Below are 115,343 nucleotides of genomic sequence, written 5' to 3'. Positions count from 1 at the left end.
TCGCGGAGGCGGGGGCGGTTACACAATATTTGTACATTTATTACACACTTTGCTTTAAATCTAGATGAGAATTGTTATAGATTGCGCTCGCGTTCAAAGTGCCATTATTGCTCGTCCGTTGTTGGCAGGGGCGCAGCGGTGATCATGCTCATGGAGAGGTGCCGCCACCCGGCGGGCCAGAGGTGATATTGGAAAACTACTATCGTGAGCTCGTGTCCTTCCTAAACGCCCGGCTGGGTAATCGCCAGGCGGCGGAAGATATCGTCCACGATACCTACCTGCGAGTACTTGAGCGCTCCAGCACCACGCCGATCGAGCAGCCCCGGGCATTTCTGTATCGCACTGCATTGAATCTGGTCATCGATGGTCATCGGCGCAATGTGTTGCGCCAGACCGAGTCGCTGGAGGTCCTCGAGAATGAAGAGTGCTACTTCAGCCCGTCGCCACAGGTGAGTATCGATACCGGTCAGCGGCTGGACATGGTGCAACGCGCGTTGGCCGAGTTGCCTGCGCTCTGTCGCGAGAGCTTTATGCTGCGCAAGCTTGAAGGGCTGTCGCACCCGGAGATAGCCGAGCGGCTGGGTATTTCCCATAGTCTGGTCGAGAAGCACATTGTTAATGCGATGAAGCATTGTCGGGTGCGGATGAAGCAGTGGGAGGGTTTTTAGTTCTTCGTGGATTTTTGTACCTATCCATTGTTGCGGTAACGGCTGATATTGGTTGCGCTTTTACAGCGCGTCACTTTTGAAGCCCAAAAGTAAGCAAAAGGCTCTTGCCCCACCACTCGGCACCTCGCTGTTGCTCGGCATGCCCGTAATCCGACATTGCTGCGTGGGGCCGCCGCCACCGGCCATCCATGGCCTGAGGCGGCTAAACCGGCATCCCTGCCGCCCCTTCATTTAACAAGAGCCCCCACGCAGCAATATCGAATTCCGGCCGGCGTGGTTTAACGGGGCGCCTCAGATCAAAATCAAAAGCGCGGCGGCCTTAGAGCCGACCTGGTTTGTGAACTTACCGATTTTCTGTAGGAGCTGCCGAAGGCTGCGAAGCGGTGTCTCAAACAATGCCTGTGTTGGCTGTGCTGACGCCTCGCGAACAAGTTCGCTCCTACCGGTCCGAGGTGAAACCGCTGCTTTTGATTTTAAGCGCCCCGTTAAACCACGCTGGCCGAACGCAGATTCTGAAGCGTGGGTAAACCGGCAAGGATGCCGGGTTAGCCGCATTGGGCCATGGATGGCCCGTTGCGGCGGCCCACGGTTCAGGATCTGCGTGCGGGTACACCGAGCGCCAGCGAGGTGCCGAGTGGTGGGGCAAGAGCCTTTTGCTTACTTTTGGGCCCAAAAGTGAGGCGCTGTAAAAGCGCAACCAATACCAGCCGTTACCACGAAAACGGATATGTACACGAAATGCACTGGACTAAGATGAGGTACCAGCCAGTCCGATCGCCCCTCAGACCTGAACCCCAACTGAACATCCCACGCTCTTGCCAAGAAAACCTTTGGATACCTGAACTTATCTGCATTTTCTCCCTCTCATGCCGGTAGCCATTGATCGCGGCACCCTGATAAGCTCGCGGCTTTACTCGTTTGCCCTATTGGCGCATGAACAAGGAATCAGAATGAAACAGCATCGGTTGGCAGCGGCGATTGCCCTGGTCGGTCTGGTACTCGCAGGTTGTGATAAGCAAGCCAGCACTGTTGAGCTGAAAACCCCGGCACAAAAAGCGTCCTACGGCATCGGCCTGAACATGGGCAAAAGCCTGGCTCAGGAAGGCATGGACGATCTGGACTCCAAAGCAGTAGCCCTGGGCATCGAAGATGCCGTCGGCAAGAAAGACCAGAAGCTCAAGGACGAAGAATTGGTTGAAGCCTTCGCAGCGCTGCAAAAGCGTGCCGAAGAGCGTATGGCCAAAATGAGCGAAGAGTCGGCAGCTGCCGGCAAGAAATTTCTCGAAGAAAACGGCAAGAAGGCTGGTGTAGTGACTACCGCTTCGGGCCTGCAGTACGAAATCGTCAAGAAAGCCGACGGCCCTCAGCCTAAGCCAACTGATGTAGTGACCGTTCACTACGAAGGCAAGCTGACTGACGGCAAGGTTTTCGACAGCTCTGTTGAGCGTGGCAGCCCGATCGATCTGCCGGTTAGCGGCGTGATCCCGGGTTGGGTTGAAGGTCTGCAACTGATGCACGTTGGCGAGAAGATCAAGCTCTACATCCCGAGCGATCTGGCTTACGGCGCACAGAGCCCTAGCCCGACAATCCCGGCCAACTCGGTTCTGGTATTCGATCTGGAACTGCTGGGCATCAAGGACCCTGCAGCTGCAGGCGCACCTGACGCTGAAGAAGAGCCAGCGGCACCCGCTTCCAAGTAAGCGACGCACTGGCTTGAACAACAACGCCCCGTTTCGACGGGGCGTTGTCGTTTCTGGTCGAACGGATTCGGATGAGCGCAGTCGGAGTAACATAGCCGACAACAGAGCTGAGTACCTTGTCGGACGATCCAACATTTTTGTGACAGTGGCTGTGGGTAACTTCTGAACAGCCTCAAGTCAACGATTTTTATGGCTTTTTTTATGTGACTAAAAAACGCCCGATTTGACTCCGGACCACGTAAAACGCGGGTTACGGGCTGAAAAAAGGGCTCTGTTCACAAGGTTATCCACAAGTTGTGTGGATAACCTTTTTGAGTATCAGGCACCGGCATCTGTAGGCGCGGTGTTTATCGGCACCAAACTTGGCTCAACGGGAGTGGACATGAAAGCACCCTGGAATTTGCTCCGATATTTACCCATGGCGCGGCGGCTGATCGCTGCTGGACGCTTGCCGGGTTTGTTATTCGCGGTGGCGCGCAAAGGTTCGGCTGAAGGTAGCCGTCTGGGCAAAATAAAAGACGACCTGCGCTTGTTGCAGGCGTTATGCCTGGCTTACTGGCGCGGCGAATACCGAGCCATCAGCCCCAAGGCAATTCTGTCTATCGTGGCGGGGCTGATGTACTTCTTGAGCCCGCTCGACGCGGTCCCTGACTGGATTCCCGGCATCGGTATGCTCGACGACATCGCCGTGCTGGCTTGGGTCATGAAAAGTCTGGATGCCGAACTGGAGGCATTCCGTCAGTGGCGCGCGCGTCAATCGCCGGAAAAGTTAATCGTGGTCGAGCGTCTGCCTGCCACCGCCGCATTGCTGGAGCAGGAAAAAGCCAAGTAACGGCGTGATCGGCTGTTTTAGCCGTCCCTGATGCCGGGGAAAAGGATTCAGGATAGGCAAGCAGCACCGGACCGCTGTTAAGATGCCAGCATGGGAATAAACTTACTCGATTTGTGTAGTTTTCCTACATGGGGGTTGTATGGATCTGCAGGTTATTTCTCGGAATGGGGAGCCGGAGTACGCAGTTCTGCCGTGGGCTCAGTATCAGGCTTTGCTGAAGGCGGCCGGTCTTTCCCCTCAGTCAGCGGCTGAACCCGCGCCAGTGTCGACCGCGGCGGTTGCCGATCCTGCTGAATTGCCCGGTCTTGATCAACTCGCCGCGCTACGCGCTGCCAAGGGTCTGGAACTCTCGCAACTGGCGAGAACCGTTGGCATCAGCCCGTCGTATCTGGAAATGATCGAGAGCGGCGAGCGCAAACCGGACGCCGCAATTCTTCGCAGTCTGGCTTGGGAAATGGGTGTGACGGGCTGGCGAGGTGAGGCATGAGTGTGCGCATCAGCCGTCAGCATTGGGACGGGCTGCTGGCAGAACTGGACCAGGCGCGTCGTCAGCGTCACCTGTTGACCTATCGGGCATTGCTGGAACGTCTGCAATTGCCAAGTCCGGCCATGCAGACCCTGACAGCCGCACTGGAACACCTCGCGGCTATGGATGCCAAAGCAGAGCAGCCTTTGCGTAGTTCACTCGTGATCAGCCAGGGTGCCAGCCGTTTACCGCGTACCGGGTTTTTCGAATGTGCTGAGCGTCTAGGGCGATTTTCAGGGCCCTCCGACGGCGTTGCTGCGGCGTCCTGGCATGCGTCGGAAGTGGTTCGGGTGTTTGAGTTCAGTTATCCCGAATAACGTTCAGATCGATGCCCCGGTTTGCAAAAGCTGCCGAAGGCTGCGAATTGCGTATCGCAGGAATAATGATTTCGCAGCCTGCGGCAGCTCCTGCAGAAAATCATGTTTCTGCCAGTTGGTCCTTGATTGCCAACCCCAACTCCCGCGTATCAATCACATGCACACTCGCGCCAATAATGTCTTTGGCATGATGCTTGGCCTCTGACGCCAGTTCGGCCAACTGGCTTGCATCGAGTTCGTTGCAGGATTCGCTGTGCAAGTGGATCACGCCAATGGACAACGACAGCAGGGGGAATTCCTGGCGCTGTCCTTGGCGATTGGAAGCGATGAAGCAGCCTGCTTCCAGATGCTCGGCGCGATAAAAGCGGCGGCACTGATTCTGAAAGTCTTCCAGCAGTAAATTCAAACGCTTCTGCCAGTCTTCGGAGCCGAGCACCATCAGGAAATCGTCGCCACCGATATGGCCGACGAAGTCCTGGCTTGGGTCGATGCGGTCATTCAGGCACTGCGCCAGGCACAGCAAGACTTCGTCGCCCCGGCCATAGCCATAGATATCGTTGAAGGGTTTGAAGCTGTCGATGTCCACGTAGCAGATCATCGACTCGCGCCCTTGTTGCAGCAAACGCGTCAGGCATTGCTGGATCGGAACGTTACCCGGCAGTAGCGTTAGAGGGTTGGCATAGCGGGCCTGCTGGATCTTCAGTTCAGTGATCAGCTTGAGGACATCGATCACCCGTCCAAGCCCCAGATAGCTGCCGTTCAAGGTGATGATGAAGTCTTCTTCGATACGTTGCCGGGCACGGCTGGTCAGCAATCGGCTGACTTTCTGCAGGGACTGGTTTAACTCCACGGCAAGGAAGTCGTCGCTCATCAGGCGGCTGATCGGCTTGCGGGCGAACAGTTCGGTGCCAAAGGGTTTGAGTAGCACTTCAGACAACGAATGCCGATGCACGATGCCGCACGGTCGACCCTGGTCATCCAGTACAGCCATTGAGTTCAGCGCCGCCTGCTTGCGAAAGGCTTCGAGCACTGACGCGGTCGGAGTGCTTTGCTCTACGGCCGGTTGCTCGTTGAGCAAAGCGCTCAGGTCGCTGCCTTCGTCGGTCAGGGATGGCGTCGCCAGAGCGTCCAGTTTTGGCAGCAGCTTGCGGGCGTCGCGGGGCGGTTGTTCCTGCGGGCGGCAAAGCAGATAGCCCTGTACCAGATCTACACCCATTTCGCTGAGTACCGCGAGTTCTTCCGGCAACTCGATACCTTCGGCGATGACTGAGGCTCGTGACGCTTTGGCCATTTGCAGCATCGAACCGACGAACTCACGTTTGACGGCATCCTGATGAATGCCGTCGATGAAGTGTCGGTCGATCTTCACGTATTCGGGCCGTAACTCTGACCATAAGCGCAGGCTGGAGTAACCAGCGCCGAGATCATCCATGGCGATGGAAAAGCCCATGTCACGATAGTGATGCAGCGCGGTATACAGCAGCTGGAAATCTTCCGTCGGGGTTTGCTCGGTCAGCTCGATCACCACCTTGTTAGGCGCGATGCCATAGCGTTGCAGCAGCTCCAGTGTTCTCCCGGGCGGATGCGTGGGCTCCAGCAGGGATTCCGGCGAGATATTGAGAAACAGCATGCCTTCCAGCTGTTGTTCGCTGAATCGGCGACAGGCACTTTCCCGACAGGCCATTTCCAGCTCGCTCAGGCGCCCGGCATGGCGTGCCACGGCGAACAGGTTGATCGGGGAGTGCAGGGTGCTGTTGGAGGGGCCACGCGTCAGCGCTTCATAACCCAGAATCCGCCGCTCGCTCAGTGACACAATCGGCTGGAACAGGCTGTGCAGATCGCTGTGAGCGAGAATCGAGCTCAGTGCGCTCAGCTGTTCTGTCATGGTCATGGCAATCTCGAGGCAAGAAAAAAGGGGCTAAACGCCAGTGCGTTTGAGCCCCTTATTTCACGACAGATTCATGACTGTTTGATGACGTTTGCTATCAAATAGCCAGTCCTCAGGATTCAATCCGAATTTTTGTACCAGGTCGCCCTGTGTCCCTGACACCGCGATGTCGTCCAACAAACATGGGACCTGTAGGAGCTCACGAGCAACGCGAGGCAGCGATTATAATTCGCCTGACACACCGCAATCGCGGGCGCCGTAACCTCCGTGCGCTCCTATAGGGACCTGTTTACTTCTTGGCGACCGAAGCGCTCAGGCCCAGATAGTCGATCAGAATGCGACCGGTCTCGGACAGGTAAGCATCGTCCTCCGGTTTGGCGTTCTCGTCTTCTACCGGCAGGGCATCTTCGTCTTCTTTCTTCAGCTCTTTAAGTGGCTCTTCACCTTTGGCCTTGCGACGGGCGTTTTCCAGCGCCAGTTGCCTGGCTTCGATGGACGCGTGCTCGGCGCGACGGTCCGCTTCGTTGAGGCTGACAGTTTTCTCGTTCATCAATTGCTTGGCCAGGGCCAGGCGATTTTCGATGAACACGAACTCTGCATCCTTCGCCGAACGGCTTTCATGTCGCGACTGAAGCTGGGCCAGGAACGGCTTGAACGGGTCAATGGCCGGTTTGATCGCCGGTTTGATGCTGTCCCATGGCATTGCCTCAGGCAGTGCGCTCTCGCCAATTTCCTTGGTGTCGATGATCGACGGATAGGTGATGTCCGGCACTACACCCTGATGCTGGGTACTCTGTCCGGAAACCCGGTAGAACTTCGCCAGAGTCAGTTTCAGCTCGCCGTGATTAAGCGGCTGAATGGTCTGCACGGTCCCTTTACCGAAGGTCTGGCCGCCGATAATCAGCGCGCGGTGATAGTCCTGCATGGCACCTGCGAAAATCTCCGAGGCCGAGGCAGACAGACGGTTGACCAGCAGCGCCATCGGGCCTTTGTAGAACGCGCCGGTGTCTTCGTCTTCAAGTACATCAACCTTACCGTCGGCATTACGCACCAGAACGGTCGGGCCTTTGTCGATGAACAGGCTGGTCAGTTCGGTCGCTTCCTGCAGCGAGCCGCCACCATTGTTACGCAGATCCAGGACCACACCGTCGACCTTTTCGGCCTGCAGTTCGGTCAGCAGTTTCTTCACGTCACGGGTGGTGCTCTTGTACTGCGGGTCGCCGGCGCGATACGCCTTGAAGTCCAGATAGAAAGCCGGAATGTCGATCACGCCGAGCTTGTAGTCGCGGCCATCCTGTTTCAGATGCAGGATCGATTTCTTCGCAGCCTGTTCTTCCAGCTTCACCGCTTCGCGAGTGATGGCAACGATTTTGCTGGTCTGATCGTTTGGCGCATTGCTGGCCGGAATCACTTCCAGACGCACAACGGAGCCTTTCGGACCGCGAATCAGTTTCACGACCTCATCCAGACGCCAGCCGATCACGTCGACCATCTCCTTGTCGCCCTGGGCGACGGCGACGATCTTGTCGGCCGGTGCGACCTGTTTGGTTTTGGCGGCAGGGCCGGCCGGTACCAGACGCACGATCTTCACGTTGTCGTTATCGCTCTGCAACACGGCGCCAATGCCTTCCAGCGACAGGCTCATGTTGATGTCGAAGTTTTCCGCGCTGTCTGGAGACAGGTAGTTGGTGTGCGGATCGTAAGACATGGCGAAGGTGTTGATGTACGCCTGGAAGATATCTTCAGCACGGGTCTGGCTCAGACGTGCCAACTGGTTCTTGTAGCGCTTGGTCAGCGTCTCCTGAATCTTCGCCGGGTCTTTACCCGCGATCTTCAGGCGCAGGACTTCGTCCTTGACGCGCTTGCGCCACAGGTCATCCAGTTCGGCTTCGTTTTTCGGCCAGGCGGCGTCCTTGCGATCCACCAGCAAGCTTTCCTTGGCGGTGAAATCAAGTTTGTCGACGCCTTTGTTCAACTCAGCCAGAGCGAAATCCAGACGCGACTTGATGCGGTCCAGATAGCGCTTGTAGATGGTGAAGCCAGGATTCAGGTCGCCGCTTTTCAGGAAATCGTCGAACTGGGTACGCCACTTGTCGAATTCGGTGATATCGCTGGCGAGAAAATAGCTGCGCGCCGGGTCCAGAAGCTTGAGGTAGCTTTCATAGATGATCACCGAACGTTTGTCGTCCAGTGGCGGTTTGCTGTAATGATGACGCTTGAGCAGCTCAACTACGTTGAGACTGGCGATCACTTCGTCGCGATCCGGCTGGAGGTTATCCCAGCTATTGGCGGCAAAGGAGCTGGCGGACATCGGCAAAATGCTGAGACCCACAACCAGCGCAAGGGCGGTACTTGGTAAGAAATGCTTCATGCTGATTCGACGCGGGGACAATTGATAACGCATATTAGGCCGTCTTTGGAAGTCGCCGGTTCCGTCGGATCCGGTCGCATAATGCAAGAAAGCCCGTGCTGTTTCAGCTTCGGGCTCAGTCCAGACTCACTATGGAGGCACTGTGAAGGCATTGCAAGGCGTTGAAGGTCGTGTGGAATGGGTCGATGAGCCAAGTCCGGCGCTCGATGTAGGGCAAGTTCGTATAAAAGTTGCCGCTGCGGGTTTGAATCGGGCTGATTTATTACAGCGTGCGGGGCTCTATCCGCCGCCGCCCGGAGCTAGCGAAATCCTCGGGATGGAGTGTTCCGGAGTCATCGCCGAAGTGGGGCCCGGTGCTTCCTGGCAAGTGGGCGACAGAGTCTGCGCGCTGCTGGCTGGCGGGGCGATGGCGGAAGAAGCGGTGGTTGACGGGCGGCATGTCTTGCCGGTCCCTGAGGGCCTGTCACTGGCCGAGGCCGCCGCTATTCCGGAAGTCTATGCCACTGCATGGCTTAACCTGTTTCAGTTGGCGGGTCTCAAGCCCGGCGAGAAAGTGTTGTTGCACGCCGGTGCAAGTGGAGTTGGTTCAGCTGGTATTCAGCTTTGCAAAGCGTTTGGCAATCCGGTCTGGGTCAGTGTGGGTTCGGCAGACCGTCTGGAGTACTGCATCGAATTGGGGGCTCAGGGCGGCGTGGTGCGCAATGAAAGCCTGGACAGCCTCAAGGACTTCGCGCCGTTCAATGTGATCCTTGATCCCGTGGGCGCGAACTATGCCGAGCTGAACGTCAAACTGCTCGGTGTCGATGGTCGCTGGGTGCTGATCGGCTTGATGGGCGGCCGCGAGGCGCAACTGGACATGGCGCAGATACTGGGCAAACGCATTCAGTTGCTGGGTTCGACCCTGCGCAGCCGTGATGACACGTTCAAGGCTGACCTGTTGCATGATCTGGGGCAGCACGTCTGGCCACTGTTCACCGAAGGCCGCCTCAAACCCCAACTGGCCCGCAGCTACTCGATCAAGGATGCAGAAGCGGCCTATGCCGAGCTGGCGACCAACAAGGTCAATGGCAAGCTGGTGCTGGTGATTGATGAAAGCCTGGTTTAAAGCCTGATTCTGGACTCTTGGCTTTATCCCGTCGTGGGAGCGGTGCTTGCCCGCGATAAGGACACCGCGAACCAAAGTGAATCGCGTCCAGCCTTATCGCGGGCAAGCACCGCTCCCACAGGGAATGTAGCCAGGCTCGTTACTTCCAGCTATGCACAGGCCAACCGGCTTTCTGCGCGTGCTCCAGCAACGTCGGGTCCGGGTTGACCACATGCGGATGATCAACCTTGAGCAACAGCGGCAGATCGTTGCGCGAATCAGAGTAGAAGCTCGCACCTTCAAGGTTTTCACCTTCGGCGTCCAGCCATTCCATGAGACGGGTGATCTTGCCTTCGCGGTAGGTCAGGGTGCCCACGGTCTTGCCGTTGTAAACACCGTGAGCGACGTCCAGTTCGATGGCCAGCACTTCATCAATACCAATACGCTCGGCAATCGGTTTGACCAGATGAACACCCGACGCTGAAATCACCAGAATCCGGTCGCCTGCAGCGCGGTGTTCGGCGATGCATTTAGTGGCGTCGCTGAAAATGATCGGCTCGATGTAATCCTCGACCCACGGCCCGACGAGGTGGTCCACTTCTTCCGGGGTACGGCCAAGCATCGGCTCCAGGCTGAAGGCCATGTAGTCTTCCATGGCCAGCTTGCCTTCGCTGTAGGCCTGCATCAGTTCGTGATCGCGTTTGATGAACGACGCTGGATCAACCCAGCCAAGCCTGGCCATCTGCTCACTCCACAGACTGGCGCAGTCGCCGGCGATCAGGGTTTCGTCCAGGTCAAAAATTGCTAAAGCCATTAAAAGCTGTCCTTTGAATTTTGTGCGTTGTACACGTTCCTGTAGGAGCTGCCGCAGGCTGCGAACAATCGCACGCTCAAGGTCGCTCTGAAGATTGTTCGCAGCCTGCGGCAGCTCCTACAGTTGAGCCTCAAGCCACCTCACACAACGCCGAAGCATCAATCCTCAACGTCACCCGCGTCCCGTCAGTCAGCAGATCGTCCGCCGAGCGATTGAGTACGTCCACCACCAGTTCAACGCCGCGAGCCTCGACCCGGTAGCGGATCACGTTGCCCAGCAGGCTGTGGCTGCGGATTTGCCCTTCAAGCTCGCCGGTCAGGCTCAGTTGAATGGCCTCTGGACGAATCGCGATGCGGCTGGTGATCGGCCGTTGCATAAGGCGGCTGGCATCTTCGGCTTCGAGCAGGTTGTAGTTGCCAATGAAGCCTGCGGCGAAAACATCCACCGGCGCAGTGTAAAGGGTTTCAGCATCGCCGCTCTGCACGATACGACCCTGATTCATCAGGAAAATGCGATCTGACATGGTCAGCGCTTCTTCCTGATCGTGGGTCACGAAGATCGTGGTCAGGCCCAGCTCGCGCTGAATCGCGCGGATTTGCTCACGCAGATGTTTGCGAATTCGCGCATCCAGCGCCGACAACGGTTCATCCAGCAGTAACAGACGCGGCCGGGTCACCAGAGAGCGGGCGAGGGCGACGCGCTGGCATTGGCCACCGGACATTTGATGCGGATAGCGGCTGGCGAAATCGGTCAGTTCCACCAGCTTCAACACTTCGGCGACCCGCTTGTGGGTGTCGTCAGCGTTGACCTTTTGCATGCGCAGACCAAATGCGACGTTCTGCTCCACGGTCATGTTGGGGAACAGCGCATAGCTCTGGAACACCATGCCGATGTTGCGCTTTTGCGGGGTGACCGGCACCAGGTCGACACCGTCCAGCATAATGCGGCCGCTGTTGACCGAGGTCAGCCCGGCAATGCAGCGCAGCAGCGTCGACTTGCCACAACCGGACGGGCCGAGCAGGGTGACAAATTCTCCGCGCTCGATGGTGCAGTTGATGTCACTGAAGACTGCCGTGCTGCCGTAGTTTTTTTGCAGATTTTCAACACTGACAAAACTCATATCAGTCTTTGTCCTTATTCAGGCGATTGGCGGCCAGGGTCAGCAGCAACACGAAGAGGAAGTAGGAAATCACCAGCGCACTGTTGAAGTGACCGCTGCTGTTACGCATGTTGTTCAGGTACACCTGCAGGGTTTCATAGCGCGTGCCGACCAGCAGGTTGGCGAACACGAACTCGCCGAACAGGAAGGAGAACGACAGCAGCAGCGCGACCATCAAGCCTTTGCGCAGGTTGGGCAGCACCACCAGGAACGCTGCCTGCCAGGTATTGGCGCCGAGCAATTGGGCGGCGTCCATCAGGTCAGTCAGGTTGATCGCTTGCAGGTTGTTACTGATCGCCCGGTACATGAACGGCAGGGCGACGGTGAAGTAGCAGCCGATCAGAATCCATGGCGTACCGACCATCGCGAACGGTCCGGAACCATACAGCTGCAACAGGCCCACCGACGACGCTACCGGCGGCACCGCGAAGGGCAGCAGGATCAGGATGTTCATCAACGCGTCCAGGCGCGGAAAGTGGTAATGCACCACGAACAGCAGCGGCAGGATCAGCACCACCGACAAAATCAGCGCGCCAACACAAACCAGCAGCGACTGGCCAAATGCAGCGAGGAAGCGCGGATCGCTCCACAGCGCGATGTACCACTTGAAGGTCAGGCCGCTGGGCAGAATGCTTGCCGACCAACTGGTCGCCACTGAGTACAGCAGCGTGCCGAGCAGCGGCAGCAGCAGGATGAAGAACAGCAGATAAACGACCGCTCGGTGATAAAACCGGGCCGGGCCTCTTTCAACGCGAGACATGGTAGCTCCTCTTCAGCAACCACTGATGGACGACTGTGACCAGCGTCATCAGGCCGACCAGAATCATCGCCAGCGCGCTGGCCATGTTCGGATCAAGGCTGATATCGCCTGCAACCATGGCCGCAATACGGATCGGCAGCACGTTGAAGTTGCCGGTGGTCAGGGCGTAGACCGTGGCGTAAGCGCCCAGGGCATTGGCCAGCAGAATGACAAAAGTGCCGAGCAGGGCAGGAGTCAGCACCGGCAAGCCGATGTGACGCCAGAACTGAAAGCTGCTGGCGCCAAGCAACGATGCCGAATCACGCCAGTCCTGACGCAGGGCATCGAAGGCCGGATAAAGCAGCAATACGCCAAGGGGAATCTGGAAATAGGTATAGAGGATGATCAGCCCGGTTTTCGAATACAGGTTGAAATCTTCGATGATTCCCGCCTGCTTGAGCATCAAGGTCACGGCGCCGTTGAAGCCCAGCAGAATGATGAACGCAAAGGCCAACGGCACGCCTGAGAAGTTGCTGGTCATGTTGGCGAACGAATTGACGAAGTCCCGCAGGCGCGAATCCACGTTGCGCAGCGAATAACTGCCCAGCACCGCAATGATGATGCCGAACAGGCTGGACCAGAAACTGATCTCCAGGCTGAACTGCATGGCCTGTCGATAGAACCGCGAGTCGAAGGCCTTGATGAAGTTTTCAATGCCCCAGCCGGCGTCGGAATGCAGGCTGTTGATCGCTACCCAGCCCAGCGGCGCGATCTGAAACACGAAGAAGAACAGTGCAAACGGAAGCAGGCAGAGAAGCCCGAGCCATTTGCCGCGGTTATTGGTGCTCACTTGAGAATCTCCCGGCAGACCGGTTTGTCGTGGGGCACGCCGAGCAGTTCGCAGACAATGCCGCACAGCTCGGTTTGCCTGGGTGCCGCCGCAGTATTCAGGCTGAACGCATCGCCCAGCACGAACAGCGGGACTTCGCGCTCTTCGGGCAGCAGGCCATTGTGGGAGCGGTCGTTGTTCATGCCGTGATCGGCAGTGATCAAGACCTGATAGCCCGCGTCGAGCCAGCCTTGCAGGTAATCCGCGATGATGATGTCAACGCTGCGCGCGCTGTTGCGGTATTGCGCGCTGTCGAGGCCGTGCTTGTGCCCGGCGTCGTCGATATTCATGGGGTGGATCAATAGCAGATTCGGCGCGTGCCTGACCCGCAGACTTTCTGCGTCGGCGAACAGGTGCGAGTCTGGGTAGTGATCGGCGTAGTAGAAGTGGCCGTGCTGAATCGGTAATTCGATGTCATCCGTATGGCGATCACGGGCGGCATCAAACGGCGTGCGGTTATACAGTTCGCTGACCCAGTGATAGGCCGCCGCCGCGGTACTGAGTCCGGCGTCGGTGGCGTAGTGGAACATGCTGCGTTGGTTGGAAAGGCGTGACACCTGATTGTGGACGATGCCGCTTTCAATCGGCGGTACGCCGGTCAGGATGCATTCGTACAGCGGGCGCGAGAGTGCCGGCAGTTCGCATTCCAGCTTGTAGAGCGTGGCGCGGCCTGCGTTGGCGTAAGCCTGAAGATGGCCCATCGCATGTCGGGCCACTTCGTAGTTGAGGCCGTCGAGCACGATGAGGATGACATTGTGGTTCATGAGCCAATCGCTCCGGCAGGCACAGGCTTTTTGGGGAATGACGGGGAAAACGGGCCTCATCCTTGAGGCCCGTAGCGCATCAGTTCATTTCAACGATGACTTGCTCGTTCCACATCTGTGGCAGTGCCTTGGAGGTTTTCTCCCATGCAGCTGCGTTTTTGATCGGGGTCACGCCTTTGTACTGCTCGTTTGGCAGCAGCTTGGCCTGCACTTCAGGTGGCAGGGTGAGGTGCTCGGCACGAATCGGACGTGCGTTGCCCTTGGCCAGGTTGATCTGGCCGGCGTCACTGAAGATGTATTCACGGGCCAGCTTGGCGGCGTTAGGATTTTTCGCGTATTTGTTGATGATGGTGGTGTAGCCGGAAATCACCGAACCGTCGGACGGGATCAGCACCACGTAGTCATCCGGGTTGGTCATCTTGGCCTTGTAGCTCAGGCCGTTGAAGTCCCAGACGATGCCCACTTCAACTTCGCCTTTTTCCATGCTCTGGATGTTCGGGTTATTGAGGGCCAGACGCTTTTGCTTGGCCAGTTCGGTGAACAGTTGCAGGCCGGGCGCGATGTTGCTTTCGTCGCCTTTCATGGCAATCGCGGCGGCCAGAACACCGTTGGCAGCCTGCGCTGCGGTGCTCACGTCACCCACGGTAACCTTGTACTTGCCTTCCTTCAGGTCAGACCACTTGGTGGGTACTTCAGAGCCGTGCAGCAACTTCTTGTTGACCACGAAGGCAATGGTCCCGGTGTAGGCCAGTGCCCAGTGACCGTCTTTATCTTTCGCCCAGTCCGGAACCTGATCCCAAGTGCTTGGCTTGTAGGGTTGGGTCACGCCTTTAGCCGCTGCAATAGGGCCGAAAGCCGCGCCGACGTCGCCGATGTCGGCACTGGCGTTGTCTTTTTCCGCGTCGAACTTGGCGATTTCCTGGGCCGAGCTCATGTCTGTGTCCATGTGCTTGAGGCCGTACTTGGTCAGCAGATCCGCCCAGGTGTCTTTCCAGTTCGCCCAGTCATCCGGCATGCCAACACTGTTGACCGCGCCTTCAACCTTGGCGGCTGCTTCAAGGGTTTTCAGGTCAGCGTCTGCCGCCATGACGGAGGTGCTGAGAGCGATAGCGGAACCGAGGAGTGATGCCAGCAAAAGGTGTTTCATTCGAAGCTCCTTGTGCACTTCTGAAAGATCTTTTTAGAAGTGATCGTTGCGGGTTGGTTGGTCTAGGTCAGCAATACCTGAGCCAAGTTAAGCTTTTTCGATGACATTTTTATGTTGACGCAGCTTGTTACCCGAAGGCTGCACAGCGAGCTGACCGGGTGCGGGGTAAGCGTAGACCATGATCAAAGCCTTGATCTGAAAGGCCTGCGGCGTTTTATTAGAGCGGGGCTGGCATGGTTTGTGATGGACATTGTCATGGAGCAGTCATCTACACTCCGTAGGCTGTTTCTGCGCACCGACGTGTGCAATGAGAATCATCAGTGCGCTGTTTTGGCGCTGGTCTAGTCCAGTAAGGAAGCCTGATGCGCGAAGAAGTGCCCCGTGCGGTCACAACGATTTGTAATGCCCTGCAAGAGCAGATCGAGCATGGTCTGCTCCCGCCTGGCAGCAAGTTGCCCGCCGAACGCAAGCTGAGTGAAGTCTTCGACACTACGCGCATCACCTTGCGAGAGGCCTTGGTGCAGCTCGAAGCGTTGGGGCTTATTTATAGAGAGGAGAGGCGCGGATGGTTTATTTCGCCGCCACGTCTTGCCTACGACTTGATGCGCCGCAGCCACTTCCACGCCATGGTCGAGGCCCAGGGCAGGGTTGCCGATACCCAGGTCATTTCTGCACGCCTGCAACCGGCCTCGGCAAAAATATGCGAAATGCTACAGCTGCCTGCGCTGTCCAGCGTGGTCCAGATCTGCCGCGCCCGCCGCATAGATCAGCGTCTGGTGCTGTATGTGGAGCACTACCTGAACCCCGAATACTTTCCCGGCATCCTTGATAGCGATCTCAATCAGTCGCTGACCGAGTTGTACGCCAGCCGCTATGACCTGCGCTACGGTCAGGTTCGCTTCGAAATGGTGCCCACCGCCCTGCATGCGGAAGCATCGGCAGCGCTCAAAGTTTCACTGGGCAGCCCAGGCTTGCGGATTGCCAGGGTCAACTTCGACCAGAATGGCCGGTTGATCGATTGCGACCTGGAGTACTGGCGGCACGATGCGATTCATGTGAGCGCGGTGGTGCGGGATATTTGAGGGGTTGCCAGGGGGGGGGTATGAAACCAATATATATCTGACTCCACCTGATCTGGAGCTCACCGAGGTTACGACGCCCGCGATGGCGGCTTGTCTGACAGAACGCTATCGCTGCCTCGCGTTGCTCGTGAGCTCCTACAGAGAGGTCTCTACTTCGCGATAACTCGTTGAAACTTGCTCAGGAGGGCCATCTCACGTCAGCTTCTGCAAAATCTTGAACACGACAGTGCCCAGAATCCCGATCATCCCCAACCAGATCATGAACACACCGCTGTTACGCTCCTGATAGTTGTAGCCAACGCATAGCAGTACCATGCCCGCCAGAATCGGTAACAGAATCGAGAAAAAAGCGTCCATTACGTCCCACCTCCAGAGCGCTGATGAGTTCAGTCTAGGCGGGTTTGGACGCTATGGCGTTGATATGAGGCAGGTTTGGGCAAGCAGCGATATCGGGCCTGCTTGCCCACTTGCTTATGGCAACTCATGACTCGCATAAAACGCGGTCAATACTTTCACCAGGTGCGCGAGGTCATGGCTGCCAGCCAGCTCACGTATCGAGTGCATGGCGAACGTCGGCAAGCCGATGTCTACGGTGCGCACGCCCAGATGGCTGGCGGTGATCGGGCCGATGGTTGAACCGCAGGCCATGTCGCTGCGTACCACGAAGCTCTGCACCGGCACTTCTTCAGCCATGCACAGATGGCGGAAGAACCCGGCGGTTTCGCTGTTGGTGGCGTAGCGCTGGTTGCTGTTGACCTTGATCACAGGGCCGGCATTTAGCTTCGGGCCGTGGTTGGCGTCGTGCTTCTCGGCATAGTTAGGGTGAATGCCGTGAGCGTTGTCAGCTGAAACCAGCAATGACTTCTGGATCGTACGCACGTAATCCGCACCGTCCGGCAGCAGGCGCTGAAGGATCTGTTCCAGCATCGGGCCATCGGCGCCACAGGTCGACGACGAGCCTACTTCTTCATGGTCGGTACACACCAACAGGCAGGTTTCGTCAGTGTTGGTGCCCAGCAGCGCTTGCAGACCGGCGTAGCAGGACAGCAGGTTATCCAGACGCGCGCCCGCGATGAAGTCGGCGTTCAACCCAACCACAGCGGCGCTTTGCGTGTCGTAGAAACTCAGCTCGTAGTCGAGGACCACGTCAGCATTCAGGCCGTGCTCGCGAGCCAGTTGATCGGTGAGCAGGGCGCGGAAGTCGGCGCGTTCGTCACCCGCTACCTGGGCCAGGATCGGCGGCAGCTCGGTCTGTGGGTTGATTGCCCAGCCTTCGTTGGCGGTGCGATTGAGGTGGATCGCCAGGTTGGGGATCACGGCAATCGGCAGTTTGAAGTCGATCAGCTGACTTTCCACTTTACCGTCGCGGCGGAAGGTAACACGGCCAGCTAGTGACAGATCACGGTCGAACCATGGCGCGAGCAGCGCACCACCGTAGACTTCGACGCCCAGTTGCCAAAAGCCCTGGCGCTGCAGTTCAGGTTGCGGCTTGACCCGCAGGCAGGGGCTGTCGGTATGGGCGCCGACCATGCGGATACCGCCGGTCAGTGGTGATTGACGGCCCATACGGAACGCCACGATGGACGAATCATTCCGGGTTACGTAATACCGGCCGCCGGTTTCGGTGGCCCAGGTTTCACGTTCGTCCAGACGCTGGAAGCCAGCAGCTTCAAGGTGTTGGACGAGAGTCGCGGTTGCATGGAAAGGGGTAGGAGAGGCCTTGAGGAAATCAATCAGGCCTTTGTTCAGCTCTTCGCGCATAAGTCACTCCAGACAGCAATGGCGGGAGTTTACCGTATTGATGTGGGTCGTGTTGTTGCGGGTGTGCTTTGTGTTGCACTTCACGCTATCTCAGATAAAGCGCAGGACCTGTAGGAGCTCACGAGCAATGCGAGGTAGCGATAGCCGTCTGTCTGACACACCGCCATCGCGGGCCTCGTGACCTCGGTGCGCTCCTACAGGATCGCGGTGTGCCTAAAACGGCGCAGGGCATTCGAACCGTAAACGCTCACCCGTTTGCGGATGGGTAAAGCTCAACATGCTCGCATGCAGGCACAGGCGCGGATACGCGGCCAGTGCTTCCGGATGTGCATAAAGACCATCGCCCAGCAGGGGATGCCCAATCGACAGCATATGAACCCGCAACTGATGCGAGCGCCCGGTAATCGGCGTCAGTTCGACACGGCTGTAATGACCGCAGCGCTCCAGCACTTTCCAGAAGGTCTGGGCATGCTTGCCGAATTCATGATCCACCACATGCCGGGGCTTGGTCGGTGGATCGTAACGCAGGGGCAGGTCGATGCTGCCGCTGTCCAGAGTCGGTTCACCCCAGCACAGCGCGGTGTAGGCTTTTTCAGTTTCCCGGTCATGAAACTGGCGGGACAGTTCGCGATGCGTATCCGCATCGCGGGCCAGCAGGATGATCCCGGAGGTTTCCCAGTCCAGGCGATGGACAATGCGGGCTTCGGGGTAGCCGTTTTCCTGCAGGCGGGTAATCAGGCAATCCTTGTTGTCCTCGGCACGGCCGGGAACGGAAAGCAGCAGGGTTGGCTTATCAATCACCAGAACGGCTGCGTCCTGATAAATGATGCGGATGTTCGACAACGGCATTTAACGGCCTCTAAACGCAACGACGGCATCAGCCCCACTCGTAAGAATGGTGCTGATGCCGCCGCAAGCAACCGCCGGATCTAGCGATCTGGCAGGGTGATGTTGAGTTCCAGAATCGAGCAGCTGCCCTGGTTTTCCAGAGCAACCTGCACATCGTTGGACTCGATGTTGACGTACTTGCGGATCACTTCGACCAGCTCTTTTTGCAGGGCTGGCAAGTAGTCCGGAGTGGTACGTTGGCCGCGTTCATGCGCCACGATGATCTGTAGACGCTCTTTCGCGACCGACGCGGTGCTGACTTTTTTGCTGGCACGAAAGAAGTCGAAAATGTTCATCAGTTACCCCCGAACAGGCGTTCGAAAAATCCTTTCTTCTGAATGTCCAGGAAACGGTGCTCGCGCTCTTTGCCCAACAGACGATCAACCGCATCGCTGTAAGCCTGACCTGCATCGCTCTGATCGTCGAGGATGACCGGTACGCCCTGGTTGGAAGCTTTCAGTACTGCCTGGGACTCCGGGATCACACCCAGCAGAGTCACCGCGAGGATTTCCTTGACGTCTTCGACGCCCAGCATCTCGCCCTTGCTTACACGCTCCGGGTTGTAGCGGGTCAGCAGCAGGTGTTCCTTGATCGGGTCTTCGCCACGCTCGGCACGACGCGATTTGCTGGCCAGCAGGCCCAGCATGCGGTCCGAGTCACGTACCGACGATACTTCCGGGTTGGTCACGACAATGGCTTCATCGGCGAAGTACATCGCCAGGTGAGCACCGGTTTCGATACCGGCAGGGGAGTCGCAGACAATGTACTCAAAGGATTCCTTGAGTTCCATCAAGACTTTTTCCACGCCTTCTTTGGTCAGCGCTTCTTTGTCACGAGTCTGGCTGGCAGCCAGTACGAACAGGCCTTCGATCTTTTTGTCTTTGATCAGCGCCTGTTGCAGGTTGGCCTCGCCGTTTACCACGTTGACGAAGTCATACACCACACGACGCTCGCAGCCCATGATCAGGTCGAGGTTACGCAAGCCGACGTCGAAGTCGACAATGACAGTTTTGTGGCCGCGCAGTGCGAGACCGGTACCGATGGCGGCGCTGGTGGTGGTCTTGCCCACACCACCCTTGCCGGATGTAACCACGAGAATCTTGGCCAAGGTGTATCACCCCTAGAGGAAAAGGACAGTTAGTCCTGAAGAGCGTCCCTTGAAGCGGCGACCGTCGAACAATGATGGAAATTGAAAGCTTCCGGGTGTCCTACCCTGGGAGCAATTTGCCAGGAACGATTAAAGCTCCTGGATTTCCTACAACCTTTGCTACGTTTTCGCGACGAATCAGGGATGCTTTGAAAATGGCGCAGTATCCGTTAAAGCCGGATGATGTTCAACACGTCACCTGACAGGCTGACCTGTACCGACGTACCCCAGAGTGGATCCCTGCGTAAATCTTCGGAAACCTTGTATTGCCCGGCGATGGATATCAGTTCGGCACCCATCTGCTGACAGAAAATTCGCGCTTTGGTGTCGCCTTTTATTCCAGCCAGCGCCCGGCCGCGTAATGGGCCGTAAACATGGATGTTGCCATCGGCCAGAAGTTCCGCACCCGGACTGACCGGGGCAATCACCACCAAGTCGCCGCCGGGGGCGTAAATCTGCTGCCCGCCGCGCACCGGCGTGGTAATCACGCGGGTCGGTTTGATGGTCGGCTCGGGTGGTGTTTCGACTTTTTTCTTCGCCGCTTCACCTTCCAGCGGGTCCAGTGGACGCTCGCGGGCACCGGACGGCGGGAGGACAGGCAAATCGATAGCGATGGCAGCGGCGATATCTTCGATGCGACTGGCACGAATCGCCAGGGTGCGCAGGCCATGCTGGCGGCATACGCGCATCAGGCCGGGCAGGTCCACGGCGCCGCTGTCGGCGGGAAGCTTGTCGAGCGCCAGCACCAGCGGGGTATTGCTGAAAAAATTTGGAGCCTGGGCCACTTTCGCCGCCAATTGGCGGTCGAGGGCCTCAAGGTTGTTGCGGGCCAGCTCCAGCACAGTGATGGCGAGCATGCTGCCCTTGAGTTGGAAGACTGGATCCTGTTCTTGCGATTCGTTTTGGCTCATGGTCGGCATACAACGGCTTGTCGCTAAAAGTGCCGAGACTTATAACGATAACGCCCGCTAGCCGCAAGCGGGGTCGAACCGTTGTAGAATGCGCGGCCATGGTTCTGATGGAAGCTTTAATGGATCGCCCGCGTTTTCGAGCTTATTTTCTTCACCCCCGTTTCTGGCCGTTATGGCTGGGGCTTGGGCTGCTGTGGCTGATTGTTCAATTGCCATTCCGGGTTCTGCTGGTGATTGGGCGGATGCTGGGCGCGGTGATGTATAGATTTGCCACTGATCGCAAATACATCGCGTCTCGCAATCTGGAGCTGTGTTTCCCCCATCTTTCCAGCGATGAGCGTAAGCGCCTGCTCAAGGAAAACTTTGCTTCCACGGGCATCGCCTTTTTTGAAATGGCCATGAGCTGGTGGTGGTCCAAAGAGCGTCTTGCCAAACTGGCGCATATTGAAGGTCTTGAGCACTTGCAGGCTGCGCAGCAGCAAGGGCAGGGTGTGATTCTCATGGCGCTGCATTTCACTACGCTGGAAATCGGCGCAGCGCTGCTGGGCCAGCAACACACCATCGACGGCATGTACCGCGAGCACAAGAACGCACTGTTCGATTTCGTCCAGCGTCGCGGCCGGGAGCGCCATAACCTGGACTCTTTAGCCGTGGAGCGCGAAGACGTGCGGGGCATGCTCAAGTTGCTGCGTACTGGCCGCGCCATCTGGTACGCACCGGATCAGGACTACGGCGCCAAGCAAAGCGTGTTCGTCCCGTTGTTCGGCATTCAGGCTGCTACCGTGACGGCCACCAGCAAATTCGCCAAGCTGGGGCGTGCCCAAGTCGTACCATTCACCCAGCAGCGACTGGCTGACGGCAGTGGCTATCGATTGGTTATTCATCCGCCATTGCAGGACTTTCCCGGCGAAAGTGATGAAGTTGATTGCCTGCGCATCAATCAATGGGTAGAAAGTGCCATTACGGAGTGTCCTGAGCAGTATCTTTGGGCGCACCGTCGATTCAAAAGCCGACCTCCGGGCGAGCCAAAAATCTATAAGAAGCGTACGTGATCAACTGAGGCGCAGCTAAATGCTTGAACCCGTCATCGCAATGGATGCTGTGAATGATGTAGAACCCGTTACCGGGTTGATTCTGTCTGGTGGTGGGGCGAGGGCTGCTTATCAGGTCGGGGTATTGGCGGGGATCGCCGATTTGCTGCCTCCCGGCGCACCCAATCCGTTTCCGGTCATTGTCGGAACCTCTGCGGGCGCCATCAACGCCGTTAAGCTGGCCAGTGGCGCGTTGCATTTTCGTACCGCTGTGCATCAACTGACCGAGTTCTGGCAAGGCTTTCGCAGCCATCAGGTGCTGCGCAGCGACTGGCCTGGCGTGATGAGTCAGGCCGGGCGTTTCTTCGGCAACAGCCTGTTGGGAATTGGCTCCCAGATACCGGTCGCGTTGCTCAACAGCTCGCCGCTGCGCGACCTGCTCACTGAACGGCTTGACCTGAAAGGCATCGACGCTGCCATTGCTGCCAAACATCTGCGGGCGGTGGCAGTGACTGCGTTTGGTTACGAGTCTGGCCATGCCATGACTTTCTACCAAGGCAAAGGCACCATTGATCCGTGGCTGCGCCATCGCCGTCTGGGTGTTCCAACCCAACTGACCATCGACCATTTGCTTGCCAGTTCGGCCATTCCGCTGCTGTTCGCGCCGGTCAAAATCGACCAGGAATACTTCGGCGACGGAGCGGTGCGGCAGTCAGCGCCGATCAGCCCTGCGCTGCATCTGGGGGCCAACCGCGTACTGGTCGTGGGTGTCAGCGGCAACCCTCGTGGTGCCGATGCCAACCGGCAGGTGCAGCGGGTCACGAACGGCAAGCAGCCAACCCTCGCGCAGATCAGCGGACACATGCTCAACAGCACCTTCATCGACAATCTCGAAAGCGACATTGAAGTGCTGGAGCGCATGAATCTGGTCAGTGACATGCTGCCCTGCGAGCATCGCGTGCGTGAGAAGGGCCTGGCCCCGGTGGAGGTCCTGATCATTGCTCCGAGCCAGCCCATCGACCAGATCGCTGCCCGTCATCGCCATGAACTGCCCCGCGCATTACGCACGTTTCTACGTGGGCCGGGGGCGACCAAAACCAGTGGTGCCAGCGTGCTCAGCTATTTGCTGTTTGAGGCGGGTTACTGCCGGGAATTGATTGAGCTGGGTCGCTATGACGCCATGGCGCAAGGCGAACAGTTGAAGCGGTTTTTGCGGTTGCCGTAACTCTTGTAGGAGCTGCCGCAGGCTGCGAAGCGGTGTGCCAATTTTCAAGTCTTCGCAGCCTTCGGCAGCTCCTACAGATCGATGTCAGCTCACCATCAAGCCGTTAACCGATCATCCCGAAAATCCCGCAACGCCTGCTCGATCTCTTCCCGGGTGTTCATCACGAACGGCCCATACTGCACGATGGGTTCACGCAGCGGTTTGCCAGCGATCAACAATACCCGGGCACCGTTTGCGGTATTCAGTTGCAATTCGCCTTCTTCGGACAAGCGCACCATTCGGCTGGCACTCACAGTTTGCGGCTGACCTGCAACGTCCAGGCTGCCTTCGTAGACATACAGCAGCGCCCGATGCCCATCAGGAACACGTGGACTAATGCTGCTGCCAGCGGGCATATGAAAGTCGAAGTACTGCGGCTCGGTGTCTGGACGCTGCACGGCACCGGCCTGCTGAAGCTGGCCGTCATCGAACTGACCGGCGATCACCACCACCTCAACACCATTGCTGGTGGTCAGGCGCGGAATGTTCTCCGGCTGAATGTCCTGATAACTGGCATCACTCAGCTTGGTCTTGCCCGGCAGGTTCAGCCAGAGCTGGAAGCCGCGCATCACACCTTCTTCCTGCTCAGGCATTTCGCTATGGATAACGCCTCGCGCTGCGGTCATCCATTGCACGCCACCGCCTTGCAGCAAGCCGACATTGCCCATGTGGTCTTCATGGCGCATACGGCCTTCAAGCATGTAGGTCACCGTCTCGAAACCCCGATGCGGGTGCGGCGGGAAACCTGCGATGTAATCGTCTGGCTTGTCGGAACCGAACTCGTCGAGCATCAGAAACGGATCGAATTGTTCAACACCCGGCCCGCCGAAAACACGGGTCAGCTTTACACCGGCACCGTCCGATGCAGGTTGACCGGCCTGGATGGACAGCACTTTGCGAAATTGGCTCATGGAGTTTCTCCTCATCAATGGCGACCATGCTATGCCTGTTTGGCCGATTGATGGGTGATGATTTTGCGGGTGATTGATCGGGTTTGTTGATTGGAATGCCATCCCTGTAGGAGCTGGGCAAGCACCGCTCCCACAGGGTGATCGCATTCCAAATAGAGTATTGATGTGCACAAAAAAACGGCCAGCCCGATTACTCCGGCTGGCCGTTTTTGTATCGCCTTACTGTTACTCGGCGATCTGCAGCTTGCGGGCTTCGGTGTAGACGTAACGCACTTTCTCGTATTCGAACGGTGAGTTCATCTGGCCGTAGCGGAAGCTGGTGGTGTAGCGGCGATCAATCGCTCGCAGCAGGTAGAGCTCAGGATGATCGCTGCTGACCTGGGCGACGTTGAGGAAGTTGATCTGCGATTCGGCCGTGAAGTCGAACAGCAGCCCGCCGGTGTCACGCAGGTTGGACGGGCCAAGCAGTGGCAGCACCAGGTATGGGCCAGCCGGTACGCCGTAGAAGCCCAGCGTCTGACCGAAGTCTTCGCTCTGGCGTGGCAGGCCCATCATGGTGGCCGGGTCCCACAGGCCGGCAACACCAATGGTGGTGTTAACCAGCAAGCGGCCGGTGGTTTCCAGCGAACGCTGGCCTTTGAACTGGAACAGGCTGTTCAGAAGGTTTGGAATTTCACCCAGGTTGGCGAAGAAGTTGCTGACGCCAGTACGCACAAAGCCTGGGGTCACGTAGCGATAGCCATTGACCACCGGCAGGAACACCCACTCGTCGAAGCGGTAGTTGAAGTGGTACACGCGACGGTTCCAGGACTCAAGCGGGTCATAGACCTCCAGCGCAGTTAGCGTGGCGCGTTCGAATTCCCGTTGATCCAGTCCCGGGTTGAACTGCAATGACTTGAGCGGCTGGGTAAAGCCGTCGGCATCTTCCTGACGAAGGACAGTGGCCGGGTGTTCGGCAATGTTGCTGTTGACCGCGTCGGCAGCCTGGACGGTGCCTGCGCACAGCAGGGCGGCGAGGATTAAAAGACGTTTAGCCACGGAAGAACTCCAGCATGGCGTCGCTGTTGACGCGGTAATTGATGTTGCCGCAATGGCCGCCGTAAGGATAAACGGTCAGGCGATCGCCGAAGGTCTTGCGCAGGAAACCCAAGTCGCCAGAGCCGAGAATCACGTCGTCAGCGTTGTGCATGACGGAGATTTTCTTGCTGGTTTGCAGATAATCCTTGAGGGCGTACAGGCTGACCTGATCCACCAGTTGCAGCAGACTGCCGCCATCGGTGCGGGCGCGCCACATCGGGATAACCTGTTCGGTCAGGTAGCAGTCGAAGTCGCATTGCAGCGCACGACGCAGGAAGGGCGACAGGCTGGTGCCCTCGGTGATCGGAAACTTGGGCGGGGTGATCAGGCCACGACGGTTGATCAGGTCGGACGTAAATGCGATATCGGCCGAAGAGAAGCGGAACGAGGTACCGATCAGCATCGCCATCTGTTCATTGGTCAAGTGCTGCTTGGACTGCTGGAAGTCATAGAGCAGTGCATCGTTGAGGTCGATGTAACCTTTCTGACGGAAGTAACGGGTCAGTTTGGCCAGTACCAGCTCATAGAAAGTGGTGCTGTTGTCGATGCCCTTGACATTGGTTTGCACCAGTTTGTCGAGGTTGGATATCGAGGTGTACAGGTTGACCGGCGGGTTGAGCAGTAAGACTTTCTTGAAGTTGAAGCTGCGGCGGGTCTCATCCAGACGGCTGACGAACGCGGCGTTGAGCGCCCCGAGGCTGTAACCGGTCAGGTAAAAGTCGGTAATTTTAAGCTCGGTTTGCTGCGCGCGCACCGCCTGCATCACGCGATACAGGTCTTCAGCATCTTCGGTGGAAATACCCGGTGTCGCGAAGCGCGATGCAGAGCTCATGAAGTCGTAGCTGGTTGGCGACGACAGCTGCACAACGTGATAACCCGCGCCGTAATACAGTTTCTTGAGGAATTCGTTGATGGTGCTGTTATACGGCGCGCCGGTGCCCGCGATCAAAAAGATCAGCGGTGCGGCGTGATCCTGCCTGGCCAGTCGATAACGCAGTTTTTTCACTGCCCAGAAATTGTCCGGCAGGGTGAACTCGCGCTCCGGCCGTAGATTCAGGGTGTAGTCGTCCTGGTCGATGTCATCGTCGGCGGGCAACTCTGGACGCATGTCAGGAGGCGTGGTGGCAATGGTCGCTTCAAAAGGGTTCTTTAAAGGAAAGCCATACGTGGCGGGGTCGACATCGACCGCCATAGCGGACGCACTCAAACAGAGGCCACCAATAACGGCAGCGAAGCGCAGGAAACGAAGCATGACTAGATCCCTTGGGAAAGAAGTGCTGATGAGGTACGCGGGCTATGACCATCGGTGTAGTGCCAAAGTGCCCTACAAGCAAGCGAACCTTTGTAAATAGATCGAGACAATACACGTTCTCTGGCGTCAAGAGAGCAGAGCTGTGCTTTTTTATAGCGGGAAGGGATGGAATGAGCTCCTACAGACATACGGGTGATTTCAAACAGGGCAGGCGGGTGCCCCAAACCCCAGACAGCATAAAGGGGAGCCTAAGCTCCCCTTTAAATGGTTTTACGTGCTCTTTTTTTATTGTTCTAGGGTGGTCTGTTGTTGTTTTTGGCGACCGGGCCCTTTACTGCGTTCTTGTTCGATCCCCATCCGGGATCAAGAGCAAACGTATTTTTTTGAGCGCTGACTCACTTCGACCTTGCGATCCAACCAGTTCGGGAGCTACCTGAAGGTAGTTTTATTGTTCTCTGCCCGGTTGCGAGAGCCCGAAGGCATCTCTGTGAAGCTGATCCACTCCAAAAAAATCTGTTAGCTGCGTCTCTGTGCCTTTGTTCTTGTTATGTCAGAGCCGATACGTCTTGTTCTTATTAGGTGTACTGCATTTTTATTCTTGTTATGCCAGAGATATAGCAGAAGCTGTGCCAACTTTTATAAATCTCTAAAAATCAATGGGTTATGTTTTTTTTGATATCTGGCAAGAGGTGAGCGCTTGTTAAAATGTTCCCGTGTTACACGCTGTTACAGCGATTGACGGGGTGGCGGTAACACTCCTGTCATCAAAGCGCGTTACCCGGTAGCGGTCGTTGGCAGGTGATGATCGGGTGAACCGGGGCGATGCATTGCCTGTGAACATGCGCCGGATTTTCACAACAGGCTGCGCCTCCGGCTGACGTTCGACATGCAATTTTCGGACGGAAATAAGGGGTTTTACGACAAGGTGGTCGCTGATGGCACGTCGATGTCGTTTCTCCGTGTCTTGATGTCGTTGACAGAGCATGTCGTATTGCCCTGCGGGTTGATGATCAAGGGGCGATACGGTGCATGCCATCGTTCGCCGAGTCACTGAGGCGTGAAAAAGTGCGCGGTGCTCCAAGGCTGGGCGCGGACTGCGGTCTTTATAAAAACGTTAACGACGCCTGACCCCATTGTCGGGCGCGAGACTACCGGGGAAGTAACGATGAAGATGCGGAAAATCCTGGGCGTGGGTGCGGCTCTGGCACTTGCTGTCAGTTCCACTCTGGCACATGCCAAAGAAGTGAGTATCGGTTACGTAGACGGTTGGTCCGACAGCGTTGCGACGACCAACGTCGCCGCTGTAGTGATCAAGCAAAAGTTGGGTTATGACGTAAAACTGCAGGCAGTTGCGGCCGGGATCATGTGGCAGGGCGTCGCGACGGGCAAGCTGGACATGATGCTGTCGGCATGGCTGCCGGTGACTCATGGCGAGTATCTGGCAAAGAACAAAGACAACGTTGTGAACTATGGCTCCAACTTCAAAGACGCCAAGATCGGTCTGATCGTGCCTGAGTACGTGAAAGCCAACAGTATTGAAGACCTCAAGACCGATGCATCCTTCAAGAAGAAAATTGTCGGTATTGATGCAGGCTCGGGCGTCATGATCAAAACCGATCAGGCGATCAAGGATTACGGTCTGGACGGTTACAAGCTGCAGGCCAGTTCCGGTGCCGGGATGATTGCCGAGCTGACTCGTGCTGAAAACAAGAAGGAGTCCATCGCAGTAACTGGCTGGGTGCCGCACTGGATGTTCGCCAAGTGGAAGCTCAAGTTCCTTGAAGACCCAAAAGGTGTTTATGGCGCGGCTGAAACCGTTGACAGCGTCGGCAGCAAAGAGCTGGCGACTAAAGCACCGGAAGTCGCCGAGTTCCTGAAGAAATTCCAGTGGAAGTCCAAGGATGAAATCGGCGAAGTCATGCTGGCCATCCAGGACGGCGCTAAACCTGAAGCCGCAGCCGAGGCCTGGGTTGCCAAGAACCCTGATCGCGTGAAGGAGTGGACTGGCAAATAAACTGCCACGTCTGACGGAAAAACAAGAACCGCCCGGTTTAACGACCGGGCGGTTTTTTTGTGCCGGCTATAAACGATAACGGTGTGTTTTCCACTTGCATCTCTTGCATCGTCGGAATGCGGCCCAGGCCAGGCACCACCCATGTGAAATCGTATTCTGCTGTGGGAGCCGAGCGTGCTCGCGATAAACGATAACGCGGTATAGCTTCCTGCTGCGTCTCATGTATCGCAGGCAAGCCTCGCTCCCACATAGTCCGCGCTATTCCTTAGGCCCGGTTTCAGCCCGCAATGTCGTTCTAATACTAAGGTCGTCTGGAGCGCTTGCCAGACCGGACTAAAGTGCAATGTGTGACATCTCATCTGTGCTGCGAGGACAAAAACAATGAACGACAGCATTTACCTCTCGATTCAAAACAGCCCCCGTTTCAAGGAGCTGGTATCCAAAAGGGAGCGTTTCGCCTGGATTCTTTCGGCGATCATGCTTGGGCTCTATGCCGCTTTCATCCTTTTGATTGCTTATGGACCACACATTCTGGGCGCGAAAATTAGCGCTACTTCGACTATTACCTGGGGAATGCCGATTGGGGTCGGCCTGATCCTGTCTGCATTCGTGCTGACTGGCATCTACGTTCGCCGTGCCAACGGTGAGTTCGATGACCTGAACAACGCCATCCTGAAGGAGGCACAGCAATGATCGGGCGTCTATCAGCAGTATTCGGCCTGGCTGCCTTCGCACCGTCGCTCTGGGCGGCAGATGCGTTGACGGGCGCTGTGCAAAAGCAACCGTTGAACACCTCGGCGATTGTCATGTTCCTGGTGTTCGTTGCGTTCACGCTGTACATCACTTACTGGGCATCGAAAAAGAACAAGACAGCATCGGACTATTACTCTGCGGGCGGCAAGATTACCGGTTTTCAAAACGGTCTGGCCATCGCCGGTGACTACATGTCGGCGGCGTCCTTCCTGGGTATTTCCGCGCTGGTGTACACCTCCGGTTATGACGGCCTGATCTATTCGATCGGCTTCCTGGTGGGCTGGCCGATCATTCTGTTCCTGATCGCCGAACGCCTGCGTAACCTGGGTAAATACACCTTTGCTGACGTGGCGTCCTATCGTCTCAAGCAGAAAGAAATTCGCACCCTGTCCGCCTGCGGTTCTCTGGTGGTGGTTGCGTTCTACCTGATTGCGCAGATGGTGGGTGCCGGTAAGTTGATCCAGCTGTTGTTCGGTCTTGACTACACCGTTGCGGTAATTCTGGTCGGTATTCTGATGTGCCTGTATGTGCTGTTCGGCGGCATGCTGGCTACCACCTGGGTACAGATCATCAAGGCAGTCATGCTGCTCTCCGGTGCGTCGTTCATGGCGCTGATGGTGATGAAGCACGTCAACTTCGATTTCAACCTGCTGTTCGCCGAGGCGGTCAAGGTTCACCCTAAAGGTGAAGCGATCATGAGCCCGGGCGGTCTGGTGAAAGATCCGATCTCGGCGTTCTCCCTGGGCCTGGCACTGATGTTCGGTACCGCAGGTCTGCCACACATTCTGATGCGCTTCTTCACCGTGAGCGATGCTAAAGAAGCTCGCAAGTCGGTGTTCTACGCAACGGGATTCATCGGTTACTTCTACATCCTGACCTTCATTATCGGCTTCGGCGCGATCCTGCTGGTCAGCACCAACCCGGCGTTCAAAGATGCAGCGGGCGCTTTGTTGGGTGGTAACAACATGGCAGCGGTGCACCTTGCCGATGCGGTGGGTGGCAGTCTGTTCCTTGGCTTTATCTCGGCAGTAGCGTTCGCGACCATTCTGGCCGTTGTTGCCGGTCTGACCCTGGCGGGTGCTTCGGCAGTGTCCCACGACCTGTATGCAAGCGTGATCAAAGCCGGTAAAGCCAACGAGAAGGACGAAATCCGTGTCTCGAAGATGACTACGATTGCTCTGGCAGTTGTGGCAATCCTTCTGGGTATCGCTTTCGAAAGCCAGAACATCGCGTTCATGGTCGGCCTGGCGTTCTCCATCGCAGCCAGCTGTAACTTCCCGGTACTGTTGCTCTCCATGTACTGGAAAAAACTGACCACCCGTGGCGCCATGATTGGTGGCTGGATGGGCTTGATCAGTGCTGTGGTGCTGATGATTCTTGGCCCAACCATCTGGGTTTCGATCCTGCATAATCCGAAACCCATCTTCCCGTACGAATACCCGGCGCTGTTCTCTATCGCCATCGCATTCGTGGGTATCTGGTTCTTCTCGATTACCGACAAGTCCAAAGCAGGGGAAGACGAGCGCGCCTTGTTCTACCCGCAGTTCGTCCGCTCGCAGACTGGCCTGGGTGCCAGCGGCGCGTCGTCGCACTAAACAGTAATAAGTGCTCTACAAGAAAGCAGCCTTCGGGCTGCTTTTTTGTTGCTTGATTCTGTAAGAGTCATCAAAGGTTACGGCGGTCGCGATGGCGGTGTGTCAGACACAACGCTATCGCGGCCTCGCGGCCCTCGTGCGCTTCTACAGAAACTAGTTGGGTTAGATAATCAGGTGCGTTTTACTAGTTCAGAATTGGAGCCTGGTTAGTTATCAACCCAATAAAAAGCCCCGCTATAAGCGGGGCTGTTTTACTGCTGGCGTGGGAACGTTATATCCGTCCCAGCAACACCAGAATCAGCAGAATCACCAGTACGGTACCGATGATGCCCGACGGACCGTAGCCCCAGCTGCGGGAGTGCGGGAATACTGGCAGACCGCCAATCAACAGCAGAATCAGGACGATGATAAGAATAGTGCCGATGCCCATGATGAATTCCTTCCTTAGTTCTTGGTAGATGGCTAGAACAGTTCAAGCTTCCGCCCGATGGCATAAAGTTTGTGCTGCTTGAATGATCCGACTGTAGGCGTTCGGAAAAAGTCCATCGGAAACGTGAGAAAGTTTACATTTTGAAAAAAGTTTATAAGTGCCAAAATCAAGTTGAACTTTAAACCTCTGTAACTGTTTTCATTTTTCAACGGTGTGTCGGGCCGCTCTGGCTGAGGACTTTTTTATGTTCTACCGACTGGGTGCTGATGCTGTATTGGTCATCCATCTCCTGTTCATCGTGTTCGTGCTGTTTGGCGCACTGCTGGTTTTGCGCTGGCGGTGGCTGGTGGTGCTGCATATCCCCGCGATGATCTGGGGGGCGGTGGAGGAGTTTTTTCACCTCTACTGTCCGCTGACGCCTCTGGAAAATGCACTGCGCGTTCGCGCTGGCGGCGCGGGTTACGAGGCTGGCTTCATCGAGCATTACCTGATCGCACTGATCTACCCGGCAGGCCTTACACCGCAGATCCAGTTGTGGCTGGGCGGTGTGGTACTGGGTTGCAACCTTGTTGCGTATGGCTGGCTGATCACTCGTTTGCGGCGCAAAGGCACGTAGGCCGTGGGTTTGCCCGTGTCATTCAGCGTTCTGATGTTAGGTCGAAGCGACGATCCTCGTGGTTACACTGGGCTCACTTGGTAAAAAACATGAGCCCTCAACCACAAGGCGTTTTCTATGCAAAATCGCATCATGATCACCGGCGCAGGTTCCGGCCTGGGTCGCGAAATCGCTCTACGCTGGGCCCGCGAGGGCTGGCGTCTGGCATTGTCTGACGTCAACGATGCTGGTTTGCAGGAAACCCTCAAATCTGTGCGCGAGGCGGGTGGTGACGGGTTTGTTCAGCGCTGCGATGTACGCGACTACAGCCAGCTAACGGCACTGGCTCAGGCTTGCGAGGAAAAGTTTGGCGGCATCGACATTATCGTCAACAACGCCGGTGTGGCCTCGGGTGGTTTTTTCAACGAGCTGTCCCTGGAAGATTGGGACTGGCAGATCGCAATCAATCTCATGGGAGTGGTCAAAGGCTGCAAAGCTTTCCTGCCGATGCTGGAGGCAAGTAAAGGCAAAATCATCAATATTGCGTCCATGGCTGCATTGATGCAGGGGCCGGCGATGAGTAATTACAACGTCGCCAAAGCCGGCGTGGTGGCGCTTTCGGAAAGCTTGCTGGTCGAGCTAAGCGAACAAGAGGTCGGGGTGCATGTGGTGTGTCCGTCGTTTTTTCAGACCAATCTGCTGGACTCCTTCCGCGGGCCAACTCCGGCAATGAAAGCTCAGGTAGGCAAACTGCTGGAAAGCTCACCGATTACTGCATCGGATATTGCTGAATACATTTACGACCAGGTTGCCCAGGGCCAATTCATGATCCTGCCGCACGAGCAAGGGCGCATGGCCTGGCAACTGAAACAGAAGAATCCACAGGCGCTGTATGACGAGATGACCAGCATGTGCGCGAAGATGCGGGCCAAGGCGCGACAGGGCAGGGAATAGATTACCGACGATGAAATGCAGTCTCTGTGGGAGCCGGGCTTGCCCGCGATAAACGATAACTCGGTGCATGCCTGTAAATAAGGTTGACCCTATCGCGGGCAAGCCCAGCTCCCACAGCTCTTACGAGTCCGCATGAGGTTTTTCTGATACGGTTGCGGCCATCCATCGCGACCGTTGAAGAGAATGTCTGTGCTCAACTATTTCTGGTTTTTCCTGGCGGCTCTGTTTGAGATCGCCGGCTGTTATGCGTTCTGGATGTGGCTGCGCCAGGGTAAAAGCGCGCTGTGGGTGATTCCGGCGCTGATCAGCCTGACCTTTTTTGCAGTCTTGCTCACTCGAGTCGAAGCGGCATATGCCGGTCGTGCCTATGCGGCCTATGGCGGAATCTATATCGTCGCTTCCATTGCGTGGCTGGGGATCATCGAGCGTGTCAGGCCAATGACATCAGACTGGTTGGGTGCGGCGCTCTGTGTGATCGGTGCAAGCATCATCTTGTTCGGTCCGCGCTGGTCCGCGCCGTAACTTTTCCTACCTGATTGATCTTCAAGTAAGACGTTTCTGTCGGCTCGATCCGATGGGGGTGAAGGACGTTACTGATTTACTTCTAGCCAATTGATGCCTGCAGACAGGCCATGCAATCTGCCCTCCGGTTAACAATAAGAGAGTAGAAAAATGCTGGTGATAATGCGCGATATTGGGGAGGTATTTTCGATCGGCGATGAGGTCACCGTACAGATCCTCGCCATCAACGGTAACCAGATACGCTTGGGCATCGAAGCGCCCAAGGACGTCAAGGTCCATCGGGCAGAGGTCTACAAGCGTATCGCCCAAAGGAATTCGCAACAGGCGGCAAAGGCAGGGCCGCAAGTGCCTGACACCGACTCCTGATTAGTCGAAAAACTCTTTGGGTACATCATGTTTGAGCATGAGCTGACACTGTTGACTTTCCAGGTCGAAAAAAATCACCGCCTGGCCTTTGCTCAACGCATGACGTACACGTAAAACGCGGGTTTCCAAAGGCGTTTCATCGCCATTGTCGGTGCCGTCGCGGGTGACAAAGTCTTCAATCAGGCGCGTAAGGGTGTCTGCTTCGAGTTGGTCGTGGGGGATCAGCATGGGCGTTCTCGCATCAATTCCCGGCGATGATAGTGCCGATGTCTGGAAAATGCAGGGGAATAATCGTGGTTTTACCTATGCGAGGCTTGCCCGCGATAAGGCTAGCGCAGTAGGCAGGCATACCACGTTATCGTTTATCGCGAGCAAGCTCGGCTCCCACTGGACATATTTCAAGCAGGGGTTTGTTACTCCACCTCTTCCCGATGCTGCCCAACCAGGCTGTCCACACTCGGCACGCGGGTGTCGGTTTCCATCTGGGTGTCGTGCTCGATCTGATGACTGAAGCGCTCCAGGGAAGACTGCGCCGGTTGTGCATCGCTGGCAAAAACTGGCGGACTTAGCATGTAAGCGCCCAGTAGACGGCTCAGCGCGGCGAGGCTGTCGATGTGGGTGCGCTCGTAACCATGAGTGGCATCGCAACCAAACGCGAGCAGGGCGGTGCGGATATCGTGGCCTGCGGTGACCGCCGAATGAGCATCGCTGAAGTAGTAGCGGAACATGTCACGACGCACCGGCAGTTCATTTTCACTCCCCAGGCGCAGCAGGTGACGGGACAGGTGATAGTCGTAAGGGCCGCCGGAATCCTGCATCGCCACGCTGACCGCATGTTCGCTGGAGTGCTGGCCAGGGGCGACCGGTGCGATGTCAATGCCGACGAACTCACTGACATCCCAAGGCAGTACACCTGCAGCGCCGGTGCCGGTTTCCTCGGTAATCGTGAACAGCGGATGGCAGTCGATCTGCGGCTCGGCGCCACTGTCGACGATGGCCTTGAGCGCTGCCAGCAAGGCGGCGACACCGGCTTTGTCGTCCAGATGGCGGGCGCTGATATGACCGCTTTCGGTGAATTCCGGCAATGGATCAAAGGCCACGAAGTCACCAATGCCAACCCCCAGCGATTCACAATCGGCTTTGGTGGTGCTGTAGGCATCAAGGCGCAGCTCGACGTGATCCCAACTGATGGGCATCTCATCGACAGCAGTATTGAATGCATGACCGGACGCCATCAGCGGCAGCACGCTACCGCGAATCACGCCGTGATCGGTGAACACGCTGACGCGGCTGCCTTCGGCGAAGCGGCTCGACCAGCAACCAATGGGTGCCAGTGACAAGCGACCGTTGTCTTTGACTTCACGCACGGCTGCGCCAATGGTGTCCAGGTGCGCAGAAACTGCGCGGTCAGGGCTGTTTTGCTTGCCCTTCAATGTGGCGCGAATCGTGCCGCGACGGGTCAATTCAAAAGGGATGCCCAGTTCTTCCAGACGCTCGGCGACGTAGCGCACGATGGTGTCGGTGAAGCCTGTCGGGCTTGGGATCGCGAGCATTTCCAACAGGACTTTCTGCAGGTAGTTCAGATCCGGTTCGGGGATTTTATTTGCAGTGGTCATTGGGGTACTCCTCAAAATGCTAAAGCTTCACACCGTTTTTCTGTAGGAACTGCCGAAGGCTGCGATTGGGCTTTAAATCGCGTTCGCAGCCTTTGGCAGCTCCTACAGGGATCGGCGCGGCAAACAATTCACACGTGCGCAGGCAAGCTGTGCGGGAACAGCAGATCAACGAATTTCTCTGCCGTTGGTTGCGGTTCATGGTTGGCCAGGCCAACCCGTTCGTTAGCTTCGATAAATACATACTCGGGCTGATCGGCAGCAGGAACCATCAGGTCCAGGCCCACCACCGGGATATCCAGCGCGCGAGCTGCACGGACAGCAGCGTCGCTGAGCACCGGATGCAGAATCGACGTTACGTCTTCCAGGCAGCCACCGGTGTGCAGGTTGGCGGTACGGCGCACTGCGAGGCGTTCGTCCATCGGCAAGACACTGTCGAAGTCATAACCCGCGTCGCGCACCGTACGCTCGGTTTCTTCATCCATGGGGATCTTGCTTTCGCCACTGGTTGCTGCAGCGCGGCGACGACTTTGGGCTTCGATCAGTTGACCAATCGTGTGGCGACCGTCGCCCACCACTTCCGCAGGGCGGCGAATGGCGGCGGCGACTACTTCAAAACCGATCACGACAATGCGTAGATCCAGCCCTTCATGGAAGCTCTCCAGAATGACGCGGGTATCGAACTGTCTGGCACGCTCAATGGCGCCGTGCATTTCCTCCGGAGTGCGCAAGTTCACAGCAACGCCCTGGCCCTGTTCGCCATCCAGCGGTTTGACGACGATCTGCTGGTGCTCCTCAAGGAACGCCAGATCAGCTTCTTCGTCACCTGCCCGTTGCTGGGCCGGCAGCTTCAAACCTGCCGCTTTCAGCGCTTTATGCGTCAAGCTTTTGTCCTGACACAAGGTCATGCTGACTGCACTGGTCAGGTCGCTTAGGGATTCCCGGCAGCGAATCCGGCGTCCGCCATAAGCCAGCGTAAACAAACCGGCTTCGGCATCATCAACCTGCACTTCGATACCGCGACGATGAGCTTCTTCAACAATAATCCGCGCGTACGGATTGAAATCCGCTTGCGGGCCGGGACCGAGGAACAGCACTTCGTTGATACCGTTTTTGCGCTTGATGGCGAAGGTCGGCAAATTACGGAAGCCGAGCTTGGCATACAAAGCCTTGGCTTGATGGTTGTCATGCAGCACTGACAAGTCCAGATAGCTCAGACCACGGCTCATGAAGTGCTCAACGAGATGGCGCACCAGCACTTCACCAACGCCAGGGCGTGTGCATTGAGGATCTACCGCCAGGCACCAGAGGCTGCTGCCGTTTTCTGGATCATGAAAGGCCTTGTGGTGATTAAGGCCCATCACGCTGCCGATCACCGCGTTAGTCGTTTCGTCTTCGGCCAGCCAGTACACCGGTCCGCCCTGATGACGTGGCGTCAGCAGTTCGGGATCAATGGGTAGCATGCCGCGGGCGATGTACAGATTGTTGATCGCCTGCCAGTCAGCGCTGTTCTGCGCACGTCGAATACGAAAGCCTCGAAAAACACGCTGCGACGGGCGGTAATCGCTGAACCACAGGCGCAGAGTGTCCGACGGGTCGAGAAACAGCTGCTGCGGCGATTGAGCCAGCACCTGCTGCGGCGCGGCTACATACAGAGCGATGTCGCGCTCGCCCGGTTTCTCGTTGAGCAGTTCGTTGGCCAGTGCAGCCGGGTCGGGATAGGTATGACCGATCAGCAACCGCCCCCAGCCGCAATGCAGCGCAAGCGGCGTGGCGTCAGTGTCGCTGCCGTCTTCGGCAAATCGCGCCTGAAGACGTTCATACGATGGCGACTGACCGCGCAGCAGGCGCTGGCTGTATGTCGTCGAATGCTGTTTCATCAATTAAAGTCCTTGTTCGCTGAGCCACAGGTTCAGCGCTGCCAACTGCCACAACTTCGAGCCGCGCAGAGGAGTCAGTTGACCTTCCGGGTTGGTCAACAGTTTGTCGATCATGGCCGGGTTGAACAGGCCGCGATCCTGGCTTGGGTCCACCAGCAAGTCGCGTACCCAGCCCAGCGTGGCACCTTCAAGATGCTTGAGGCCCGGTACCGGGAAGTAGCCTTTTTTACGGTCGATGACTTCCGAAGGTATGACCAGACGTGCAGCTTCTTTCAGGACCTGTTTGCCGCCATCGGGCAGCTTGAATTTGCCGGGAACACGCGCCGACAACTCCACCAGTCGATAGTCGAGGAACGGTGTACGCGCCTCCAGGCCCCAGGCCATGGTCATGTTGTCCACGCGTTTGACCGGGTCATCAACCAGCATGATCGTGCTGTCCAGACGCAAAGCTTTGTCGACTGCAGCATCGGCGCCCGGCTGAGCGAAGTGCTCCCGAACGAAGTCGCCTGCTGCATCATTGGCAGTCAGCCACTTGGGCTGCACCGTGGCCGCGTATTCGTCGTAGCTGCGGTCGACGAACGCATCGCGATACGCTGCAACCGGGTCGGCTGCGCCATCCACTTGCGGATACCAGTGATAACCGCCGAACAGCTCGTCTGCACCCTGGCCGCTTTGCACCACTTTGCAATGTTTGGCGACTTCACGGGACAGCAGGTAAAAAGCGATGCAGTCGTGGCTGACCATCGGTTCGCTCATGGCACGGAACGCCGCAGGCAATTGCTCGATGATCTCGTGTTCCTGAATGCGCAACTGGTGGTGATTGGTGCCGTAATGCTTGGCGATCAGGTCCGAATACTGGAATTCGTCGCCACGCTCGCCGCCTGCATCCTGAAAGCCGATGGAGAAGGTCGACAGGTTCTCGACACCGACTTCACGCAGCAATCCAACCAGCATGCTCGAATCGACGCCGCCGGAAAGCAGCACGCCGACATCAACTGCAGCACGTTGACGAATAGCAACGGCTTCGCGAGTGCTGTCGAGCACACGATCACGCCAGTCTTCCAGAGTGAGGTGGGTCTCGTCAGCGTGTGGACCGTAAGGCAGACGCCACCAGACTTTCTGCTCGGTCTTGCCATGTGCGTCGATGCGCATCCAGCTGGCAGGCGCGAGTTTTTCCACACCGGCAAGCAATGTGCGCGGGGCAGGGACCACAGCGTGGAAGTTCAGGTAATGGTTGAGCGCTACCGGGTCGAGCATGCCGCTGATGTCGCCGCCCTTGAGCAGAGCGGGCAGCGTCGAGGCGAAACGCAGGCGTTTGTCAGTGCGCGAGAAATACAGCGGCTTGACACCCAGACGGTCGCGAGCAATGAACAGCTCTTGCGTGTCGCGATTCCAGATCGCGAAAGCGAACATGCCATTGAGCTTGGGCAGCATATCAACGCCCCAGGCGTGATAACCCTTGAGCAACACCTCGGTGTCGCCTTCGGAATGGAACTGATAACCCATGCTTTGCAGCTCGGTGCGCAGTTCCGGATAGTTATAAATCGCACCGTTGAAGGCCATGGACAGGCCAAGGTGACTGTCGATCATTGGCTGCGCCGATCCGTCCGACAGGTCCATGATTTTCAGGCGGCGATGACCAAGGGCAATCGGCCCCTGGCTATGAAACCCCCACGCATCCGGGCCGCGAGGCGCCAGCTCATGGGTAATGCGTTCAACAGCGGCCAGATCCGCTGGTTGATGGTCGAAACGTAGTTCACCTGCTAATCCGCACATAAGTCCTTACCGGTTTTCCGTTGGGGAGGAGGCTGAGAAAGTGCAGCCACCCAGAAACTGACCCATGGGAAACGGGGGAGTTTTAGATCAATCGGTTATAAGCAGGTGTTGGCTAGCCGAATATCTATAGCAGCCAAGCTCATGTGAGGCCCACACCAGCTGGCAGGAGCGAACTTGTTCGCGAGGGCGGTGTGCCTGAATCACCGCGTGAAGCCTCTCGCGAACAAGTTCGCTCCTACCATTGATTAGTCTGCTTGAGATCACAGGCATCGCTTTATTGGCTGCCACTCAAGGCGTTCGCAGGTCCATCCGCTAGAGGCCTACACCCACGTGCGCGGAACCGCAACCCGGCAGGAGCGAACTTGTTCGCGAGGGCGGTTTGCCTGAATCACCGCGTGAAGCTTCTCGCGAACGAGTTCGCTCCTACCATTGATTAGTCGCATCGCTTTATGGCTGCCACTCAAGGCGTTCGCAGGTCCATCCGCTGGAGGCCTACACCCACGTGCGCGGAACCGCAATCCGGTAGGAGCGAACTTGTTCGCGAGGGCAGCGTGCCTGAATCACCGCGTGAAACCTCTCGCGAACAAGTTCGCTCCTACCGGTCCCGAGTCTGGTTTAAAGCGAGGGATCAATAGCCGGTTATCTCCAGATAACCCACGCCCTTATGACTGCCACTCAAGGTAATCGGGCCTTCCCAGTAGGGGATCTGCAAATCCATCCAGGCCTTGGGGTTCAGCGCTTCGGTAATGATCTCCAGACCCTTGCCGGGAATCTTTACCGACCAGCGAGTGGGCATGTCGTGACCTGCAACGCGGGTATTGGCCAATGGCGACAGGCTGATGTCTTTGGCGGTCAGCAACTGAGTGCTGCCGTCAGCGTTGATCCATGTGCCCGTCAGATACGGCTCACCCTGTTTCTGGCGCATGCGATACAGCATCAGTTCTTCGCCGCTGTCCAAGTGCACCGAGAACCAGTCCCAGCCGGTCTGGTTCGCGGTTAGCGGCTGGCTGCTCCATTCGCGATCCAGCCACGCAGGGCCGCTGACTTGATAGCGTTTGCCAGCGATGGTCAGGTCGCCCTCGGCCTGAAAATAGGGCTGACTGTAGTAGTACGAAGCCTGGCCCTGCTCGGATTTCTGACTGAAACCCTGTGTGCCTTGCAACACCAGCGGTTTGCTGGACGTCAGGTTAAGTTGATAAGCGAACTGCGGACCCTTGGCCTGAAGTTGCATGTCGCTCAACGGGTCTGCTGTGGGCGACGTGCTGTGCAGTTTCCAGTCGTCTATCCAGGCCGAAAACGGCGCAAGGTTCACGCCCGCTTGCTCGACGCCACCGCGGGCATAACGCTCCGCCGCGTAGTGCTGCGTGGCTGAGGTCACGGCGGCATGGCCCATCCAGATCGTGCCGTCGTTCCAGCCGGAACCCTGGTTGCCAGCCCGCAGCGCATTGCGGAACAGCGTCCATTGCACGCCGAAATTCTGCCCTTGCTCGTCTTTGAGATTGGCCGTGATATACCACCACTCAATGCGGAAGCTCGGGTGTGGTCCGTGATCTGCCGGGAAGGCGAACTCGCGGCCTGGTGTGACCGGCGTGAACTGTTCGGCCTGATTACCCATTCCGGCGAAACCCTGCTCGGGTTCGGCAGGCTTATCGCAGCCAGCAAGGGTCAGCAGCATCAGCATGAGCAAGAGATTAGTTTTCACTGGCAAACGTCCTCAGCAGATCGGCCGGGCGAGTGCGGGATAGCTTCCACAGCGGCCATGCGGAGGCGAGGAGGGTGTCAAGCAGTGCCAGCGCGGCCAGTTGCAGCAGCTGTAGCGGGAATACATGCAGCGGCAAACGCCAGCCAAAGGCCTGCACATTGATCACTGCATCCAGACACCATGCCAGTAACAGGCCCAATGGCAACGCCAATACCAGCGTCAGTACCGCGAGCAACCAGGTCTGGCCGAGGTTGAGCAGCATCAGCTGTCGTCGTGTGACACCCAGCGCCCACAAAGGCGCCAGTTGGCCGAGACGGCTTTGACTCTGGGTCAGCAGGCTGATGAACAACGCAATGCCCGCCACGGCCAGCGTCAGGCTGTTGAGGGCGGCGGTGGCGGCGAAGGTGCGCTCAAAAATCTGCGTGGACCAGCCTTTGAGCTGGCCCTGATCGATGATGTGGTTATCGTCCAGAGCGAAGCGCTGTTGCAGGGCGCTGAGCAGCGCGGGCACCGCGGCCGGATCGATGCGCAGGTTGAAACGATTGGCAGCCAGTTGGGGCCAGTGGCGCAGCAGGTGTTCGGAGTTGACCAGCAGATGACCCTTGGGATTGCCGTAGTCGGCGTAGATACCCACGATGCGTGGCGTCCATTGGCCGTCGGGAACTGGAATTGCCAGACTTTCGCCAACGTTCAGTTTGAGGCGACGGGCCAGTTGTTCGCTGATCATCACGCTGTCACTCTGGACCAGTTGATCCCACGGATCGCCACTGGCAGCCTCCAGCAGCGGCCAATGTTCGCGGTAGGTTGAATGATCCACCACACCGAACAGGTCCGCGGGCCAGCCTTGTAGCTGGATCGACACCTGTCGGTTCGGCAGTATCGCGCTGACCTCGGGCTGTTGCTTGAGCCAGGCCTGAATTTCAGGGGCTTGGGCCGCGTTTTGCGGCGTGACGTACAGCTCGGCAGTCAGGCGCTGTTCGAGCCAGTTGCCGAAGGTTTGCCGAAACCCGGACGTCATGCTCCCCGCGCCGATGTTCGCCGCCAGCGCCAGCAACAAGGCCATCAATGCCAGGCTGAGAGCGGGTAGTTGTTGACGGCAATCTGCAAGAAACCATTGGCCCAACACTGAACGGCTGCGTCCCAGCAAGGTATTGAGCAGACCATTGAGAAGCACCGGCAAACCCAGAGCGGCAGATAGCAATAGACTGCCCGTCAAGACGAAACCTGCGGCGAGACTGTCACCCAGCACCAGCGCGGCCAATGCAATCAGTGCTGCACCGCCAGCCACCCAGCCCTGGCGTTGCAGCCAGCGGCTGTGGGCCTGATGCCAGGCTTGCGGGTTGGCCAGCGCCAGCAGGGGCAGACGCGCCGCGCGCAGCAGACTGTTAGCCCCGGCCAGCAATGCACCCAGCACGCTCAAGCCAAGGCCACCCAGCCACCAGATCGGGCTCAGGCTCAGTTGGCCTGCGACTTCGGCACCATACAAACCGCGCAGGCTGGCTGCCACATCGGGCAGCAGCAGACTCGCCAACAGATAACCGCTGGCAATCCCGAGCAGGCCGCCGAGCAAGGCCAGAACACCCAGTTCCATGCTCAGTGCCGAGATCAACATTCTGGCGCTGACCCCGCACGCGCGCAGATTGCGCAGCAGTCCGCGTCGCTGCTCCAGCGCCAGGCCGATGGCCGCATGCACGATGAACAGACCGACGATGAAGGCCAATACGCCCAAGGCGTTAAGGTTCAGATGGAAGCTTTCGGTGAGACGCGTCAGGTTGTTCTCTTCGCCGCTTTTCTTCAGTTGAAGCTGACCGTTCAATTGCGGCGGCAACACAGGATTGCTCGCGGCGAAGTCTTTGGGCAGCAGCAGACGCGACACGTGATGAGGCATGTCCAGCAGTGGCTGAGCAAAGCCGATATCCGTGACCAACACGCCGGGCGCCATATCCACTCGACTGTGCAGCGGTGGCAGGCGCTGGCCGTTGCTGGTCAGCGGTTGTTGCCCTTCATGCAGGCCTAGCGCTTGCAGCGTCTGGGTCGCGATCCAGGTCTGGCCGGGCGGCGTGAGGAAGTCGACGATTGCGTTCAGGTCTAGAGTCTGTCCGGCAACCGCCGTACCGCTGGGCAATGACACCGGCTCGATGCCCATCAGTTGCACACGACGGTCTTCCAGCCCTTGAAGAAAGATTCGGCCCTGCACCACGGGCGATACGGGCCAGCCCTCACGGCGCAGGTTGATGAATACATCTTGTGAAAACGTCGCGTTGTTGGCGGTGGCCAGACTGCTTTGTGGTTCACCGCCGATCAGTTGGCTGGCCTGGGCATAGCTCTGCCGCGCCTGACTGTTGAGTGCCTGAACACCGGTCAACAGCGCGGTTGCCAGCCAAAGGCCGGTCAATACGCTGAAAAACTGCACCGGGTGACGTCGCCAATGGCTAAGCAGGGCGCGCAGTGTCCAGTAGAAAACCCGCACCTCAGCGACCGCTCCCGGTTGCCAGGCGACCGTGATGCAGGATCACTTTGTGAGTCAGACGCTCCGCCACCCGCGGGCTGTGGGTCACCATTAACAGGCTGGTCGAGCTGTCGGCCAGCAGGTCCAGCAGTAATTGCAGGACTTCATCGCTGGTGGCTTCGTCGAGGTTGCCGGTGGGTTCATCGGCCAGCAGTAAACCGGGGCGCGACGCCAGCGCCCGGCCAATGGCTACTCGCTGCTGTTGGCCGCCGGAAAGTTGCTCCGGATAGCGCTTGAGCAAATCCCCAAGCCCCAGTCGCTCCACCAGCTGTGCCTGCCATTGCGGATCATGACGCCCAGCCAGCCGCGCCTGAAACGCCAGATTGTCCTCGACCTTGAGGCTGCCGATCAGGTTGAACTGCTGGAACACCAAGCCGATTTCCGTGCGTCGCCAGTTGGCCAGTTGTGCTTCGTTCATGCGATCCAGCCGCTGCCCGGCGATCTCGATCTGCCCTTCGTCAGCCTGATCAAGGCCCGCCACCAGATGCAGCAACGTGCTCTTGCCGCTGCCGGATTCACCCATCAATGCCAGGCTGCTGCCGTTCTGCAGAGATAAATCCACCCCACGCAACACCGCCAGCGGACCTTGCGCAGTGGCGTAGCTCTTGAAGACGTTTTTTACTTCAAGCATGGGCTACTCGAGTGGTGGGTTGGGAGGGGGAGGATAGCAATATTGTGTACATATCCGGTTTTGTGATCACGGCTGATATTGGTTGCGCTTTTACAGCGCGTAACTTTTGATGGATCCGGAAGCCGGCCCAGACAAAAGTAACCAAAACGCTCTTGCCCCACCACTGGGTGCCTCGCTGGTGCTCGGCATGCCCGTAATCCGACATTGCTGCGTGGTTTAACGGGGCGCTTAAGATCAAAATCAAAAGCGCGGCGGCCTGATAGCCGACCTGATTGTGTGAACTTACCGATATTCTGTAGGAGCTGCCGAAGGCTGCGAAGCGGTGTGTCAGACGACGTCTGTGTTGGCTGTGCTGACGTCTCGCGAACAAGTTCGCTCCTACCGGTCCGAGGTGAAACTGCTGCCTTTGATCTGCTTTTGATTTTGATCTTAGCCGCCCCGGGCCATGGATGGCCCATTGCGGCGGCCCACGGTTCAGGATCTGCGGGCGGGTACACCGAGCGACAGCGAGGTGCCGAGTGGTGGGGCAAGAGCCTTTTGCTTACTTTTGGCTGGGCCGGCTTCCGGCTCTTTTCAAAAGTGAGGCGCTGTAAAAGCGCAACCATTAGCAGCATTAACCGAAATAACGGATATGTACGCAAAAAATCATTGCGTATCTAACAAGCGCGACCCATATCACTTCCCCCGAATCAATTCCCGCAACATGAACCGGTTCGGATGGCAGGCTTCTGCCACGTTGCGGGGTAGCGGCAGCGTTTCGTTATCGAGCCAGGCCGCGAGCAGTTCAGCGCACAGTGGCGCGGTGATCAGGCCGCGTGAGCCATGGCCGCTGTTGATGTACAGGCCGTCCAGCCAAGGGCAGGGCGCTTCGGGTATCTGTCGGGCGTCTTTACTGAGTGCAGCATAGGTCTGGACAAACGTGCCCTTGTCCGCCAACGGTCCGATGATCGGTAGATAGTCCGGGCTGGTACAGCGGAAGGCCGCCCGGCCCTCCAGTTGTTCCGTCGGCAGATGAGTAGTGTCGAGACGCTCACTCAGGTCCGGCGAGATTTCCTGCAGCAGCTGCAGATTGCCCAAATGGTCCGCCGTGGTAGTGCTCAGATCTTCATTAGTGAAGTCGAAGCTGGCCCCCAGCGTATGTTCGCCAAGTCTTGCCGGAGCGACGTAGCCTTCGGCGCACACCACTGTGCTCAGCGCTTTGCTGGCCTCAGTTTGCGCCAGGCGCGTGATCTGCCCGCGAATACGCTTGAGCGGTAACGCAGCACTCAATGGGAATTGCTTGATATCGGCCGCACCCGCAAGAACCACCACCTCTGCCTGATCGAGCAACAGATCACCGTCCCAAGCGTGCCACTGGCCGGACTCACGACGCAGCTCGACGACGTTGTGATGCAGCTGCACGCGAATATTCGGATGACTGACATGTGCATGACACAACGCAGGCGGGTGCACCCAGCCTCCCTCAGGAAAGAACAGGCCTCCCTGACCGAGCTGCACACCGCTGCGCGCTTCGGCAGCCGGCTTGTCCAGCGGATGCAGCAGTTCCTCGGGAAATGCCGCCGCCAGTTGTGCCTGCCGCTGAGCTTCCTTGTCGTTGAAGGCAAGTTGCAGAACACCGCATGCATCCCAATCGACACCTTTTTGCAGGCGCTCCAACATGCGGCGGGTGTAGCCGAAGCCGCTGAGGATCAACTGCGACAACGCCGTGCGGTGTGCAGACAGCTTCAGGTAAAGCACGCCCTGCGGATTACCCGACGCTTCCTGAGCAAGGTCGTTATGGCGCTCTAACAACGTCACCTGCCAGCCCCGTGCTGCGAGGCTTGCAGCGGTGGTGCAACCGGCCATGCCGCCGCCGATCACCATCGCCTTGCGGTCACCAGTCAGCGGTGCCGGGCGGGCGAACCAGGGTTTGATCGCGGGTGTTGGCGCGGCATCCTCCGGCCAGCCAAGGAAGGTGCCGCGCAACACTTCCCACTTGTGACCGATGCCTGGCACACGCTTCATTTTGAAACCCGCAGCGTTCAGGGCGCGACGGACCCAGCCAGTGCTGGTGAACGTGCCGATGGTCGAATTCGGTGCGGCGAGTCTGGCCAGTTCGGCGAACAGTTCAGGTGTCCACATTTCCGGATTTTTTGCCGGGGCGAATCCATCCAGAAACCAGGCATCGATCTGCCCATCCAGTTGCGGCAGCATGTCCAGGACATCGCCGATCAGCAGGGTCAGCGTTACCCGTCCGCTGTCGAACACCAGACGCTGAAACCCCTCATGCACGGCCACATATTGCTCAAGCAAAGGCCCCGAGAAAGGCGATAGCTCTGGCCACAGAGCCAGCGCGCGGTGCAGGTCTGACTGGCTGAGGGGGAATTTTTCGACGCTGACAAAGTGCAGCCGTGCAGACGCAGATGCGCACTCGGCGAACAGCTGCCAGGCGCAGAGAAAATTCAGCCCGGTGCCAAATCCGGTCTCGCCAATCACCAACCGACCATTTTCCGGCAATGCGCTGAAACGATCGCGCAGATCGTTCTGCACCAGAAATACGTGTCGGGTTTCTTCAAGGCCTGCTCCTGTCGCGAAGTAGACGTCGGAAAACTCCCGAGAGTGGGGGTTGCCCTGTTCGTCCCAGTCGATCTGGGCATGGCGGGTGATGGTCACAGTCTGGCTCGGCTTGTGGGCGGGGGCGTGCATATTAGCGCAGCGCGCACTGGACCTGTAGGCACGGGGTTTACTGCACGACTGGGCATGTAGCAAAAAAACAACCCCGGTATTAACTATCTACCGCTTCTGGCGCTGTAGAAACTGATCACGTGCAGACTTCTTTTATAGGAGTTGTGCAATGAACCCGCCTGTAATCCAGACCCATCAGGGCATCGTCAAAAATACGCTGCCGTCCTGGTATGTCTACACCACCGCTGAGCTACGTCAGCGCCTGCACCGCGACATGTTGCGCAGTCACCACTTACGCGACCAGATGCAAAAGGCACTGGGCGGCATGCAGGACCTCACGGCATTTGCCCGGCCCATATTGTCCAGGGCGCTGACCCAGGCATTCGGGCCGGGGCTGGACATTGATCGCGATCACTTTCGTCATGTCCGTTTTGCGCAAAGCATATTGCCGTTACCGGGCCAACTGGTAGAACGCACTTCCACTGTGCAGTCGTTACTCGAGGCTGCGCTGCAGAACTTTCATCAGGAAGAGGTCGAGGAGGTCACTGCCGACTCGGTGATTTTTCAGGGCAAACCCAACCTGGCGACTTTTGCAGCGGGTACCAGCTTTCCCCATCCGCTGAAGATTCCCCCCGCAAAATTCATGACGTTGTGTCGAACGCTGGACTTGGGCGGGCAATATCAAGCCCATCTCAAGCGTGTACTGGAGCCTGCTGCCAGCGAGCTTCCAGCGGGAGCGCTCAATGCTGCCCAGATCAAGGAATTGCTCAGTCATCAGGTGCGCAATGCGTTGTATGTCGAGGCGCATCTGGCGCACATGAAGGGCGACGACGTTCTCTCCAATGGCGCTTATCGTTCGGTCCTGGCGGCGAGCGGGCATTGGGCGGAAAAGGGCCGGGTCGAGGCTGTACATATCCAGAGCCTGACCCTGCTCGGTTTCGCGGTGCGCGACATACTGGTTTTCCAGACCCGTGACCTGAGCGGCTGCGTGGTGTACCTGCCTGGCGATCCGTCTTCGCCGCTCAAGGAATACGACTCGCTGGATCACTTCATGAAAGAGCTGCGCGCAAAACTCAGGAGCGTCGGCTATCAGCAATATTTCGCCGGTTTTATTGCGCAACGGCGCAGGGCGGAGTTTCTCGGCAAGCTTCGCGCCTGCCTGACCCCTCATCGATTGCGGCCCGTACCAGGCGACACAGGTTTGATCGCCAGAAAATGGAAGGTGCCTGAGGTGGACGAGAATGCCGATCTTCGAGTGTGCGCCGAGACCCTTCCATACCCGTTGCTGGAGCACTTGCATTTCCAGCGAATGCTGCGCATCAAGGACGATGCCCGATCGTTGGCGGTGCCCACTGGCGATGAGGATGAAGCGTCACGCAGAGCGCGCCTTGCTCATTACCTGGCGTTGGGCATGAACGTGGTCAATATGGCTGCGTTGTTTGTGCCGATGCTGGGCGAAGTGATGATGGTGGTGGCTGGTGCGCAATTGCTGGTTGATACCTTTGAGGGCGTTGAAGCCTGGGTGGTGGGTGATATGGAGCAGGCGCTCGAACATCTGGCCAGCGTCGCGCAAAACCTGGCAATGCTTGCCGCGTTTGCTGCTGCCGGTAAAGTCGCGTCTCCAGGCGAGTTGCCTGCCATCACCGAGTCCTCTTTTGTGGGCAAGATGATCCCGGTCAAGCTGGAGAATGGTCAGACGCGACTGTGGTCGCCGGATCTCACCCCTTTCGCCAGTGATGTGATTCTGCCGCAAGGCATGAAACCCGGCGCCGAGGGCATTTTCGAGCATCAAGGCGTGAAATATGTGGGCCTGCAAGGCCGTTTTTATCGTGTCGAGCTGGATACGGCATTGAACAAATGGCGGATCAAGGCGCCACGCGCTAACCGTTATTCTCCACCGCTTGAGCACAACGGCGCGGGGGCGTGGCGACATGAGGGCGAGAATCCCCTGACCTGGGACGTGAAAACCTCATTCAGACGCCTGGGGTATTCCGTAGAGGCGCTTTCTGATCAGGCGGTTGAAGATGTGCTCGCGGTGACCGGTACCGACCAGACACTGCTCGCCACACTGCACCTGGAGTCCCTGCCGCCGCCTTCGGCGTTGACGGATGCGGTAGAGCGGTTCGGGTTGGACGAGCAAGTCACCCGGATGAAAGACGCCGACCCTGAATCGCAGTTTGATCGACTGAATCAGTTACGTGAGATCAGCGATGATCCGCTGGTGCAGCTCATCAAACGTGATTTTCCGGGCATGACGTGCGCTGGGGCTCGTGAATTGTTGAGCGAAGCCGGTACGGAGCAACTGGCGAGTATGAAAGCGACGCAATCCATTCCGTTGAATATCGCTGGCAGGGCGCGTGGCTACCTGCAGCAGACCCGTATCGATCAAGCCCTTGAAGGCTTCTTCCTGAAGTCCCCGGCAGCCAGTCCAGACACGCTGAAACTCTCCCTGCGGGGGCTGGAACAGTTGCCGGGCTGGCCGAGAAACCTGCGGATCGAAATACGCGACGAAGAGTTTGGTGGAACATTGCTTGACGGTATAGGTGAGCGCTCCACTCCCGAGCGGAGAATTCTGATCAAAAAGGGCGATCTCTATACGCCTTGCGAGGCTTCGGGAAACAAGCTTGCGCCTCAGGACACGTTTTTCGCCTCAATTCTGCATGCTCTGCCCAAGGCTGCCATACGCGACATCGGCCTCACCAACCCCGCTGCATTGCGCAGCCGGATTGTCAGCCAAGCAACCCGCCAGCGTAACCGGGTCGCGAAGATACTGGGGCTGCAGGAGATCACTCCAGGGTTCCGAGGCCCAGTGCGTCTGGCTGATCGGCGCTTTGGTTATGTGCTGAGCGGTCGAGGCGCGGCGTTACCCGATTTGCCAGCAGAGTCTGTTGAGCTGATTGCAGCGCTGAGCGTGCTTTACCCGGAAGTTCCCAGTATGGCAGTCCATGTACAGAATCTGCTTTATCGGGGCTGGAGTATTCCGCAATTAGTAGAAATGACACAGGCCAGATTGCAATCCTGGGAGATGTTGCGCAGTGCGTTGGAGGGTTGGGTAAATCCTGTCGGGCCTGGACGTGCGATCAGCAATGAACAGTTTGCTGTTCGCCAGGCTATTGCCGAGGCGCTGGCGCGCGCCTGGCGTTTTAGTGACCGGCTGTCGCCAATGCATTCCAGCAACATGCTCTTGGAAAATATTGATCTGACCGGCTTCTCCGACATGCCCGAGTTGCCTGCTCATTACGCGGAAATTCATTACCTGACGCTGAGTGGTGTCACGGGGGGGATGGAAGATGTAAACCGCTTTCTGGGGCGCTTTGCGCATGTGACCCGTCTGGAAATCCTTGGCCGTGGTTTGTCGGCAGTACCAGAAAGCGTGGCGAGTATGGGGAGTTTGGTCCACCTGTCACTTGAAGGCATGGGGCTCACGATTGATCAGCAAGCCATGGAATTGTTCATGAGAATACAAACACTGGACGAACTGGACCTGTCCGGTAATGTGCTCGGCGAGATTACTGACGTGAGTCGTCTTCGGGTGGCAACCCTGTGGCTTAACCAGACAGGACTGACCCAGTGGCCATCTTGGGTTGAAGACCTGCCGTTACAGTCGCTGGATATCAGTGACAACCAGATCACTCATCTACCTGATCACATTATCGAAAACAGTGTGGGCCAACCGTCGCAGTTGACCATTCACGCTTATGAAAACCCTATCAACTTTGAGGACTTGCGCAGGTTCTGGATCAATGATCGCGGCTACGACATGACCTATCGCCTTGAATTTGATTTCCCCGAGGAGATCCGGGAGCTGGTCGTAAATACCACTTCCAGCGATGAAGAAACTTCCTCGGACGACGATGTTGGTTGGCATGCTCATAACGCCGGTCATGTACCTCTTGCTCCTCCTGTGCCATCGATGGAAATCTGGCTTGTCGAGGGGCGAACCGAGTTGAACTCCAGATTGAGCTCCGCATGGCAAACGGTCGCAGGGGCCGGCGATGCGCCCAATCTGCTGGTATTGCTGCAGAGACTTCGCGAGGCCCCGGACTTCCAGCGCTTTCACGAAGAGTTGGCCAATGATGTGATGAGGGTGCTTGAAGCTGCCGCAGAGAATCCGATATTGCGCGCTGAGCTGGAAACCATGGCCGATGATCGTCTGTTCGGTGCAGACCAGACCTGTGAAGACGGCGCGAGGCTTATTTTCAGCGATATTCAGGTGGCAGTTTACGCGCAGAGTGAGTTGCAGGGCGTGCCTGAGGCGCAGCACACCGAGGTGCTGTTCCGGGTCCTGCGTGGTCTGTTTCGCCTCAATGAGGTGCAGACGATCGCAGATCTGGAAATCGCCAGCCGCGAAGCGCGCGGTATTCATGTTGATCATGCGGAAGTACGTATCGCGTATCGAATCGGCCTGGCTCAGGATCTGAACTTGCCGGGCCAGCCATTGAGCATGGCCTGGAGCCGACTCGCCTCGGTAGATCGACAGGCGATTCTGAGTGCTCGACGTCTGGTACTGGAGCGCGAGCTGAGTGACGAATTTGTAAACTATGCGCTGGCTGATCGCCGCTGGAACGAGCGCCTGCGTGCTGAGCATCAAACCGATCTGGAGCGTGTCACCGCTTCCATCAAAGCGCAGATGGATGCCCTTGAGGAGCACCCACCGGTGGATGCAACCGAGGAGCTGCGCCGCCGCTCGGAGATCAATATCCGTCTGATGGCCGCCCAGATGACTACCGATCTGGAGACGTTTGGCCAGGCGACTCTTGAGCTTGAAGAACTGACCGCCAATCCGCCCATTGATAACGATGAGTACGACCGGCAAGGCCGGGCCTTGATCGCGAGCCTTAGTGCGGCCGAAAAAGCATTGCTGGAACAGTTGACCAATAACATGCGCCAGCAATGGTTCTGATTCATTGATCCATCCCCGGCAACTTTGCCGGGGATGGATTAGTCTGAGATTTGCCGGCGATTACATATCTTGTGGTTGTGGGAGCCGGGCTTGCCCGCGATACAGGCGCTGCGGTTTATCAGGCAGACCGCGTCATCGTTCTTCGCGAGCATGCCTGGCTCTTACAGGGGCATCGTCGTTGCAGATGTTTGTGTGGGTTTAGGCTAGAGGAGTCATGCATGTTCGAATCCGCTGAAATCGGTCACGCCATCGCCAAGGAAACCTACGACGCTGAAGTGCCCGCCTTGCGCGAGGCGTTGCTGGAAGCGCAATACGATCTTCATCAACAGGGCAAGCGTCAGATCATCGTGTTGATCAATGGCATTGAAGGCGCGGGCAAGGGCGAGACGGTCAAGCTGTTGAATGAATGGATGGACCCGCGCTACATCGAAGTGCGCACCTTCGACCAGCAAACCGATGAAGAACTGGCACACCCGGCAGCCTGGCGTTACTGGCGGCAATTGCCAGCCAAAGGCCGAATGGGGGTTTTCTTCGGCAACTGGTACAGCCAGATGCTCCAGGGCCGGGTTCACGGCTTGTTCAAGGACGCGGTACTCGATCAGGCAATCAACGGCTCCGAGCGGCTTGAAAAAATGCTCACCGATGAAGGCGCGCTGATTTTCAAATTCTGGTTTCATTTGTCGAAGAAACAGATGAAATCGCGCCTCAAACAGCTCAAGGACGATCCGTTGCACAGCTGGCGTATCAGTCCGCTGGACTGGCAGCAATCGAAAACCTACGACAAGTTTGTCCGTTACGGCGAGCGCGTATTGCGTCGTACCAGCCGTGAGTACGCGCCGTGGCATGTCATCGAAGGCGTCGATCCGTATTACCGCAGTCTGACCGTCGGCCGATTGTTGCTTGAGGGGATGCAGGCGGCGCTGAACGCTCCCAAGACCAAAGCGCAGCCTCTGAGCGTTGGACCGCTGGCGCATAACCATGACGAAGTCACGCTGCTGGGCAGCCTCGACATGAGTTTGAGCCTGGAGAAGGATGATTACGAAGAACAGTTGATTACCGAGCAGGCGCGTCTGTCGGGCAACATTCGCGACAAGCGCATGCGTAAACATGCATTGGTTGCGGTGTTCGAAGGCAACGACGCGGCAGGAAAGGGCGGTGCAATTCGTCGTGTTGCCGCAGCGCTCGATCCGCGCCAATACAACATCGTGCCCATTGCCGCACCCAGCGAAGACGAACGCGCCCAGCCTTATCTCTGGCGCTTCTGGCGACAGATTCCGGCGCGGGGCAAGTTCACTGTTTTTGATCGTTCCTGGTACGGTCGAGTGCTCGTGGAACGGGTTGAGGGTTTCTGCAGCGAGGCCGACTGGTTACGTGCCTATGGCGAGATCAATGACTTCGAAGAGCAACTGACCGATGCCGGGATTGTGGTGGTCAAGTTCTGGCTGGCGATTGACGATAAAACCCAGCTGGAGCGGTTCAAAGCTCGGGAGAAGATCCCTTTCAAGCGGCACAAGATCACCGAAGAAGACTGGCGCAACCGCGAAAAATGGCCGCAGTATCGCGAGGCCGTGGGCGATATGGTGGACCGCACCAGCACTGAAATTGCGCCGTGGACATTGGTTGAAGCCAACGACAAACGCTGGGCGCGGGTGAAGGTGCTGCGCACACTGAACGAGGCACTGGAAGCGGCGTTTGCCCGGGACAAGAAGAAGTAGTTTTGGTGTCAGTGTTGACTTAACTCCAGGTGAGACCTCAGCGCCTGTATCGCGGGCAAGCCTCGCTCCCACAGCAGAATGCGATCTCATGTGGGAGCGAGGCTTGCCCGCGGTACGGCACCTCGGTACATCAGACGACCCATCATCAACGCTCCCGCATCGCCTCTGTCCGCGCCTTCAATACCGGCTTCAACAGGTAATCCATAACGCTTTTCTCACCGGTAATAATGTCCACCGTGGCAATCATGCCGGGGATGATCAGCAACGGTTTCTCGTCGCTGCCCAAGTGGTTGCGATCGGTCCGGACCTGGATCAGGTAGAAACTGTTGCCCTTGTCATCGGTCGTGGTGTCCGCCCCGATCAACTCGAGTCTGGCCGGCAGCCCGCCATAAATCGTGTAGTCATAGGCGCTGAACTTGACCATGGCTTTCTGGCCCGGGTGCAAAAAGGCAACGTCCTGCGGTCGTACTTTTGCTTCAATCAACAGGTTGTCTTCCAGGGGCACAATCTCGACCAGATCACTGCCTGGCTGGACCACGCCGCCGATGGTATTGACCTTGAGCATCTTGACCACGCCTCGTACCGGCGAAACTACAGTCGTGCGGCTGACCCGGTCATCGATAGCAATACGGGTGGCGGTGATTTTCGCCAACTCCGAACGCCGCTCGTTGAGCTCTTTCGACGCCTCTGAGCGGAAGGTCATCTCCGATTCCTGCACCTTGCTCTTGATCTCGTTGATCGCTGCTTCAGCCCGGGGAATGGCCAGTGTCGCGGCTTCCAGCGAACCGCGGATGTCCACCGCGCTCCTTTTCAACCGCAGGATTTCTACCGGCGACACTGCTCCTGAAGCCACCAGCGGCGAAGACATGTTCAGCTCTTGCTGCACCAGGCCGAGGCTGCTGCGATATTGCTCCTGCTTGGCGCGAAACTCAGCCAGCTCCTGGGTTTTCTGTCGCAGTTGCTCATTCAACGTACGCTGTTCGCTGCTCAGGCGACGCTGCCGTGATTGGTACAGCGACAGTTCATCCCGTGCGGTTTGCGAAGCCTTGGCGACGATCTCGTCCGAGAGTTTGAAAGGCCAGCCCTGAGACTCCGCTGACAATCGCTCCACCTGAGCACTCAAGGTATAGCGGTCTACTTCGCTTTCACCCTTGTTGGAGAGAAAACGCGTGTCATCCAGACGCAACAGGGTGTCGCCCTTGTTCACCAGTTGCCCTTCGCGGACAAAAATTTCGGTGACGATACCGCCTTCCAGATTCTGGATAACCTGCACTTTGCTTGAAGGAATGGCTTTGCCTTCGCCTGTGGTGACTTCCTGCAGAACGGCGAATTTGGCCCACACCACTGCGGTCAGCATGAGGCCTGCAACTACCCAGACGGTGATGCGCGATTTGCGCGGCGAGTCCTGCGCCATGGCACCGGCCAGATACGGCATGAATTCGATGTCTTCGCGCAGACGAGGATTGAAGTAGCGGGGAGAGAAGGCGCGCATAAGTGATGCTCCTTAAACTGTGCCCGAGCCGACCTGGCCCCGGCGCAGTGCTTCGATTACAGCGTCTTTGGGGCCATCCGCGACGAGCTTGCCGTTGTCCATGACCAGCAAGCGATCCACCAGGGTCAGCATCGACATGCGATGGGTGACCAACAACAGGGTTTTGCCAGGTAGCAAGTCGTACAGATGCTGGCGTAGTTGGTCTTCGCCGCTGTTGTCCATGTGGCTGGTGGGTTCATCCAGTACCAGCAGCGGTGGGTCGAGCAGCAGCGCCCGTGCCAGTAAAACCGTCTGCCGCTGCCCACCGGAGAGCAGTTGCCCACGCTCGCCCACCGGCCGGTCAAAACCCTGCGGATGACGCAAGGCCAGCTCGTCTACCCCGGTAAGACGAGCCACTTCGAGCATGCGTGAATCACTGATATAGCGCGCGCCGAGCGTCAGGTTGTCGCGCAGGCTGCCGGACAGCAGCGGCAGGTCATGGGCGACATAGCCGATCTGCTGGCGAACATCGGCGACGTCCAGTTGCCGCAGGTCGAGGTTGTCCAGCAACACCTGGCCTTCATCCGGCGTGTAAAAACCCATCAGCATTCGCGCCAGGGTGCTTTTGCCAGAGCCGCTGCGGCCGATGATGCCGATGCGCTCGCCGGGACGAACGTTGAAGCTGACCGCCGATAACGCTTCAGCGCCCTTGTCTGCGTAGCGAAAGCTCACTTTTTCCATACACAAACCGCCCAGCAGTGTGCTGTTCTGCAGCGGCTTTTGCCCTGCGTGGGTTTCCTGAGGCAAGGTCATCAAGGCGTCGGTACTGGTCATGGTCAGTCGCGCTTGTTGATAGCGAGTGATTAAACCGGCGATTTGCCCCAGCGGCGCCAGCACCCGGCTGCCGAGCATGTAGGTGGCGACCAGCGCGCCGACGCTTAGGCTGCCCGCAATGATGCTGTAGACCCCGGCCACAATCGTCGCCATGCCCGCGAACTGCTGAACGAACAACGTGCCGTTGCTGGCGAGCGCCGCGAGGTTGCGGGCGTGGCCGTCGAGGCGGGTGAGGGTGCCATGGGTGCTTTCCCACTGGTGTTGGCGCTGGCTTTGCGCACCGCAGGCCTTGAGGGTTTCCAGACCACCGAGGGTTTCAATCAGCAGGCCCTGACGTTCAGCGCCTAATGTGAGGCTTTTTTGGACGGTATCGCGCAAGCGGATCTGGATCAGCCAGGCGAAGATTATCGTCAGCGGGAAGGCGATCACCGGGATCAGCACCAGCCAGCCACCCAGCAAGCCGATGACCACCAGCATCAATGCGGCGAAGGGCAGATCAATGAGGCTGGTCAGGGTGACGGCGGTGAGAAAATCGCGCAGGCCTTGAAAGTCATGAATGCTTTGAGCGAAGCCGCCAATAGTCGCGGGGCGCGCTTTCATGGTCATGCCGACGATGCGCTCGAACAGCGTGGCGGAAAGAATCAGATCGGTTTTACGTCCAGCCTGATCCAGCAAATGTGCACGAATCAGGCGCAGACCGAGTTCGAACAACGTACCGATCAGCAGCCCGATGGCCAGCACCCATAGGGTTGAAGTGGCCTGGTTGGGCACGACCCGGTCGTAGGTCTGCATGACGAATAGCGGCACCATCAAACCGAGTACGTTGATCAACAGGCTGGCCAGAATCGCGTCGCTGTACAGCCCGCGCGACAGTTTAAGGGTGTCGCGAAACCATGCCTTGACCCTTGGCACCAGTTGTCCGCGCAGGTCTTCGAGTTCATGGCGCGGGCGGGCGAACAGTGCCTGGCCGCTGTAGCTTTTGCTCAGCTCCTCGCGCGTCACCCATTGCTCGCCGCCCTCGCTTTCACAAGGCAGGATCATTGCCCGGCCGTCTTCGCCCCAGCGTCGGAGTACGGCACAGCGCCGGCCTTCAAGCAGCAGTAAAACCGGCAAGTTCAACGTATCAATGGCATCAAGTTCGCGACGTAGCCAGCGCGCCTGCAATCCGGCCCGTGCCGCAGCCCGAGGCAGCAAATCGACGCTCAAGCGCTGTTCGGCCAGGGGCAGTCCGGCGCTCAGGCTGGCTCGGCTGGCCGCACAGTCATGCAGTCGGCAGAGGATCAGCAGACCGTCGAGCAGCGGGTCATCAAAGCTTGAGCGGGCATCAAGTGAAAAGGGCAGTTCCATGCTGGTCAAAGGCGTACTCCCGAGGCAGGCGCGTTATTTCAGTTCTGGCAGGCGAGCGTCGCTTTTGACTTCCGTCAGCGCGATGGCCTCGGTGGGCACTACCACCCGCTGCTTGCGAAGCAATTCACCTTCGGTGGCGAGCACGCGGTACATGGCGAACTCTTCGGTGTAACGCACTTCGGTGTAGCGACGGCTGGCGTTGTACAGCTCGTTTTCGCTGTCCAGCAGGTCCAGAAGCGTGCGTTGGCCCAGGCCGAACTGATCCTGATAGGCCGAGCGGACGCGGGTGGTGGTTTCGGCGTATTCCCTGGCTGCGGGCGTCTGCAGACGAGCGTTGGCCATGGCGTTCCAGGCCAGCGACAGGTTCTCGTTAAGCATGCGCAGGGCGTTGTTGCGGATGTCCAGAGCTTGTCCGGTCTTGTAGGAGTCAGAGCGCAGGCGAGCCTTGTCGCGGTTGCCGTTGAACAGGTTGTAATTCATCACCACGGCCGCCCGCCATTCGTTGTCGTGGCCTTCCTCGCCCTGCAAATTGTTGTTGGCGCCTACCGCCACTTCGGCATCGAAGCGTGGGTAGAACGGCGACTTGGCGATTTCGTATTGTTTTTGGGCGGCGTTTACATCGGCCTGAGCTGACTTGAGATAGGGGTTGTTGATCAACATGCTCTGTTGCGCGGCACTGAGGCTCAACGGCACTTCGCCCTTGATGGACGGCGGTGTTTCCAGCTCGTCCGGCAAGCGGCCGACAGCGCTGAAGAAGTTGGCTTCGGCGTCGGCCAGATCCACTTGGGCGGTGTAGAAATTGTTCTCCGCCAAGGCCCGACGAGCCGCCGATTGGTCGCGATCAGCGGTGCTGCCCACGCCGCGCTCACTGCGCAGGCCTATCTGGTCGTTGATGCGCAGGTGCGCTTGCAGGTTGTTCTTGGCGAGAGTCAGCAACTCGCGGCGTTTCAACACGTCGAGATAAACCTCGATAGCCCGTAACGCGAGGCTTTCCGAAGTGCCCCGCACGTAATACGCCCGGGAGTCCACCACCGCCCTGGTGCGGCCGACTTCGTTAGGGGTGTTGAAACCATCGAACAGCAACTGGCGCAGGCGCAGTTCCGACTGGGTGTAATTCAGGTCGCGATTGTCATGGCCGTAAATCGCCCGGGTGGTCGGGTTGTCGGTGCGTTGCCGGCCGTAGCTGGCGACCAAATCAACTGCGGGTAGATAACCCCCTTTGGCAACGTTCACATCCTCATCGGCAGACAACCGGTTGTTCTTGCTGGCCTGGATTTCCGGATGGTTATCAATGGTGTTCTGAATGGCGTCGGTCAACGTCATGGCTTGCGCCTGGGCACAGGCCACCGCCAACACCACAGCACCGTAGAGCGGGGTCAAATCGCGCATGAATACTTCTCCCTAAGTAATAGTGTTCTTGATTGCCAAAAAAATGACTTTCCGTGCGTTTAAAACCGTATCAGGTTTGTAACATCACAGCTAAGAACAACTTAGGGGCCACTCAAGACGTTTTTCTCATAACGCTTATGCCAAAAAAAACTTATGAAAATTTCACGGGGAGGGCGATTGTTTATTGGTCATGACGCTATAAAACAAAGGCTTGTGATCACTGTTTTTTGTTTATCAGGTTTTTGGCAGAAGTTTGACTTTGCCTTTGTCGATGATTTCAAAGGTAAAAAAACGGTACAGATGGTGTGTCGGTTTTTTGTCGTTTTGATAAATGTCGGTCGTTTAACGAATCATAGAGCGCGCGAATGGCGTGGTTTTGTAGCGTGAGCAGACCGGATTGTTGCGAATACTGGAGGGAATATGGTCGGGTTTATCGGGACGGTGCGACAGGTGGTGGGTGAAGTGTTTGCAGTGGCGGGAGACGGTACGCGCAGGCTGCTGATCGAGGGCGATCGCCTGTTCGCCGGTGAACAGTTGCAAACCGGATCTGGCGGTGCGGTGGCGGTCAATCTGGACGCCGGAGGCGAACTGACGCTTGGGCGTGGCAGCAGCCTGCAACTGACGCCACAGTTGCTCAATCATCAGGCAGGTCATGTCACGACTGGCGACGAGTTGACCCCGTCTCTTACTCCATCCTCCTCCACACCGGCCGTCTTGCCCGAGCAAGTCATCAGCGCTGATGCCCCAACGCAAACGCCTGAAGCGGCCGCCACAGAACCGGCCCCGGATGGATCGTCCCTGGGCGGCGGGCATTCGGCGATGCTGTTGACTGAAGTCGGCGGGGAAGTAACCCCCGAAATTGGGTTTCCGACCCAGGGCTTGAGCAGCGCTCCCGAGTTTCCCGAGGGGCGTATTGAAGGTCTTCCCGATTCGTCGGATGCCTCCGGCTCCGTTTTCGTACCTCCGGTTGTCGTGGATCCACCTACAGAACCCGAGCCGCCGATTGATCCGGAACCGCCGGTCGAACCTCCCGTCGATCATGGCGTTGAATTGTCCGGGGGGCAGTTGACCCTGGCTGAAGGCGACCTGTCCTGCGGCCCGGTTACTCAGTCCGGGGTGTTCACGGTCAACGCGGTCGATGGGTTGCAAAGCCTGGTGGTAGGAGGGCTGGCCGTCATCAGCGGCGGTGTCGTCGCGGGATTTCCGCTGAGCACACAGACCCCGCTGGGCAATACATTCAGCGTCACCGCCTATGATCCAGCCACGGGCGAGGTGAGTTATAGCTATACGTTGCAAGGTGCGATAGAGCATCCCGCAGGCGAGGGCGCCAATACCCTGGGTGAGTCCTTTACCGTGGTGGCCCGGGACACGGATGGTGATCAGGCTGACAGCACTCTGGACATCAGCATCGTCGACGACGTGCCTGAAGCTCATTGTATTGAAGTGACATTGAGCGCCGATCCGGATTGCCCGGGCGCGCCATTGCCCGGTGCCAGCGGAAGCCTGTTACAGGGCGGGACTTTTGGTGCGGACGGAGGCTTCATTCACTCCATCAGTCTTAACGGCACCACTTACAGCTATGACCCTGAAACCGGATTTAGTACTGGCTCGTGCGAGGGAACAGGGGTGTTCGACCCTGCGACTTACAGTCTGACGGTGACCAGTGAAGGTGGCGGGACCCTGGTGGTGAACATGCTGAATGGGGACTTCAGCTATACACCTTCAACGAACCCCGCTTGCGAACCGCTGACCGAGAATATCCATTATGTGATCAGCGACAACGATGGCGACCTGGCGGGCTCTGATCTGCAGATTCACGTCCCGGCTATCCTGCCTCCCGAGGGGCCGACTGCAGTGGTGGACAACGTCATCACCAACATCCTCGCACCTTGCATTGAAGTGCCTGGTGTCTTGCTGGTGACCAATGACGTGCCCGGTAGCGGCGGCCCGTTGACTGCCAGCCCGACGGTTTTTCATACGGGCTGGCAGGTCAAGGGCGAGGGTTTCTCCAACGACTGCCAGAAGACCATCGACTTCTCCGGTAAGCGGGACAACTCCGCCAATCAACTGAAGAACCTTGAGCGCAGCGACTTTGCGAACACCGGCGCAATGACTGCATTGGTGGTGATCACCGGTTACCTCGGCGCGTTCGGTGGCCCGGGGGCCAATGCCCAGGACCTCTACAGCGTTAACCTGATGGCTGGCGAGAGCGTGGCAGTTGATCTGAAAAGTCTGGGTGATCAGGTGGGGGGCTTCTGGCAACTGGATGGCGGAGAGTTCCAGCCGCTGGACGCCGGCGGGACATTTACTGCAACCGAGAACGGCGTATACCGCCTGCTGGTGGTTAATCAGCCTGATGCCGGTCAGCCCGGCCCGGCGGTGCACTACACCCTGGATCTGGCCATCGACTATAGCGCGGCCGATACGACCCCCAATCACGAAGGTGCTTACACCGTGAGCGACGGCCACGGCGGCAGCGATTCGGCGGCAGTGAACATCAGCTATCAGGAAGGCTGCACCTTGCTTGGTACCACGGGTGACGACGTACTGCTCGGCGGCGCTCAGGACGACAGCCTGCACGGCGGGGATGGTGACGATGTACTCAGTGGTGGTGCAGGCAATAACGACCTGTATGGCGATAACGGTAATGACGTTCTGTTCAGCGGCTCAGGCAATGACGTGCTGGATGGCGGCGCGGGCAATAATACCGCCAGTTACGCATTGGCCGACTCCGGCGTTACGGTCAGCACTGCGCAGCTTGGGCCACAGCACACTGGCGGGGCGGGTACTGATACGTTGATCAACATCCAGAACCTGACCGGATCGGATTACGATGATCACCTTACCGGTGACTACGAGGCTAATGTCATCAATGGCGGGCTTGGCAACGATGTGTTGGTGGGTGGTCTGGGCAACGACACCCTGACCGGCGGGGCAGGTCATGACACGTTCAAATGGCTGGCGGGTGACAGCGGGCACGATCTGGTAACTGACTTCAGTCTCGGTGCTGACACGCTGGACTTGTCGAAGCTGCTGCAGGGTTTTGGCGTCGGTACGGATTCGCTGGATGACTTTCTGCATTTCAAAGTCACGGGCAGTGGCGCGGACCTGGTGTCGAGTATCGAGATCGGCTCGGGTGGCTCTTCACAGACGATTGATCTGGCGGGCGTCAATCTGGCGCAGCACTACGGTGTCGGGGTGGGCGCCGGGGGGATTGTTGCTGGGGCTGATGCGGGGTCGATCATCAGCGGGATGCTGGGGGATCATTCGTTGAGGGCGGATGTGGTTTGATGTGTTTGCTTTGAGTTGTGTCTAGCCTTATCGCGGCATACACATCCGTTACCGCGTTAACGGCTTCTATTGGTTGCGCCCTTACGGCGCCTCACTTTTGAAAGGAGCCCAAAAGTAAGCAAAAGGCTCTTGCCCGGTATGACTCACCCACATGGGTTACAAATCAGTTCACGCACATAGGTAACAGTTTTTAACTGGCAGGGTCGATTTCGCGAGGATCTGACCATGCCCTGGAAAGAGCTGAAACCTATGGACCTTAAAGTGATGTTTATCGCCGACTACCTGTCCCAGAAGCACAGCCTTAGCCAACTGTGCCGGGACTATGAGGTCAGCCGAAAGACTGGGTATAAGTGGATCAGGCGTTACGAGGCAGAGGGTCCGAGCGGGCTTGATGAACATAGCCGCTGCCGCCACAACCAAACCTACGTGGTGCCCTTGGTGGTGAAGCAGGCAATCGTTGAGTTTCGCTTAATTGGCGAGACGATCCCCGGCCCGAAGAAGATTCAGAACAGCCTCATGCAGCGTTTCCCAGACCAGGATCCGCCCTCTAAAACGACCATTTACAACATTCTCAAAGCAGCTGATTTGATTACCCCCAAGCCATTGCGCCGACGGGTGGCTGTGTATCCCAAGCCTTTACGTAAGGCAGAAAATCCCAACCAGTTATTCAGTGCTGACTACAAGGGCCAATACCTGACCGGAGCAGGGATTTGGTGTTATCCGCTGACGATCATGGATCATGCCAGCCGGTTTTTGCTGGCTTGCCAGAGCATGAGCAGCACCAATCTCAAGGAAACACAGCAAACCTTCGAAAGGGTTTTTCGCGAATACGGCCTGCCAGAGCGTATTCGTACTGACAATGGGATTCCGTTTGCCAGCACCAGTCGTGCAGGGCTGTCACAGCTGTCGATCTGGTGGATGAGACTTGGGATCATTCCTGAGCGAATCGAGCCCGGTCGCCCAGACCAGAATGGGCGGCATGAGCGTATGCACCGGACGCTGAAAAGTACGTTACCTCATCCATCGGCAATTGCCTGGGAGGCCCAGCAGCGCCACTTTGATCGCTTCCTGCAGCACTACAATTACGAGCGTGGACACGAGGCGCTTGGTCAGAAAACGCCTGCTGCTTGCTATACGCCTTCAACTCGAATGTACCCAGAAACGCTACCGGAAATGACCTATGCGAGTCATATTGAGAGTTACCTGGCCGACAGTAGCGGAATCATCAATCGAGGAGGCATGCGGGTTTATGTGGGCAATTTACTTTGTCATCAGACCATCGGAATGGAGATGATCGGTGATGGGGTATGGAATGTAATCTTCGGTCCGGTGATCTTGGGCCATGTGAATGCGAGAGATGCAAAAAACGGTTATGTCTCAATCAAAGTGTCACCTATGTGAATGCACTTTTTTGTAACCCATGTGGTTGATCCGTACATGCCCCACCACTCGGCACCTCGCTGTCGCTCGGTGTACCCGCCCGCAGATCCTGAACCGTGGGCCGCCGCAATGGGCCATCCATGGCCCAGGTGCGGCTAAACCGGCATCCTTGCCGGTTTGCCCACGCTTCAGAATCTGCGGGCGGCCAGCGTGGTTTAACGGGGCGCCTAAGATCAAAATCAAAAACCAGGCGGCCTGACAGCCGACCTGATGTATGAACTTACCGATCCTTTGTAGGAACTGCCTAAGACTGCGAAGCGCTGTGTCAGGAATACCGCAATCGGCGCCGTCGTAACCTCCGACAACTCCTACAAGTCCTAGGCGCTACTGCTTTTTCGCTGTGCTTTTGATCTGCTTCTGATCTTGATCTTAAGCGCCCCGTTAAACCACGACGGCCGGAATTCGACATTATTGTGTGGGGTAAACCGGCAGGGATGCCGGTTTAGCTGCCTCAGGCCATGGATGGCCGGTGGCGGCGGCCCCACACAATAATGTCGGATTCCGGGCATGCCGAGCCTAGGCGAGGCACCAAGTGGTGGGGTATGTACGGATCAACCACATGGGTTACAAAAAAGTGAGGCGCCGTAAGGGCGCAACCAATATCAGCCATTACCGCAAAAGTGGATATGTGCGCGATATGAATGTTGTGTGGATACCTACGTCGCGAGAAGAGCGACGCAACACTCAAGCCTTACGCAACGTCTTCTGCCGCAAGATATAAACCGTGACCAACACCGCACAGGTCACCATAAACACCCGTGCCCAAATGAAAGACACGAGATAACAGGAAAACCCGATGCTGATCCACATCGTGACAATCGCATAGACCTTGCCCTTGAGCGGGATGCCATTGCCTTCCAGGTAGCCACGAATCCACGGCCCCAGTCGTTTGTGATGGACCAGCCAGTTATAAAAGCGCGGAGAGCTGCGAGCGAAGCAGGCAGCGGCGAGCAATAGAAAAGGTGTGGTGGGCATGATCGGCAGGAAAATCCCGATCACACCCAACACCACGCTTAACCAGCCAACGCCAAGAAAGGCATAACGCACGACCCGATGACGACTCGTGCGTGGTGCGGCCTGCGCCATAGGCGCAGACTCAGTGGTGGCGAGGCTTGAGGATTGCCGGTTTTTCATCCGGTGCCTGGCACAGCAGGTAAAGCGCTGTCAGGGCTTCCGGGATCTGCACGATCATGTCGTCCATCAGATTGGCGTCTGCGGCGATATCGGAGAACTCAGGCTGCTCATCGAACAGACCGGAACCGACCATGATCGGCAACAGCATCTCGCTGACTTCTTCTTCGGCGGTTTCGAACCAGGCGCTTTCACGCAGAAACACACCTTCCATGAAGCCGATGCACCAGCCGCGCAGATCGGAATCGTCCGGCTCGTCGCCCAGATCCAGATCGCATGGCAGTTCGAATTCTTCGTCCGAAGCCAGTTGACGAGCAATATGCGCCTGCAGCTGGATCAGCGTGCCTTCAATCTCTTCACGCTGGGCATCATCGGCGTAGTGCGGTGGCTCGGAGAACAACGCGTCGATCCATTCACGCTCAGGCACGGTTTCTGCGCAGATCGAAAGAGCGGTCAGGTAGCCATGAGCGGCCACGTAGTCCAGTGCCTCGTCATGCAGCTCATCTGCATCGAGGAAGACTTGCAGGCGGTTTAGTTGCTCAGCGAAGGACATTGACGGACTACCTTGGAAATAAACGATGCTGAATTCTAGGCCCTGAGCGCCTCGGGCGCCAGCGCGGAGGTAGACGCATTGCGCTGTAGCTTAATTTCGACCGCTTATATCCATGCCACCCTTTGCCTGTGACACGTCGGGTATACTGCCGCGCTTTGCAGTGCAGCAGGACATTCTGGGGTTTTTATGCTCGAACAGGCGCAACGCGTACTTAAAGACATCTTCGGCTATGACAGCTTCCGTGGTCGCCAGGGTGCCATTATTGAACGCGTGGCCAGCGGTGGTGATGCGCTGGTATTGATGCCCACTGGTGGTGGTAAATCGCTGTGCTTCCAGGTGCCCGGCCTGTTGCGTGATGGCCTTGCGGTGGTTGTTTCGCCGTTGATCGCCTTGATGGATGATCAGGTGGCAACCCTTGAAGAGCTGGGCGTCTCGGCGGCGGCGCTGAACTCGACCCTGAACGCAGATCAGCAGCGCGAACTGGCCAACCGGATTCGTCTGGGCGAGATCAAGATGCTGTATCTGGCACCGGAACGTCTGGTCCAGCCGCGCATGCTGGCGTTCTTGCAGAATCTGCAGATTGCCCTGTTCGCCATCGATGAAGCCCATTGTGTGTCGCAGTGGGGCCATGACTTCCGCCCTGAATACCTGCAACTGGGACAATTGGCCGAGCTGTTCCCCGATGTGCCACGTATTGCCCTGACCGCGACCGCCGACAAGCGTACCCGGGAAGAAATCGTTACCCGACTGCACCTGCAGAACGCCGAGCGCTTCTTGTCGAGCTTCGATCGGCCCAATATTTTTTATCGCATCGTGCCCAAAGAGGCGCAGCGCAAGCAGTTGCTGGCTTTCCTGTCCGAGCGCCGCAGTGATGCCGGTATCGTTTACTGCCTGTCGCGCAAGAAAGTCGACGAAGTAGCCGCCTTCCTCTGTGAAAACGGTTACCCGGCGCTGCCGTACCATGCAGGGCTGCCTTCCGAAACCCGTGCCTCCAATCAGAAGCGCTTCCTTAACGAGGAAGGCCTGATCATGGTTGCGACCATTGCGTTCGGTATGGGTATCGACAAACCCAACGTGCGATTTGTCGCGCACATGGATTTGCCCAAGTCGCTTGAGGCGTATTACCAGGAAACCGGTCGCGCAGGGCGTGATGGTCTGCCCGCTGATGCGTGGATGACCTACGGTCTGCAAGACGTGGTGATGCTCAAGCAGATGTTGCAGAACTCCGAGGGCGACGAACGGCATAAGCGTCTGGAACATCACAAACTGGACGCCATGCTGGCGCTGTGCGAAGAAACCCGTTGCCGCCGCCAGACGCTGCTGGCGTATTTCGATGAAGACATGCCTCAGCCGTGCGGCCATTGCGACAACTGCGTTGACGGCGTGCAGACCTGGGATGCCACGGAGCCTGCACGTCAGGCGTTATCGGCGATCTATCGCACCGGTCAGCGTTATGGCGTCGGTCATCTGGTCGATGTCTTGCTGGGCAAATCCAACGACAAGGTGCAGAGCTTCGGTCATCAACATCTTTCAGTGTTTGGCGTCGGCAAGGCGCGGGCCGAGGGCGAGTGGCGCTCGTTGTTCCGCCAGCTGGTCGCCCGGGGGCTGGCCGATATTGATCTGGAAGGCTATGGCGGGCTGCGCCTGAGCGACACCTGCCGCCCCTTGTTGCGGGGCGAAGTGACCCTGGAATTGCGTCGGGATCTGAAGCCGCAGACCGCCGCGAAAAGCAGCTCTGGCAGCCCGGCCAGTCAGTTGGTGCGCGGCGAAGAGCGCGAGCAGTGGGAGGCGTTGCGTGCCCTGCGGCGCAAGCTGGCTGAGGAGCACGGCGTGCCACCTTATGTGATTTTCCCGGACTCGACCTTGCTGGAAATGCTGCGTAGCAAACCGGAAACCATGTCTGACATGGCTCAGGTCAGTGGCGTCGGTGCGCGCAAACTGGAGCGTTACGGCGAAGCTTTCCTTGAAGTGCTGGGCGGTGCCGCCGAGGCGCCGAAAGTGGTGGCCGACGTACGTCACGAGCTTATCAGTCTGGCCCGTGCCGGCATGACTCCCGCGCAGATTGCGGGTCAGTTGCAGTGCACCGAGAAAAACGTCTACACCATGCTGGCTGAGGCTATTGGCAAGCAGCAGCTTTCGCTGGAGCAGGCGCTGGACTTGCCGGAAGACCTGCTTGGCGAAATCCAGGATGCCTTCCTCGACGGCGAGGGCGAGTTACCTCCTGTGGCGGCCATTGCCGAACAGTTCACAGGGCGAGTGCCCGAGGGTGTTCTGTATTGCGTGCGTGCAGCGTTGCAGGCCGAATTCGAGGTTTGATGTTCTGCCGGGGTGCAGCCGCGCGCCCCTCGGATTCAAGAAAATCCTGCAGGACCGGCTTTAATCTAGAGCCGGTCTGGCCATGCGCCGCATGGTGTTATCACGAATTCAGTCTTCCCGGCTGAATCCGGTCCACCGGGTTTGGACGATCCTGGTCCAATTGATCCAGTTACAAGCCCCCACTTGCCTCATCCCTTGGGCCATGCTTAGCTGACTAATAATTAGGATCGATCACGAGTTTTTCTATGCCAATGACAGATGAACACCGCTTCGGCATGCAACTGGCCCACATGTCCCGCGGCTGGCGTGCTGAACTGGATCGGCGACTGGCTGATCTGGGTCTATCCCAGGCACGCTGGCTGGTGTTGCTGCATCTTGCTCGTTTTCAGGAGCCACCTACCCAGCGTGAATTGGCGCAGAGCGTGGGCGTAGAAGGCCCAACCCTTGCGCGGTTGCTTGACAGCCTTGAATCGCAGGGTCTGGTTCAGCGTCACTCAGTAGCTGAAGATCGCCGGGCGAAGAAAATCGTTTTGTGCGACACCGCCTTGCCCTTGATCCAGAAGATTGAAGCCATTGCGACTGCGTTGCGCGTCGAGCTGTTTGCCGGTATCGACGAGGAGGATCTGCGGATTTGCATGCGCGTTCACACGCATATTCTGGGCAACCTCGAAAGATCCTGAAGCGGACACGCTGCTTCTCGCTCATACTTGCAGCCAGACATTGAAGTCCACGCCATGTATTGAATATGCAAAGAAGCCTGTTCTGGTTTCTATAAGGGTTCGTATGCGCAATAGCTCTCAGGCGGCTACGCCATCAGGTTTCGCCAAGACCGCCTTATGTCGCGGTTTGATGGTCGCGGTTCTATCCTCCGGATCAATGTTGTATTCAACGTTGGCGTCTGCATTGGGCATGGGTGAAATAACACTGCACTCCGCCCTCAATCAGCCACTGAGTGCTGAAATCGAGCTGGTAGAGACGGCAGGGCTCAGTGCTGAGGACATCGTCGTAAGGCTGGCCACACCAGAAGAGTTTGCCCGGGCCGGTATCGACCGGGTGTTCTTTTTCAATGATTTGCGTTTCACGCCGATCATTCGCGGCAGTCGCGGTGTGATTCGCGTGGTGTCGAGCAAACCGGTCACTGAGCCTTATCTGCAATTTCTTGTGCAAGTACTGCGGCCTGGCGGCGACATGTTGCATGAATACACGTTGCTGCTGGACCCGGCGACTTCTGCTGAGGGGCGCGCAGCGGTGGCGGGGCGTCCCCGAGCATCTGCGGCCCAGGACGCCGGGCAATCCAGAATGCCGGTTGCGCCACCGGTGGCACTGGAAGGTAAACGCTACACGGTAGTGGGCGGCGATACCCTCAACTCCATCGCTCGACGCATGCAGGGTTCCGGTGCCAGTGCCTCGGCGGGTCGCCTTGCCGACGGGATCAAGGCACTCAATCCACAGGCATTTCCCAATGGCGACAGCACAGCGCTGAAAGTCGGGCAGAGCTTATTGCTGCCTGACGCAGCGGTGTTGCCCAATAGCCCTTCGGCTCCGGCCTCGACAGCAGCAACGCCGCTGCCGACCGCGCAAGCCCAGCGTGGCGCTGAACAACTGGCCGTATCCGCCATCGAAAATCAGCTGTTAACCAAGACCGTCGAGGATCTGCGCCTTCAGTTGCAGGGCCTGCAGGCATCGATTGACGGCAAGGACAAGCAGATCGTCGGTCTGCAAACCGAACTGGCAGAAAGTCAGGCTGCCGCTGCGCAACCCGCGCCAATATCGCCTGCTCCGGTAGCTCCAGCTCCCGTCGTCAGTGCGGAGCCCCAGAGCAATTCGTTGCTGACTCCGCCGTTGCTGGCGGGCGCGCTGGCGATTCTGCTTCTACTGTTGGGGCTGGTCTGGTCGGTGCGTCGTAATCGTCGCAAGCAATCAAAACCGCAGCCTGTCAGCGCCGATCCAGCCCTGATCAAACCGGCCCGTGCGCCGGTCGCTCCGGTTTACGAAGCGCCGGTTTCGGACACCAAGGCGGCCGCACCTGTTGTCGCTGCGCCAGCCGCTCCTCGTCCAGCCCCGGTTCGTCCTGCCGCTGCTGCTTCTGATCCGCTGGATGGCGTCAGTATTTACATCGCGTACGGGCGGTTTGCCGAGGCGATGGGGATTTTGCGTGACGCGCTGGTCAAGCAACCTGAGCGGGAAGATATCCGTGTACGCCTTCTCGAATTACTGGCAGAGCAGGGTGATTCGGCAGGGTTTGCCAAGGAAGAGCAGCGTGCGCTGCAACATGGCGTAGACGCTGAGCAGATTCAACTGATCCGTTCACGTTATCCGCAGCTCAAGCCTGCCGAGCAAGCTTCCAGCGTGCCACCGACGGCCGTCGCGGCCGTGCCCGTAGCGGCTGCCGTCGTTGCGGCAGAGGTTGCAAAGGAAGAGCCTGCACAGCTTGATGAAAGTTCAGCCGCAGCGCTGAACCCCGAGCCTGCTCTCGATGATTTCCAGTTGAACCTGGATGACCTGTCGATGGATGCCGACTGGGATTTGGTGGATCCGTTTGACAAACCGATGGCTACACGCCCCGAAGCGCCAATCGCGCGGTCACCGCTTGATGATCCAGAGTTTGCTTCAAATCTCACCGAGCTGCCCGGCGTCGAGGAAATTCCGGATGAGCGCTTCCTCAGCGACTTTCCTGAGGAAGACGGTGTGGTCGAGTCTAATAATGACGCCCTCGACGATACCTTCCTTGATGGCTTCATGGATGAGTCTGGCGAGTTCGACCTGCTTGATCTTGAGGAGGTCCCGTTAAGCAAAGTCAATCAAGCCCAGGTGTTGATCGACGACGGGGACATTGAAGGCGCCCGCGAGCTGTTGCTGCAGGTGATCGAGGAGTCTGACGAAGAGCATCAGCAGACCGCACGCGATTTGTTAGCTGGCCTGTAGCGCGCTCCGTCTTCGCGACCGTCGTAACCTCCGATGGCTCCTACAGGTCTGTTGTGAGCCGTTACGACGGCGCCGATCGCTGCTCGGTGAGCACCTGCAGGAAATCATCTTCCGTTTGTCCCAGAGAGCCTTTTCATGTCTACCGTAAAACCGGAAATCATCATCACCTACTGCACGCAATGCCAATGGCTGTTGCGCGCTGCATGGCTGGCTCAGGAGTTACTCAGTACGTTTTCCGATGATCTGGGCAAAGTGTCGCTGCAACCCGGCACCGGTGGTGTATTTATCATCACGTGCGACGGTGTGCAGTTATGGGAGCGCAAAGCCGATGGTGGATTCCCCGAGGCCAAGGTTCTCAAGCAGCGGGTTCGTGACCAGATCGATCCTCAGCGTGATCTGGGCCATAACGACAAGACCACACCGGCTCAGTGAGTCGTGGCTGCTTGAGGTTTTGTTCTGCCACTCATCAAGCCTGAAATCACAATGGCGACGATGATCAGCGCACCGCCCAACAGCATGCTCAACGTGGGAATTTCAGCAAAAAGCAGCCAGGCGAAGGTGATGCCGTAAACCGGCTCCATCGCGAACACCACTGCCGCAGTCCGCGCCTTGATGACTGCCAGACTGGCCACGAACAGGCTGTGAGCCAGGCCGGTGCAGAACACGCCCAACAGGCCAATCCACAGCCAGTCCAGTGCCGAAATTCGGCTCAGCTCAGGAGCGGCCCAGGGAAGCAGGCACATCGCGACGATCAGGTTCTGATACAGCGCGGCCTGCACCGGCGGGACATTTTTCGAGCTGACGCGATTGACCAGCGACAGCAATGAAAAGGTCAGCCCGGAAAAAACTGCCCACAACAGACCGCTGGTGGCCTCGCTGGCCAGATTGAATTCGGGCGTCACCAGCACCAGTCCGACACTGACGAGCACCACCAGAATGATTTCATTGCTGCGGATGCGCTCACGAAACAGCAGCCCTTCGAGTATCACGGTGAAAGCCGGGAAGCTGGCGAAGCCCAAGGTGGCGACGGCGACTCCGGCCACTTTTACCGCAATGAAAAAACTCACCCAATGCGCAGCCAGCAGCACGCCCGCGAGTATCAGTCGTGCCCAGTCGGCGCGCTGCAAGGTTTTCCATGCGGTGTCACTGGCAAAGCGGGCAAAGAACGCCAAGGCGATAACGGCGAAGATTCCGCGACCGAATACGATGACTGAAGGTGAGGCGCTGGCCAGTTTGCCAAAGACGCCAGTGAGGCCGAACATCAATGCGCCGATATGCAAAGCGCCCAGGGCGGAGCGTGGAGTCATGGAGTTCCTTACTGGGCAGCTCTTATCAAACATGAAATGGCTATTTGACCTGTAGGAGCGCACGAGCACCGCGAGGCCGCGATGGGCAGCGTATTAGGCAGAACGCTATCGCGGCCTCGCGGTGCTCGTGCGCTCCTACAGGTCCATCGTTTGTCGCCAGACAGCGTGTGTCAGGGGCGCTAGGGCAGTCTACCAGCGCCCGCCTTGAAGCATTCAGTCCAACTATTCTCGTGCATTGTCATGACATTGCCACAACCCGGTCACATTCGATTAACCGGCACCGGGCACTCTCATGCAAACCCAGCAGGAGATGGTTCATGACCAGTGCTCAGCTTGCCAAACCCAGCCGTAAGCAACGCGTTCGCACTTTGTGGATTTCCGATGTGCATTTGGGCACGCGGGATTGCCAGGCGGAACATCTGTCACATTTCCTCAAAGGCTATCAGGCTGACAGGATTTATCTGGTCGGCGACATCATTGACGGCTGGAAACTTCGCGGTGGCATGTATTGGCCGCAGGCTCACACTAACGTGATCCGTCGCTTGCTGACCATGAGCAAGCGCGGCACCGAAGTGATCTATGTCACCGGCAATCATGATGAATTTTTGCGTCGTTACTCGAAATTGATTCTGGGCAATATCCAGTTGGTGGATGAAGCCGAGCACCTCACTGCGGACGGACGTCGTTTTCTGGTTATCCACGGTGACCAGTTTGACGTCATCACGCGCTATCACCGCTGGCTGGCATTTCTCGGCGACTCAGCCTATGAGTTCACCCTGACCCTCAACCGCTGGCTGAACCACTGGCGTGCGAAGTATGGCTACGGTTATTGGTCGTTATCCGCTTATCTCAAACACAAGGTCAAAACGGCTGTCAGCTTCATCAGCGACTTTGAAGAGGCCATTGCCCACGAGTGCGTCAAGCGCGGACTGGACGGCGTGGTGTGCGGGCATATCCACCACGCCGAAATGCGCACGGTCGGTGGTGTGGAGTACCTCAACTGCGGGGACTGGGTTGAGTCCTGCACCGCGTTGATCGAACATCTGGACGGCACGATTGAGCTGTTTCGGCTCGCGGATGCTCATCTTCAGCGCGATAAACTGCCCCTCGAAGAAGAACTCGAGGCCAGCGAACCGGTGATCTAGAACGGTACTTTGCCCGTCAACATGTCGCGATACATGACGAAGTCGCCCAGCAAGCTATAGAACGGATGCTGAAACGTAGCGGGGCGGTTCTTTTCAAAGAAAAAATGGCCAACCCAGGCGAAGCCATATCCCGCCAGCGGTACGAGCCAGATCAGCCCCCAGCTGCCACTGCCGATCACAAAGGCCAGCAGGAAGATCACCAGACTGGTGCCAACGAAGTGCAGGCGACGGCAAGCACTGTCGCGGTGTTCCTGCAGATAGTAAGGGTAGAAATCGGCGAAGCGGGTAAACGACTTGGTGGTTTCCATGGCTGGAGTTCCTGATCGTTGGCGCTGTTGGGTTTAATATCAGATGGCTTTACGTCAACTGATATTAAACGCCATTACGATCAGTGACGCCAGAATGCCGGAATGCACAGCACCAGCACGGTGATGATCTCAAGACGTCCCAGCAGCATGCCGCCCGACAGAATCCACTTGGCGGCGTCTGGCAGGGTGGCGAAGTTACCAGCCGGGCCGATGGTTTCGCCCAGGCCAGGGCCGACGCCGGACACCGTACTTGCAGCGCCCGTCAGCGCGGTCATCCAGTCGAGCCCCAGTAGCGACAGCAACAGGGCGATGCCGCAAATCGTGATGGTGAAGAAGAACGAGAATGTCAGGATCGAGCGTACGATTTCGTCGTCCAGGCGGTGGCCGTTGTAGGTTTGCTTAAGCACCGCGCGCGGGTGAATCAGCTGGTTAAGGTTGGCCTTGAGCAGGATGTAGGCCACCTGGAAGCGGAAAATCTTCACTCCGCCAGCGGTGGAGCCGGAGCAGCCGCCAATAAAGCCCAGATAGAAGAAGAACATCAGCGCGAAGTTGCCCCACAGACTGTAATCGCCGAGGGCAAAGCCGGTGGTGGTCACTACGGATGTCACATTCAGGGCCACATGGCGTAGCGCGTCGTACCACGGCAGATCGGTTGTCGCCCAGTACCATGCACCGAGCACCAGCCAGGTGACCAGCAATAAACCCAACAGTCCGCGCACCTGCTCATCCCGAAACAGTGCGCCGCGGTTGCCCCGTAACGTTGCGACATACAGAGTGAACGGCAGGCTGCCAAGGATCATCACCACAATGGCAACCCAGTGCACTGACGGCTGTGGCCATTTGGCCAGGGACAGGTCCGAGGTGGAAAAGCCGCCGGTGGAAATGGCTGACATGGCGTGGTTTATCGCGTCGAACAGGCTCATGCCTGCTGCCCAAAAGGCCAGACTGCCGAGTGCAGTAATGCTGACGTAGGCCAGCACGATGAACTTGGCCACCATGTGTGAGCGAGGCATGACCTTTTCCGAGCGGTCGGAAGATTCGGTCTGGAACAGGCGCATGCCACCAATACGCAGCAGCGGCAGAATCGCGACCGCCATACCGATGAAGCCGATGCCGCCCAGCCAGTGAAGCATTGAGCGCCAGATGAGAATGCCCGGCGACATAGTGTCCAGGCCACTGAGCACTGTTGAGCCAGTCGCGGTAATGCCGGACATGCTTTCGAAAAAAGAGTCGGTATAACTGATGTGCTGGGTCAGCAGAAACGGCAGGGCGGCGAACACGCAGACGACGATCCAGCTGGAAACCGTCAGCAGGTACATGTCCCGTGGACGCAAATGCACGTGTTCCGGTCGGCCAGGAACGATCAGCGCCAGACCGGCCATGAACGTCAGCAGACTGGCCCACAAGAAGGAGCGCAGGTCTTCAAAGCGATCGTAGATCACCAGGGTCACCATGGGCACGATCATGGCGATGGCCAGGGTGATCAGGAATATGCCGATAATGAAACCGATGATGCGAAGGGTCGGCAACGCCATGCAGTCACTCTGACTAGTTCGGGGAAAGGCGCCATTCTACCTGCGGCCCACGGCAAGTAAACCGTGGGCTGTACGCCACAGCTTGTAAGTAATTGCCTTAGCGGTTCGTTATCCGTGAGCGCAGGCTCTAGAATGACTCATCATTTTTCAAGGAGGTAGCCCATGGAGGCGCTCGACGTATTGCTCAATCGTGTCTCGGTCCCGCGATTGATCGACCCGGCCCCGGATGCAGCCCAGCGTGAAATATTGTTCAGTGCGGCCATGCGTGCGCCGGACCATGGTCAGCTTCGGCCTTATCGTTTCATCACGGTGGAAGGTACAGCCCGTGAGCGTATGGGGGAATTGCTTGCCCAGGCATTGCAGGCCAGCGGTTCGGAAGTAACTCCGCAAGCACTTGAAAAAGCACGCCTTGGTCCATTGCGCGCGCCGTTGGTCGTGGTTGTGGTCGCTCGTCTGCAGGATCACTACAAAGTGCCGAAAACCGAGCAACTGATCACCGCTGGCTGTGCGGCGCACAGCGTATTGCTGGCGTCCTATGCGCTGGGCGTCGGTGCGGTCTGGCGTACCGGGGAGTTGTCCTACTCACCGCTCGTCGCCAAGGGTTTTGGACTGGCGGATGACGAAGAGGTCATTGCCTTCCTGTACCTGGGCACGCCTCAGAACCCACCTCGCGTTGCGGGTAAGGTGGATGTGGTGGATTTTGTCAGTGAGTGGCAGGGCTGAATGCCTGCGCTCAAAATAGCGGCGCCCTTATCGCGGGCAAGCACCGCTCCCACAGGGAAAACGCTATCTCATGTGGGAGCGGTGCTTGCCCGCGATAAGGGCGCCACAAATTAAGAACTAACCACCTCCGCTGGCAAATCAATAATCGCCAGAAACCCACCCTCGGGATGATTGCCCAGAATCAATTCCCCTCCATGACGTTGCGCGGCGCGGCGGGCGATTGCCAGGCCCAGGCCGTGACCCGGTGCAGTCTGACCGGGGGCGCGGTAGAACGGCTCGCCCAGTTGCGTCAGATGTTCAGCCGCTACGCCAGGGCCATGATCACGCACGCTCAACTGCAGCCGGTCAGCGACCCGTTTAGCCTGCACTTCTATTGGCTGACCCGGAGGATTGAATCGCAATGCATTACGCAGCAGGTTATCGGTGGCCCGTTCGATCATGTCCGGCCAGCCATGCAGATGCAGGTCAGGCTCGACGTGCACCGCAATTTGCTGGTCGTCGCTACCGTCCAGATTTGCATCGTTCCTGAGGCGCAGAAGCAGCGCGTTGAGATCAATGGGCTCAGCGCTGCTCAGTTGCGCATCAAGCCGCGCCAAGGCAAGGATTTCGCTAATAAGCGCTTCCAGACGATCACATTCGCGGCTCAGACGCGGCCAGAGTTTTTCCCGTTCGGCCGGTTCAGCCCGCTCTGCCAGCGCCAATGCGATACGCAAACGGGCCAGTGGCGAGCGCAACTCATGGGACACGTCGCGCAGCAACTGTCGCTGACTGCCGATCAGACTTTGCAGGCGCGCGCCCATGCGGTTGAAGTCGGTAGCCAGCACGCCAAACTCATCCCGGCGGTTGGCCAGTTGCGCGAGGCTGTTCTGCTGATAGGTGGTTTGCCCGAGGTCATGCACTGCACCGCGTAAACGGCTGAGCGGGCGAGTAATGGACAAGGTCACCAGCAAACTGAACAGGGTCAGCACCACCAGCGCAATCCCCAGCGCACTGAGTGGCCACATCAAGCTGTCGCGGTGCCACGCATCCAGCTCCGGGTGCGGGATGCGATAGATGAACAGGTAGGTTTCGCCCGTCTTTTCACTGGTGTACTCACTGGTCAGGCGACGCCACGGGAGTTGCCGGGGATCGTCGCCCTGGCGAGCCTCAAGCGCTGCCGCCCGAGGCGAAAAAGTACCGCGGACCACCGGGTCGCCATTGTCGTTGAGAACCTGAACGTCCATGTGGTTTTTGCGTTTGAGGCTTTGCAGGTAATCCTGTGCGGCGTCTGCGCCCTGGTTTTCATACTGCTCGGTCCAGGTTTGCGGCAGATGGCTCAGCAGTGGATGACGGCTGAGGATCCACGCATCTTGATTAAGCATGTGGCCAAGCAGGATCGACAGACCTGCAACCAAAGCAATAGCCAGCCAGAAGCTAGCCAGAATTCGCCAGAACAATGAACGCACGGGACAACCTCAAATAGAGAAAACCCGGCACGCTTGGGGAGTGCCGGGTTCAGGTGAATCAGTAGCTTACTGGGCTTTTTGCGCCTTTTGCGCTTTCCACGCTTCGAATTCAGCGCGTTCGGCCATTTTAGCTGCACGCTCCTTCTGCATTTCGTCGAATTCCTTCTGCTGGTCAGGCTTGAGCAGCGCACGGATATCGCTATCGGTTTTGGTGCGCTTGGCGTCAAGTTCATCCTTCATGGCTTTCTGGTCAGCGGGTGACAGCTTGGCCAGATACTTTTCAGTAATGTCCTTGCGGTCGTGCATTCGTTCGCCCATCAGTTTGCCGATCTGTTGACGCTGTTCGCGGCTCAGGTCCAGCTTGCCGAAAGGGCCGCGATCATGGTGCATGCCAGCACGTGGGCCATCAGGGCCAGGACCGAAACCAGGGCCATCGGCGGGTGCAGCCATTGCAACGGTAGGCAGTGCAGCAGCGAACATCAAAGCGATCAGAGTCTTGCGCATGGTGTATCTCCTTGTCTCGAATCCGGCTCGTTGCCGGTTGAGGCCAGTTTAGGGAGATCAAGGTCAAGAGCGGTCAGGCTACTGTAAAGCTTGGGTAAAGAGGGGGAGTGAGTGGGCTGACATATCGAATTTACTCGGGGGATTTTTGTGGGAGCAGAGCTTGCTCGCGATGAGGCTGGACGCAGTTCACCGTTGATCGCGGTGCCCTTATCGCGAGCAAGCTCTGCTCCCACACAAGCTCTGCCACACAAGCGCTGTTCCTGCTGGTATACGACGCCAAAGCGACTACACGCTGTAGTAATAACCCCGACTACGCAGCGCGACGATGCGCGGGCGGCCATCGGGGTGCGGGCCGATTTTCTTGCGCAGGTTGCTGACGTGCATGTCCAGGCTACGGTCGTAAAGAGTCAGTTTGCGTCCCAGCGCCAGTTGCGCCAGTTCCTGCTTGTCCAGTGGTTCACCCGGTTGGCGTAGCAGGGCTTCAAGCAAACGGCTTTCGGAGACGGTCAGGACCAGTTCCTGATCGTTGATGATTACCACACCGCGCACGGGGCTGAAGCTCAAGTCGCCCAGTTCAAGCTGCGTCGATACCGCCGTAGGGTGACTGCGACGCAGTACGGCGCGCAGGCGGGCGGTGAGCTCGCGAGGGTCGCAAGGTTTGGCGAGATAGTCATCGGCACCCAGCTCCAGGCCAAGAATCCGGTCCAGAGGTTCACCGCGGGCCGAGAGCATCAGCACCGGCAGATCAGGATGGTCGCTGCGCAACTGCTTGAGCAGTTCCAGGCCGCTGCCGTCAGGAAGCATGACGTCCAGAACCACCGCAGCGGGCGCGGACTCGGCAAGGGCGCGACGGGCACTGTTGCCGTCATGGCAGGCGCGAACCAGAAAACCTTCCTGGCTCAACCAGCTACTCAGAAGCTCACACAGCTCCTGGTCATCATCAATAAGTAACAGCTCGCTCATGTCTCACTCAATTTAGCCACTGTCGACGTTGCTTACGTCCACCGCGGGCAAAGATACCGCACAGGAGGGCTATCAGCGCAACACCCCCTCCGGTGACGAACCATTGTTGCTGTTCGCTCAGGATACGTTGCGGCTCAGCCGATTGTGCCTCTTTGAGCTGCAACTTGAGCCTTTGGTTCTCCTGCCGCAGACGACTGAGCTGGGCGGCGTCGGCATTTTGTACCTGTTTGAGAAGATCTTCGCGCTGACGCTCGCTCTCCTTCAGTCGCTGCTGGAGATCACTGATCTGAGCGGCAGTGGTCGGCAACGGCAACGCATAGGAGTTACCGGAACCACTTGTTTCCTCGGCCTGGGCGGCGGCGGTGCCCATCGCCAACACAACAACCAGCAGACATGCCCGCATCTGAACTCCTGTTTATAAATGCTGTGTTTACAAATGCTGTGTTTATAAATGCCGTGTTTGGACGGCGGTGTTTTTATAGAACATTCAGCAGGTTGTCGGCAGGGCGTTGAGAATGATTAGCGTCAGACGGGGAGAATGTGTAATCGCTGCCTTGAGTGGCAGCGATTGCAGGGTTGTGCAGGCGGGGATTAAGGCAGGACTTTCTTGAAAGGCTTCACAACGACATTGGCATAGACGCCAGCTTCGACGAACGGATCAGCCTCAGCCCAGGACTTCGCCGCGCTCAGGGATTCGAACTCGGCAACGATCAGGCTGCCGGAGAAGCCGGCAGAGCCAGGGTCGTTGCTATCAACGGCAGGGTTTGGCCCGGCCAGAATCAAGCGGCCCTGGTCTTTCAGCGCGTTGAGGCGATCCAGGTGCGCTGGGCGCACGCTCAAGCGTTTTTCCAGGGAGTTTTCGACGTCTGTGGCAATGATTGCGTAGAGCATGTCAGTCCTCGGTTTTTGTCGGGGGCGTTGTAGAAGCAGGGTCATGCATGTGCTTGGCAAGGTACAGACCCTGAGCGACCAGGAACACCAGGGTCATGCCCAGGCTGCCGAATACTTTGAAATCCACCCAGAATTCCTGATAAGTGAAGGCCACATAAAGGTTGGCCGCACCGCAGAACAGGAAGAAGATGATCCAGGCGATGTTCAGTTTGGTCCAGATTGCCTTCGGCAGGCTTAGCGCGTGCCCCATGATGCGTTGAATCAGCGGGCGGTCGCCAATGAAGTGACTACCGGCAAACGCCAGCGCGAACAGCCAGTTCACCACCGGAGCCTTCCATTTAAGGAAGGTTTCACTATGGAAGGCCAGGGTCAGGCTACCGAACACCAGACAGGCAACCAGCGTCAGCCACTGGCTTTTTTCCAGCTTGCCCTGCTTGAAGAACAGAATGCCGTAGACCACCACTGAACTGACGATCAGCATGGCGGTCGCACTGAAAATGCCACCCAGCGTGTAGCTGTGGCCGAGGATTTCCACGGCACGAGGCTCTATTTTGTAGACGATGAAAAACAGTAACAGCGGGATGAAGTCGATGAATTGTTTCACAATGGCAGCCAGAAGCAGGATGTGGCGGCATAATAACAAACATCAATGACAGCGAAAGCGCTACCTATGAATGTTGACCTGCACTGCCACAGCACCGCCTCCGATGGCGCTCTTGCGCCTACGGCCTTGGTTGCCCGTGCTTATGAAAACGGCGTGCGCGTCCTTTCCCTGACTGACCACGACACTCTTGAAGGCCTCGAAGAGGCCCGTGCTGCGGCGCTTTCACTGGGTATGCAACTGGTTAACGGGGTCGAGCTTTCGTGCACATGGGGTGGTGCGACCATCCATATTCTGGGCTACGGCTTTGCCATGGATGCCCCGGCGCTGCTTGCTGCAATCGCCCGTTTACACGATGGACGCTGGTTGCGTGCAGAAGAAATCAGTCGCAAATTGGCGATCAAAGGTATGCCTGGGGCGCTGGAAGGCGCTCGGGCCATCCAGCAAGAGCTCGGCGACAGCGGTAATGCGCCGGCTCGTCCGCACTTCGCGGACTTCATGGTACGTGCCGGGTTCGTCAAGGATCGCGCCGAGGCTTTCCGTAAATGGCTGGGCGCTGGCAAGCTGGGCGATGTGAAACAACATTGGCCTACGCTGGAAGAAACGGTCGGCACCTTGCGGGAATCGGGGGCCTGGGTCAGTCTTGCGCACCCCACGCATTATGATTTCACCCGTAGTAAACGTCGTAAGCTGGTCGCTGCCTTCATTGAGGCGGGTGGCCATGCGATTGAGGTAGTGAATGGCCTGCAACCTGCCGAGCAGGTTGGAACCCTGGCCATTCTGGCGCGTGAATTCGGCCTGCTGGTGACCGCTGGCAGTGATTTCCATGCCCCTGGAGGCTGGTCCGAGATTGGCATCTATCGTCCGGTGCCTGAGGATCTGCCGCCACTTTGGTCTCGGTTCAAACATGATCAGCCAACTGCTGCCTTCTGAACAGGAAGATACCGTGAGTCAATTTTTCCAGGTCCACCCGGAGAACCCGCAAGCGCGTCTGATCAAACAGGCCGTGGAAATTATCAAAGCGGGCGGTTTGGTGGTCTATCCCACAGATTCGTCATATGCACTGGGCTGCCAGCTCGGCGATAAAAGTGCCATCGAGCGCATTCGCCGTCTGCGGCAACTGGACGACAAGCACAACTTCACGTTGATGTGCTGCGATCTGTCCCAACTGGGGCTGTTCGCTAAAGTCGATACCGGTGCCTTTCGGGCGCTCAAGGCTCACACGCCAGGGCCTTACACGTTCATTCTGAACGCCACCCGCGAAGTGCCGCGGCTGATTCTGCACCCCAAGCGCCGGACCATCGGCCTGCGGGTACCGAAGCATCCCATCGCTCAGGCCTTGCTGGAAGAGCTGGGCGAGCCGCTGATGAGCGTCAGCCTGATCATGCCGGGCGAAAGCGTGCCGATGAGTGATCCTTATGAAATGCGCCAGTCGCTTGAGCGTCAGGTCGATCTGATCATTGATGGCGGCATGGGGGGTATTTCCGCTTCGACGGTGATCAACCTGACCGGCGACGAGCCTGAAGTGGTCCGTGTCGGTTGCGGCGATCCTTCACCTTTTGGTGTCGAGGCTTAATGGCTACGGTAGAAACCGTCGACAGTCAGGCTAACGCTCAGCAGGAACTGCCGTTCGCCATGGTCTACGGCCAGGCGGTCACGCAGATGCCGATGGACCTTTACATTCCGCCGGATGCGCTGGAAGTCTTTCTCGAGGCATTCGAAGGGCCGCTGGACTTGCTGCTGTACCTGATCCGCAAGCAGAACATCGACATCCTTGATATCCCGGTGGCAGAAATCACCAAGCAGTACATGGGCTACGTCGAGCTGATGAAGACGGTGCGCTTGGAACTGGCTGCCGAATATCTGGTGATGGCCGCCATGCTGGCCGAGATCAAGTCGCGCATGCTGCTGCCACGCTCTGCGGAGGCCGAGCAGGAGGAAGATGACCCTCGTGCCGAGCTGATCCGTCGTCTGCAGGAATACGAGCGCTTCAAGGTTGCCGCCGAAGGTATCGACCAGTTGAGCCGTGTCGGGCGTGACGTGATCGTTCCCAAGCTGGACGCTCCAGAAGCCCGGGCCCGCAAGTTGTTGCCTGAAGTCAGCCTCGAAGAGTTGTTGATGTCCATGGCTGAGGTATTGCGCCGTGGCGACATGTTTGAAAGCCACCAGATCAGCCGCGAAGCCCTGTCCACCCGTGAGCGCATGAGTGATGTGCTGGAACGACTCAAAGGCGGCGGCTTTGTGCCGTTTGCCGAGCTGTTTACTGCCGAAGAGGGGCGCCTTGGTGTCGTCGTGACTTTTATGGCCGTTCTTGAGCTGGTCAAGGAGTCGCTGGTGGAGTTGGTACAGAACGAACCGTTCGCGGTCATCCATGTGCGGGCGCGAGCCGAATAAGAGCTGATCAATGAATCTTAACGAACCCCGCGAGCTGGCTCCGCTGCTCGAAGCTTTTCTGTTGGCCTCGGGTAAGCCGCAATCGCTGGAACGCCTTTACGAATTGTTCGAAGAGGGCGAGCGCCCGGAGCCTCCGGTGTTCAAGAAAGCCCTGCAATTGCTGGGCAAATCCTGCGAGGGCAGGGCTTTCGAACTCAAGGAAGTGGCGTCCGGTTATCGCCTGCAGATTCGCGAAAAGTTTTCCCCGTGGGTCGGTCGTCTTTGGGAAGAGCGCCCGCAGCGTTATTCCCGGGCCATGCTGGAAACCATGGCGCTGATTGCCTATCGCCAGCCGATTACCCGGGGTGAAATCGAGGATGTGCGCGGCGTGGCGGTTAACAGCCATATCGTGAAGACGCTGCTGGAACGCGAGTGGATCAGGGTAGTGGGCTATCGGGAAGTGCCAGGCAAGCCCGCGATGTTCGCCACTACCAAGGTGTTTCTCGATCACTTCAACCTGAAAAACCTCGACGACCTGCCGCCGCTGGCTGATCTGCGTGAACTGGAGCCGGACCCGGTGATGGATTTCGAAGACGCCCCGGTGCCTGCGCACTTGCAAGCCTTGGCTGACGCCAGCGCCGATCCTGACGCCGAGCCAGAGCAGCCAAGAGACGAAACCAGCTTCCGCAGCTTATTGGTCGAACTCGACTCGATGGAGCAGGGTCTGAAGATCGACTTTGATGATTTGCTGCCGGATGAGGCGGATAAAAAGCCAGAGGACGATACCGACCCCCTGTAGGAGCTGCCGAAGGCTGCGAAGCAGTGCGTCAGACAAACTGCTTTCGCAGCCTTCGGCAGCTTCTACAGGTCAAACAGCGTTCATTCATGCAGGGCATCACTCATGAGCGACACCAAAAACCCCTGCATCAGCCTCTGCAAGTTCGACGCCGACATCTGCATCGGCTGTGGCCGCAGCAAGAAGGAAATCAAGGGCTGGAAGAAGATGGACAAGGGCGAGCGCCGTGACGTGCTTAAAGAAGCTGCCGTGCGCATGAAGGGGTTCAAGAGTGCCGGTCGGCGGAAAAAGAAGTAAGGCGCAAATTTTCGACTAGCCTCTGATGCGCAATGCGTTGTGTGAGCGTATCATTCGCGACCTTTTGGCGATTCTGCTCGTGATGAGTTTAGCGCCAGAAGTTTTTCAGTATTACGCCTCGTGGCTATCCACAGCCCCAGGCAGCAGGTTGCGTCGGTCCTCGACGTCCCCTGAATCGACACACCGGGAGGTGCCCAGATGAGTGAACAAGACAAGCAGGACAGCCAGGAAATCGGACCCGCAGGCGAAAAGCTGCAGAAGGTTCTGGCACGTATTGGCGTAGGCTCGCGTCGCGACGTTGAAGCCTGGATCAGCCAGGGCCGAATCAAGGTCAATGGCAAGGACGCGACCCTCGGTCAACGCGTCGATCTTCACGATGCTATCACCGTTGACGGCCGCGTCATCAAACGTGAAGAGGCCGCCGAAACGGTGCGCCGCGTGATCATGTACAACAAACCGGACGGTGAAATCTGTACCCGTGACGACCCTGAAGGTCGCCCGACGGTATTCGATCGCCTGCCGCGTCCAAAAGAAGGCCGTTGGGTCAACATCGGTCGTCTGGACATCAATACCACCGGTTTGCTGATGTTCACCACCGATGGTGAGCTGGCCAACCGTTTGATGCACCCGTCCTTCGAAATGGACCGCGAATACGCTGTGCGTGTGCGTGGCGAAGTGGACGACGACATGATCGCGCGGCTCAAGGCAGGCGTTGTTCTTGAAGACGGCCCGGCTCGTTTCACCGACATCCAGCAAGCGCCGGGCGGTGAAGGCTTCAACCACTGGTATCACTGCGTGGTGATGGAAGGTCGCAACCGTGAAGTGCGTCGTCTCTGGGAATCCCAGGGTCTGGTGGTCAGCCGTCTGAAGCGCGTGCGTTACGGGCCGGTGTTCCTCAACTCCGACCTGCCGATGGGCCGCTGGCGCGAAATGAGCCAGTACGAGGTGGACATCCTCAGCGCTGAAGTAGGCCTGACGCCTGTGGCTCAGCCGCAGATGAACGCCAAGACCAAGGACAAGATGGAGCGCTTACAGCGTCAGTCGTCTCGTCCGCTGGGTAAAAGCGAGCGTGTGCGCACCCTGCGTCCAGCCAAGGATGGGGCTCCGACTGGCGAGCGTGCTCCACGTCAGCCACAAGTGACCGGCAGTGATCGCGATCGTGCCCAGCGTCCAGCTGCACCACGTTCGGATTCCAATCGTGGTCAGCGTAACGACCCTAACAAGTCGTCGCCGCGCACGCCGCGTCCAGCCAATGGGCGCAGTGACACGCGCAGTGACAACAGCCGTGGCACGCCAGTGGCTGAGCGTCCAGGCGACATGAACAAGCGTCCGGCCAAGCCGTCGCCGAAGCGTCCGGGTATCACCCTGGTCGACGACGCGCCGTCCGGCAAGCGCCGTGGCCCGGCATCGGGTTCGGGCCAGCGTCCGGGCTTCGGTCGTCGCAAGCCGCAATAAGCGTCAGCAGTCAGAAGAAACGCCCCTCGTAAGACGGGCGTTTTTTTTCGTCTCGGTATAACCCGAATAAGCCCCCGCTTAAGACCTTGTGACACTTGAATCCGACTTCTCTACCTGACTGAGCTAAGCCGTAAGAGGACTTTCGACGTTATCGGGATGAGCTTCTTATGCGCACAGGGATGTTCGCGCTGGCCTTGGGGTTATTGGCGTTACGCTTCCTGCCCGCATTGCCGCCGTTGTGGTTGTTGCTGTGCATGCCGGTGCTGGCCTTGATGTTGTTGCCGTTTCGCACTTATCCCGTGGCTTTCTTTTTATTTGGAGTCACCTGGGCGTGTGTGTCGGCGGAAAGGGCACTGGATGATCGTCTTTCGCCGCGGCTGGACGGCCAGACAGTTTGGTTGCAAGGCAAGGTCGTCGGCTTGCCGGCAGTCGCTGAAGGCGTAGTGCGTTTTGAGCTGGAAGATGTGCAATCTCGGCGCTTTCGATTGCCGGAGCGCATGCGGGTAGCCTGGTATGGCGGCCCTGAAATACGCAGCGGCGAGCGCTGGCGTCTGGCGGTCAAGCTCAAGCGTCCGGGCGGGCTGGCCAATCCATATGCCTTCGATTACGAAGCCTGGCTACTGGCTCAGCGTATCGGCGCTACGGGCACGGTTGCTGATGGACAGTTGCTGGCGTCTGCCACGTCTGGCTGGCGGGATGTCATACGCCAGCGTCTGCTGGCGGTTGATGCACAAGGTCGAGAAGGCGGTCTGGCCGCGCTGGTTCTGGGTGACGGCTCGGGGTTAAGCACGGTCGACTGGCAGATCCTGCAAGACACCGGCACCGTGCACCTTCTGGTTATTTCCGGGCAGCACGTAGGCTTGTTGGCGGGTGTGATGTACGCGCTGATCGCCAGTCTGGCACGTTGGGGGCTATGGCCACGCGTGCTGCCGTGGTTGCCATGGGCGTGCGGGCTGGCGTTCAGTGCGGCGTTGGGGTATGGCTTGCTCGCAGGCTTTGAAGTGCCGGTGCGCCGCGCGTGCGTCATGGTCGGCATGGTCTTGCTTTGGCGGTTGCGCTTTCGACATCTCGGGACTCTCTGGCCGCTGCTGCTGTCGTTGAACGCGGTGCTGGTATTTGAGCCGTTGGCCAGTTTGCAACCGGGCTTCTGGCTGTCATTTATTGCCGTGGCGATTCTGATTCTGATATTCGGCGGGCGGCTGGGCGCCTGGAGCTGGCTACAAAGCTGGACACGCGCGCAATGGTTGATAGCCATTGGGCTGTTACCGGTGTTGCTGGCGCTGAACCTGCCCATCAGTCTGAGTGGTCCGTTAGCCAATCTTGTCGCGGTGCCGTGGGTGAGTTTTCTGATCCTGCCGCCTGCGCTGCTCGGGACCTTGCTGCTGCCTGTTCCTTATTTGGGAGAAGGGCTGTTATGGCTGGCAGGTGGTGCGCTGGAATGGTTGTTCAAGTTTCTCGGTTGGGTCGCGGGGTGGTTGCCTGCCTGGGTGCCGAGCGCCATTCCTGTCTCGGCCTGGGTGTTGAGTCTGCTGGGCGGTGTGTTGTTGTTATTGCCCAGCGGTGTGCCGTTACGGGGGCTAGGTTGGCCACTGTTGCTGCTATGTGTCTTCCCGCCCTTGAAAAGCGTGCCTTACGGTCAAGTCGAAGTCCTGCAACTGGACGTCGGGCAAGGGCTGGCGATTCTCTTGCGCACCCGACATCACTCGTTGCTGTACGACGCGGGGCCGCGCTTCGGTGAGTTCGACATCGGCCAGCGGGTCGTACTGCCCGCCATCCGCAAGACCGGCGCGCGTGAACTTGATCTGATGCTGATCAGCCACGCCGACGCCGATCACGCCGGTGGTGCGCAGGCGGTCCATCAAGGCTTGCCGGTAAAGCGAGTACTGGCGGGGGAACTGGACAGGCTGCCGCCTTTGCTGAAGGCGCAACTGTGCGTCAATGATGAGCGCTGGGAATGGGACGGTGTGGTGTTTTCCACCTGGCGCTGGAGTGACGCTCGAGAGGGGAATCAGGCCTCGTGTGTATTGATGGTCGATGCTCAAGGTGAGCGTTTGTTGCTGACAGGGGATATTGACGCCGAGGCCGAGCAAGCCCTGATCGACAGTGGTCGGGACGTGCGCGCTGAATGGCTGCAGGCGCCACACCACGGGAGTCGTACTTCCTCTTCGAAAAGTTTTCTGCGCGCCGTGGCCCCTGACGGCGTGTTGATTTCCCGAGGGCGCAATAATGCCTTCGGGCACCCGCATCCATTGGTTATGGCACGCTATCAATGGTTCGGCATTCCCACCTGGGACAGTGCCGAGCTGGGGGCTATCAGTCTGCAACTCGGAACGTTCGACAAGCCGCGGTCGCAGCGGGCCGAGAGGCGATTCTGGCGTGACTGACGCAAGGATATCGATCGCAGGCTTCGGCGAGTCGCCGACCCTATGTTAGAGTGGCGCCAATTTTTCGAGGGAGTCGTCACTGTGTGGGAACTGGTCAAATCTGGCGGTTGGATGATGCTGCCGATCATTCTGAGTTCCATTGCTGCGGTCGGCATTATCATCGAGCGCCTCTGGACCCTTCGTGCTAGCCGCATTACCCCGCCTCATCTGGTAGGACAAGTCTGGCAGTGGATTCAGGACAAGAAACTCGACAAGGAAAAGCTCAAGCAATTGCGTGCCGATTCCCCTCTGGGTGAAATCCTTGCCGCAGGCCTGGCCAATTCACGGCATGGCCGCGAAATCATGAAAGAGTGCATTGAAGAGGCTGCTGCCCGGGTTATTCACGATCTGGAGCGCTACCTCAGTGCGCTGGGCTCCATCGCGGCCATGGCGCCTTTGCTGGGCTTGCTGGGTACGGTGCTGGGCATGATCGACATTTTTGGTTCGTTCAATGCCACGGGTAATACGGCCAACGCCTCGGTACTGGCGGGCGGTATTTCCAAGGCGCTGATCTGCACAGCATCGGGCCTGATCGTCGCGATTCCTGCGATCTTCTTCCATCGTTATCTGCAAAGCCGGGTCGATGAACTGGTCGTCGGCATGGAGCAGGAAGCTATCAAGCTGGTGGAAGTGGTACAGGGCGATCGCGAAGTCGACCTCAACGATCCGAAGATTGACCTCAAGTCACAGGCTCGGGGCGAGGGTCGTAAAAAGTGAAGTTCCGTCGTCGCAAGGTAAGGGAGAACATCGACATCAACCTCGTTTCGTTGATCGATGTGGTGTTCATCCTGCTGCTGTTCTTCATCGTGACCACTACCTTCACCCGTGAAACCCAACTGCGTGTCGACTTGCCGCAAGCGGTGACCGGCGCTCCGGAAACCGACGCCGAGCTCAAGCATCTGGATATCACTATCAATGCTGACGGCGTCTTTTCGGTGAACAACCAGTTGCTGCCGAAAAACGATCTGCAGACCCTGATAGACGCACTTCAGCGCGAGTCTGCAGGTGATACCAGCCTGCCGCTGTCGATCAGTGCCGACGGCAAAACCCCGCATCAATCGGTGATCACTGCCATGGACGCCGCAGGCAAGCTGGGTTTCAGCCACCTGCGCATGACCACGGTTGAAGCTGCACCGGCTAACTGATGGCTTTTTCTGATCGTATGCTCGATGCCTGGTACAAGGGCCACCCGGCGTTGACGCTGTTGCGTCCGCTGGAAAGCTTGTATCGGCGGGTCGTGCAGGGTAAGCGTGAGCGTTTTCTGGCGGGGCAGGGCGAGATATACAAAGCACCTGTGCCGGTGGTTGTAGTGGGTAACATCACCGTTGGCGGTACCGGCAAGACACCGCTGATCCTGTGGATGATCGAATACTGTCGTCGCCGTGGCCTGCGGGTCGGCGTGGTCAGTCGCGGTTACGGTGCCAAACCGCCGAGCCTGCCGTGGCGCGTGACCGCCGAGCAAAGCGCGGCTCAGGCAGGCGACGAACCCCTGCTGATCGTACAGCGCAGCGGCGTACCGTTGATGATCGATCCGGATCGCAGCCGTGCGGTGCAAGCGCTGCTCGACAGTGAACCGCTGGATCTGATTCTTTCCGATGATGGCCTGCAGCACTATCGACTGGCGCGGGATCTTGAGCTGGTGTTAATCGATGCTGCTCGTGGGCTGGGTAACCGCCGTTGTTTGCCCGCTGGCCCGCTGCGCGAACCTGTCGAGCGCCTCGAGAGCGTTGATGCGTTGCTTTATAACGGGGCCAGCGCGGACCGGGATGATGGCTACGCCTTTCAGTTGCAACCTTCGGCGCTGGTCAATCTGCGCAGCGGCGAGCGTAAGGCGCTGGATTTCTTTCCGGCCGGGCAGGCGGTTCATGCCGTGGCCGGTATCGGTAATCCTCAGCGTTTCTTCAATACCCTCGAAGGGCTACACTGGCGACCAGTCACCCACGCGTTCGCCGACCATGCTGTTTTCAATGCTCAAGCGCTGACCTTTTCTCCGGCTCTGCCTGTTGTCATGACCGAGAAGGATGCCGTGAAATGCCGGTCCTTCGCGGCGGATGACTGGTGGTACCTGGCTGTGGATGCGGTGCCATCCGATGCTTTTGTCAGCTGGTTCGATTCGCAGTTGCTACGTCTTTTGCCATGATTCGCTCAGGATTTCTTATGGACACCAAATTACTCGACATCCTCGCTTGCCCTATCTGCAAGGGGCCGCTGAAACTCAGCGCCGACAAAACCGAGCTGATCAGCAAAGGCGCAGGCCTGGCTTTCCCGATCCGCGATGGCATTCCAGTGATGCTGGAAAGTGAAGCGCGGACTTTGACTACCGACGAGCGTCTGGACAAATGACCGCAGTTTTCACTGTTGTCATTCCGGCGCGTTTCGGTTCCAGCCGTTTTCCGGGCAAGCCGCTCAAGGAGATCGCTGGCAAGCCTATGATCCAGCATGTCTGGGAACAGGCACGCAAGAGCAGCGCAGCGCGGGTTGTGGTTGCCACAGACGATGCGCGCATCGTTGAGGCCTGCAAGGCTTTTGGCGCTGAAGTGCTGCTGACCCGTGAGGATCACAACTCTGGCACCGATCGCCTGGCTGAAGTCGCCACGCAACTGGGCCTGGAAGCCGACGCCATTGTGGTCAATGTTCAGGGCGACGAGCCGATGATCCCGCCTGCGGTGATTGATCAGGTCGCTGATAATCTTGCTGCTCACCCTGAAGCGCGCATGTCGACCCTGGCTGAGCCTATCGACGATGTGGCCGCATTGTTCAATCCGAACGTCGTGAAAGTCGTCTCCGATATCAATGGTCTGGCGCTGACCTTCAGCCGCGCGCCGTTGCCTTGGGCGCGGGATGCCCTGGCAAAGGATCGCGAGCAATTGCCTGCGGGCGTGCCGTATCGTCGGCACATCGGCATTTATGCTTATCGCGCAGGTTTCCTGCACGATTTCGTCAGTTGGGGCCCATGCTGGCTCGAAGACACGGAAAATCTCGAGCAGTTGCGCGCGCTCTGGCACGGCATACGGATTCACGTTGCCGACGCGCTTGAAGCGCCGCCGGCCGGCGTAGATACCCCTGAAGACCTTGAGCGCGTACGCCGCTTGCTGGAGATTTGACGTTGCAACTGCAGTCCGCTGTTTCACTCAAGCCGTTCAACACCTTTGGCGTTGATGTAACGGCGCTGCTGTTCGCCGAAGCCCATAACGACGATGACGTGCGCGAGGCCTTGGCCTACAGCGCGAAGCATGATTTGCCGTTGATGGTGATCGGCGGTGGTAGCAATTTACTGTTGACCGGTGATGTTCAGGCACTGGTTCTGCGTATGGCCAGTCGTGGTGTCCGGATCATCCGGGAAGATTGCCGACACGCTGTCGTTGAGGCTGAAGCCGGCGAGCCTTGGCATCCCTTTGTGCAGTCGTGCCTGGAGTTGGGGCTTGCCGGGCTGGAAAATCTCAGCCTGATCCCCGGCACCGTCGGCGCTGCGCCGATGCAGAACATCGGTGCCTACGGGGTTGAGATCAAGGATGTATTTCACAGCCTGACAGCTCTCGACCGCCAGACCGGTGAGCTGCGCGACTTCTCCCTTGAGGAGTGCGCGTTCGGTTATCGCGACAGCCTGTTCAAGCATGAGACCGACCGCTGGCTGATCCTGCGGGTACGCTTCACCCTCAACTACAGTGCTGAGTTGCATCTGGACTATGGTCCCGTGCGTCAGCGTCTGGAAGAGCAGGGTATCGCGCAGCCGACGCCCCACGACGTCAGTAACGCGATTTGCGCCATTCGCAGCGAGAAGCTGCCGGATCCTGCCGTGCTGGGCAACGCGGGTAGTTTCTTCAAGAATCCGCTGGTGCCCGCTGCTTTGGCTGACCAGATCAGGCTCAAGCATCCCGCGCTGGTGGGTTATCCACAGCCTGACGGCCAAGTGAAACTCGCTGCAGGCTGGCTCATCGAGCAGGCTGGCTGGAAGGGCTACCGTGAAGGTGACGCTGGCGTGCATCGTTTGCAATCGTTGGTGTTGGTCAACTACGGTCATGCAACGGGCGTGCAGTTATACGCCTTGGCTCAGCGCATACAGGCGGATATTGCCAAGCGCTTTGGCGTTGAGCTGGAAATGGAACCCAATCTGTATTGAGCTGAAAATCGCGACCTCGTGTTACTCGTGCGCTCCCACAGAATCTACGTCTGCTTCGCGCCAGAGATGTACACAAAAACCACTGTAAATGTTGTGTAGTCACCTATGCCCTGGAAGGGAGTAACCATGACCAACACTGTTTGCGCCATCGTGCTCGCTGCCGGAGAAGGTACTCGGTTTCAAGCCATTGCCGGAGAAGGTCAGAGCAAGTTGCTGGCTCATTGCATTGGTCGTGATGGAGTAGAGCGTCCGGTGCTGGAGCAGGCACTCGTTAATCTGCAACGGGTTGCCGACAAGGTTGTGGTGATTACCCGACCTGATTCTCCAAAGGTCATCGCACTTGCCCATCAATATCACTGCGAGCTGGTCATGCTGGCTTCGGCGGGCATGGGTGACAGCATCGCGGCGGCTGTGGCTGCCGAGCCTGATCATCGTGCCTGGTTGATCGTTTTAGGCGATATGCCGTTTATCCTGCCTCAAACCCTGCATAAGGTAGCTGCTTCATTGGAGGGCGGTCGGATTTCTGTACCTGTCCTGAGTGGCGAACTGGGTCATCCGGTGGGTTTTGGTAATCAATATGGTCCTTCGCTGATGGCATTGAGCGGTGATCAGGGCGCACGACGATTGTTCAAGGAGGGCTGCGTTCAGCAGGTCGAAGTGGATGATCCGGGCGTGCTGTGGGATGTGGATGTGCCGGATCGATTGATGTTTGTCCTGTGACGGGGCACTTCCAGGCTGATCTCAATCCTGTAGGAGCTCACCGAGGTTACGAGGCCAGCGATAGCGGTTTGTCTGACACGCCGCGATTGCTGGCCTCGTAAACTCGGTGATCTCCTACATATCCGGGCAACTTTTGGATGCGCTGCATTTTATGTAGGAGCTGCCGAAGGCTGCGAAAGCGGCCTTCCTGATACACCGCCATCGCAGCCTTCGGCAGCTCCTACAGATCACTCGCCCACAAAAAAGCCCCACCTGCTTTCACAGGTGGGGCTTTTTTATTCAGTCAAGAATCAAGCGAGGGGTTTAGGCTCGGTGCTCTCTTCCTTGGCTTCGTGGTGCTGCGTGACTGCTTCGTCAGTCGGCTGCGGGTTCTGCTCGGCAACCGGAGCAGGTTCTACTGCCTCGACTGCTGGTTGAACCGCTTCGACTTCAGTTGCCACAGGGGCTGCAGTATTGGCTGCGGCCTCTTCAGCTTCCTTCTGCAGACGCTCGGCTTCGCGCTTGCGACGACGCACTTCACGTGGATCGTTTGGTGCGCGACCGTTGCTGCTCATCGGCAGGGCAGGGGCTTCAGCGACAGCCACTGCTGCTTCGGCCGTAGGCGGAGTCGCGACGACTTCAGGCGCGGCGTACGGAGCTGGCTCCTCGGCAACGACTGGCGCTGGCGTTGGCAGCTCAGCCGATTCAGAGGCCGGAGCCTCTTCACGGGCTGGAGTAGCTTCTTCGACCTGTGGCGCTGGTGTAGGCGACGGCTCTGGCGTTGGCGTGAACGGCACAACACGTTCGGCGTGCGGCGCTTCGAACAACTCAGTCTGTGCTGCCAGAGCTGGCGCCTCTGCAATCACTTGCGGAGCCGCTTCAACGACCTGCTGCACTTCTACGTCCGGAGCGGTTTCAGCTTTCGGCGCCTTGTCAGCAACCGGGGCTTCTACGGCAGGCGTTTCAACGGCTGGCGCTTCGAACGCTGGAGTCTGAATCGAAGGGGTCTCGATCACAGCTTGCGGTACGAACGAGGAGTCAGCTGAGTCAACGGTTGCAGTCGCACGCTCGGCCTGGCGGTGAGCTTCGGCTTCTGCAGGTGCGCTGATGACGCTGCTGGCAACAGCTGCGGTTGCTGCGGTGATAGCCAGACCGGCTGCCACTTCAGTGTTGGCGGATTCGCTGCCTTCTTCTTCGGTGCCTTCCGAACCTTCGATCACATTGCCGTTTGCGTCACGCTGACGCTCACGACGGTTGCTGCGGCGACGCTGACCACGGGAGCGGCGGCGAGGGCGATCGCCTTCTGCACCGTCCTGATGATCGTCAGTTGCCAGTTCTTCATTTGGCAGCACTTCATCTTCGCTGACCGCGGCAGCGGCCTGCTCTGCACGTGGCTGGCGTTCTTCACGAGGTGCGCGTGGTTGGCGCTCTTCGCGCGGGGCGCGCTCCGGGCGGTCTTCACGTGGCGCTGCGTCGGCTGCGGGAGCGGCATCCAGCGGCTCGCGCAATTCGCGAACGCGTTCTTCACGTGGCTTGCGGTCTTCACGAGGAGCACGTGGTGTGCGTGCACGCTCCTCACGTGGAGCGCGGGCCGGACGTTCTTCACGCGGTGCTGCGCCGTTCTCTTCAGCGGCCTCGCGTGGAGCGCGCGGTGCACGTTCTTCACGAGGTGCGCGTTCCTCACGCGGTGCACGCTCTTCGCGTGGAGCACGTTCGGCGCGCTCTTCACGTGGTTTGCGTTCTTCGTCGCGACGGTTGTTGCGGCCACGGCTTTGTTGGCGACTGTTACGGCGTTCTTCGTTACGGGCTGGGCGCTCGGCAGCTGGTTTCTCAACCACGACCGGGGCGGCTGGCTCTTCCTTGGTGGCGAACAGGCTTACCAGGGACTTGACCAGGCCTTTGAACAGGCTTGGCTCGTGAGCGGCCGGAGCTGGAGCGGCAGGCGCGGCTTCAACCGGAACCGGAGCGTTGGCGCGCGGCGGAGCGGTTTTAACGGCGGCTTCCTGACGAACCAGTGTGCGGGTAGCAGCAGCTGGCTGAACTTCTTCCACTTCAGCAGCGGCAGCAGCGATTTCGTAGCTGGACTGCAGCGTGTGAGCTTCCGGGCTGTCATCACGCAGGCGCTGAACTTCGAAGTGCGGCGTTTCCAGGTGATCGTTCGGCAGGATGATGATGCGGGCACGAGTGCGCAATTCGATCTTGGTGATCGAGTTGCGTTTTTCGTTGAGCAGGAAAGCGGCAACCGGAATCGGCACTTGGGCGCGAACTTCGGCAGTGCGGTCTTTCAGGGCTTCTTCTTCGATCAGGCGCAGGATGGCCAGCGACAGCGATTCAACGTCACGGATGATGCCGGTGCCGTTGCAACGCGGGCAGACGATGCCGCTGCTTTCGCCCAGAGATGGACGCAGGCGCTGGCGGGACATTTCCAGCAGGCCGAAGCGCGAGATGCGACCGACCTGAACGCGGGCGCGGTCGGCTTCCAGGCTTTCGCGGACTTTTTCTTCCACGGCGCGCTGGTTCTTGGCCGGTGTCATGTCGATGAAGTCGATGACGATCAGGCCGCCGATGTCACGCAGACGCAATTGACGGGCGATTTCTTCAGCCGCTTCAAGGTTGGTCTGCAGAGCCGTTTCTTCGATGTCGCTGCCTTTGGTGGCGCGCGCCGAGTTGATGTCGATGGACACCAGGGCTTCGGTTGGATCGATAACGATGGAGCCACCGGAAGGCAGTTCAACGACGCGCTGGAAGGCGGTCTCGATCTGACTTTCGATCTGGAAGCGGTTGAACAGCGGAACGCTGTCTTCGTACAGCTTGATCTTGCTGGCGTACTGCGGCATTACCTGACGGATAAAGGTCAGCGCTTCTTCCTGGGCTTCGATGCTGTCGATCAGTACTTCGCCGATGTCCTGGCGCAGGTAGTCGCGGATGGCGCGGATGATGACGTTGCTTTCCTGGTAGATCAGGAATGGGGCAGCGCGATCCAGCGAAGCTTCTTTGATGGCGGTCCAGAGTTGCAGCAGGTAGTCGAGGTCCCACTGCATTTCTTCGCTGCTGCGGCCCAGGCCGGCAGTACGAACGATCAGACCCATGTCAGCTGGAGCGATCAGGCCGTTCAGCGCTTCGCGCAGTTCGTTGCGCTCTTCGCCTTCGATGCGGCGCGAGATGCCACCGGCACGCGGGTTGTTTGGCATCAGGACCAGGTAACGACCGGCCAGGCTGATGAAGGTGGTCAGGGCTGCGCCTTTGTTGCCGCGCTCTTCCTTTTCGACCTGAACGATGACTTCCTGGCCTTCGCTCAGGACGTCCTTGATGTTGACGCGGCCTTCAGGGGCTTTCTTGAAGTACTCGCGGGAGATTTCTTTGAGAGGCAGGAAGCCGTGGCGCTCAGAGCCGAAATCGACAAAGGCAGCCTCAAGGCTGGGTTCGATACGAGTGATCCGGCCTTTATAGATATTGGCCTTCTTCTGCTCGCGGGCACCGGACTCGATGTCCAGGTCATATAAGCGCTGGCCGTCTACCAGTGCAACGCGCAACTCTTCGGGTTGAGTTGCGTTAATCAACATTCTTTTCATGTAGTACCGTCGGTTTCCGGGCTGCCGGAAACGGCGTTCGGCACACACGACTTCTCACGGTCGGTGTCAGGGCACGTCAGGAGTGGTTGGACACTCCAGTGTCTAGCGAGATTGCCGACCAACGGGGCCGGAGTCGCGACGACGTTTCCTGCTTGCTGTGGTGACAAAAGACACCCTTTCAGCAAAAGCTTTGTCAGGAGGAGGAATCGACCATCGGTAGCGGACGAGATGAAGCGTCTAAAACAAGCCTTGTGCTACACAGTCCGATGGTTGTGCGTCTCCACCCTACACGTATCCCTGATAATTCGGGTGCTGCCGCGCGCTGAATCCGCAACGGGTTGGCATTTACCGCGGCCTTCCAGAGGGAGGGTCGCGCATCATGGCTTAAGGCGTTTGTTTCCGAAACATTCGCTCGGAGTGTCTGTAAACGACTGCACTTTGTGAACTGGCCGTGATTTTTTAGCTCTGAAGGCGAGTGATAACTCTGCGATCTGGCGTCTATCAGGCCTCATGTCACCTGCGCTTGTAACGTTTGCAACCAATCCGTTGTCACCGAAAGCCCCGTAGGACGGCCTCGCGTCCTCGTGAATTGCGTAGGGCAGGGCCGGTCATAAACCGTTTGTCCGCTGTCCAGGCCGCTTTTGGCGGCGTTCGCGACTATAGCAGCAATCATTAAGTGCTTCAAATCCATAAAAAATTGTTATGATTTGCGCCATGACGAATATCACCCCTCCAACCCCCGGCGTCCAGCTGGTAGAGGTTGCGCCGGAATATGCCGGTCAACGTATCGATAACTTTCTTGTCACTTTCCTCAAAGGCGTGCCCAAGACCCTGATCTACCGCATCTTGCGCAAAGGCGAAGTGCGGGTGAACAAGGGGCGGATCAAGCCCGAGTACAAGTTGCAGGCAGGCGACATTATTCGAGTTCCGCCGGTGCGCGTGCCTGAGCGCGACGAGCCTGTGCCTGTAGCTCAAGGTCTGTTGCAGCGCCTTGAAGCGGCGATTGTCTATGAAGACAAGGCGCTGATCGTGCTCAACAAGCCTGCGGGCATAGCCGTGCATGGCGGCAGCGGGTTGAACTTCGGTGTCATCGAGGCATTTCGCCAGATGCGCCCGGATGCGAAAGGGCTAGAGCTGGTTCACCGTCTGGACCGCGACACTTCCGGGCTGTTGATGATCGCCAAGAAGCGCAGCATGTTGCGTCACTTGCATGAAGCGCTGCGTGGCGACGGCGTCGACAAGCGTTACATGGCGCTGGTCCGCGGTCGCTGGGATACCGCTCAGAAGCGGGTCAGTGCTCCGTTGCTCAAGAGTAATCTGCGCTCCGGCGAGCGCATGGTCGAGGTCAATGACGAGGGCAAGGAAGCACTGACGATTTTCAAAGTGCTGCGCCGCTTCGGTGACTTCGCCACCATGGTCGAGGCCAAGCCGGTGACCGGTCGTACTCACCAGATTCGGGTGCACACGCTGCACGCCGGTCATGCTATTGCGGGTGACACCAAGTACGGTGACGAGGATTTCAGTCGCGAGATTCGTGATCTGGGTGGTAAGCGCCTGTTCCTGCATGCTTACATGCTGACCGTGCCGCTGCAGGACGGTAGCGAGCTTAAATTGCAGGCGCCCGTGGATGAGATGTGGGCCAAGACAGTGGAGCGTTTGAGTGCGACCTGATTTTGAATCATCGAAGTACGATTTGTTGATTTTCGACTGGGACGGCACGCTGGCTGACTCAATCGGCCGTATCGTCGCTGCCATGCGCGCTGCAGCCGTCGAGAGCGGCAGACCGGAACGTGACGAGCATGCCATCAAAGGCATCATCGGCCTGGGTTTGCCCGAGGCGATTCGCACGCTTTATCCGGATATCACCGCCAATGACCTGATCGACTTCCGCCAGCATTACGCCGACAGCTATATGGCAATGGATAATGACGTCGCGTCGCCTTTATTCGATACGGTGCGCGAATCCATTGAAGGTTGGCGCGCTGAGGGTTACAAGCTGGGCGTGGCAACCGGCAAGGCGCGTCGCGGTCTTGATCGTGTGCTCAAGGCTCATGACTGGCTCGACTATTTCGACATCACCCGAGCGGCGGATGAAACCGCCAGCAAGCCTGATCCTCTGATGCTGAATGAAATTCTTCAGCATTGCGGTGTTGAGCCGGGGAGGGCGTTGATGGTGGGCGATTCCTCTTTCGATCTGCTGATGGCGCGTAACGCGGGTATGGACTCCGTGGCGGTGGGCTATGGCGCCCAATCGTTGGAGTCATTGCGTACTTATGAGCCGCAGTTGGCTATCGAGCATTTTTCCGAGCTGCGTACCTGGTTGGGTAAGCGCAGCGATCAGTCTTCATTGTTGGGGTAGTCAGTAAATGTCGGACGAATGGAAAGCACCGGTTTCCCAGGACAAGGATGAGGTCGCAGACAGCAAGGCTGATGCGAAGAGCTGGAAGCTACTGGAAAAAACCCTGTTGGCAGGGATTCAGGAGCAGCGTCGGTCGCGCCGCTGGGGCATTTTCTTCAAGTGCCTGACCTTCCTTTATCTGATCACGGCACTGTTTCTGTTTACGCCGCTGGGTGATTTCGAGAAAAGCGCCTCGCGCAGCGCAAACCACACTGCGTTGATCCAGATCGAAGGCATGATCGCCGACAAGGAGCCAGCCAGCGCCGATAACATCGTTGGCAGCCTGCGCGCAGCCTTCGAGGACCCGAAGACCAAGGGCGTGATCCTGCGCATCAACAGCCCAGGTGGCAGCCCTGTGCAATCGGGTTACGTCGCTGATGAGATCCGCCGCCTGCGCGCCGAGAAACCGGAGATCAAGGTCTATGCCGTGATCACCGACCTGGGCGCCTCGGGTGCCTACTACATCGCCAGCGCGGCTGACCAGATCTACGCCGACAAGGCCAGTCTGGTGGGTTCAATCGGCGTCACTGCGGCAGGCTTCGGCTTTGTGGGTGCCATGGAAAAGCTGGGGGTTGATCGTCGGACCTACACGTCAGGCGAACACAAATCGTTCCTGGATCCGTTCCAGCCGCAGAAAGCAGACGAAACCGCATTCTGGCAAAGCGTGCTGGACACCACTCACCGCCAGTTCATCGCCAGCGTGAAGCAGGGTCGAGGCGATCGCCTCAAGGATAAAGATCACCCTGAACTGTTCTCCGGGCTGGTCTGGACGGGCGAACAAGCCCTGCCGCTGGGCCTGATTGACGGACTGGGCAGCTCCAGCTACGTCGCGCGTGAAGTCATCGGCGAGAAAGAAATGGTCGATTACACCGTACAGGAGTCCCCGTTTGATCGCTTCTCGAAAAAACTGGGCGCCAGCGTTGCCGACCAAATCGCAATGTGGGCAGGCTTCAAAGGGCCGACGCTTCGCTGATTGCGATTCGTAGCCAACAAAAACCCGACCATTGGTCGGGTTTTTTGTTTCTGCTGCCGGTTCGGCAGCTTTAAACAGCTAGGTCGGCTATCAGGCCGCCACGCTTTTGATTTTGATCTGAGGCGCCCCGTTAAATCACGCTGGCTGAACGCAGATTCTGAAGCGTGGGTAACCCGGCAGGACGCCGGGTTAGCCGCATTGGGCCATGGATGGCCCGTTGCGGCGGCCCACGGTTCAGGATCTGTGTTCGGGTACACCGAGCGACAGCGAGGTGCCAAGTGGTGGGGCAAGAGCCTTTTGGTTACTTTTGGGCTCCTTTCAAAAGTGACGCGCTGTAAAAGCGCAACCATTAGCAGTCCTCACCGAAAAAACGGATATACACACAATAATTAACGCAGTGTGAAATTAAGGCAACTGCACACCTTCCTTTATAAGCATATCCACCAACCGAATCAGCGGCAGCCCAACCAAACTCGTAGCATCACTCCCCTCAGTACTCTGAAACAGACTGACACCCAACCCCTCAGCCTTGAAACTACCCGCGCAATCAAAAGGCTGCTCAGCGTGCAAATAACGCTCAATACTCCCCTCATCCAACGAGCGCATATGCACCGTAAACGGCACATGATCAACCTGACAACCACCTGTCGAACTATTAAGCAGCGCAAGACCGGTCAGAAAGACCACGCTGGACCCGCTGGCCGCACTCAACTGCTCCCGGGCACGCTCAAAAGTATGAGGCTTACCAAGAATCCTGCCGTCCAGCACCGCAACCTGATCCGAACCAATGATCAAATGCCCAGGATATTCAGCCGCAAGGGCCCGGGCTTTCTCCTCAGCCAGGCGACGAACCAACTCGATCGCACCCTCATCGGGTCGGTGACTTTCATCTATATCAGGCGAGGCGCAGACGAACGGCAGCCGCAGTCTGGCAAGCAATTCCCGGCGATAAGGTGAGCTGGAAGCAAGAAGCAAAGGCAACATGCGGTTCTCCAAAAAGTGAAAACCGATTCTAATCAGTCTTGTGCAGGATTATTGGCCTGAATTTCCTTTGACATGCCTTGGGGTCGTCCCTAGAATGCTGCGCCTATGTTGAATGACCCGATTCCACCTCACGTTGACCCGCGCAAATTGGCTGATCGTGGCACTACCCTTCAAGGTGAAGTGCTGCTGGCCGATTTGGAGAGACTCTGCGACCCGCTTTCCGACACTGTCGGTACGGTGCAGGCTAAATTCATTTTTGAGCGTGACGAACGTCGCTCCGTGGTTATCCACAGTGCAATCGACGTCGAAGTCAAAATGGTTTGCCAGCGTTGTCTTGAGCTGGTCACCCTGCCGATCCACAGCGAGTGCAGTTACGCTGTAGTGAAGGAGGGTGCGAATACCCAGTCGTTACCGAAAGGTTATGACGTGCTGGAACTGGGCGAAGATCCATTGGATCTGCTGGCACTGATCGAGGAGGAGCTTTTGCTCGCCTTGCCCATTGTGCCTGCTCATCATCCGGAAGAATGCCAGCAGCCGGCGGGTCTCGATGAGCCCGAACCGAGCGTGGACGAGGTAACGCGGTCCAACCCGTTCAGTGTATTGGCGCAGTTAAAGCGTGACCCAAACGTTTAGGAGTTAATCAATTATGGCTGTTCAGCAGAACAAAAAATCCCGCTCTGCCCGTGACATGCGTCGTTCGCACGACGCTCTTGAGGCAAGCACTCTGTCGGTAGAAAAGACCACTGGTGAAGTTCACCTGCGTCACCACGTTTCGCCGGAAGGTGTTTACCGTGGTCGTAAAGTGATCGACAAGGGCGCTGACGAGTAATTTCTTGTCCGCTCCGATCATCGCGATCGACGCAATGGGCGGGGACTTCGGTCCCCGCAACATTGTTCAGGCTAGCCTCGCGTGCCTGTCTGCTACGCCCTCGCTTCAACTGATCCTTGTGGGTCAAGCCCCCCTTATTGAAGAACTCGTCGCCCGCCATTCTGGTGTGGATCGCTCACGTCTGCGCATTGTGAATGCCAGTGAGGTGATCGCCATGGATGAACGGCCGTCTCAGGCGTTACGTGGCAAGCCTGACTCTTCGATGCGCGTGGCGCTGGATCTGGTGGCGAGCGGGCAGGCACAGGCGTGTGTCAGTGCCGGGAATACCGGTGCGTTGATGGCGCTTTCGCGTTTTGTCCTGAAAACCCTGCCAGGCATTGACCGTCCTGCGATGGTTGCGGCCATTCCTACCCAGCGTGGCTATTGTCAGCTGCTGGATTTGGGGGCGAATGTCGATTGCAGTGCCGAAAATCTCTATCAGTTTGCTGTGATGGGAGCGGTGGCGGCCGAGGCGTTGGGTGTGGTGAGGCCAAAAGTCGCGCTGCTCAACGTCGGGACCGAAGACATCAAGGGTAATCAGCAGGTCAAGCTGGCTGCGAGTCTTTTGCAGGCGGCGCCGGGTCTGAACTACACCGGCTTTGTCGAAGGTGACGGGATGTATCGCGGCCAAGCCGATGTTGTGGTCTGTGACGGTTTCGTCGGCAATATCGTGCTTAAGTCCAGCGAAGGGCTGGCAAGCATGATCGCCGCGCGAATTGAAACCTTGTTCAAGCAAAATCTGCTGTCCAGGACGGTCGGCGCGCTGGCGATGCCCTTGCTCAAGCGCCTGCAGGCTGATCTGGCGCCGGCACGGCACAACGGGGCAAGCTTTCTCGGTTTGCAGGGCATTGTGGTCAAGAGCCATGGCTCTGCCAGTGTGCAGGGTTTTCAGAGTGCGATTCAGCGTGCGCTGATCGAGATTCAGGAAAACCTGCCGCAGCGCTTGCACGGACGCCTTGGTGAGCTGTTATAGGCTTTCTCTGGCGACGTTTACGGTTCGCGTCCGCTAGAATGTGACGCTGCTGACTGACCGGTCATCAAAACCGGCAAGTTGCTTCAATTTGAATTTCTCGCACTCGGCCTTGGCCGGGTGTTTATTTCGACGACCATAATCAGGGGCTTGTTTAATGTCTGCATCCCTCGCATTCGTCTTTCCGGGTCAAGGATCGCAATCGCTCGGCATGCTCGCCGATCAGGGCGCACAGCATCCGCTGATCCTCGATACTTTCGCGCAGGCATCCGATGCCTTGGGTTATGACCTGTGGGCGTTGACTCAGGCAGGTCCTGCCGAGTCGCTCAATCAGACCGACAAGACCCAGCCTGCAATCCTCACTGCTTCGGTTGCCTTGTGGCATGTGTGGCTGGCTGAAGGCGGTACGGTTCCTGCTTTTGTCGCCGGTCACAGCCTGGGTGAATACAGCGCGCTGGTAGCAGCTCAAAGCTTGAGTCTGGCCGACGCAGTCAAGCTGGTTGAGCGTCGTGGTCAGTTGATGCAGGAAGCTGTTCCGGCGGGGCAGGGCGGCATGGCTGCGATTCTCGGTCTGGACGATGCTGATGTTATCGCTGCCTGCGCCGAAGCGGCTCAGGGCGAAGTGGTCAGCGCGGTCAATTTCAACTCGCCGGGTCAGGTTGTGATTGCTGGTTCCGCCGAGGCTGTAAAGCGTGCCATGGAGCTGTGCAAGGCGCGTGGCGCCAAGCGTGCATTGCCATTGCCGGTCAGTGTTCCTTCGCACTGCGAGCTGATGCGTCCAGCGGCCGAGCGCTTTGCCGAGTCGATCGAAGCGATCGAGTGGCAAGCGCCGCAGATTCCGCTGGTACAGAACGTCAGCGCCAGTGTGGTGACCGATTTGGGTACGTTGAAAACCGATTTGCTGCAACAGTTGTACAAGCCGGTCCGCTGGGTCGAATCGATCCAGGCTCTGGCTGCAAATGGCGCTACCCAGTTGATTGAGTGTGGCCCGGGCAAAGTCCTGGCTGGTCTGAACAAGCGTTGCGCCGAAGGCGTGACGACCTACAACCTGGATACCCCAGACGCCTATGCCGCCGCCCGTGCGGCACTGGCCTGATTAGGAGAGCTTGCATGAGCCTGCAAGGTAAAGTTGCACTGGTGACCGGTGCCAGTCGCGGTATTGGTCAAGCCATTGCCCTGGAATTGGGTCGTAATGGTGCTGTTGTGGTCGGAACGGCTACATCCGAGTCCGGTGCCGAGCGCATCAGCGCAACGTTCAAGGAAAACGGTATCGAGGGCTTCGGCCTGATGCTGGACGTCTGCAGCGCCGAATCCGTGGATTCCGTGCTGTCGCAGATTCAGGAGCGCGTTGGCGCACCGTTGATTCTGGTCAATAATGCCGGTATCACTCGTGACAACCTGATGATGCGCATGAAAGACGACGAGTGGAATGATGTCGTCAACACCAACCTGAACAGCCTTTTCCGTCTGTCCAAGGGCGTTTTGCGTGGTATGACCAAGGCGCGTTGGGGTCGAATCATCAGTATTGGTTCTGTTGTGGGTGCCATGGGCAACGCAGGCCAAGTAAACTATGCCGCCGCGAAAGCGGGTCTGGAAGGTTTCAGTCGCGCATTGGCGCGTGAAGTGGGTTCGCGTGCGGTAACCGTCAATTCGGTAACCCCTGGTTTTATCGACACCGATATGACCCGTGAGCTACCTCAGGCGCAACGCGATTCCCTGACGGCACAGATTCCTCTGGGTCGCCTGGGGCAGGCAGAAGAGATTGCGCATGTTGTCGCTTTTCTTGCCTCGGAAGGTGCAGGCTACGTTACCGGGGCTACAATCCCCGTTAACGGCGGCATGTATATGTGATCGCCCGTTTCAAAAAAATGTAATACGGGCTGTCTAAAATCCGTTATAAAGCTGAAATCTTTTAATGGGCAGAGGGGTGATGGGCGTATCGGGAAATGCGTTTAGCTTGAAATACGCAAATCCTCTTCTATACACTTACCCATCGGCCAGCTGCCTGAATTTGTCCACTAGGAGTTAAAACACGGTATGAGCACCATCGAAGAGCGCGTCAAGAAAATCGTTGCTGAGCAACTTGGCGTCAAATCTGAGGAAGTTGTTAACACTGCTTCCTTCGTTGAAGACCTGGGTGCCGACTCCCTTGACACCGTTGAGCTGGTAATGGCTCTGGAAGAGGAATTCGAGACCGAAATCCCTGACGAAGAAGCCGAGAAGATCACCACTGTTCAAGCTGCTATCGATTACGTTACTGCCCACCAGGCGTAACATTCAGTAATCGTTGCTGGGTCATGGGAAAACCGCACTGCCTTACCGGCGTGCGGTTTTTTCTTTAAAACGATGTCCTGTGATGTCCTGTCGTAGTCAATGAGAGAAAAGGAGAGTCCTGTGTCGCGTAGACGCGTCGTGGTCACCGGTATGGGTATGCTGTCGCCATTGGGTACGGATGTGCCGAGCAGTTGGCAGGGTATTCTGGCTGGTCGCAGTGGCATTAACCTTATCGAACACACAGACCTTTCGGCTTACACCACCCGCTTTGGCGGTTCGATCAAGGGCTTCAACGTCGAAGAGTATCTGGCGCCCAAAGAGGCTCGCCGGCTCGATCTATTCATCCAGTACGGTCTCGCTGCCAGCTTTCAGGCTGTGCGTAATTCCGGCCTGGAAGTCACCGATGCAAACCGTGAGCGCATTGGCGTTGCCATGGGTTCTGGAATTGGTGGCCTGACCAATATCGAAAACAACAGCCGTTCTCTGCATGAGCAAGGGCCAGGGCGTATTTCGCCGTTTTTCGTGCCGGGTTCGATCATCAACATGATTTCCGGTTTCCTGTCGATCCATTTGGGTACACAGGGACCTAACTACGCCATTGCGACTGCCTGCACCACGGGTACGCATTGCATTGGCATGGCAGCACGCAACATTGCCTACGGCGAAGCCGATGTGATGATTGCGGGCGGCGCCGAGATGGCGGCCTGCGGGTTGGGTATGGGGGGCTTTGGTGCTTCCCGTGCGCTGTCGACCCGCAACGACGATCCGACGCGTGCCAGCCGTCCCTGGGACAAGAGTCGTGATGGTTTTGTCCTGTCCGATGGTTCCGGTGCGTTGGTTCTTGAGGAGCTGGAACATGCCAAAGCGCGCGGCGCGACGATTTATGCCGAGCTGATCGGCTTTGGCATGAGCGGTGACGCCTACCACATGACCTCGCCGCCAGACGACGGCGCCGGTGCTGCCCGCTGCATCCGTAATGCGCTGAAAGACGCCCAGGTCAACACTGATCAGGTTCAGTACATCAACGCCCACGGCACCTCGACCATGGCCGGTGACCTTGCCGAAGCCAATGCGATCAAGAGTGTATTTGGCGATCACGCCTACAAACTGGCGGTCAGCTCCACCAAATCCATGACCGGTCACTTGCTGGGTGCCGCCGGTGCGGTTGAAGCTATCTTTAGTGTGCTGGCGATCAACGGCCAGGTAGCGCCGCCGACCATCAACCTTGATGAGCCGGGCGAAGGCTGCGATCTGGACTTCGTACCGCACGAGGCGCGCAACATGCCCATCGATGTGGTGATCTCCAACTCCTTCGGTTTTGGTGGTACCAACGGCTCTCTGGTGTTCCGCCGGTTCGCTGAGTGATGCCAGGCTGGGTCGATGGATGTCCGGCCGACACGCTTTCTGTCAGGAATAGAGGGCTGGCTTACGGAGATGGGCTCTTTGAGACCATCGCCGTAAGGGCGGGGCAACCATCGCTCCTGGATCAGCACATGCGGCGCTTGCTGCGCGGCTGTGATCGTCTCGGTATCAAAGCTGATCAGATTCTGATTCGTAACGAGTTGCTGGCTTTTGCCCAACAGCTCGGCGATGGCGTCATGAAGTTGATTCTTGCCCGGGGCGATAGTCAGCGCGGTTATGCCCCGGATCCGCACTCCCAACCGCTAAGAATTCTTCAGGGCAGCCCGCTGCCTGTCTATCCGGCCGCTCATGCAGAGCAGGGCATTCGCTTGTTTCCCTGTGTCACTCGTCTGGCTGAGCAACCTTTGCTGGCGGGTTTGAAGCATTTGAACCGTCTCGAGCAAGTGCTTGCCCGTTCGGAATGGCAGAGCCCCGAATTTGCCGAAGGGCTGATGCGTGATCTTTCCGGGAGGATTATCGAAGGGGTTTACAGCAATCTGTTTGTAGTCCGCGATAACGTGCTGCTCACGGCAGACTTGAGTCGTAGCGGCGTTGCCGGAGTGATGCGTGGCGAGCTCCTGGAACAAGCGCCGAAGCTTGGTATTCAGCTCGAAGTTCGTGATCTGCACATGGCTGATCTGGAACATGCTGACGAAGTATTTGTCTGCAACAGTGTCTACGGCGTCTGGCCGGTGTGCGGGTTCGAACAGCTGAGCTGGTCGGTTGGGCCGCTCACCCGTAAACTGCAGCGCACAGCTCTTGCCCTTCTGGATATCGCTTAGTGATTCGAAAATTTTTGCTGTTGCTGGAAACGGGGCTGGTCCTGGCAGGTCTTGGGCTGGGTTATGCGTACTGGCAGCAGAACGAGGCATTGCATCAACCCTTGAACGTCACCCAGGAACAAATGCTGGACGTTCCTGCCGGTTCGACACCGGGTGGTCTGCTCAATCGTTTGCAAACTGACGGCGTGATCAAGGACGCTTTCTGGTTGCGGCTGTACTGGCGCTTCAACCTGTCGGATGAGGCCCTGCACAGTGGCGAATACCGCATGACGCCAGGCATGGACGCACAGTCTTTGCTCGCTCTGTGGCAGCGCGGCGAAGTCGTGCAATACAGCCTGACACTGGTCGAAGGCTGGAATTTCCGTCAAGTGCGTGCCGCGTTGGCCAAGCAAGCCAAGCTTGAGCAGACGCTGGGTAATCTCAGCGACGCTGAGCTGATGGCTAAAATCGGTCATCCGGATGTTTTTCCCGAAGGGCGGTTCTTTCCGGACACTTACCGCTACGTACGCGGTATGACTGACGCTGAAATCCTCAAACAGGCTTACAAGCGTCTCGACGAAGTGCTGGAAGATGAGTGGGCCAAGCGTGCGGCGGATGTGCCGTATACCGATTCTTATCAAGCGCTGATCATGGCGTCGCTGGTTGAAAAAGAGACCGGAGTCCCGCAAGAGCGCGGCCAGATCGCCGGTGTTTTCGTTCGCAGGCTGGCCTTGGGCATGTTGCTGCAAACAGATCCAACGGTGATCTACGGTCTGGGTGAGCGTTACACCGGCAAACTGACGCGTGCGCATCTGAAAGAGCCGACGCCTTACAACACCTACGTCATCGCAGGCTTGCCGCCGACCCCTATCTCGCTGGTAGGGCGTGAAGCCATTCATGCAGCGCTCAATCCCGTGGCGGGTCGCAGCTTGTACTTCGTTGCCCGAGGCGATGGCAGTCATGTATTTTCCGACAACCTGGATGCGCATAACGCCGCTGTCCGTGAGTTCCAGCTCAAGCGCCGTGCCGACTACCGATCGAGTCCGGCTCCGGTCGTAACTCCTGTTGTGCCGGCAACACCTGCGGACCCTGTTCCGGCGGTGGAGCCGAATCCTGCGACAGCTGACGAATCGAAATCTGAAGAAAACGCGGCGCCGAGCGAGCAAAAATCACAATGAATTTAATTGAGTACAGCCTGTGACCGGCCTGTTTATCACCTTGGAAGGTCCGGAAGGTGCGGGTAAAAGCACCAACCGTGAATACCTGGCAGCGCAACTGCGCGCCGAAGGCATCGATGTATTTTTGACGCGCGAACCCGGCGGTACACCGCTGGCCGAACGCATTCGCGAACTGTTGCTGGCGCCCAGCGATGAAGCCATGCATGCCGACACCGAGTTACTGCTGGTGTTTGCTGCCCGCGCGCAGCATCTGGCCGAAGTGATTCGCCCGGCGTTGGCGCGTGGGGCTGTTGTCCTGTGTGATCGTTTCACTGACGCGACTTACGCCTATCAAGGGGGTGGTCGGGGCTTGTCTCACGAACGGATCGCCACCCTGGAGAGTTTCGTGCAGGGTGATTTGCGCCCGGACCTGACGCTGGTGTTCGATTTGCCTGTAGAGGTAGGTCTGGCACGCGCCACTGCCCGTGGGCGACTTGACCGTTTCGAGCAGGAAGGACGTACCTTTTTCGATGCGGTGCGCAGCACTTATCTGAACCGCGCCAAGGCCGAGCCTGGGCGTTATCGCCTCGTAGACGCAGCACAAACTCTGCCTCAGGTGCAGCGATCTCTTGATGCGTTGCTGCCCGAGCTGTTGAGTTTATACCGTGGCTGAAGCGTATCCCTGGCAGGAGCAACTCTGGCAGCAGTTGGCGGGGCGCGCTCAGCACGCTCACGCCTATCTGCTGCATGGGCCAGTGGGTATCGGCAAGCGGGCTTTGGCCGAGCGGCTTATGGGCAGTTTGCTGTGCCAGCGTCCCGAAGGGCTTGAGGCCTGCGGCCAGTGCAAGTCCTGTCTGTTGCTCGCGGCGGGAAGCCATCCGGACAACTACGTGCTTGAGCCGGAAGAGGCGGACAAGGCGATCAAGGTCGATCAGGTCCGCGATCTGGTGAGTTTCGTCGTGCAGACTGCACAAATGGGTGGTCGCAAAGTGGTGTTGATCGAGCCGGTCGAGTCGATGAATATCAACGCTGCCAACGCCTTGTTGAAAAGCCTTGAAGAGCCATCGGGTAATACCGTTTTGTTGTTGGTCAGTCATCAACCCAGTCGATTGTTGCCCACAGTCAAAAGCCGTTGCGTGCAACAGGCCTGCCCGCTGCCCAGTGAGGAGATGAGCCTCGTCTGGCTGACCAAGGCTTTGCCGGAATGCAGTGAGGATGAGCGACGCGAGTTGCTCACCCTGGCCGCAGGTTCACCGCTTGCCGCTGTGAGTCTCCAGGCTCAGGGCGTACGCGAGCAGCGGGCTCAGGTCGTGGATGGCGTGAAGAAGCTGCTCAAGCAGCAACAATCGCCGACTCAACTGGCTGAAGGCTGGAAGGACATCCCGCTGTTGCTGTTGTTTGACTGGTTCTGCGATTGGTCCCACCTGATTCTGCGCTATCAACTGACCCAGGACGAACAAGGCCTCGGTTTGGAAGATATGCGTAAAGTAGTGCAATATCTGGCGCAGAAGTCCGCGCAGGGCAGGGTCCTCGAGATTCAGGACTGGATCCTGGCCCAGCGTCAGAAGGTCATGTCCAAGGCTAACCTTAACCGGGTGCTGTTGCTTGAAGCCTTGCTCGTTCAATGGGCCGGGTTGATCAGTCAGCGCTAGGCTTTAGTCGCAAACATTGGGCCTGTAGGAGCGCATGAGCAATGCGAGGCCGCGATAGCGATGCTCGTAAGCTCCTACAGAAAGCGCATTTATATTCAGTTGGTTATGTTTTATTTGATAGGAGTTGCCATGAGCCAACCGCTGAATTCCGGTCCACGAAATGGCATTTTGTCTCTGACTATCAAGGACAAGTCGGTTCTTTACGCCGCTTACATGCCCTTCATCAAAAATGGCGGGCTGTTCATTCCGACCAGCAAGAGCTACAAGTTGGGGGATGAGGTGTTCATGCTGCTCAACCTGATGGATGAGCCGGAGAAAATTCCGGTCGCGGGCAAGGTGACATGGATTACGCCCAAGGGTGCTCAGGGCAATCGCGCGGCTGGAGTCGGCGTGCAATTCAATGACGGTGACAACACGGCTCGCACCATGATCGAAACCTATCTGGCCGGCGCTTTGAAGTCCGACCGTCCTACTCACACGATGTAGTTGTCTATTTCCATGCTTGTAGATTCTCATTGCCACCTTGACCGTCTGGACCTCGCCCAGCATTCCGGCTCGCTGGATGCTGCCCTTGAAGCTGCGCGTGGCCGGGGTGTCGGACACTTTCTATGCATTGGCGTCAGCGCCGACAATGCCGGGGCGGTCAAGGCCCTGGCCGAACGCTACGATGATGTCGATTGCTCGGTGGGTATTCACCCGCTGGACCTGACCCCGGGCGAGACTCCGGCGCTGGACTGGTTGCTCAAGGAACTCGATCACCCGCGGGTGGTGGCGATTGGTGAAACCGGTCTGGATTACCACTATGAACCTGAGGCGGCAGAACTGCAGCAGGCGTCCTTTCGGCTGCACCTGCAAGCCGCGAACATCACTGGCAAGCCGGTCATTGTTCATACGCGGGGGGCACGGGCCGACACGTTGAACCTGTTGCGCGAAGCGGCCTTGCCACAAGGTGGCGTGCTGCATTGTTTCACTGAGGACTGGGAAATGGCCAAGGCGGCACTGGACCTTGGTTTCTACATTTCCCTGTCCGGCATCGTCACCTTCCGCAATGCCGATGCGCTGCGCGATGTTGCGCGTCAGGTCCCAGCAGATCGCCTGTTGGTAGAAACAGATTCGCCTTACCTCGCGCCCATCCCTTATCGAGGCAAACCTAACCTGCCTCAGTACGTGCGCGAAGTGGCCGAGTTTCTGGCTATGTTGCGGGGCGAGTCATACGAGCAGTTTGCCGAGATGACGACTGCCAACTTTGCCCGTCTGTTTCCTCTGGCGCATCTCAAGGCTTAACGGAATCGCAGGCAAAAAAAACCCGGGTTCTGGGGGGTGAATCCGGGTTAAGACCATTAGGAGTAAAACAAAGGTGCGCTATCCATCGGCACCTTTATCGGCGCTCCACTTGGGGGAGATGTCGCGCCAACGAAGTAAGTATTGGTCAGGATCGCCGGGCGTCCAGTTGCTTCTGTACGTTTTTTAAACAGATTTGGAATAGGCCAGAGGTTCTTGAGTCCGTTTTGTCTCGCGCCATTATTGTTAACGACGAGCCTCCGAATTGTCCGACACTCTTCTCCCCAAATCGGCTTTTCACGAATTTACCGAACCACGGTCGGATGATCCGTGCAATTTCGCGCAAGTTAGGCATAATACCGGGCTTCGATTTTGAGCCGTGCAGACCTTCTCAATATGCAAAAAGAACCTCGTAAGGTCCGTGAGTTTCGCCGCCGTGAGCAGGAAATCCTCGACACCGCGCTTAAGTTGTTTCTCGATGAAGGCGAAGACAGCGTCACTGTCGAGATGATTGCGGATGCTGTGGGTATTGGCAAAGGCACTATCTATAAGCACTTCAAATCCAAGGCGGAAATCTATCTGCGCCTGATGCTCGACTACGAGCGGGATTTGAACGAGTTGCTGCATTCTGCGGATCTGGAAAAGGACAAAGAGTCGCTCTCCCGCGCCTATTTCGAATTCCGTATGCGCGACCCTCAGCGTTATCGCCTGTTTGATCGTCTTGAAGAAAAGGTCGTCAAAGGCAATCAGGTGCCGGAGCTGGTCGAAGAACTGCACAAGATTCGCGCCTCGAACTTCGAACACCTGACGCTGCTGATCAAGGGACGAATCAACGAAGGCAAGCTCGAAGACGTTCCGCCGTACTTCCACTATTGTGCCGCCTGGGCTCTGGTGCATGGCGCGGTGGCGTTGTACCACTCGCCGTTCTGGAGCAATGTGCTCGAAGATCAGGAAGGCTTCTTCCAGTTCCTGATGGACATCGGCGTGCGCATGGGCAACAAGCGTAAGCGCGATACCGAGGTCATTGCCGATCCCAAGCCGGATTCCACGGATCAATAACTGAGTCGCTACAGCATCCTGTCCGAGGGGGCTGTACATTAAAAAGCGCATTATTCAGCTTTCGGGCGCGGTCTGGCGCGGAAGCTGCATCCGATGACCATTCGCCGGTTTTCCGTCACCGGCTTTTGGGAGGGGAATAATGCGTAGCCTGGTTCTGTTACTGGCGCTGTTGGCGTTGAGTGGTTGCATGAGTGTCAGCGATCTGGCCCAGGGCACCAAGGATCAATTGAGTGATGCCGGGATTCTCGATCACGGCGAAACCCGCCGTATCGGCAATTGGCGCATACAGGCTGACTCGTTCATCTACATCGCCCAAGGGGCGTTCGTCCCGCCTAACTCAAGTCCGAGTCCCAAGCAGAACGTAGTGGCTGAAGAGGCCTTTAACGGCTTCATCGAATATTTTCCGATGGTTCGCCGCGCCCGTGCTCCGCTTGGGCTGGATGAGGCCATGACCGAAGCCCGTGGTTTCGGTGCCCATTACTTGCTCTACACTCGTTTTGCCAAGGCTGATGATCGCATCGGCAATACGGATGAATGGTCCGACCAGGAAGCGCTGGACCGACTCGGCATCGATAACGGAGTGATCCAGTTGATGTTGATCGAGACCAGCACTCGCTACTTGATCGACACGGCCCGTATTCGTATTCGTGGCGGATTGCTGACGTTCTACGACAATAAACCAGAAGATTTGCTCGGCCCGCCGCTTGAGGAATACGCTCGTAGTTTGTTGGGTCTGAGTCGCTAAGGAGAAAAAATGACCGGTCCGGGCAAGGCCAATGATCTGTTTGCGCAGATCCCCAAGAGCAAGGGATTACCACCGGTTCATCTGTGGAATCCGGATTTCTGCGGCGATATCGATATGCGTATCGCTCGGGATGGCACTTGGTATTACTTGGGTACGCCGATTGGCCGCAAGCCCATGGTCCGGCTGTTTTCGACGATCATGCGCCGTGATGGCGATGATTACTTCCTGATTACTCCAGTGGAAAAGGTCCGGATTCGCGTCGATGACGCGCCCTTTGTAGCGGTCAGTCTGGTTGTGGAAGGCGAGGGTGAGCAGCAGATTTTGCGCTTCTCGACCAATGTCGAGGACGACACCGAAGCAGGTCCGGATCACCCGTTACGCGTGGTCGTGGATCTGCAAACCGAAGAGCCTGCACCCTATATTCACGTTCGTGCCAACCTTGAAGCACTGATCCATCGCAACGTGTTCTATCAATTGGTAGAACTGGCGGTTTCCCGGGACATTGACGGTCAGCGCTGGCTGGGTGTCTGGAGTCACGGGGAGTTCTTTCCCATAGGCCTTGAGCCTTGAATCAATAAGTTGCCTGTCAATTGCCTGCTTTGTACTCGGCGGTTAAAGTGCCGCTCCCCGTTTTACCTGAGGTTTTTGCATGAATCAGTCCTTTGATATTGCCGTCATCGGCGCCACCGGTACTGTCGGCGAAACCATCGTCCAGATTCTCGAAGAGCGCAACTTTCCTGTCGCTCAGTTGCACCTGCTGGCGAGTATCGAATCGGCAGGTCATTCCGTGCCGTTCAGAGGCAAGAATGTCCGCGTGAGGGAAGTCGACGAGTTCGATTTCAGTAAGGCGCAGGTCGCGTTCTTTGCGGCCGGCCCGGCGATCACCCGCAGCTATGCTGCACGCGCGACTGCTGCTGGATGTTCGGTCATAGACCTGTCTGGCGGACTGTCCCCGGAAGAAGCGCCGAATGTGATTCCCGAAATCAATGGCGCATTGATCGAATCGTATGGCAAACCGTTTCAAGTGGGCAGCCCGAGTCCTTCCGGCGCAGCGCTGGCGCTGACACTGGCACCTTTGCTGGCGGTGCTGGATATTCAGCGTGTCAGCGTCACGGCCTGTCTGGCGGTATCCAGTCAAGGGCGTGAAGGCGTCTCTGAACTGGCGCGCCAGACGACAGAGTTGCTCAATGTTCGTCCGCTGGAGCCGCGTTTTTTTGATCGGCAAATGGCCTTCAACCTGCTGGCTCAAGTGGGGACGCCGGATGCAGAAGGGCATGTGCCGCTGGAAAAGCGTCTGGTCGCGGAGTTGCGAGAGTTGCTGGCTCTGCCTTTACTGAAGGTTTGCGCGGCAAGCGTTCAGGCCCCGGTGTTTTTTGGCGACAGCTTCACGGTTTCGCTGGTAACGGCGGCACCTGTAGATCTCGCGGCGGTCAACACGGCACTTGAATCGGCGGCTGGAATCGAGTTGGTCGAAGCTGGCGATTACCCGACTGCGGTGGGCGATGCTGTAGGGCAAGACGTTGTTTATGTAGGACGCGTACGGAGTGGAATCGACGATCCTTGTGAGCTAAATCTGTGGGTCACGTCGGATAATGTACGCAAAGGTGCAGGTCTCAACGCTGTGCAGGTCGCGGAATTGTTGATAAAAGACTATGTGTAAAAGATACTTGGCAGCAATTTGAAGAATCATTCTAGCCAGGCGTGTCCTCCAAGCTCCTGAGATAAGTACTTTTACCTCTCGGATGCCGAGGAATTTTTTAACAAGGGATGGGCTATGGTTCAGGTTCGCAAACTGGTTTTAGCAATTGCTGCGGCTTCGGCGCTGTCATCTGGAATGGCGCATGCGCTGGGGCTCGGGGAATTGTCGGTCAAGTCGACCCTGAACCAGCCGCTGGTAGCCGAAATCGAATTGACGGAAGCGCAGGGCTTGAATGCCTCGCAAGTGGTGCCGAGTCTGGCAACGACCGCTGATTTCGCACAGGCTGGTGTAACCCGTCAGGCGTTTCTCAACGACCTCACGTTCACACCGGTGATCAACGCCAGCGGCAAGAGTGTCTTGCGTATCACCTCCAGCAGGCCGGTACGCGAACCCTTTGTAAAATTCCTCGTTCAAGTGTTGTGGCCAAACGGTCGCTTGCTGCGCGAGTACAGCCTGTTGCTTGATCCGCCCAAATATTCCCCTGAAGCGGCAGCCGCTGCTGCAGCGGCCGCCTCGGCTCCAGCCGCAGCAGCACAGTTGCCTTCAACAACGCCAGTTGCCGAGGAACCGGTCGCTCCGGCGCCAGCACCGACAGCCGAGACTCCAGCCGCTCCAGCGCCAGCGGCGGATACCAATACAAAACCGGCTATTTACACCACCAGCAATAACGACACGCTGTGGGAGATCGCCGAGAAACATCGCAATGGCGGTACTGTGCAGCAGACGATGCTGGCGATTCAGGCACTGAATCCGGACGCATTCATCGGCGGCAACATCAACCGAATGAAGAAAGGTCAGGTGTTGCGTCTGCCAACGCCATCGCAATCGACCAGCTTGCCGCAACCACAAGCCATCACTGAGGTGGCTGCGCAGAACCAGGCATGGCGTCAGGGGCGCAGAACGCCTTCAGGCACTCGTCAGGTGGATGCAACCCGTCGTGATCGTGCCGGTGAAGCGCCTTCCCGGGTTGAAGCTGGCGATAACCTGAGTCTGGTATCAGCAGGTTCCAACACTGCGGGCAAAGCTTCTGCAGGCGAGAAAGAGTTGAGCAACAAGCTGGCAGTGGCTCAGGAAAATCTGGACACCGCACGTCGTGATAACGCGGAACTGAAGAGCCGCATGAACGACCTGCAAAGCCAGCTCGACAAGATGCAGCGTCTGATTCAACTGAAAAGCGATCAACTGGCCAAGATGCAGGCTGCCGGGGGCGTAGTGCCTCCTGCGACGCCGGGTGCGGCCCCTGACGCAACAGCGGCTGCAAATCCTGCTGATTCGGCCATGCCGGCAGCAGTGGTTGCCGCGCCTGGTACGCCGGAAGCCGCAGCCAAACCGCCAGGCGAAATCGCTCCCGAAGATGCTTTGCCAGCCGGTGCCGCTCAAGTGACCACGCCTGGAGCAGATCAGCCGCTGGCTGTCGAGCCGGTGGTTGCGCCTGAGTCCGACGCTGATAACGCATTCAAACAGCTGCTTAATAACCCGGTGGTGCTCGGCATCATCGGCGGTGCTGTAGTGCTATTCCTGCTTCTGCTGATGCTGTTCCTGGCTCGCCGTCGCAATGCCAAAGCCGAAGCCGAGAAGCACAAGCGCATGGCACGAGCCCTGGCTGAAGAGTCTGATTTCGTTTCCGATATGGACATGGAATTGCCGCAAGCCAGCTTTGAAGGGCTGGGCGTTGCATCGCCTAACGTGACCATGGCGCCTCCGGGCCCGGCAGGCGGTCCGAAAGAGCGTCCTGCGGATCCATTGGTTCAGGCTGAAATCCATATCGCTTATGGCCGTATGAATCAGGCTGTCGAACTGCTGGAGGAAGCCGTTAAAGAAGATCCGGCGCGCGATGATATCCGTCTGAAACTGATGGAAATCTATGCAGAGCAGGGCAATACCAAGGCTTTCGCGGCGCACGAGCGCAAAGTGGTGGCACGGGGAAAGCATCAAGCTGAGGTCGAGCAGCTAAAGAGTCGTTACCCGACCATGGTTACCGCAGCTGTTGTAGCTGCGGCAGCAACAGCCTCCGCGGCAGCGGTGGCCGCTGAGCTGGATGCCAAATATGTTGAGGAGCTGCTGCTCGATGAAGAAGAGCCGCAGCCACCTGTTCTCGAAGTACAGCCAGAACCTGAGCCTGAACTTGATCCAGAGCCGGTCATTGCTGCTGCGCCTGAAGTTGTCGCTGCCGTTCCAGAGGCCGCTCCTGAGTCTGAAGCCCCAGCCGCTGAGCCTGATGACTTCGAGCATGATTTCGATCTGAGTCTGGACGATCTCGAACAGGCATCGCCGGAGCACGTGGTCGATCTGAGTGCGCCTGATCATGTCGCCGACTTTGAGCTGGATGCGCCAACACCTGAAGCCGACGAGCCAAGCTTTGAGTCGCTGCTGAGGCAGCAGACTGAGACGCCTGTTGTCAGCACGCCTGATGATCTGGCTGA

General features: G+C 57.9%; 104 protein-coding genes (1 of these 104 running past the window's edge). 62 read left to right on the top strand and 42 right to left on the bottom strand.

The genetic code is table 11. The features are described 5' to 3' along the window. The first annotated feature begins 185 nt into the window (after positions 1-185). From ABRP31_RS19560 to ABRP31_RS19540, 5 genes are all read left to right on the top strand, one after another. Positions 186-668, top strand: coding sequence for a sigma-70 family RNA polymerase sigma factor (locus ABRP31_RS19560; protein ID WP_349972088.1), 483 nt, complete (start codon positions 186-188; stop codon positions 666-668). A 950-nt stretch (positions 669-1,618) separates the two neighbouring features. Continuing rightward, positions 1,619-2,368: an FKBP-type peptidyl-prolyl cis-trans isomerase gene (locus ABRP31_RS19555; RefSeq protein WP_087265420.1), complete on the top strand. Its 750-nt coding sequence runs from the start codon at positions 1,619-1,621 to the stop codon at positions 2,366-2,368. Positions 2,369-2,750: 382 nt separating this feature from the next. Continuing rightward, positions 2,751-3,200, top strand: coding sequence for a YkvA family protein (locus ABRP31_RS19550; protein ID WP_087265421.1), 450 nt, complete (start codon positions 2,751-2,753; stop codon positions 3,198-3,200). A gap of 139 nt (positions 3,201-3,339) precedes the next feature. Beyond that, positions 3,340-3,687 (top strand): helix-turn-helix transcriptional regulator, encoded by a 348-nt coding sequence (locus ABRP31_RS19545; protein WP_349972060.1) that lies wholly within the window; start codon positions 3,340-3,342, stop codon positions 3,685-3,687. Next, positions 3,684-4,043 (top strand): hypothetical protein, encoded by a 360-nt coding sequence (locus ABRP31_RS19540; RefSeq protein WP_158099102.1) that lies wholly within the window; start codon positions 3,684-3,686, stop codon positions 4,041-4,043. Before ABRP31_RS19545 ends, ABRP31_RS19540 begins: the two co-directional genes overlap by 4 nt. A gap of 100 nt (positions 4,044-4,143) precedes the next feature. On the opposite strand, the gene ABRP31_RS19535 is transcribed toward ABRP31_RS19540, so the two are convergent. Together ABRP31_RS19535 and ABRP31_RS19530 are read right to left on the bottom strand one after the other, a co-directional pair. Further along, a complete protein-coding gene (locus ABRP31_RS19535) occupies positions 4,144-5,934 on the bottom strand; it encodes a bifunctional diguanylate cyclase/phosphodiesterase (RefSeq protein ID WP_349972061.1) in 1,791 nt (596 codons plus the stop codon). A gap of 286 nt (positions 5,935-6,220) precedes the next feature. Continuing rightward, a complete protein-coding gene (locus ABRP31_RS19530) occupies positions 6,221-8,302 on the bottom strand; it encodes a carboxy terminal-processing peptidase (protein WP_349972062.1) in 2,082 nt (693 codons plus the stop codon). Between the two features lie 142 nt (positions 8,303-8,444). Between ABRP31_RS19530 and ABRP31_RS19525 the strand changes: the two genes are divergently transcribed. After that, positions 8,445-9,407, top strand: a complete 963-nt coding sequence (locus ABRP31_RS19525) for an NAD(P)H-quinone oxidoreductase (protein ID WP_349972063.1) — start codon at positions 8,445-8,447, stop codon at positions 9,405-9,407. A 139-nt stretch (positions 9,408-9,546) separates the two neighbouring features. Here ABRP31_RS19525 and ABRP31_RS19520 read toward each other — a convergent pair whose 3' ends face one another. From ABRP31_RS19520 to ABRP31_RS19495, 6 genes are all read right to left on the bottom strand, one after another. Then, on the bottom strand, positions 9,547-10,200 hold the full coding sequence (locus ABRP31_RS19520) for an HAD family phosphatase (protein WP_095093463.1): 654 nt from the start codon (positions 10,198-10,200) through the stop codon (positions 9,547-9,549). Positions 10,201-10,330: 130 nt separating this feature from the next. Continuing rightward, the gene (locus ABRP31_RS19515; protein ID WP_349972064.1) at positions 10,331-11,320 is read right to left on the bottom strand and encodes an ABC transporter ATP-binding protein; all 990 of its coding nucleotides are present in this window, start codon (positions 11,318-11,320) and stop codon (positions 10,331-10,333) included. Between the two features lies 1 nt (position 11,321). Then, positions 11,322-12,119 carry an ABC transporter permease gene (locus ABRP31_RS19510; protein ID WP_087265428.1) on the bottom strand — a complete coding sequence of 266 codons (798 nt, stop codon included), beginning with the start codon at positions 12,117-12,119 and terminating at the stop codon, positions 11,322-11,324. After that, on the bottom strand, positions 12,106-12,948 hold the full coding sequence (locus ABRP31_RS19505) for an ABC transporter permease subunit (RefSeq protein ID WP_349972065.1): 843 nt from the start codon (positions 12,946-12,948) through the stop codon (positions 12,106-12,108). The genes ABRP31_RS19510 and ABRP31_RS19505 overlap by 14 nt, the downstream gene beginning before the upstream one ends. Further along, a complete protein-coding gene (locus ABRP31_RS19500) occupies positions 12,945-13,751 on the bottom strand; it encodes an alkaline phosphatase family protein (protein ID WP_349972066.1) in 807 nt (268 codons plus the stop codon). The genes ABRP31_RS19505 and ABRP31_RS19500 overlap by 4 nt, the downstream gene beginning before the upstream one ends. 79 nt (positions 13,752-13,830) lie before the next feature. Continuing rightward, positions 13,831-14,898, bottom strand: a complete 1,068-nt coding sequence (locus ABRP31_RS19495; RefSeq protein ID WP_349972067.1) for an ABC transporter substrate-binding protein — start codon at positions 14,896-14,898, stop codon at positions 13,831-13,833. 362 nt (positions 14,899-15,260) lie between these two features. Here ABRP31_RS19495 and ABRP31_RS19490 point away from each other — a divergent pair, with 362 nt between their 5' ends. Next, positions 15,261-15,980 carry a UTRA domain-containing protein gene (locus ABRP31_RS19490; protein ID WP_349972068.1) on the top strand — a complete coding sequence of 240 codons (720 nt, stop codon included), beginning with the start codon at positions 15,261-15,263 and terminating at the stop codon, positions 15,978-15,980. A 192-nt stretch (positions 15,981-16,172) separates the two neighbouring features. On the opposite strand, the gene ABRP31_RS19485 is transcribed toward ABRP31_RS19490, so the two are convergent. The 6 genes from ABRP31_RS19485 to minC all read right to left on the bottom strand — a co-directional run bounded on the left by ABRP31_RS19485 (position 16,173) and on the right by minC (position 20,687). Continuing rightward, the gene (locus tag ABRP31_RS19485; RefSeq protein ID WP_349972069.1) at positions 16,173-16,337 is read right to left on the bottom strand and encodes a hypothetical protein; all 165 of its coding nucleotides are present in this window, start codon (positions 16,335-16,337) and stop codon (positions 16,173-16,175) included. Between the two features lie 114 nt (positions 16,338-16,451). After that, positions 16,452-17,741 (bottom strand): M18 family aminopeptidase, encoded by a 1,290-nt coding sequence (locus ABRP31_RS19480; RefSeq protein ID WP_087265434.1) that lies wholly within the window; start codon positions 17,739-17,741, stop codon positions 16,452-16,454. 213 nt (positions 17,742-17,954) lie between these two features. Next, positions 17,955-18,590, bottom strand: coding sequence for an RluA family pseudouridine synthase (locus ABRP31_RS19475; RefSeq protein ID WP_349972070.1), 636 nt, complete (start codon positions 18,588-18,590; stop codon positions 17,955-17,957). Positions 18,591-18,670: 80 nt separating this feature from the next. After that, complete coding sequence (minE, locus tag ABRP31_RS19470) at positions 18,671-18,925, bottom strand: cell division topological specificity factor MinE (RefSeq protein ID WP_027898645.1); 255 nt, start codon at positions 18,923-18,925, stop codon at positions 18,671-18,673. Further along, on the bottom strand, positions 18,925-19,737 hold the full coding sequence (gene minD / locus ABRP31_RS19465) for a septum site-determining protein MinD (RefSeq protein WP_087265436.1): 813 nt from the start codon (positions 19,735-19,737) through the stop codon (positions 18,925-18,927). The genes minE and minD overlap by 1 nt, the downstream gene beginning before the upstream one ends. A gap of 209 nt (positions 19,738-19,946) precedes the next feature. Then, positions 19,947-20,687, bottom strand: a complete 741-nt coding sequence (gene minC, locus ABRP31_RS19460) for a septum site-determining protein MinC (protein WP_087265621.1) — start codon at positions 20,685-20,687, stop codon at positions 19,947-19,949. Positions 20,688-20,806: 119 nt separating this feature from the next. Here minC and ABRP31_RS19455 point away from each other — a divergent pair, with 119 nt between their 5' ends. Continuing rightward, positions 20,807-21,739: a lipid A biosynthesis lauroyl acyltransferase gene (locus tag ABRP31_RS19455; protein WP_349972071.1), complete on the top strand. Its 933-nt coding sequence runs from the start codon at positions 20,807-20,809 to the stop codon at positions 21,737-21,739. A gap of 19 nt (positions 21,740-21,758) precedes the next feature. After that, the gene (locus ABRP31_RS19450) at positions 21,759-22,943 is read left to right on the top strand and encodes a patatin-like phospholipase family protein (protein WP_349972072.1); all 1,185 of its coding nucleotides are present in this window, start codon (positions 21,759-21,761) and stop codon (positions 22,941-22,943) included. Positions 22,944-23,038: 95 nt separating this feature from the next. On the opposite strand, the gene ABRP31_RS19445 is transcribed toward ABRP31_RS19450, so the two are convergent. From ABRP31_RS19445 to ABRP31_RS19435, 3 genes are all read right to left on the bottom strand, one after another. Continuing rightward, positions 23,039-23,893 (bottom strand): pirin family protein, encoded by an 855-nt coding sequence (locus tag ABRP31_RS19445; RefSeq protein WP_349972073.1) that lies wholly within the window; start codon positions 23,891-23,893, stop codon positions 23,039-23,041. A gap of 225 nt (positions 23,894-24,118) precedes the next feature. Further along, positions 24,119-24,931, bottom strand: a complete 813-nt coding sequence (locus ABRP31_RS19440) for a VacJ family lipoprotein (RefSeq protein WP_087265440.1) — start codon at positions 24,929-24,931, stop codon at positions 24,119-24,121. Further along, the gene (locus tag ABRP31_RS19435) at positions 24,924-26,222 is read right to left on the bottom strand and encodes a serine/threonine protein kinase (protein ID WP_087265441.1); all 1,299 of its coding nucleotides are present in this window, start codon (positions 26,220-26,222) and stop codon (positions 24,924-24,926) included. Before ABRP31_RS19435 ends, ABRP31_RS19440 begins: the two co-directional genes overlap by 8 nt. A 1,165-nt stretch (positions 26,223-27,387) precedes the next feature. Between ABRP31_RS19435 and ABRP31_RS19430 the strand changes: the two genes are divergently transcribed. The 3 genes from ABRP31_RS19430 (at position 27,388) to ABRP31_RS19420 (ending at position 30,584) form a co-directional block, all read left to right on the top strand. Then, complete coding sequence (locus ABRP31_RS19430) at positions 27,388-28,236, top strand: glycine betaine ABC transporter substrate-binding protein (protein WP_087265442.1); 849 nt, start codon at positions 27,388-27,390, stop codon at positions 28,234-28,236. A 381-nt stretch (positions 28,237-28,617) separates the two neighbouring features. Continuing rightward, positions 28,618-28,929: a DUF485 domain-containing protein gene (locus ABRP31_RS19425; protein ID WP_349972074.1), complete on the top strand. Its 312-nt coding sequence runs from the start codon at positions 28,618-28,620 to the stop codon at positions 28,927-28,929. Continuing rightward, positions 28,926-30,584 (top strand): cation acetate symporter, encoded by a 1,659-nt coding sequence (locus ABRP31_RS19420; RefSeq protein ID WP_087265444.1) that lies wholly within the window; start codon positions 28,926-28,928, stop codon positions 30,582-30,584. The genes ABRP31_RS19425 and ABRP31_RS19420 overlap by 4 nt, the downstream gene beginning before the upstream one ends. Positions 30,585-30,855: 271 nt before the next feature. Here the strand turns inward: ABRP31_RS19420 and ABRP31_RS19415 are convergent, their stop codons facing one another. After that, positions 30,856-31,014, bottom strand: a complete 159-nt coding sequence (locus tag ABRP31_RS19415) for a DUF3309 family protein (protein WP_080238018.1) — start codon at positions 31,012-31,014, stop codon at positions 30,856-30,858. Positions 31,015-31,258: 244 nt separating this feature from the next. Here ABRP31_RS19415 and ABRP31_RS19410 point away from each other — a divergent pair, with 244 nt between their 5' ends. From ABRP31_RS19410 to csrA, 4 genes are all read left to right on the top strand, one after another. Then, positions 31,259-31,630 carry a DUF2784 domain-containing protein gene (locus tag ABRP31_RS19410; protein WP_349972075.1) on the top strand — a complete coding sequence of 124 codons (372 nt, stop codon included), beginning with the start codon at positions 31,259-31,261 and terminating at the stop codon, positions 31,628-31,630. Between the two features lie 117 nt (positions 31,631-31,747). Continuing rightward, positions 31,748-32,563, top strand: a complete 816-nt coding sequence (locus ABRP31_RS19405; protein WP_349972076.1) for an SDR family oxidoreductase — start codon at positions 31,748-31,750, stop codon at positions 32,561-32,563. A gap of 189 nt (positions 32,564-32,752) precedes the next feature. Next, a complete protein-coding gene (locus ABRP31_RS19400; RefSeq protein WP_349972089.1) occupies positions 32,753-33,085 on the top strand; it encodes a YnfA family protein in 333 nt (110 codons plus the stop codon). Between the two features lie 150 nt (positions 33,086-33,235). After that, positions 33,236-33,451 carry a carbon storage regulator CsrA gene (csrA, locus tag ABRP31_RS19395; RefSeq protein ID WP_349972077.1) on the top strand — a complete coding sequence of 72 codons (216 nt, stop codon included), beginning with the start codon at positions 33,236-33,238 and terminating at the stop codon, positions 33,449-33,451. Here the strand turns inward: csrA and ABRP31_RS19390 are convergent, their stop codons facing one another. The 8 genes from ABRP31_RS19390 to mnmC all read right to left on the bottom strand — a co-directional run bounded on the left by ABRP31_RS19390 (position 33,452) and on the right by mnmC (position 46,214). Next, entirely contained in the window at positions 33,452-33,679 is a 228-nt protein-coding gene (locus tag ABRP31_RS19390) for a YheU family protein (protein ID WP_087265449.1), read from the bottom strand. A 185-nt stretch (positions 33,680-33,864) separates the two neighbouring features. Further along, a complete protein-coding gene (locus tag ABRP31_RS19385) occupies positions 33,865-35,067 on the bottom strand; it encodes an osmoprotectant NAGGN system M42 family peptidase (RefSeq protein WP_087265450.1) in 1,203 nt (400 codons plus the stop codon). A 128-nt stretch (positions 35,068-35,195) separates the two neighbouring features. After that, positions 35,196-36,944: an N-acetylglutaminylglutamine synthetase gene (ngg, locus tag ABRP31_RS19380; protein ID WP_349972078.1), complete on the bottom strand. Its 1,749-nt coding sequence runs from the start codon at positions 36,942-36,944 to the stop codon at positions 35,196-35,198. A gap of 3 nt (positions 36,945-36,947) precedes the next feature. Further along, entirely contained in the window at positions 36,948-38,720 is a 1,773-nt protein-coding gene (locus ABRP31_RS19375) for an N-acetylglutaminylglutamine amidotransferase (protein ID WP_349972079.1), read from the bottom strand. A gap of 628 nt (positions 38,721-39,348) precedes the next feature. Further along, on the bottom strand, positions 39,349-40,401 hold the full coding sequence (locus ABRP31_RS19370; RefSeq protein ID WP_372489454.1) for a lipocalin-like domain-containing protein: 1,053 nt from the start codon (positions 40,399-40,401) through the stop codon (positions 39,349-39,351). Positions 40,402-40,411: 10 nt separating this feature from the next. Then, entirely contained in the window at positions 40,412-42,892 is a 2,481-nt protein-coding gene (locus ABRP31_RS19365; protein ID WP_349972081.1) for an FtsX-like permease family protein, read from the bottom strand. A 1-nt stretch (position 42,893) separates the two neighbouring features. Then, entirely contained in the window at positions 42,894-43,562 is a 669-nt protein-coding gene (locus ABRP31_RS19360; RefSeq protein WP_349972082.1) for an ABC transporter ATP-binding protein, read from the bottom strand. A 675-nt stretch (positions 43,563-44,237) separates the two neighbouring features. Beyond that, positions 44,238-46,214 (bottom strand): bifunctional tRNA (5-methylaminomethyl-2-thiouridine)(34)-methyltransferase MnmD/FAD-dependent 5-carboxymethylaminomethyl-2-thiouridine(34) oxidoreductase MnmC, encoded by a 1,977-nt coding sequence (gene mnmC, locus ABRP31_RS19355; protein ID WP_349972090.1) that lies wholly within the window; start codon positions 46,212-46,214, stop codon positions 44,238-44,240. Positions 46,215-46,395: 181 nt separating this feature from the next. Between mnmC and ABRP31_RS19350 the strand changes: the two genes are divergently transcribed. Beyond that, positions 46,396-51,129, top strand: a complete 4,734-nt coding sequence (locus tag ABRP31_RS19350; RefSeq protein WP_349972083.1) for a dermonecrotic toxin domain-containing protein — start codon at positions 46,396-46,398, stop codon at positions 51,127-51,129. A 218-nt stretch (positions 51,130-51,347) separates the two neighbouring features. Continuing rightward, on the top strand, positions 51,348-52,844 hold the full coding sequence (pap, locus tag ABRP31_RS19345) for a polyphosphate:AMP phosphotransferase (protein ID WP_087265457.1): 1,497 nt from the start codon (positions 51,348-51,350) through the stop codon (positions 52,842-52,844). A 145-nt stretch (positions 52,845-52,989) separates the two neighbouring features. Here the strand turns inward: pap and ABRP31_RS19340 are convergent, their stop codons facing one another. Genes ABRP31_RS19340 through ABRP31_RS19330 form a run of 3 tightly spaced genes read right to left on the bottom strand, consistent with a single transcriptional unit; the run spans position 52,990 to position 57,885 of the window. Further along, positions 52,990-54,336 (bottom strand): HlyD family type I secretion periplasmic adaptor subunit, encoded by a 1,347-nt coding sequence (locus ABRP31_RS19340; RefSeq protein WP_087265458.1) that lies wholly within the window; start codon positions 54,334-54,336, stop codon positions 52,990-52,992. A gap of 12 nt (positions 54,337-54,348) precedes the next feature. Further along, positions 54,349-56,496, bottom strand: coding sequence for a type I secretion system permease/ATPase (locus ABRP31_RS19335; protein ID WP_372489452.1), 2,148 nt, complete (start codon positions 56,494-56,496; stop codon positions 54,349-54,351). A gap of 33 nt (positions 56,497-56,529) precedes the next feature. Then, a complete protein-coding gene (locus ABRP31_RS19330) occupies positions 56,530-57,885 on the bottom strand; it encodes a TolC family outer membrane protein (RefSeq protein ID WP_087265460.1) in 1,356 nt (451 codons plus the stop codon). 153 nt (positions 57,886-58,038) lie between these two features. On the opposite strand from ABRP31_RS19330, the gene ABRP31_RS19325 reads away from it, so the two are divergent. From ABRP31_RS19325 to ABRP31_RS19315, 3 genes are all read left to right on the top strand, one after another. Next, positions 58,039-58,272, top strand: coding sequence for a hypothetical protein (locus tag ABRP31_RS19325; RefSeq protein WP_349972086.1), 234 nt, complete (start codon positions 58,039-58,041; stop codon positions 58,270-58,272). Between the two features lie 33 nt (positions 58,273-58,305). Next, complete coding sequence (locus ABRP31_RS19320) at positions 58,306-61,176, top strand: retention module-containing protein (RefSeq protein ID WP_349972087.1); 2,871 nt, start codon at positions 58,306-58,308, stop codon at positions 61,174-61,176. A gap of 225 nt (positions 61,177-61,401) precedes the next feature. After that, entirely contained in the window at positions 61,402-62,577 is a 1,176-nt protein-coding gene (locus ABRP31_RS19315; protein ID WP_349973837.1) for an IS481 family transposase, read from the top strand. Between the two features lie 723 nt (positions 62,578-63,300). On the opposite strand, the gene ABRP31_RS19310 is transcribed toward ABRP31_RS19315, so the two are convergent. After that, the gene (locus ABRP31_RS19310) at positions 63,301-63,702 is read right to left on the bottom strand and encodes a YbaN family protein (RefSeq protein ID WP_349972919.1); all 402 of its coding nucleotides are present in this window, start codon (positions 63,700-63,702) and stop codon (positions 63,301-63,303) included. Positions 63,703-63,712: 10 nt separating this feature from the next. Then, positions 63,713-64,300: a YecA family protein gene (locus tag ABRP31_RS19305; RefSeq protein ID WP_087265463.1), complete on the bottom strand. Its 588-nt coding sequence runs from the start codon at positions 64,298-64,300 to the stop codon at positions 63,713-63,715. Between the two features lie 186 nt (positions 64,301-64,486). Between ABRP31_RS19305 and recQ the strand changes: the two genes are divergently transcribed. The 4 genes from recQ to ABRP31_RS19285 all read left to right on the top strand — a co-directional run bounded on the left by recQ (position 64,487) and on the right by ABRP31_RS19285 (position 69,973). After that, a complete protein-coding gene (gene recQ / locus ABRP31_RS19300) occupies positions 64,487-66,616 on the top strand; it encodes a DNA helicase RecQ (protein ID WP_087265464.1) in 2,130 nt (709 codons plus the stop codon). Positions 66,617-66,861: 245 nt separating this feature from the next. Beyond that, positions 66,862-67,296 carry a MarR family transcriptional regulator gene (locus ABRP31_RS19295; RefSeq protein WP_349972921.1) on the top strand — a complete coding sequence of 145 codons (435 nt, stop codon included), beginning with the start codon at positions 66,862-66,864 and terminating at the stop codon, positions 67,294-67,296. 103 nt (positions 67,297-67,399) lie between these two features. Next, entirely contained in the window at positions 67,400-69,541 is a 2,142-nt protein-coding gene (locus ABRP31_RS19290) for a FimV/HubP family polar landmark protein (RefSeq protein WP_372488922.1), read from the top strand. A gap of 135 nt (positions 69,542-69,676) precedes the next feature. Beyond that, positions 69,677-69,973, top strand: a complete 297-nt coding sequence (locus ABRP31_RS19285; RefSeq protein ID WP_087265466.1) for a SelT/SelW/SelH family protein — start codon at positions 69,677-69,679, stop codon at positions 69,971-69,973. Here ABRP31_RS19285 and ABRP31_RS19280 read toward each other — a convergent pair. Then, positions 69,967-70,848 carry a DMT family transporter gene (locus tag ABRP31_RS19280; protein ID WP_349972923.1) on the bottom strand — a complete coding sequence of 294 codons (882 nt, stop codon included), beginning with the start codon at positions 70,846-70,848 and terminating at the stop codon, positions 69,967-69,969. The two genes, ABRP31_RS19285 and ABRP31_RS19280, sit on opposite strands and share 7 nt — an antisense overlap. Positions 70,849-71,165: 317 nt before the next feature. On the opposite strand from ABRP31_RS19280, the gene ABRP31_RS19275 reads away from it, so the two are divergent. Further along, on the top strand, positions 71,166-71,993 hold the full coding sequence (locus ABRP31_RS19275; RefSeq protein WP_349972924.1) for a UDP-2,3-diacylglucosamine diphosphatase: 828 nt from the start codon (positions 71,166-71,168) through the stop codon (positions 71,991-71,993). On the opposite strand, the gene ABRP31_RS19270 is transcribed toward ABRP31_RS19275, so the two are convergent. Continuing rightward, positions 71,990-72,301: a DUF962 domain-containing protein gene (locus ABRP31_RS19270; protein WP_087265469.1), complete on the bottom strand. Its 312-nt coding sequence runs from the start codon at positions 72,299-72,301 to the stop codon at positions 71,990-71,992. The genes ABRP31_RS19275 and ABRP31_RS19270 overlap by 4 nt on opposite strands. Positions 72,302-72,381: 80 nt before the next feature. Next, positions 72,382-73,836, bottom strand: coding sequence for a TrkH family potassium uptake protein (locus ABRP31_RS19265; RefSeq protein ID WP_087265470.1), 1,455 nt, complete (start codon positions 73,834-73,836; stop codon positions 72,382-72,384). Positions 73,837-73,998: 162 nt separating this feature from the next. Here ABRP31_RS19265 and ABRP31_RS19260 point away from each other — a divergent pair, with 162 nt between their 5' ends. Then, the gene (locus ABRP31_RS19260; protein WP_349972926.1) at positions 73,999-74,559 is read left to right on the top strand and encodes a nitroreductase family protein; all 561 of its coding nucleotides are present in this window, start codon (positions 73,999-74,001) and stop codon (positions 74,557-74,559) included. A gap of 110 nt (positions 74,560-74,669) precedes the next feature. On the opposite strand, the gene ABRP31_RS19255 is transcribed toward ABRP31_RS19260, so the two are convergent. The 6 genes from ABRP31_RS19255 to ABRP31_RS19230 form a co-directional block, all read right to left on the bottom strand. Next, positions 74,670-76,004 (bottom strand): HAMP domain-containing sensor histidine kinase, encoded by a 1,335-nt coding sequence (locus ABRP31_RS19255; RefSeq protein WP_349972927.1) that lies wholly within the window; start codon positions 76,002-76,004, stop codon positions 74,670-74,672. A 66-nt stretch (positions 76,005-76,070) separates the two neighbouring features. Then, positions 76,071-76,508: an LTXXQ domain protein gene (locus ABRP31_RS19250; protein ID WP_087265473.1), complete on the bottom strand. Its 438-nt coding sequence runs from the start codon at positions 76,506-76,508 to the stop codon at positions 76,071-76,073. A gap of 285 nt (positions 76,509-76,793) precedes the next feature. Then, positions 76,794-77,471, bottom strand: coding sequence for a response regulator transcription factor (locus ABRP31_RS19245; RefSeq protein WP_087265474.1), 678 nt, complete (start codon positions 77,469-77,471; stop codon positions 76,794-76,796). Positions 77,472-77,478: 7 nt separating this feature from the next. Beyond that, the gene (locus ABRP31_RS19240) at positions 77,479-77,874 is read right to left on the bottom strand and encodes a translation initiation factor 2 (protein ID WP_087265475.1); all 396 of its coding nucleotides are present in this window, start codon (positions 77,872-77,874) and stop codon (positions 77,479-77,481) included. 188 nt (positions 77,875-78,062) lie between these two features. Further along, positions 78,063-78,362 carry a YciI family protein gene (locus ABRP31_RS19235; RefSeq protein ID WP_087265476.1) on the bottom strand — a complete coding sequence of 100 codons (300 nt, stop codon included), beginning with the start codon at positions 78,360-78,362 and terminating at the stop codon, positions 78,063-78,065. 1 nt (position 78,363) lies between these two features. Continuing rightward, a complete protein-coding gene (locus ABRP31_RS19230; protein ID WP_087265477.1) occupies positions 78,364-78,966 on the bottom strand; it encodes a septation protein A in 603 nt (200 codons plus the stop codon). Positions 78,967-79,032: 66 nt separating this feature from the next. Here ABRP31_RS19230 and ABRP31_RS19225 point away from each other — a divergent pair, with 66 nt between their 5' ends. The 14 genes from ABRP31_RS19225 to ABRP31_RS19160 all read left to right on the top strand — a co-directional run bounded on the left by ABRP31_RS19225 (position 79,033) and on the right by ABRP31_RS19160 (position 91,147). Continuing rightward, positions 79,033-79,896: a PHP domain-containing protein gene (locus ABRP31_RS19225; protein ID WP_349972928.1), complete on the top strand. Its 864-nt coding sequence runs from the start codon at positions 79,033-79,035 to the stop codon at positions 79,894-79,896. Positions 79,897-79,909: 13 nt separating this feature from the next. Further along, entirely contained in the window at positions 79,910-80,539 is a 630-nt protein-coding gene (locus ABRP31_RS19220) for an L-threonylcarbamoyladenylate synthase (protein ID WP_144443242.1), read from the top strand. 119 nt (positions 80,540-80,658) lie between these two features. Further along, the gene (locus ABRP31_RS19215) at positions 80,659-81,357 is read left to right on the top strand and encodes a ScpA family protein (RefSeq protein WP_193441853.1); all 699 of its coding nucleotides are present in this window, start codon (positions 80,659-80,661) and stop codon (positions 81,355-81,357) included. Between the two features lie 10 nt (positions 81,358-81,367). Then, a complete protein-coding gene (gene scpB, locus ABRP31_RS19210) occupies positions 81,368-82,135 on the top strand; it encodes an SMC-Scp complex subunit ScpB (protein WP_349972930.1) in 768 nt (255 codons plus the stop codon). A 102-nt stretch (positions 82,136-82,237) separates the two neighbouring features. After that, entirely contained in the window at positions 82,238-82,429 is a 192-nt protein-coding gene (locus ABRP31_RS19205; RefSeq protein ID WP_087265482.1) for a DUF1289 domain-containing protein, read from the top strand. A 198-nt stretch (positions 82,430-82,627) separates the two neighbouring features. Then, entirely contained in the window at positions 82,628-83,884 is a 1,257-nt protein-coding gene (gene rluB / locus ABRP31_RS19200; protein WP_349972932.1) for a 23S rRNA pseudouridine(2605) synthase RluB, read from the top strand. Positions 83,885-84,051: 167 nt separating this feature from the next. Continuing rightward, a complete protein-coding gene (locus tag ABRP31_RS19195; protein ID WP_349972933.1) occupies positions 84,052-86,268 on the top strand; it encodes a DNA internalization-related competence protein ComEC/Rec2 in 2,217 nt (738 codons plus the stop codon). A gap of 81 nt (positions 86,269-86,349) precedes the next feature. Continuing rightward, positions 86,350-87,024 (top strand): MotA/TolQ/ExbB proton channel family protein, encoded by a 675-nt coding sequence (locus tag ABRP31_RS19190; RefSeq protein ID WP_027898764.1) that lies wholly within the window; start codon positions 86,350-86,352, stop codon positions 87,022-87,024. Then, positions 87,021-87,452: a biopolymer transporter ExbD gene (locus tag ABRP31_RS19185; RefSeq protein WP_087265485.1), complete on the top strand. Its 432-nt coding sequence runs from the start codon at positions 87,021-87,023 to the stop codon at positions 87,450-87,452. The genes ABRP31_RS19190 and ABRP31_RS19185 overlap by 4 nt, the downstream gene beginning before the upstream one ends. Beyond that, a complete protein-coding gene (lpxK, locus tag ABRP31_RS19180) occupies positions 87,452-88,447 on the top strand; it encodes a tetraacyldisaccharide 4'-kinase (protein ID WP_349972935.1) in 996 nt (331 codons plus the stop codon). Before ABRP31_RS19185 ends, lpxK begins: the two co-directional genes overlap by 1 nt. 17 nt (positions 88,448-88,464) lie before the next feature. Beyond that, positions 88,465-88,650 (top strand): Trm112 family protein, encoded by a 186-nt coding sequence (locus tag ABRP31_RS19175; RefSeq protein ID WP_087265487.1) that lies wholly within the window; start codon positions 88,465-88,467, stop codon positions 88,648-88,650. Then, positions 88,647-89,411 carry a 3-deoxy-manno-octulosonate cytidylyltransferase gene (kdsB, locus tag ABRP31_RS19170; RefSeq protein ID WP_349972937.1) on the top strand — a complete coding sequence of 255 codons (765 nt, stop codon included), beginning with the start codon at positions 88,647-88,649 and terminating at the stop codon, positions 89,409-89,411. The genes ABRP31_RS19175 and kdsB overlap by 4 nt, the downstream gene beginning before the upstream one ends. Continuing rightward, positions 89,408-90,427: a UDP-N-acetylmuramate dehydrogenase gene (gene murB / locus ABRP31_RS19165; protein ID WP_349972938.1), complete on the top strand. Its 1,020-nt coding sequence runs from the start codon at positions 89,408-89,410 to the stop codon at positions 90,425-90,427. Before kdsB ends, murB begins: the two co-directional genes overlap by 4 nt. Positions 90,428-90,553: 126 nt before the next feature. After that, a complete protein-coding gene (locus ABRP31_RS19160) occupies positions 90,554-91,147 on the top strand; it encodes a nucleotidyltransferase family protein (RefSeq protein WP_349972939.1) in 594 nt (197 codons plus the stop codon). Positions 91,148-91,437: 290 nt separating this feature from the next. Here ABRP31_RS19160 and rne read toward each other — a convergent pair whose 3' ends face one another. Then, the gene (rne, locus tag ABRP31_RS19155; protein ID WP_349972973.1) at positions 91,438-94,689 is read right to left on the bottom strand and encodes a ribonuclease E; all 3,252 of its coding nucleotides are present in this window, start codon (positions 94,687-94,689) and stop codon (positions 91,438-91,440) included. Positions 94,690-95,412: 723 nt separating this feature from the next. On the opposite strand from rne, the gene rluC reads away from it, so the two are divergent. Genes rluC through ABRP31_RS19140 form a run of 3 tightly spaced genes read left to right on the top strand, consistent with a single transcriptional unit; the run spans position 95,413 to position 98,069 of the window. Beyond that, on the top strand, positions 95,413-96,369 hold the full coding sequence (rluC, locus tag ABRP31_RS19150) for a 23S rRNA pseudouridine(955/2504/2580) synthase RluC (RefSeq protein WP_349972941.1): 957 nt from the start codon (positions 95,413-95,415) through the stop codon (positions 96,367-96,369). Next, a complete protein-coding gene (locus tag ABRP31_RS19145) occupies positions 96,359-97,057 on the top strand; it encodes an HAD-IA family hydrolase (RefSeq protein WP_349972943.1) in 699 nt (232 codons plus the stop codon). Before rluC ends, ABRP31_RS19145 begins: the two co-directional genes overlap by 11 nt. Before the next feature lie 7 nt (positions 97,058-97,064). Then, positions 97,065-98,069 (top strand): S49 family peptidase, encoded by a 1,005-nt coding sequence (locus ABRP31_RS19140; protein WP_087265494.1) that lies wholly within the window; start codon positions 97,065-97,067, stop codon positions 98,067-98,069. Between the two features lie 405 nt (positions 98,070-98,474). Here ABRP31_RS19140 and ABRP31_RS19135 read toward each other — a convergent pair whose 3' ends face one another. Continuing rightward, positions 98,475-99,053, bottom strand: a complete 579-nt coding sequence (locus ABRP31_RS19135) for a nucleoside triphosphate pyrophosphatase (protein WP_349972945.1) — start codon at positions 99,051-99,053, stop codon at positions 98,475-98,477. A gap of 105 nt (positions 99,054-99,158) precedes the next feature. Here ABRP31_RS19135 and ABRP31_RS19130 point away from each other — a divergent pair, with 105 nt between their 5' ends. From ABRP31_RS19130 to ABRP31_RS19045, 18 genes are all read left to right on the top strand, one after another. Continuing rightward, complete coding sequence (locus ABRP31_RS19130; RefSeq protein ID WP_122664942.1) at positions 99,159-99,686, top strand: YceD family protein; 528 nt, start codon at positions 99,159-99,161, stop codon at positions 99,684-99,686. Positions 99,687-99,699: 13 nt separating this feature from the next. Continuing rightward, positions 99,700-99,882 carry a 50S ribosomal protein L32 gene (gene rpmF, locus ABRP31_RS19125; RefSeq protein ID WP_003179396.1) on the top strand — a complete coding sequence of 61 codons (183 nt, stop codon included), beginning with the start codon at positions 99,700-99,702 and terminating at the stop codon, positions 99,880-99,882. 4 nt (positions 99,883-99,886) lie between these two features. Further along, entirely contained in the window at positions 99,887-100,894 is a 1,008-nt protein-coding gene (gene plsX / locus ABRP31_RS19120) for a phosphate acyltransferase PlsX (protein WP_349972947.1), read from the top strand. Positions 100,895-101,048: 154 nt separating this feature from the next. Continuing rightward, the gene (gene fabD / locus ABRP31_RS19115; RefSeq protein WP_349972949.1) at positions 101,049-101,987 is read left to right on the top strand and encodes an ACP S-malonyltransferase; all 939 of its coding nucleotides are present in this window, start codon (positions 101,049-101,051) and stop codon (positions 101,985-101,987) included. Between the two features lie 14 nt (positions 101,988-102,001). Then, a complete protein-coding gene (fabG, locus tag ABRP31_RS19110; RefSeq protein ID WP_087265499.1) occupies positions 102,002-102,742 on the top strand; it encodes a 3-oxoacyl-ACP reductase FabG in 741 nt (246 codons plus the stop codon). Between the two features lie 186 nt (positions 102,743-102,928). Next, positions 102,929-103,165: an acyl carrier protein gene (gene acpP / locus ABRP31_RS19105; protein ID WP_087265500.1), complete on the top strand. Its 237-nt coding sequence runs from the start codon at positions 102,929-102,931 to the stop codon at positions 103,163-103,165. Positions 103,166-103,285: 120 nt separating this feature from the next. Then, complete coding sequence (gene fabF / locus ABRP31_RS19100; RefSeq protein ID WP_087265501.1) at positions 103,286-104,530, top strand: beta-ketoacyl-ACP synthase II; 1,245 nt, start codon at positions 103,286-103,288, stop codon at positions 104,528-104,530. Further along, complete coding sequence (gene pabC / locus ABRP31_RS19095; RefSeq protein WP_349972952.1) at positions 104,530-105,348, top strand: aminodeoxychorismate lyase; 819 nt, start codon at positions 104,530-104,532, stop codon at positions 105,346-105,348. Before fabF ends, pabC begins: the two co-directional genes overlap by 1 nt. After that, positions 105,348-106,505 (top strand): endolytic transglycosylase MltG, encoded by a 1,158-nt coding sequence (gene mltG / locus ABRP31_RS19090; RefSeq protein ID WP_349972954.1) that lies wholly within the window; start codon positions 105,348-105,350, stop codon positions 106,503-106,505. Before pabC ends, mltG begins: the two co-directional genes overlap by 1 nt. Before the next feature lie 19 nt (positions 106,506-106,524). After that, entirely contained in the window at positions 106,525-107,157 is a 633-nt protein-coding gene (gene tmk / locus ABRP31_RS19085; protein ID WP_349972956.1) for a dTMP kinase, read from the top strand. Next, positions 107,150-108,136, top strand: a complete 987-nt coding sequence (locus ABRP31_RS19080) for a DNA polymerase III subunit delta' (protein WP_349972958.1) — start codon at positions 107,150-107,152, stop codon at positions 108,134-108,136. The genes tmk and ABRP31_RS19080 overlap by 8 nt, the downstream gene beginning before the upstream one ends. 129 nt (positions 108,137-108,265) lie before the next feature. Next, a complete protein-coding gene (locus ABRP31_RS19075) occupies positions 108,266-108,622 on the top strand; it encodes a PilZ domain-containing protein (protein WP_087265506.1) in 357 nt (118 codons plus the stop codon). A 12-nt stretch (positions 108,623-108,634) separates the two neighbouring features. Beyond that, positions 108,635-109,420 (top strand): TatD family hydrolase, encoded by a 786-nt coding sequence (locus tag ABRP31_RS19070; protein WP_087265507.1) that lies wholly within the window; start codon positions 108,635-108,637, stop codon positions 109,418-109,420. A 393-nt stretch (positions 109,421-109,813) separates the two neighbouring features. Next, complete coding sequence (locus ABRP31_RS19065) at positions 109,814-110,476, top strand: TetR/AcrR family transcriptional regulator (RefSeq protein WP_087265508.1); 663 nt, start codon at positions 109,814-109,816, stop codon at positions 110,474-110,476. A 139-nt stretch (positions 110,477-110,615) separates the two neighbouring features. Then, positions 110,616-111,221 carry a DUF4823 domain-containing protein gene (locus tag ABRP31_RS19060; RefSeq protein ID WP_349972962.1) on the top strand — a complete coding sequence of 202 codons (606 nt, stop codon included), beginning with the start codon at positions 110,616-110,618 and terminating at the stop codon, positions 111,219-111,221. A gap of 9 nt (positions 111,222-111,230) precedes the next feature. Next, the gene (locus tag ABRP31_RS19055; RefSeq protein WP_087265510.1) at positions 111,231-111,791 is read left to right on the top strand and encodes a DUF1285 domain-containing protein; all 561 of its coding nucleotides are present in this window, start codon (positions 111,231-111,233) and stop codon (positions 111,789-111,791) included. Positions 111,792-111,870: 79 nt separating this feature from the next. Continuing rightward, complete coding sequence (locus tag ABRP31_RS19050) at positions 111,871-112,881, top strand: aspartate-semialdehyde dehydrogenase (RefSeq protein WP_087265511.1); 1,011 nt, start codon at positions 111,871-111,873, stop codon at positions 112,879-112,881. A gap of 114 nt (positions 112,882-112,995) precedes the next feature. Beyond that, positions 112,996-115,343, top strand: partial view of a FimV/HubP family polar landmark protein gene (locus ABRP31_RS19045; protein WP_349972964.1) — the 5' portion only. Its footprint extends 508 nt past the window's final position; 2,348 of the gene's 2,856 nt are visible here — the first part of the coding sequence; the start codon lies at positions 112,996-112,998; the stop codon falls past the right edge of the window.

Origin of the sequence: Pseudomonas caspiana, from assembly GCF_040224095.2 — a bacterium.
Taxonomy (GTDB): domain Bacteria; phylum Pseudomonadota; class Gammaproteobacteria; order Pseudomonadales; family Pseudomonadaceae; genus Aquipseudomonas; species Aquipseudomonas caspiana.
This window is presented reverse-complemented; position numbering and strand designations above follow the sequence as displayed.

What these genes read in the sequence shown, in the direction of transcription:
- ABRP31_RS19555 (WP_087265420.1), top strand. Translation starts at nt 1,619, where the DNA reads ATGAAACAGCATCGGTTGGCAGCGGCGATTGCCCTGGTCGGTCTGGTA.
- ABRP31_RS19550 (WP_087265421.1), top strand. Translation starts at nt 2,751, where the DNA reads ATGAAAGCACCCTGGAATTTGCTCCGATATTTACCCATGGCGCGGCGG.
- ABRP31_RS19545 (WP_349972060.1), top strand. Translation starts at nt 3,340, where the DNA reads ATGGATCTGCAGGTTATTTCTCGGAATGGGGAGCCGGAGTACGCAGTT.
- ABRP31_RS19540 (WP_158099102.1), top strand. Translation starts at nt 3,684, where the DNA reads ATGAGTGTGCGCATCAGCCGTCAGCATTGGGACGGGCTGCTGGCAGAA.
- ABRP31_RS19535 (WP_349972061.1), bottom strand. Translation starts at nt 5,934, where the DNA reads ATGACCATGACAGAACAGCTGAGCGCACTGAGCTCGATTCTCGCTCAC.
- ABRP31_RS19530 (WP_349972062.1), bottom strand. Translation starts at nt 8,302, where the DNA reads ATGAAGCATTTCTTACCAAGTACCGCCCTTGCGCTGGTTGTGGGTCTC.
- ABRP31_RS19520 (WP_095093463.1), bottom strand. Translation starts at nt 10,200, where the DNA reads ATGGCTTTAGCAATTTTTGACCTGGACGAAACCCTGATCGCCGGCGAC.
- ABRP31_RS19515 (WP_349972064.1), bottom strand. Translation starts at nt 11,320, where the DNA reads ATGAGTTTTGTCAGTGTTGAAAATCTGCAAAAAAACTACGGCAGCACG.
- ABRP31_RS19510 (WP_087265428.1), bottom strand. Translation starts at nt 12,119, where the DNA reads ATGTCTCGCGTTGAAAGAGGCCCGGCCCGGTTTTATCACCGAGCGGTC.
- ABRP31_RS19500 (WP_349972066.1), bottom strand. Translation starts at nt 13,751, where the DNA reads ATGAACCACAATGTCATCCTCATCGTGCTCGACGGCCTCAACTACGAA.
- ABRP31_RS19495 (WP_349972067.1), bottom strand. Translation starts at nt 14,898, where the DNA reads ATGAAACACCTTTTGCTGGCATCACTCCTCGGTTCCGCTATCGCTCTC.
- ABRP31_RS19490 (WP_349972068.1), top strand. Translation starts at nt 15,261, where the DNA reads ATGCGCGAAGAAGTGCCCCGTGCGGTCACAACGATTTGTAATGCCCTG.
- ABRP31_RS19485 (WP_349972069.1), bottom strand. Translation starts at nt 16,337, where the DNA reads ATGGACGCTTTTTTCTCGATTCTGTTACCGATTCTGGCGGGCATGGTA.
- ABRP31_RS19480 (WP_087265434.1), bottom strand. Translation starts at nt 17,741, where the DNA reads ATGCGCGAAGAGCTGAACAAAGGCCTGATTGATTTCCTCAAGGCCTCT.
- ABRP31_RS19475 (WP_349972070.1), bottom strand. Translation starts at nt 18,590, where the DNA reads ATGCCGTTGTCGAACATCCGCATCATTTATCAGGACGCAGCCGTTCTG.
- minE (WP_027898645.1), bottom strand. Translation starts at nt 18,925, where the DNA reads ATGAACATTTTCGACTTCTTTCGTGCCAGCAAAAAAGTCAGCACCGCG.
- minC (WP_087265621.1), bottom strand. Translation starts at nt 20,687, where the DNA reads ATGAGCCAAAACGAATCGCAAGAACAGGATCCAGTCTTCCAACTCAAG.
- ABRP31_RS19455 (WP_349972071.1), top strand. Translation starts at nt 20,807, where the DNA reads ATGGATCGCCCGCGTTTTCGAGCTTATTTTCTTCACCCCCGTTTCTGG.
- ABRP31_RS19450 (WP_349972072.1), top strand. Translation starts at nt 21,759, where the DNA reads ATGCTTGAACCCGTCATCGCAATGGATGCTGTGAATGATGTAGAACCC.
- ABRP31_RS19445 (WP_349972073.1), bottom strand. Translation starts at nt 23,893, where the DNA reads ATGAGCCAATTTCGCAAAGTGCTGTCCATCCAGGCCGGTCAACCTGCA.
- ABRP31_RS19435 (WP_087265441.1), bottom strand. Translation starts at nt 26,222, where the DNA reads ATGCTTCGTTTCCTGCGCTTCGCTGCCGTTATTGGTGGCCTCTGTTTG.
- ABRP31_RS19430 (WP_087265442.1), top strand. Translation starts at nt 27,388, where the DNA reads ATGAAGATGCGGAAAATCCTGGGCGTGGGTGCGGCTCTGGCACTTGCT.
- ABRP31_RS19425 (WP_349972074.1), top strand. Translation starts at nt 28,618, where the DNA reads ATGAACGACAGCATTTACCTCTCGATTCAAAACAGCCCCCGTTTCAAG.
- ABRP31_RS19420 (WP_087265444.1), top strand. Translation starts at nt 28,926, where the DNA reads ATGATCGGGCGTCTATCAGCAGTATTCGGCCTGGCTGCCTTCGCACCG.
- ABRP31_RS19415 (WP_080238018.1), bottom strand. Translation starts at nt 31,014, where the DNA reads ATGGGCATCGGCACTATTCTTATCATCGTCCTGATTCTGCTGTTGATT.
- ABRP31_RS19410 (WP_349972075.1), top strand. Translation starts at nt 31,259, where the DNA reads ATGTTCTACCGACTGGGTGCTGATGCTGTATTGGTCATCCATCTCCTG.
- ABRP31_RS19405 (WP_349972076.1), top strand. Translation starts at nt 31,748, where the DNA reads ATGCAAAATCGCATCATGATCACCGGCGCAGGTTCCGGCCTGGGTCGC.
- csrA (WP_349972077.1), top strand. Translation starts at nt 33,236, where the DNA reads ATGCTGGTGATAATGCGCGATATTGGGGAGGTATTTTCGATCGGCGAT.
- ABRP31_RS19390 (WP_087265449.1), bottom strand. Translation starts at nt 33,679, where the DNA reads ATGCTGATCCCCCACGACCAACTCGAAGCAGACACCCTTACGCGCCTG.
- ABRP31_RS19385 (WP_087265450.1), bottom strand. Translation starts at nt 35,067, where the DNA reads ATGACCACTGCAAATAAAATCCCCGAACCGGATCTGAACTACCTGCAG.
- ngg (WP_349972078.1), bottom strand. Translation starts at nt 36,944, where the DNA reads ATGAAACAGCATTCGACGACATACAGCCAGCGCCTGCTGCGCGGTCAG.
- ABRP31_RS19375 (WP_349972079.1), bottom strand. Translation starts at nt 38,720, where the DNA reads ATGTGCGGATTAGCAGGTGAACTACGTTTCGACCATCAACCAGCGGAT.
- ABRP31_RS19370 (WP_372489454.1), bottom strand. Translation starts at nt 40,401, where the DNA reads ATGCTGATGCTGCTGACCCTTGCTGGCTGCGATAAGCCTGCCGAACCC.
- ABRP31_RS19360 (WP_349972082.1), bottom strand. Translation starts at nt 43,562, where the DNA reads ATGCTTGAAGTAAAAAACGTCTTCAAGAGCTACGCCACTGCGCAAGGT.
- ABRP31_RS19350 (WP_349972083.1), top strand. Translation starts at nt 46,396, where the DNA reads ATGAACCCGCCTGTAATCCAGACCCATCAGGGCATCGTCAAAAATACG.
- pap (WP_087265457.1), top strand. Translation starts at nt 51,348, where the DNA reads ATGTTCGAATCCGCTGAAATCGGTCACGCCATCGCCAAGGAAACCTAC.
- ABRP31_RS19340 (WP_087265458.1), bottom strand. Translation starts at nt 54,336, where the DNA reads ATGCGCGCCTTCTCTCCCCGCTACTTCAATCCTCGTCTGCGCGAAGAC.
- ABRP31_RS19335 (WP_372489452.1), bottom strand. Translation starts at nt 56,496, where the DNA reads ATGGAACTGCCCTTTTCACTTGATGCCCGCTCAAGCTTTGATGACCCG.
- ABRP31_RS19330 (WP_087265460.1), bottom strand. Translation starts at nt 57,885, where the DNA reads ATGCGCGATTTGACCCCGCTCTACGGTGCTGTGGTGTTGGCGGTGGCC.
- ABRP31_RS19325 (WP_349972086.1), top strand. Translation starts at nt 58,039, where the DNA reads ATGAAAATTTCACGGGGAGGGCGATTGTTTATTGGTCATGACGCTATA.
- ABRP31_RS19320 (WP_349972087.1), top strand. Translation starts at nt 58,306, where the DNA reads ATGGTCGGGTTTATCGGGACGGTGCGACAGGTGGTGGGTGAAGTGTTT.
- ABRP31_RS19315 (WP_349973837.1), top strand. Translation starts at nt 61,402, where the DNA reads ATGCCCTGGAAAGAGCTGAAACCTATGGACCTTAAAGTGATGTTTATC.
- ABRP31_RS19310 (WP_349972919.1), bottom strand. Translation starts at nt 63,702, where the DNA reads ATGGCGCAGGCCGCACCACGCACGAGTCGTCATCGGGTCGTGCGTTAT.
- ABRP31_RS19305 (WP_087265463.1), bottom strand. Translation starts at nt 64,300, where the DNA reads ATGTCCTTCGCTGAGCAACTAAACCGCCTGCAAGTCTTCCTCGATGCA.
- recQ (WP_087265464.1), top strand. Translation starts at nt 64,487, where the DNA reads ATGCTCGAACAGGCGCAACGCGTACTTAAAGACATCTTCGGCTATGAC.
- ABRP31_RS19295 (WP_349972921.1), top strand. Translation starts at nt 66,862, where the DNA reads ATGCCAATGACAGATGAACACCGCTTCGGCATGCAACTGGCCCACATG.
- ABRP31_RS19290 (WP_372488922.1), top strand. Translation starts at nt 67,400, where the DNA reads ATGCGCAATAGCTCTCAGGCGGCTACGCCATCAGGTTTCGCCAAGACC.
- ABRP31_RS19285 (WP_087265466.1), top strand. Translation starts at nt 69,677, where the DNA reads ATGTCTACCGTAAAACCGGAAATCATCATCACCTACTGCACGCAATGC.
- ABRP31_RS19280 (WP_349972923.1), bottom strand. Translation starts at nt 70,848, where the DNA reads ATGACTCCACGCTCCGCCCTGGGCGCTTTGCATATCGGCGCATTGATG.
- ABRP31_RS19275 (WP_349972924.1), top strand. Translation starts at nt 71,166, where the DNA reads ATGACCAGTGCTCAGCTTGCCAAACCCAGCCGTAAGCAACGCGTTCGC.
- ABRP31_RS19270 (WP_087265469.1), bottom strand. Translation starts at nt 72,301, where the DNA reads ATGGAAACCACCAAGTCGTTTACCCGCTTCGCCGATTTCTACCCTTAC.
- ABRP31_RS19265 (WP_087265470.1), bottom strand. Translation starts at nt 73,836, where the DNA reads ATGGCGTTGCCGACCCTTCGCATCATCGGTTTCATTATCGGCATATTC.
- ABRP31_RS19260 (WP_349972926.1), top strand. Translation starts at nt 73,999, where the DNA reads ATGGAGGCGCTCGACGTATTGCTCAATCGTGTCTCGGTCCCGCGATTG.
- ABRP31_RS19250 (WP_087265473.1), bottom strand. Translation starts at nt 76,508, where the DNA reads ATGCGCAAGACTCTGATCGCTTTGATGTTCGCTGCTGCACTGCCTACC.
- ABRP31_RS19245 (WP_087265474.1), bottom strand. Translation starts at nt 77,471, where the DNA reads ATGAGCGAGCTGTTACTTATTGATGATGACCAGGAGCTGTGTGAGCTT.
- ABRP31_RS19240 (WP_087265475.1), bottom strand. Translation starts at nt 77,874, where the DNA reads ATGCGGGCATGTCTGCTGGTTGTTGTGTTGGCGATGGGCACCGCCGCC.
- ABRP31_RS19235 (WP_087265476.1), bottom strand. Translation starts at nt 78,362, where the DNA reads ATGCTCTACGCAATCATTGCCACAGACGTCGAAAACTCCCTGGAAAAA.
- ABRP31_RS19225 (WP_349972928.1), top strand. Translation starts at nt 79,033, where the DNA reads ATGAATGTTGACCTGCACTGCCACAGCACCGCCTCCGATGGCGCTCTT.
- scpB (WP_349972930.1), top strand. Translation starts at nt 81,368, where the DNA reads ATGAATCTTAACGAACCCCGCGAGCTGGCTCCGCTGCTCGAAGCTTTT.
- ABRP31_RS19205 (WP_087265482.1), top strand. Translation starts at nt 82,238, where the DNA reads ATGAGCGACACCAAAAACCCCTGCATCAGCCTCTGCAAGTTCGACGCC.
- rluB (WP_349972932.1), top strand. Translation starts at nt 82,628, where the DNA reads ATGAGTGAACAAGACAAGCAGGACAGCCAGGAAATCGGACCCGCAGGC.
- ABRP31_RS19195 (WP_349972933.1), top strand. Translation starts at nt 84,052, where the DNA reads ATGCGCACAGGGATGTTCGCGCTGGCCTTGGGGTTATTGGCGTTACGC.
- lpxK (WP_349972935.1), top strand. Translation starts at nt 87,452, where the DNA reads ATGGCTTTTTCTGATCGTATGCTCGATGCCTGGTACAAGGGCCACCCG.
- ABRP31_RS19175 (WP_087265487.1), top strand. Translation starts at nt 88,465, where the DNA reads ATGGACACCAAATTACTCGACATCCTCGCTTGCCCTATCTGCAAGGGG.
- kdsB (WP_349972937.1), top strand. Translation starts at nt 88,647, where the DNA reads ATGACCGCAGTTTTCACTGTTGTCATTCCGGCGCGTTTCGGTTCCAGC.
- ABRP31_RS19160 (WP_349972939.1), top strand. Translation starts at nt 90,554, where the DNA reads ATGACCAACACTGTTTGCGCCATCGTGCTCGCTGCCGGAGAAGGTACT.
- rne (WP_349972973.1), bottom strand. Translation starts at nt 94,689, where the DNA reads ATGTTGATTAACGCAACTCAACCCGAAGAGTTGCGCGTTGCACTGGTA.
- rluC (WP_349972941.1), top strand. Translation starts at nt 95,413, where the DNA reads ATGACGAATATCACCCCTCCAACCCCCGGCGTCCAGCTGGTAGAGGTT.
- ABRP31_RS19140 (WP_087265494.1), top strand. Translation starts at nt 97,065, where the DNA reads ATGTCGGACGAATGGAAAGCACCGGTTTCCCAGGACAAGGATGAGGTC.
- ABRP31_RS19135 (WP_349972945.1), bottom strand. Translation starts at nt 99,053, where the DNA reads ATGTTGCCTTTGCTTCTTGCTTCCAGCTCACCTTATCGCCGGGAATTG.
- ABRP31_RS19130 (WP_122664942.1), top strand. Translation starts at nt 99,159, where the DNA reads ATGTTGAATGACCCGATTCCACCTCACGTTGACCCGCGCAAATTGGCT.
- rpmF (WP_003179396.1), top strand. Translation starts at nt 99,700, where the DNA reads ATGGCTGTTCAGCAGAACAAAAAATCCCGCTCTGCCCGTGACATGCGT.
- fabD (WP_349972949.1), top strand. Translation starts at nt 101,049, where the DNA reads ATGTCTGCATCCCTCGCATTCGTCTTTCCGGGTCAAGGATCGCAATCG.
- fabG (WP_087265499.1), top strand. Translation starts at nt 102,002, where the DNA reads ATGAGCCTGCAAGGTAAAGTTGCACTGGTGACCGGTGCCAGTCGCGGT.
- acpP (WP_087265500.1), top strand. Translation starts at nt 102,929, where the DNA reads ATGAGCACCATCGAAGAGCGCGTCAAGAAAATCGTTGCTGAGCAACTT.
- pabC (WP_349972952.1), top strand. Translation starts at nt 104,530, where the DNA reads ATGCCAGGCTGGGTCGATGGATGTCCGGCCGACACGCTTTCTGTCAGG.
- ABRP31_RS19075 (WP_087265506.1), top strand. Translation starts at nt 108,266, where the DNA reads ATGAGCCAACCGCTGAATTCCGGTCCACGAAATGGCATTTTGTCTCTG.
- ABRP31_RS19070 (WP_087265507.1), top strand. Translation starts at nt 108,635, where the DNA reads ATGCTTGTAGATTCTCATTGCCACCTTGACCGTCTGGACCTCGCCCAG.
- ABRP31_RS19065 (WP_087265508.1), top strand. Translation starts at nt 109,814, where the DNA reads ATGCAAAAAGAACCTCGTAAGGTCCGTGAGTTTCGCCGCCGTGAGCAG.
- ABRP31_RS19060 (WP_349972962.1), top strand. Translation starts at nt 110,616, where the DNA reads ATGCGTAGCCTGGTTCTGTTACTGGCGCTGTTGGCGTTGAGTGGTTGC.
- ABRP31_RS19055 (WP_087265510.1), top strand. Translation starts at nt 111,231, where the DNA reads ATGACCGGTCCGGGCAAGGCCAATGATCTGTTTGCGCAGATCCCCAAG.
- ABRP31_RS19050 (WP_087265511.1), top strand. Translation starts at nt 111,871, where the DNA reads ATGAATCAGTCCTTTGATATTGCCGTCATCGGCGCCACCGGTACTGTC.